The sequence below is a fragment of the Mesorhizobium sp. GW821-FHT04C10 genome, from assembly GCF_059420305.1.
This window is the reverse complement of sequence record NZ_JBWKTL010000002.1, coordinates 403,701-497,797: the sequence shown is the minus strand read 5'-3', so window position 1 is coordinate 497,797 and position 94,097 is coordinate 403,701. Positions and strand designations below refer to the sequence as shown.

Sequence of the window (94,097 nt, the reverse complement as noted above, 5' to 3'; positions counted from 1 at the left end):
GGCCATTGTCATTTCTGTCGGAACCCGAATTGGCGCTTTTTGTGAGCAATGCCGTCAATAAGCGCCATTAAGCTCCGATTCGGAGAATCCGACAAGAAGTTTTGAGTTAACAGAAAGTTAACGCGGTGCACCGCCCATCTGCGGCTGGATCTCCATCCCCAGCCAGGGCGCGTTGGGCGCCAGCCACTAACACCTTATTTTCCCTCAAACATTTTTCGCTTTTTACGGCAGTAAACTCTCATCCGGCAAGGGCGGCATCTGGACGTTCGCTTTCCTCAGATATCCATCTGGCATTGAGGGGGAGGGGGGTTGACCCGGATCGCAGTGTGCTGCCTTGGCGCAGATCCGCCGTGCCGGACACTGGAGGACCAGAAGTGGGCTACGACGAACCCACACTATCGGAGCGCCGGTTAGGGCAGGGGACGTGACAGAGATCGGCCTGCCTCAGCAAGCCTAGGCCGTTTGCGACTCGAGCGCGTATCCGCCCAGTCTAATGGTCCGTATGACATCGTCATGCGCCGACTGTCTGATCGACCGTCTCAGCCGGCTCATATGGACGTCGACCGTGCGCAGACCGACGTAGACGTTGTTCGGCCACGCTGCCGCGATCAGCTGATCGCGGCTTAACACCTTCCCGGGATTCTCTAGCATATGGCGCAGCAACTTGAATTCGATCGGTCCGAGCGGGATCTCCATGCCGTTGCAACGCACATGATGCGTGTCGATGTGCATCTCGATATCACCGTAGTTCAGCAGCGTAGCACCTGGTGATCGTGATGGGGCCTGTCGGCCGGTCCTCAACCGTGAGTGCAGATAGTCAAGCAATTTCGCAGGCGCCAGCGGCCTGACGAAGCTCTCGTCGACCCTGGCTTTGAGCGGTGCCAGATGTTGGTTCTCGGCCCCAGGCGCGATCAATGCGACCACGGGCAGGGGAGTTGTCTGCGCGTCCTGGCTGAGCAGGCTACAATTATCTGCCATCTGATTATGCGGTCGGCAGTCGAGCACCCAGGCGTCGACGGCAGTGTGAGCTGCCAGTTGGCGCATTTCATCGGCGTTGCTGGTCAACGCGCTGGCGAAGCCGTCGGTCGCTAGAATGTAGCTGAGTATCAGATAGTTCCGCATCCTCCGAGCAGATCGCGATCAAAGGCTTCATGTCTGATATTCGCAGTTCGGTGGCCGGCATGGTGGAGTGCGCATCTTTCAAGAATTCATTGGCGGGGCGATCTGCTGGCCTCCAGAAGCGCGCTGGCTCGCATTTGATATGACGGCTTCGGGTCTCGTTTGCTTACATTCGCAAGCAACGCCATCCCGAAAACGGACAGGCGCTCGCCTTCGCAGATCGGGTCAATTGATGACAGGCAGTTGCTCGGGCGACAGATCGCTCAGGAAATCGACGCCACGCTCTCGGACATAGATGACCTCCTCGAACTGAAAGACGGCGCCATCGATCTCCAGCTTGGGCTCCAGGTGCAGGATCATGCCCGGTCTCACCTCTTCGGGGTTGTCCTTGGAGATCGACGGCGGCTCGGTGACATCAAGCCCTCCGCCGTGGCCAATGCGAGAAACAAGCCCGTAGGCAGGTGGCAGTCCTGCGTCCCTCCAAAGCCGCTCGAAGCCGGCAAAGATGTCGCCGCATGTCATTCCGGCCCTCACGCTGTTTGCCAGCGCCACGGTTAGTGCCCTGGTCCTTTCGTAAGCATCGGTCTCCCACCGCTCCGGTTGACCACCGCGGGCAATGCGGTTCCTGTCGGCGGGATAGCCCCCATAGGTGGACCGAAAATCCGTCCACGCATACTGACCGGCCATCAACGGTTGCATGCCCGGCGGGCGTGCATAATTGAACGGCCCCCTGCAAAATGTCATGGCGATGGGGTCGGCCCGCTCGGCACCGTTCAAGATGATGCGGCTCTGGATCTGGCGACAAAGTTCGACTTCGGTGATGCCGAGGCGCGCCTCGGAAACGGCATCGTCAAACGCTGCATTGACGATGCCAAACGAGATCCGCTTTAGATCGGCTTCGAAGCTCGATTTGATCATGCGGGTCCGCCACAGCACGTCCGCTGCGCTCTCAAGCCTGTTGCCACGTGTCTTCAGACCATCGACGATTTCCAGGACCCCGCGTCCGGACATATCCTGGCCGTAGTCGATCGCGGCTGTAGCCCTGGCAGCCGGATCACGTGCGGCAATCTCCTGAACAATGGCGGATGCGCCCTCGGCAAGGTAGCCGGTGTAGTAGACGATTGAAAAGCTTCGCGGCCTCGCCTCCAGATTTCTGGTCTCGATCTTGTTGGCAATCATGAGGATGTCGCGCTGGTCGACCACCGCGAATAGGGGACGGGAGTGATAACCCCAGGACAGCGTCCGGTAGTCGGTGAGATACTCGATGTTCTTCTGGTCGGTCAGGACCACGAAGTCGATATCGCCGCGCGCCATCTCCTGTCGAAGCGCCGCAAGCCTCAGGCTTCGTTCTTCTGCCGGGACGTCGGGGGAGGGGGGTACGGGAAAGCTGTTCATCGTCCTTGCACGTCCTCTTGCTGCTGCCGGGTCATCTGGCCGATTGCTCATGTTCGCCGCCTGGTCCCTCATCGCCGGCATCGAGTTCCACCACGCAAGCCAGGCGATCAAACGGAGACTCCGTGACACCGAACACGGAAAACTCCGGTTCGGTGGTGTTCAAACGGTAGAGGCGACGCAGCGTTGGATAGCCGTTGGCGATCGCAAAGGTCTGTTGTGCCTGCTCTGACGCCGGCGCAGCATCGATCAGCAATTTGGTATTGGTGAACCGAGTTCCATGGTCACGCAGCGCGTCTCCGATGAACCTCTTGCCGAATTCTTCGATCACTTCATCGCTTAGCGAGCCGGGCAGGTAGGAGATGTCGTACATGATCGGCGTATCGTCGGCCGAAATGACCTTGCGCACACACAGCATCAGGCCGTCCGGTGGCTCCAGCACGTCAAAGGCCGGGTCGAGAATTTTCTCCCTGGTCAAGGAGACGAGTTGAATGGAGGGTTTCAGCCCTAGCCGAAGGGCATCTGCGAAGGAGGTAAGCGAGAAGTCGAGGTCACGAATAAACCGCCGCTGCTCCCGGACGAAGGTGCCGAGCCCAGGCACGGAGCGCAGAATACCGGCAGGGTGGAGGTCGCGCAGCGCGCGCTTTATGGTGATAGCGCTGACACCGAATTCTTCCGCCAGGGCCGCGGCCGAAGGCAGCGCTTGGCCAACGTCATACTCGCCGGCGCGCACACGACGCGTGATCTCCTGGCGAACATTTTCATGCAACGCAGTTCCCGCTTGTCCGACCATTGTCAATCCCCCTCTAGGTATACCAGGAATACCTATAGCACGAGGCCGCCCATGTCCATAGCATCCCGATACCGCCCTCCGGGGATGGTTTTGCGCCGATTTTACAAAATTCGAACATTTTCTTCATAAAAGTTTGACATAGCTGTTATACCTGGTCTATCAGGTAGCCAGATTCAACCGGAAGGAGAACCGCAGAGTGGCTACGCCCCGATCCAGAGCAAGAGACTTCGCGCTCGCAGCCGGTTTCGCGCTGCTCTTCGTTTCCACCGGACACTCGCACGCTGAAACAACGCGGGATCGTATCTTGCGCGAGGGGAGGATCGTCATCGGCATCTCCAATGGCGCACCTTGGGGCTTTCGTGGCAAGGATGGCGAGCCGCAGGGATTTCATCCCGACTTGGTCAAGGCAGCGTTCAAGGGCCTTGGCATCTACGACGTCGATATCATCGTCACTGAATTCGGCGCCCTTATCCCCGCTCTCAACGCTCAGCGTTTCGATGCGATCGCTGCCGGCCTCCACATTACGCCAGAGCGGTGCGCGCTTGTGGCCTTCAGTGATCCGGACCTCAGGCTTGCCGATGCCGCCATTGTCGCCGAAGGCAACCCCAAGAATATCCACAGCTACGGACAGATCGCGCAAGATCCCGAAATCAAGTTCGGCGTCGGCCGCGGCAGCACGACGGCGAAGAATGCGGCCGCCGCCGGCGTGCCCGAGGATCGCACGCTGCTGTTTCCCGACATCCAGTCCAATGTCGCGGCACTGCTTACCGGCAGGATTGATGTGGCAGCCTTTTCGGCTCCGACCGCTGCCCGTATCCTCTCGGACGCCAACATTCATGGCATCGCGCGCGCATCGCCCTTCCAGGATGCGCTGGACGACGGCAAGGAACGCTACGGCTATTCGGCGATCGTTCCGCAAGCAGGATGCCGATCTGCGCGATCTCTACAATGCCCAGCTCAAAGCGCTCAAACTCGATGGCACGATGTCAGAAATCATGGCGAAGAACGGCTTCAGCGATGAGGAGAAGGCCCCAGACCTGACCAGCGCCCAGATCTGTGACGGGCAGGACTGAACCGTCCCCAAAATGAATCGGTAGCCCTCTCGTGCGGACTGCCGGATCCCTGTTGGTTGCCCACTGTTTTCGATCTCAGAGATCGAGGCTTCGGTTACCGGGGCATTTGAGTATCAAGGACCTATATCGTGACCAGCGTTGCAATCTTCATCGGCATCTTCGAAGGTTTCCGCATAACGGCGATTGTGACGGCACTAGGCTTGCTGTTTGCCGTGCCCTTTGCCCTGTTTTTTGGCGTAGCACAGTACCTGACGAAAGGCGTCGTGCATCTGGCGGCCACCGCGGTCATCGAATTCTGGCGAAGCTCGGCCGTCATCATCCTTCTCTTCGTCTTCTACTACGTCCTGCCCGTCATCGGTATTCATCTGCGCGCAATCACAGTGAGCGCGATGGTGCTGGGGCTTAACACCGGAGGGTATGGCAGCCAGGCGGTGCGCGCAGGCCTGCAGGCCCTCGATCGCGGGCAGCGCGACGCCGCCCTGGCGCTCGGACTGCAACGCCGACACAGCCTCTATTTGATCGAATTGCCGCAGGCCTTGCGCAGGATGGCACCGACCTTCGTCAATCAATTCATCCAGTTGATAAAGGGCACTGCGTTGGTGTCGCTTGTCACGCTGACTGACATGACGTTTCGCGCGAAAGAAATTGCGGAACTCCAATACAATCCCGTCGGTGTCTATACAGCGCTTTTGCTTGCCTATTTCGTTGTCTGCTACCCCATTGCCGTGCTCGGCCGACGACTGGAGCAGCGCAATGGGGCGGAAAGGGGCCAGCCACATGGATTTTGACCTAGGCCTTACCATCTCTGCCGTTCCACAAATTCTCAGTGTCATCGACACCACAATAGGCGTCACTGTGCTGAGTTGCGTCGGCGCTTCACTGCTGGGCTTCAGCTTTGAAATGGTCCGGCGAACGGGGTTCATTTCCGGCTATCTGGTGCGCTTTGCGATCGATTTCATTCGCTCCACGCCCGTGCTTGCGTGGCTGTATTTTCTCTACTTCGTCCTCCCTGCCTGCGGCCTCACGCTGCCTGCACTCGTCGTGGGCATAATGGGCCTGAGCATCTATTTCAGCGGTTATCTCGCCGAGGTGTTCAAGGCGGGCATCGACGCCATCCCCAAGGGGGAGGCGGCCAAGGCCTTGGGATTGAGCCAAAGAGATGCCATTGCCCTGATCGTGGCTCCGCAGATGCTGCGCAATGTCGCCGCGCCGATCGGCAACTATTTCGTCTCGATTTTGAAAGCGACGCCATATCTGGCCGTGATCGCAGTGCCGGAGATGCTGGGCAAGGCATTCGACATTGCGTCAAGGAAGGGGTCATGCGTTCGAATCACGTCGGGTGCGCCAAATACCGCCGATTACCCTCTAAGGCCGCCCATAACCGCCAAATGTACGCCCGTGCAAAGAGCGGGAACAACCAACGGACGAAAAAGCGTAGAAACGGGGGCGTTTGGCGTTGAAAAGTTCGAATCGCTTCCGGTCGATTGGTCGATTTTGACCTGCGCAGACGTGGTGTATGGGCTTTGAACGACCGCTATGCGCCCTCCTTTCGGTCGTTAAAGCTACGTCCGCCGATCCCCAAAAACGGAAATTGGCTATAACTCGTCCAAATGCGAGTTGATTATTTCTGCGTACACGTTTCGAACCCGGTCAGCCCGCCATCGGCTGCCAATTGCCCTCTATAACTCGCCATTATTGCCGATCACCGCACACCCACCAAGCGGCGCTGGAAATCGCCAATTCCACACTATAGCCCGATATATTTTGACAATCAGCGATGACAGCAGAAGTCGACCTTACCGGTCGTCACATTGCCGCCACGCGTCCATCGACTTCGAACGCGTCAATGTCAGTGAATCATGCTCGGCCAAAGGAAGCGAAGGGATTTTTCAGCGACCTGCCGGCACGATGACGACGCGTCCGAGAATGGAATTGCTTTCGGCATAGGCGTGAGCCTCAGCCGCCGCCGCGAGCGGAAACGTCCTGTCCACGATCACCTTGAGGGCCGCGGTCGCTGCGAGATCCAGCATCCGGGAAACCGTGCCATAGACATCCGGCTTTTCCAGTTGCGTGCCCATGAAGACGCCGGAAAGCGACTGGTTCGCCTGCATCGCCGGCCACAGATCGATATTGAGCCGCGAACCGCCGGCGTTGCCGACGAAGACCAGACGTCCCTCTGGGCGCAGCACAGCAAGGGAGCTTTGCAGGGTCGCCCCTACAGGGTCCACGACCAGATCGACGCCGCGACCTTCCGTCAGGTGCATGACCGTATCGGCGATGTCGACCGAGCGATGGTCGATCGCATGATCGAGGCCAAGCCCGACGAGGCGTTCGGCCCTCTCGACCCCTGAGACCGTTGCGAGCACGGTCGCACCGGCCCGATGCGCAAGCTGGATGGCGGCATGTCCGACGCCGCCGGCGCCTGCCTGGATGAGGACCGTTTCGCCACGCTTCAGACCACCCCGTGCGAAGAGACAATGATGAGCCGTCCCGAATGCGATCGGCAGGGCTGCGGCTGGGGCCATGTCGAGGCCTTCCGGCACCGGCCAGGTCCGGCTGACGGCAACTGCACGCAACTCCGCATGCGACCCGGCGAGATCGAAGCTCGTCACCTTCTGGCCCACATGACGATTCTTCACGTTCTCTCCGACCGCGATGATTTCGCCGGCGGCGGCATAGCCGACGATGAAGGCTGGAGGGGGCGGAGGCGTGGACGCACGATTGATCAGGTCGCCGCCCTCGATAGCGGCAGCCTCGACGCGGATCAGGACGCCATCGCTTGGGCAAACCGGATCTGGCACATCCACGTAGCGAAGGACATCCGGCGGGCCGGGGCGATCATAAATAGCGGCTTTCATAGTTCTCACGCTGCGCCATTACTTGCTTGGGGAACGGTGATGCTAGAGTGATTCATCGCCGCGGATATCTGCGGCCAAAATAAGCGAGCCAGCGGAACAATAGCTGGTTTCCGGGCGGTATCGCTCGTCGATATACAACTTGTCCCGAGCACGCCAGCGATGTTAAACTTGGGCGATGCCACCGTCGGCGAAGACCTCGCTCTCGGTCATAAAGCTGCTGTCACTCGATGCGAGGAATGCCGCTACTGCGCCGATCTCATCTGGGTCAGCGACGCGCCGGATCAGCGTCGCGCCCTGATGCCCGTGGCCGCGCCGGTCATGCGCGACGACGCGATAGCCCTTCGACAGGAAGAAAAGCTCTGCGCGTCCCAGTCGTCGGAACTGAGCGGCCAGCCATGGTGAAAGACGACCGACTGGGCGGCGTTGGGACTCCAGTCACTGAAAAAATCTGTACGCGTCGTCGGTCGTGACGAAGCCCATAGTGTGTTCTCCTTCTGGAGTGTCATGGGTGGCGGACTCCGCGGCACACGCAGTGCCCGGTGAAAAGGCGAGGCTTGCGGCGAGTGCCGAGGCTGAAGGTCGGAGGCAGCAGGGAGTCTCCGCGCGTTGTCCAAAAGGAGGCGGGTGGGATCACGCACAATCGTCACACATGAACGGGTTTGTTTCGGCAGAGGCCTTCGTTGTGAGGCCGGGATGGCGAAGGTTGAAAAGGGGATCATTCCGCCTCCAGCCGAAATGCTCGCCATCCCGGATGGAATCAGCCCGCTACTGGCGTGTTGAGAAGCTGCTGCTCCCAAAGATACGCGATGCCGCTGCCGCCGAAGTGCTGGATGAGAATTTCGGTCAGATCCTCGACATGCTCGGTGCGCGCCCAATCGCGTTGCCATTCGCCAGCGAGCGCCATCACAGTCATCACGTTCGCGCCGGCCGCGATCATTCGCTGGATGGCAACTTCGTGAGACTCCTTCGAAATCCCGCCCGACGCGTCGGTGATCACGGTCACATCCCAGCCTTCGCCGGCGGCCTGGATCACAGGCATCGCGACGCAGACCTCGGTCCACAGGCCGGCGATGATCAGCTGCTTGCGGCCGGTCGCCTTGACGACGTTCACCACATTCTCGTCCTGCCAGGTGTTCACCCAGGTACGGTCGATAACGTCCTGGTCCGGAAATACATCGGTGATCTGCTTGAAGAGAAGTCCACCGCGCGCCGCAATTACGCTGGTGAGAACCGTCGGAACATCGAAGGCTTTTGCCAGCTTCGCCAGCGCGGTCGTGAGGTTGACCACCGCTTGCGGATCGTGACTGTTCAGGTTGGCGAGCTGGTAGGGTTGGTGGTCAATCAGAACGAGGACCGAATCCTCAGGGCGAAGAAGCGAATCGAGGCCATTGCGAAGGGTCATCAAGACTTCCTTTCTCTGCCGCTATGGACGGCGGTGGGTTCGCGGGAGACATGCGCCAGCAGGCGGCATTGCCTGAACGCAATTTGCTGTTCCACGCGTTGATGCGGTAGTGCCATAGTCAGACAAGCTGTGTCGCGAAACGAGGAACGCCGAATTGGACATCGAAGATCTACGGACATTCGTCGCAGTGGCCGATGCAGGGGGCGTATCGGCCGCCGCGCGCCGGCTCGGCGTCTCCAAGTCAATCGTCAGTCGGCGGCTTTTCCGGATCGAAGCAGAACTCGGCGTTCAGCTTCTTGCACGAACGACCCGCGGCGCGGCGCTTACGGAAGCGGGAGTGACATTTAGGGACCACGCTGCCCGAGCCAGCGCCGAGATCGATACGGCGAGGGAAGCTATCCTCCCCACCGGTGAGCTGCGCGGCCGCCTGAGAGTTGCCGTGCCGCTTACTTTCGGGGCGACCCACTTCGCCCCCGTACTTGCGGAAATGGCTAGCCTGCACCCAAAACTTCACATCCATACGTCCTACAGCGATCGGTTCGTCGATCTTATCGCAGAAGGTTTCGACTGCGCGATCCGGGGCGCATACCTTCAGGACTCAAACCTGGTCGCGAAGCGCGTCGGGCCGATTAATGGAAAGCTTGTCGCTAGCCCGGATTACATCAAAGCGCACGGGTCGCCTGAGACCGTGGACGAACTCGTCACCCATCAGGCGCTCATGCAGGGAACGGAAGCCTGGCAGTTCACGGATGGCAGCAAAATTATTACGGTCCAGCCTCAGGGCAGGTTCAAGGCCGACAGCGCCACCGCGCTTGCCACGGCGGCGGCGGCAGGTCTCGGCATCGCCTGGCTCCCCGATTGCGTCACATATGAATATGTGACCTCCGGTGCGCTGGTCCCGATTATGACTCGCTACCCGGTTCCTCCGGGGGCCGCATATGTCGTCCGTCCGCCGGGTCAGCATCCCACGCGGAAAGTGCGGGTGCTAACCGAGATGCTGACCGAGTATTTCAGACGGAACCCGGAACTTTGGGGTCTCGACGGCTAGAACGTGAGCGGCGCGAAGCTTCGTTGAGAGCCTGCGTTAGACCGTCGCTCTATAGCGAGGCGCCAAGGCCGCCGCGCCCATAAACTTGGCGTCATTCATATTTTACTATTTGCTTGTGACCGCCATTTAGGAGGGCCATAGACAGGAATGGAGTAGTTAAAGTTCTCTGTCTGGTCGTTCTCGGCTCGCTCTCCAGAAGCGGACAGTCCCTTCCCGGCCCCTTAGCCGTCCGTTAGGAAACGACCTCAACTCTCGCCGCTCAGGGCAGCAATCGAAATGCGGAACGCCGACACAGCCGAGCGTTACCTGGACCGAGCCTCTCAATTCGGTCGGGGATTTGGATTTACAGCTCCGCCTGGTCGTAAGCGCGCCGGTGTGCCTTGATGGCGTTCAGATTATCGTGGACCCAGAAGTTAAATCCCTCAAGGGCGCGTAAAGCTCCGTGCCCGATCTCTGTCAGCTCGTACTCGACACGCGGCGGCACTTCAGGGAAATAGTGACGTATAATAAATCCTTCGCGCTCGAGATTGCGCAGCGTGAGGGTCAGCATGCGCTGGGTGATTTCGCCGACCTCTTTTCTCAGTGCTGAAAAGCGGAGCCGATGATCGTCCGCGAGAGAAAGACGCCAAAGAACCGGTACAGTCCACTTGTCACTCAGCAGGCCGCAGACTCCGTTTGACGGGATGGGCCTGAATAGCCTGTCGCTCTTTGATGCACGAAGTGTGCTGGCTTCGATCTTTTTGTCCAAGGGTATCATCCTTGTGCCTGATGCTAAAGAATGTGCCGTCTTCCGACGGAACTGCAATCGTATATATGGATGGCCCTTGTTCAACGTGAGGGTTTCAAGTGACCAGTAGCAAGCACCCCATTCTGGTTTTCGGCGCCACCGGAAGACAGGGAGGATCTGTCGCAAAAGCCTTGCTGAAGGCGGGATGGCCCGTGCGCGCACTCGTTCTGAATTCTACCGGAGCCGCGTCCCTGCAATTGCGCAATGCAGGCGTCGAGCTCGTGCAGGGTTCATTCGATGAGACCGATATTATCCGCTCAGCGATGAAAGACGCCTATGGCGTCTTTAGCGTATTGCCAGCCAACCTGGCTGCCGAGGATGAAGTCCGTCATGGTATTTCGATTGCGGATATCGCTGGCGAAACCGGCATCGAACATTTTGTCTACTCGTCGGGCGCCAGCGTGGGGAACGAACTGACAGGCGTTCCGCGTTTCGACGCCAAGCCTCGTATCGAAGCGTATGTTCGAGAACTCGCCATGACTGCGACTATCATCCGGCCGATGATTTTCATGGAAATGCTGGTGCGACCCGGCTTCGGTCTGGATGAGGACCGGTTGGTGTCCCTTATCCGACCGGACCATTCCATTCAGCTTACCGCCGTGGAAGACATAGGCAGGTTCGTTGCTGCCGTGCTTGCCGACAAGCCGCGCTTCGGCGGCAAGACGCTTAAGATCGCGAGCGACCGCCTGACCGGGCGCGAGCTTGAGGTCGCCTTAAGCGAAATGGCCGGTCGTCCAATTTCCTATGAACGTTTTCCTGATAGCGTTCTCGCTGCAAACACGGATCTCGCGCATATGGCGAAGAGCCTGGAAGACGGTCCACTTGCAGAGCGGGTCGATTTGGAAGTCATGCGTGAGATCAACCCCGACCTGCTCACCTTCAGGTCCTGGCTCGCTGGCAATGGGCGCAGGTCGCTCGATGAAGCTTTGCGAACATCCGCCCAGTGACACGTCTCCGTCCTCTATAGCGGCTCCCAAGCACGAGCCGCCCCTGTGTCGTCGAATCCTCGGAAGTGTTCGCGACAGAACCCGTTTTTCCTGCACGAGTTTTCAATTCCGACCGGTGTGACGCCGCCGCTCCTGCGTAATTTCCACGTAACCTTCGGTGGCGATATGCCTCCGCCTTGGTGCGTCTCAACGGTCGACGGACGGCCGGAGCGGCGATGGATTGAAAGGACAGGCATGAAAAGGATAATCTCAGGCGCACTCGTTTGTTTGACGCTGACAGCGTGCAGCCAGACGGAAAAGGGCGCCGGCATTGGTGCGGCCAGTGGTGCAATCATTGGCGGACTGGCAAGCGACACCTGGGAAGGCGCTGCAGTGGGAGCCGCCACAGGTGGCGCGGGAGGGGCCGTGGTAGGCAACATCAGCGAACGTAACGACAGGAACCGCCGCGACCGCTGGGAACAGCAGGACCGACGCAACTACGGCTGCAGATACCGGGATCATTACGGTCGCTGCCGATAAAGATTGCTGCCTGGGCGACGCACGGTCAAAGTTGAGATGGATACCGAACGAACTTCGGTTTCTCCGGTCTCCACGTCCGCAGCAGTTTCATGGTGTCAAGAACCTGACGATCAGGACGTCACGACCGTCGAGTTTACCTGAACCAGAGCCGCAGTTTTGCTGTAAAGACTATCGGGAATGATAGTTCGGGACTTGACCGATCAGGCGACTATGAAACTTCTACTTATCGAAGACGATCCGGAAATGACGGATGCGTTGAGGGTTGCCCTCTCGCAGCATGGCATCGTTCTTGACGCCGTTGGGGATCTGGCAACGGCGCGGGAAGCAATCGCTATGGCGGATTACGATATCGTCCTTATCGATCGGCAACTGCCGGATGGCGACGGCAGTACGTTCCTCGCCGATTTGCGTCGCGCGGGTTCAAATACGCGATCAATCATCATCTCAGCTCTGAGGTCGACCGACCAGCGAATTTCCGGCCTCAATGACGGCGCTGATGACTATTTGCCGAAGCCGTTCGAAATTCCCGAGCTGGTTGCCAGAATGAGCGCTGTGTTGAGGCGGGCGCCGACAACCGGCCCGTCCGTCTTGTCGGCAGGAAACGTCACCTACGATCGTGTTTCATGCGATGTGCATGTCAACGGCGTCCGGGTTGCGCTCACCCGCCGGGAGTTGCTCATCATGGAAACGCTTCTAAGAAACCGCGGTCGTACCGTGTTGCGCTCGTCCCTTGAGGGTCACGTCTATTCCTTTGACGATGAGATCCAGTCGAACTCACTGGAGTCCAATATGTCTCGCCTGCGCCGAAAGCTTGGCGAAGCGGAGGCCGACATTGTCATCAAGAACATTCGTGGCATAGGCTACTACCTTCATGAGCAGAAATAGGACGGCCAACTCATCCCTTCGCTGGCGATTCACGCTTGGCTTCATCGTCCTGCAGGTGTGCGCGATCATCGTCTCGCTGGGCCTGGTTTCCTATCTCCTTTCCGGCATCAAGCCCGATGTGGCGATCACGTCCATCTGGCTGTCTCAGGAAATCGCAGACTCCGTCCGTCTTGAGCCGAATGGCCGGGCCTATTTGGCGCCGACGACCAAACTTAAAGAGATGATGGAGGACGCGCCTGACCTGTGGTTCGTGGCAGACCTGGGTAAGGGTATTGTCCTTGCGCACGGCGCGCCTCCCGAGAAAATCGCGGACAGCACGTCTTTTTTGCGGACGTTCAGAAGCGTTGAATTACATGGTTATCTGGATGATCCGTTGAGTGTCGCCCGAATGGAGCGGTTCGACACCCAGGCTGGTGAGGCAACAATTTTTGCTGGCGGTGTTTCGATGTCCCAATACGGTCTGACCATCCTGTTGGGTAACCTTGCCGTCGGCGTGCCGGCGCTGATCCTCGTCGCCATCTCCCTCATCGGCGTTCCGTTTGTCACACGCTGGGCGCTGCGGTCCTTCAGCGATCTGACCGAGCGTCTCGACAGGATTGATCTCGACACACGTGGCGCCCTGGTGGAAGAGCGTGGCTTGCCCAATGAGGTACTTCGCCTGGTGCGCGACATCAACAGGGCGCTGCGTCGTCTCGATAGTGGCTTCGAGGCGACGGAGCGCTTCTTCGTCAACGCGGCGCATGAGATTCGAACGCCGATCGCTATTCTGCAGGTGAGAATCGATACCCTTTCACCAAGTGCAGACAAGACGCACCTGCAGATGGCCATCAAGCGACTTACAGCGATCGCGAACCAGCTTCTCGACACCGAGAAGTACCGGCAGAAGCCTCAGCAGAATGCACCTGTCGATCTCAACAGCGTTGTGTCGAAGGCGGTCGCCGACCTTGCTCCCTTGGCCATCGCCAAAGGCTACGAGATTTCGTTCGACAGCGACGCGGAAGACGTGTTCGTTCTTGGTGATGCCGAAGCTTTGGAACGTGCATTCATCAATCTGGTACGTAATGCGGTCCAGTACGGAGGTGGAAGGGGACAGATATCGGTCGGTATTGAGGCTGACGGCAGCGTGATCGTGGCCGATCAAGGCTGCGGAATTGCTGGCGATAAGCAATCGCGCATATTCGAGCCGTTCTACCGGGTCAGCCCTCACGGTTCAGGTGTTGGCCTGGGGCTCAGCATGGTCAACGAGATCGTGACCCGCCATGGCGGTTACGTCGAACTTTCTTCCGCGCCAGGCAAGGGCAGCACCTTTGCGGTGCGCTGGCGCGACACGCGCGTTTTCCGCCAGCCGTAGGGAGCCCGCCGGTTGTGCCGACTGGTCGATGAGACGGTTTCATTCGTCGATATGGCCGTGATCGCACTCAATGTCTCGCGGGCAATCTCTGGCACGCCATCCACATTGCAAGCATTCTTTGTCCATCGGTCGACTTTACAGTGTGCGCCAAACACACCAGCCGCGACAACGGACAAGTGATGTCAGGTTTCCTGACCAACTGCCAGCCGCGACGACCGGCGGCGCTTTTTCAAGCGCCTTCCGGGGAAGCGGCAACGACCGCTCCCCGTAATGTTGGGACAATTTTCGTGACGGAGAAAGCCCGCAATTTTCAATAGCACGGACCAAGACTTAATGACACGACACATAACCCGCAAGCGTCTGATCCCGGCGGCGGCGACCCTTATCGTTCTGCTGGTCGTCTGGCTCCTGTTTCTGCGTCCGCCGGCGAAGCCTGAACTGGTGACTGCGCAGGCGCGTACTGGCGACATTGAAGAGGTCGTGCTGGCGACTGGGGTGCTCGAACCGCTGGAATTGGTACGCGTCGGAGCCCAGGCCTCCGGTCGCGTAGAGCGTTTGGCGGTCGAGATCGGTGACGTCGTCGAGGCCGGGCAATTGGTGGCCGAGATCGATTCCCAGACCCGGCGCAACACCTTGCGGGACCGGGAGGCCGCCTTGGCCAATATCCGCGCCGTCCACGCCGCGCGTATGGCCGGTCTGGTGAAAGCCGAGAAGGATTTCGAGCGCCAGCGTGGGCTGCTGGCAGGCGGTTCGACGCCACGCGCCCAGTATGACGCGGCTGTCGCCACGCTAGACAGTGCGCGGGCGGAGGTCCAGGCGCTGGACGCTCAGATCAGCCAGGCGCAGGTCGCGCTGGAGTCCGCGGGTATAGAGCTGGGCTATACCCGTATCACCGCCCCAATCGCCGGCACCGTGGTTGCGATCGTCACCGACGAAGGCCAAACCGTCAATGCCCTGCAAACTGCGCCGACCATCGTCATGATCGCGCAATTGGACACAATGACGGTGCGCGCGGATATCTCCGAGGCTGACGTCGTGCGTGTACGCAAGGGCATGCCGGTCTGGTTCAGCATTCTTGGCGCCCCGAAGCGCCGTTTCGATGGGGAGTTGCGCCAGGTCGAACCAGCCCCCGCTTCTATCGCCAACGAAGGCAGTTCCGTCACAGGCGTTCGGAGCTCAACCAGCGGGGCCATCTACTACACGGGGCTGATCGACGTCGCCAACGCGGACGGTGTGTTGAGACCCGCCATGACGGCGCAGGTGTCCATCGTCCTGAGCCGGGTCAGCGGCGCTGTGCTGGTTTCGCTGAGCGCTGTGGAGGGTGCGCCGCGGGCCGGCGACACGGCGCGCATCCGGGTGCTCGACGCGACGGGCGAGGTCCAGATCCGGCAGGTCCAGGTCGGCATCGACAACGGCGCGGACATCCAGATCCTTAGCGGTCTTCAGGCAGGCGAGATCATCGTCTTGGGAGCATCTACAGACGAACGCACAGATGGCCAGGCTCAACTGGCCGCGGCGAAGCGGTAGGGCGCGCTATGACGGAGCCACTGATCCGCGTACGTGGGGTATCCCGCACTTTCCCCGCAGGAGACGAGATGGTGCGGGTGCTAAAGGACGTTGACCTCGACATCGAGGCCGGCGAGATGATGGCCATCATCGGTGCCTCGGGCTCCGGCAAGTCGACCCTGATGAACATCCTTGGCTGCCTCGATCGTCCGACGACCGGCAGCTACTGGATCGAAGGGCGCGAGACGTCGAAGATGGCCGTGGACGAACTGGCTGCGCTACGCCGTGAGCGGTTTGGTTTCATCTTCCAGCGCTATCATCTGCTTGGCGACCTCAGCGCGGCAGGTAACGTCGAGGTGCCGGCCATTTATGCCGGACGCAGCCGATCCGACCGGCACAATCGGGCCATCTCTTTGCTGACCCGACTGGGTTTGGCGGAGCGGACGGGCAATATCCCCGGCAAGCTGTCGGGCGGCCAGCAGCAGCGGGTGTCGATCGCCCGCGCCCTGATGAATGGCGGCGAGATTATTCTGGCCGACGAACCGACCGGGGCGCTGGACACCCACAGTGGCGCGGAGGTCATGACGATCCTGCGTGAGCTTCACGCCGAAGGGCACACCATCATTCTGGTCACGCATGACAAGAAGATCGCGGACCATGCGGATCGGGTTGTGGAGATCAGCGACGGCGTCATCATTTCCGATGTGCGCAATGTACCGAATGCGGCCGCCACGGGGCGTCCCGTCCGCGAACGGGCGCCGGACACCGGCTGGCGCGGTGCGATCGATCGGACGACCGAAGCCTTCCGTATGGCCGTGGTTGCGATCTGGGCGCACAAGATGCGCTCGCTTCTGACCATGCTCGGCATCATCATCGGTATCGCCTCGGTGGCCGCGATCTCGGCACTGGGAGCCGGCTCGCAGCAACAGATACTGAACAGTATCAGCTCGCTCGGCACCAACACGATCGAGGTGCGGGCCGGGAAAGGCTTCGGCGATCTGGAAGCGGGCAAGATACGGACCCTGGTTCCCGCCGACGCCGAAGCGCTGGCGAACCAGCCCTATGTCGACAGCGTGACGCCAACCGTCTCGACCAGCGTGACTGTCAAGCGCGCCGCCGTGGCCGTCAATGCGGCAGTCACCGGCGTCGGCGCGGACTTCTTTCGCGCACGGGGCCTTGAGTTGGCGCATGGACAACTGTTCGACGGCCAGGACGTTACCGGCTACAGCCAGAATGTGGTGATCGATGCAAACGCCGCGCGAGACCTGTTTCCCGACCGGGTCAACCCGGTGGGACAGGTCATCCTTCTGGGCACGATGCCGGCGAGGGTCGTGGGTGTGACAAAACAGGAGAACTCCTTCGGCCCGGCGATTGATACATTGACCGTTTATGCGCCTTACACGACCGCCATGCGCCGCATGCTGGGTCGTCCGAACATCGATGGCATTACCGTCCGCATCAGCGACGATGTCGATCCGGGGAATGTCGAGGCCGCGGTTTCGCGCCTTATCGAGCGTCGGCACGGCGCGAAGGACTTCTTCCTCACCAACTCGGCGACCATTCGCGAGACTATCGAGGCCACTACGCAAACCCTGACGCTGCTGATTTCGTCAGTCGCGGTCATCTCGCTGATTGTCGGCGGCATCGGCGTGATGAATATCATGCTGGTGTCCGTGACGGAGCGCACCAAGGAGATTGGCGTGCGGGTGGCCGTCGGCGCGCGCCGCAGCGACATCCTTTCCCAGTTCCTGATCGAGGCCATTCTGGTCTGCCTTGTCGGCGGCTTCATGGGAGTCATGTTAGCTCTCGGGATCAGCGCCCTCTTCAATTTGCTGAGCCCAGACTTCAAAATGATCTTCTCCTCCGGGTCCATTGTGACGGCCTTCATCTGCTCGACCCTGATCGGAATCGTCTTCGGCTTCCTTCCCGCCCGCAATGCGGCAAAACTTGACCCGATCGAAGCCTTGGCGCGCGACTGATGGCCGCCAGAGAAGATTCGAACTGCACCTGCGTGGTTCGAACGTACCGTGTAAGTCTGCTTTCTTGGTCTTGCTCTCCAGAAGCGGATTGTCAGCTCCCGGCCCCCTAGCCGCCGGTTAGATGCAGGACCTTGACGACGATCCTCGAAGGTAGGGCCCACATGCCATGCCATCACGGCCAGCCCAATCCGCCGATACCGGCAAGAATGATCGCCCGGGGCGAGGCCGCCATTCGAGAGTATTGAGCCGCCTCTTTCGCAAGGAGGGCGTTAGAGGGTTATGGCGTAGACATAGTTCTCATCATCGCCCGGCGCGGCGCACCATTTCAGTACAGAACTATGAACGCCAGAAACCGCCGATTTCACGCTTGAAGCGGCCACGAGCGTTCGCGAGAGTTCCGATTTCGATCCCATAATGCGAACTTCGGTATCCGCGACCTCCACGCGCTGCGCCAGCGCGCGCAGGTGATCCCGCCGATAGCCGCCCCCTTCAAGCCTCAGCCTGGAGGGAAACGCCCGCAACTCCTTTCTGGCCAAATCTCCGCATCGCGGCCGAAAGGTTGTTCACGAGGTTTGAAAGATACCAAACATATGGTATCTTTCAAATGGATTAACTCAGTCGAAGCTCCGAGGTCCTTTTCATGAATCCCCTCCTGATCGCCTATGGTTCGCTTGCTCTCGCCATCGTCTCCGAGGTGATGGGCTCATCCCTGCTACAGAAGACTGAGCAGTTTTCTAAGCTCGTCCCGACGATCGCGATGGGCTTATGCTTCGTCGCCTCGCTCTTCTTCCTGTCGCAAGCCTTGAAATTCATCCCGCTCGGCGTCGCTTACGCAATCTGGGGCGGGCTCGGCATCGTGCTGACAGCGCTCATCAGTGTATTCGTTTTCCGCTTCGCTCTGGACGCCTGGGCACTGGTCGGTATCGGTCTCATCGTCTCGGGCGTCGTCGTGATGAACACCTTGTCGCACAGCGCCACCCACTGACATGGGCAACGCCTACATGCGCAGGAAGCAGCCCGGGCTTGTTCGGCGTGCCTTGCTCGACCATGCGGCGAGGCTCGCCGTCGAGCAGGGTCTTGCATCTGTGACGGTGCAAGCCGTGTCCGACGCCGCCGGCGTGACGAAGGGCGGCTTCATGCACCATTTCCCGAGCAAGCAGGCGCTGGTCGATGCCGTCTTCCACGAACTCCTCGATGCGCTTGCGGACGATCTGGATCGGCGGATTGCAACGGATCCGGAGCCTCACGGCTCTTTCACGCGCGCCTACCTCGAAGCCGTCTTCGACATCCCACCGCAGGCGAATGGCGGAGTATGGGCGGCGCTGTCCGTCTCGATGCTGACGGATCCGAACCTGAGGGCACTTTGGTCCCAATGGTTTCGGGTACGACTTGAGCAACATCAAGCGACCGATGGCGACGTCAGGCTCGCTGGTGTTCGCCTTGCCGCAGACGGCATCTGGCTTGCCGATTTGACTGGCATCGCCATCCAGGAAAAGCCGCAGTTGCGCGAGCATCTTCTCAGGGAAACGCGAAGGCGGCCCTGAAAACCAGCGACCGGTCGCACGGCGTCCGTTCCTATGATCTCGTGGATCACGTATCTGCTGGCATCGCCAATCGCATAACGGCTGAGACGCCCACGAATCCGGCGCCGATGATGCAGAAGATTTGCCGCCAGATTTCGGACGGCACCGATTCCTTGGTGACGCCGTGGACGAGTGCATATCCGGCGACGATAGCGGGCGCGGCGAAGATCAGCGCAACGATCAGCCGCCTGCGACGGTGCGCCATTTTAGACAGGCCGCCCTGCTTCGTAGCTGCCGGCGAAACAGCCGCCGTTTAGTGCGCAATCGCCGAGCGCGACCACCCATTTGGGGTTGGGAGTTGCGTCGTAGGTCCGCTTCAATGCCTCGCGCATGTTTTTGGTCACCGGTCCGGTGACAAGCAGGACATCGGCATGGCGCGGCGATGCGACGAACCGGATTCCAAAACGCTCGATATCGTAGAACGCGTTGTTGAGTGCGTGCATCTCGAGTTCGCAATAACCGAGGCAAGAGGCCTCCGAAGTCGCATATCAACGCACGATCGATGGAGGCAGAAACGTATCTAGACCATTTTGGGACAGTCTCGCTCGCCGATACTCATTCCCACATCATGCGCCAGTTCACACTCGCCCTTCCGGTATAATAGCTACCCGGCGTGTGGAGCGGGATAATCCGGCTGATACTTCTTGGGACAGGTCTCTTTGATATGCGCTTAGGAGGGCCCTAGAGGGTTATGGCGTAGACATAGTTCTCATCATCGCCTGCGACGGTGCGCATGATTTTCAAATACTTATGGCAAGTTCGAACTCAAAATGCGTGTCGACGTAACATTCATGTAACGTTGGCAAAATCAGTTATCTATTCTGAGGAATAACTTATATTTATTGATCGGCCGGTTGAATTTGCTGGCGCCCCCTTTGATCTTGGCATCTCTGAGGCAGGGGGCATGCATTCGTATCGCGTCGGGTGCGCCATCTCGATCGCGTTGATTTTGTTGACATTGCTTCTTGACACCGGAGAGAATTGAGAACTGGTGGCTCAACGCCAAGAATGAGGCGCGGCGCTTTACAGCCATCGACGTGCCCGCACTCATTTCGTTCGGAGACTCTGCATGACTATAGCAGCGATTTGGCAAGAGGACGATCTGCTATGGTGCGTCGCAGATACCCGTCTAGTCGCTGGGCCTGAGGACAAGACGACGACCGAGATTGCGGCAAAGATATATTCGATACCTGTTTCTACGAGTGCTTTTGATCCAAATCTCGATCATCGTCTTGCTGGCCTCGAACGGCGTCAACCGCACTATTGGACGCAATACGGATTCGTATATGCCGGAGCTGCCCTGCCGGCTTCTCAGACCGCCGTTACCGCCTCAACGCTTTTGCAGAATCTGGCTCGTGCTGGAGGTCGCTCGAATCCGCCGACATTCGAGGAAATTTCCGAACTCGTGTGCCGACTTGCCCGCCGCTTCATGGCGGACAGACGGCAATTCGCAGGTGAGCGTCACCGTGAGGATGAAGGACTATTCTCGGCCGCATTTTTCGGGTGGTGTCCACACACATCCCAATACAAAGCAGCTTGCATAGACGGGCGCAGCGACGCGGGCATCTTCAGAGTCGAACTAAATTACCCACCACGTCCCCAAACCGAAGGCGAGCCGTGGCTGGTACTGGGCAGCGGCAAAAAGGCATTTTACTCAACACTCGCGGAGTATCGCCGCAACGAACAGCATATCACTAAGCGGATTCCTCGCCGCGTTGTCGACCGGATGGTGGCCGAGGAAAAAGATCAGACAGTAGGGGGAGCCACGTCCATCGGCGCGGCGCATCATCACGGTTTTGAGCTGTTCTATGCGGTTCAGCCGGTTGTACAAGGTCAACCGGAAGCGCGCCGGATATTTAACGGATTGGATTTGGACACTGAAATCGGGTCGGTCGGTCAATACATCGTGGCAGCAATAGGGATAGCATAGATACCAACAAAGGCGTCCGCCCTCGGCTCCGGTACCCTTGTGAAGGAATTACATAATTATATGGCGCCAACAGTCACACGCGAATTCCCAGACCCTGCCACCGTGGAAAAATGGTCAAGCTTTTCGGCTTGGTTGCCGTAATAGAACGCGGATTTGATAGATTCTGGGCGGTGCATCCTAATTGGCACGGCCGGCCTCTATGGCCTGGCCAATGCGCGTTATCATCGATTCGTGCACGTCGTAGCGTCGTGCCAGTTCGACGCCGGTTGTGCCTTGTCAAAGCGTCGCGGACTTCCTGACGCTGGAGCGGCGTAAGCTTGTGTGGCCGGCCATGCGCTTGCCCCGCGCTACGGCGCGGGCACGGCCCTCGGCGGTGCGTGATTTAATCAACTCCCGTTCGAATTCAGCCAAGCCGCCCAACACCGTGACCATGAGGCGGCCGTTGGCGGTGGTCGTGTCGGCCCATTTGTCGGCCAGGGAACGAAACGCCGCGCCCTTCTCGGTGATACCGGCCAGGATGTTCAACAGGTCGCGGGTGGAGCGGGCGAGGCGATCAAGCCGGGTGACAAGTACCTGGTCGCCGGCCTTCGGCTCCTAGCAACCGGGCCAGTTCCTTGCGGTCGGTGCGTGCGCCGCTGACCTTCTCGCGGTAGATCTTCCCGGCGTTGGAAGCCTTCAGTTCGGCCAGTTGGGCATCAAGGGTCTGGCCATCTGTCGAAACGCGAGCATATCCATAAATCATGGCCGGAATCGTGAATCAGCAGTTGGATTCGCACAAGACTTTTGCAATGGATTTTTGCAACTTTATTGTGTTGCAAAATCAGGCAGCTGGAAACGTTGCAAAAGTCTTGAATTATGCACTCAGGGGTGTCCGGTGCAGCGCAGGGTTCTGACGGTCTCCCTATGAGGGCTGTGCGATAAAGATTTCACCCCGGGTCCAAGAGCCATTCATGGATCGGAATCCGATCGCCCCGGGGCGTCCCCCATATGCCCAAAGGTCAAGCCCTGTTTCCCCGGAGTCTCCTTAATATCTCGAATATCTTGAATTGGATGAAAAAATATCGGCGCGACGCCATTAGAGCGGCTCTCAGCTGCGATAAAAGCGGCGACAATAAAAAACAGGAGCAAGAGGTATCTTCCAACGATCTTTGCCCTTTCCACGCCGATTAGCTCCTTCGATGGTCAACGTTTTATGAGGCGTATCCACTTAGGACTCATAATGCGAACAACTTAGTTATGCGGCTTCAGAAATTTAACATCGCACACGGCATAACCTAGCGCCCTAAGACTTTGTCGCCGCCGAGCCAATATCACGTCCGGAACATACCCTAATTTTGCCGGGGCAGGGATTGCTCACACAGGTGCAACTACGACTTGTCCAATATCTTTTGCCGCCGCTTCATTCGTATACGATATCACAACTATCCCAGACGCCAGTAAGCACAAAAGACAAAAGTACGTTTTGACACTACGCATGTTAGCTCTCCTTCATTTCGTTTGGGAACCGCAAGTTGAATCTTAGCCGCATATCCGCACTTTTGGGCTGGTAGATGTAGCTGTCAAAATCGATGAGTGCTTGGCCAGCTTTGATCTTCCATGCCGCGATGGGGCCGCCGCCGTTGCGATCAACACGGCCGATGGCATCGACGTGCCAAAGTTGGATATCTCGGGCATTGTCGAATATTTCCTGAGCAAGTTTCTGTTTGTATCGGTCCCAACCCGATGAGAGGCGAGGATACCGAAGTTCCGCCAAGGCACCAAGGCTGAGAGGTTCTTCCTTACGAAGGTGGCTCTTGATCAAAGCCTGAGTGAGAAAAAAATTGCCCTGGTCCAACATCACGTCGATGCTGGCGCTGATTTCGGCCTCGGGCAGCGGTGTGGCGCTTTCAGGAAACGCTTTAGCATAGGCCTTCAGAAAGGGTCGCAGAACCGCCCACAACACAATCTCGCGGCTTGCTTCCTCATGAAGCGCGATTGCAAAATTGTCGCTTCCCGGCTTGTTTAATTTGGAATCCGGATTCGTGAGATCATCAAGGCTTGCGACCAATGCCAACAAAGCTGCGTGCCTTGTGTCGGACGTGCTCGTATTTCCCGATCCCGCCCCACTGTCACCATCTGGTAAAAAGCCACGCATGTGTCTCTCCTTCAGCGATGTCTGAAGTAAATATGTATTGAGAGGCTGTTCAGGTAGGGGGCTACCCGCCAAGGGGGCACTTTGCACCCCTCCCAGGACCTCCCCAGTCTCGTCGGACCCTGCAGAGTGACTTGCTGCTGGGCGAGGGCCGACACTGATACATACCGGTCACGTCGGCTTTTCCGACGCACCGGAAACCTTCCGGTTAACAAGAGCAAGGAGAAGTGCAATGAACACGAAACTGCTGGCGGCAAGCGTCGCTCTTGGGTTGGCCTTCGCTTCGTTCTCGTCCCCCTCGTCCGCGTCCATCAACATCCGCGATCACGACGACAATCCGCCTCTGGTTGCCGTCGCACCCACCCAGACCGCGATGATTGTGATCTTCATGTGCGCCATGATTCCGGGGTGTGCCGAGGCTTCGATCGATACCGGACCTCAGACCAATATGCTCGCTTCCGCCGTCTCCTATGACTCTTTGCCGCCTGTCGTGTCGGCGAAGGTGCCTTGGTGGTACTGGCTTGTCCTGTAGAAATTGAGGGCTTTCGAGAGCGGCCGATATCGGCCGCGATCCGCGCGCATGAAACAGATGAATTCTGTTTCATGCACCGCTTTCTGAAAACGTCAAAAGGGGCCTTCCAGATCTCGGGGGGTCCAGGGTCACGTTGTGCGGCGGCCTTAGCGTATTTCGTAGACGGCCATGCTTGCGCTACCCGCCTTGTGAATTTTGGTGCCCCGGATATCGAACTCGGCCATAGAGGCGCTGTTCGCCTTGTGGATGGAATTTCCGCGGATTTCGTACTCGGCCATGCTCGCACTGCCCGCTTTATGGATGCGGCTGCCACGAATGTCATAGATGGCCGAGCTGGCGCTACCGGCCTTGTAGATCTTCTTTCCGTCGAAACGACTATCGTTCGCACCCATGTCCCCAGCTCCACTTCTATGTCTGATATACCATAGATGCCGACTTTCTAGGCAGATGCCTCCTACATCCGACCTTAGGGCGTGTCGAAGTCGCATCATTCACGGCGTCAATATCTGCAGTCCGAGCAATATCATTCCTCTAGGGAATTGCTTGCTTGGCAATCCTCTTTAAAGCCGGATGCGGCGGATTAGCGCGTGCCTTCACGGTCCAAACAGCCTTCGGCCTTCAAAAAAAGGCGATAGAACCTAGCCTGTGCTCGCCGTGCCTCATAGTGACCGTCCTAATCGCATAACGTCTGTGCGCTCACAACCCTATCGAATTTTGGCAATCGATATTAAAGTTTTCTAATATTAGACGATACTTAGCGAAGGGTGCAGTATCGAAAATTTCCACTGTGACTGCTTGCGTCAAAATTAAAACTGGAGCATGAGAGTAGAGATTTTCGTGCCTTACCGGGGGGTAGGTGAATTCCGTCACGCCTATAGTCGTGCGACTGGACAGCGGTGTCATTTGCTTGACGCTGATGACGCAGTATTTGCGTCAGCCGGCCGATCCCGATGCCATCCGCCATGACCTGGGCCTTGGCGAACGGCTTGCCGACCGCGTCGACATCGTGCGGGCCGCAAAAAGGCTGAAGCTCAAGGCCAGGATCGCGAGGCCGTCACCGAAGCGACTGGATCGCTTGCCGCTGCCGGCGATCGTCGAAAAGAAAGACGGCAGCTTCGCGCTGCTGGCGGCACTCTCCCCGGGAAAAGTGCTGCTGCAGGATCCGCAGGCCGGCGCGCCGCAAGAGCTTTCGCGCGCCGATTTCGAGGCGCTGTGGGGCGGTTTCGTCGTGCTGGTCACCAGCCGCGCTTTCGCACACGGATTTTCGCGGCGGTTCGATTTCTCCTGGTTCATTCCCGAGATCATCCGCTACCGCTGGATTTTCGCTGAAGTGCTGCTCGCCTCGTTCTTCGTGCAACTGCTTGGCCTGATCTCGCCGATCTTCTTCCAGTTGGTGATCGACAAGGTGCTGGTCCACAACGGGCTGACCACGCTCGAAGTGCTGGTCATCGGCCTCTCGGCCGTCTCGCTGTTCGAAGTGCTGCTCACCGGCCTGCGGACCTACACCACCATCCACACCACCAGCCGCATCGACGTTGCGTTGGGTGCAAAACTGTTCAACCATCTGCTTGGCCTGCCTATCGCCTATTTCGAGGCGCGGCAGACCGGCCAGACGGTGGCACGCGTGCATGAGCTGGAGAACATCCGCGCCTTCCTCACTGGCTCGGCGCTCACCGTGCTGCTGGATGTCTTGTTCCTCTTCGTCTTCCTTGCGGTGATGTATCTTTACAGCCCGTGGCTGACGCTGATCGTCATCTGCTCGATCCCGGCCTATGTCATCCTGTCGATGGCGGTGACGCCGGAATTCCGCCGCCGCATCGAGGAAAAGTTCAACCGCGGCGCCGAGAACCAGACGTTCCTGGTCGAATCGATCGTCGGCGTCGAAACGCTGAAGGCGATGGCGGTCGAGCCGCAGATGCAGCGACGCTGGGAGGACCAGCTTGCCGGCTATGTCGGCGCTGGCTTCCGCACCGCCAGGCTTGCCAATTTTGCCTCCAACACCGCCCAGCTCATCTCCAAGGCGGTGATCGTCGCCACCATGTGGTTCGGCGCCAAGGCGGTGGTGGCGGGCGACATGACGGTCGGCCAGCTGGTCGCCTTCAACATCATGGCCGGACGTGTTTCCGGTCCGGTGCTGCGGCTGGCGCAGCTGTGGCAGGATCTTCAGCAGGTGCGCATCTCCGTTGACCGGCTGGGTGATATTCTCAACGCGCCCGTCGAGATATCAGGCGGCGGGCAGGGCTCGCTGCGCAAGATATCGGGCCATGCCGCCTTCGACCACGTCACCTTCCGCTATCGGCCGGGCGAGCGTGAGATCCTCAGCGACGTCTCGTTCCAGACGGAGCCCGGCGAGATCATCGGCATTGTCGGCCCGTCCGGCTCAGGCAAAAGCACCGTCGCCAAGCTTTTGCAGCGGCTGCATGTGCCGGAGCGCGGCCGCGTTCTGGTCGACGGCGTCGACCTGGCGCTGATCGATCCGCGCAGTCTGCGGCGCCAGATCGGCGTCGTGCTGCAGGAGAACATTCTGTTCCGCCGCACCGTGCGCGAGAACATCGCTCTGGCCGACCCGGCGTTGCCGCTGGAGCGCGTCATCGAGGCGGCAAAGCTTTCCGGCGCGCACGAATTCATCCTGCAGCTCAAGTCCGGTTACGACACGGTGCTTGAGGAGCGCGGCGCCAACCTTTCCGGCGGCCAGCGGCAGCGCATCGCCATTGCCCGAGCACTGGTCACCAATCCGCGCATCCTGCTGTTCGACGAGGCGACCAGCGCGCTCGACTATGAGTCCGAATACATCATCCAGCAGAACATGCGGCTGATTGCCAAAGGCCGCACCGTGTTCATCATCGCGCACCGGCTGGCGGCGCTGCGCGATGCCAACCGCATCATGACCATCGAGGCTGGCCGCATCACCGAGCAGGGCACGCATGAGGAACTGTTGAAACTCAACGGCCGCTATGCCCAGCTCTACCGGTTGCAGGCCGAGCAGCGCCCGTCGTCCGAGGCCCAAATGGCCCAACCCCAGGCGGCGGAGTAGGCTATGGGGCGCTATTGGCAAGCAATCAGGGAAGGCGTGGCGCGCGAGGGCGAAGCCAGGCGTCCAAAACTCAACCGCGACGAGCGCGCCTTCCAGGCAGCCGCGATCGAGATACTGGAAACGCCGGCCTCGCCGGCAGCGCGCATCTTCTCCGCGCTGATCATGCTGTTTGCCGTTGGCGCTCTCGCCTGGTCATGGTTCGGCCGCATCGACACCTATGCCACCATCCAGGGCAAGCTGATCCCGATCGGCAAGGTGCAGGTGATCGAGCCGCTGATCACCGGCACGGTCAAGGCACTGCATGTCAAAGCGGGTGACCATGTCGCGGCCGGCGACGCGCTGGTCGACCTCGACCCGTCGGAATACCGGGCCGAGCGCCAGAAAAATGCCGGCAACCTTGCCGCCGCTGAAGTCTCCAAGGCCCGGCTCCAGGCGCTGATCGATGCCGTGGCCGATGGCACGCCTGCAACGGAAGCGGTGTTCGTCGTGCCCGAAAATACCCCGGCGCCGCTGGTCACGCTGCAGCGCCTGCAAATGCGCCAGTCGCTCGCCGCCTATCAGTCGGAGCAGGACAGCCTCGAAGCCGAGATCGCGCAGAAGCGCATCGAGATCGAGCGCGCCGGCAAGACGCTGGTCGAACGCCGCAAGCTGGTCGATCTCGCCGGCGACAGGCTGGATGTCTACGTGCAGTTGGAAAAGCGCCAGGTTGGCATCAAGACCAGCACCATCGAAGCCCGTCAGGGCGAGCAGGATCAGCTGATGGCGACGGTGTCCGAAGAGGGGCACATCGCCGGGCTCGAAGCCACAGTGAAGACGCTTGCGGCGCAGAAGCGCGCTCGCCGCGATGCCTATCTCGACAAAGTCGCCACCGAGTTGATCGAGATCGACCGCTCGATCGGCGTGCTGCGGCAGGACCTCGCCAAGGCCGAACTTTTCGAGCGCGCCAGCCTGCTGAAATCTCCTGTCGCCGGTCGTGTCCAGCAGCTCGAAGTCAACACGCTGGGCGAGGTCGTGCAGACCGGCCAGAAGCTGATGGTCATTGTGCCGGACGGCACGAAGCTCGAGATCGAGGCGATGCTGCTCAACCGCGACAAAGGTTTTGTCCATGAGGGCCAGGAGGTGCGCGTGAAACTCGAAGCCTTCCCCTTCACCCGCTACGGCACGCTCGATGGCAAGGTGCTCATCGTCTCCAACGACGCCATCCCCGCTGGCGCCCCCCAGCAGCCATCAGCGGCCAAGGAAGAGACCGCCCGCGACAGCGCCGGGCCTTTGGTGTTCCCGGTGCGGATCGCGCTGAACGAGACTATGATCCGCGTCGAGGGCAGGAATGTCCCGCTTACGCCGGGCATGTCGGTGACGGCCGAGGTCAAGACGGGTAACCGCCGTGTGCTGGAATACCTGCTCGACCCGCTGATGGAAATGACGGATGAGGCGTTCCATGAACGGTGAGACGCAGACCTTGGAACGCTCGGAAGCAGGTGCATCACCGCCCCCAAAACAGAGCATCGTCCACGTGCGCCTGGCCGCTGATGGAGACTGGACGGCGATACGCGCGCTGGTTCGCCAGCACCATGCACGAACCATCTTCGCCGATATCCCTTTTTCCGAGACTAAATTCGACGAGATCGAAAAGCAGATCCGGGGCTCACCGCCGAACCAATGCCTGTTAGTGGCAGAGGCCCGGGGTGAACTGGTCGGCTTGGCCTGGTTCTCCAATGGAGAGTATGTGATTGGCGAAGGTGGACTGATGACCACAACGCACCTTCTTGCCGTCGATACATTGCGCTGCGGTCGATTCCTGTCCGCAAGAGTGTTCATGCGCCTGGTTCGCGGCATCGTTGTATGGACGCGGAGCCGCAAAGCAAGGCATGTCCTGATCCATGTAACGACGGGGACAGCGATCAAACAGACGGACCGGCTCTTGCGAGCAGGGGGCGCAACGTTGCTTGGGGGCGGGTATGTCATTAATGTATCTTGAGCCATACACCCGGTACAGAGAGGCATGTCCGGCAGCAGTTGGTGAAGTTAAAAGCGCCTCGAATGGGTGAAATTCCCCCCATCTTTCTTCAAGCGCAATGCAAGTTTAATATTGATGATAATCGCACTCATGTTAAAGTCCTCGCTGAGCAATTTGGCTGTTTGGAGGTGCCGGAATGGCTAGTGAAATGGGATTGATAGCAGCCAGAGGAGAAGGTGCCCAAAAAAACAGGGTAAGTTCTTCGCTCTTGGACCAACTTATCTCGGCGGGCCGACCGGTCTGGTGTTGGAGAATAGACAGGCTCTGGTTCAACCGCCACGATTGATATTGGGACCGACCATCATCGGAACATATGGTTTTCCGGATTTTCCAGAGACGCCCCGCCTGCGTCCGGAAAAGAAGTCATATAAGAGGCCGCCTCGGGATCTTGACGAATTTGAGATGTACTGGTTGGTGTCCGAGAGGCTTAAGAATGTTATGCAAGAAGTTGACAGGGATGCTGTGGTCTTTTCCGATTGCGATGTCTTCTATATAAGCGGGAAGCCAATTAAGCCAAAGCACTATCTCTGTGACGTTGTTCGGGAGATTGATGCGGTTGATGAAGGGTCTTCAAAGTTGAAGATCGAATATGATCAATGGGTTAAAATATATAATCTTTCAGGAAAATCCAGCATAGTTCTTAAAGGGGAGTCCGTTGGCTCTGCGCACATCTTTAGATTGAAGAATACAGGTCTTGTGGTCTGTGACGCCGCAATGAGAGATGCTTGCGTTGCGGCAGGGATAAAAGACCCGGAACTGTTTAGAGATATTTCTGCTTACTGATTAGTATCCATGGAAGCGTTCATGCGCCTAGTCTCGCCATAATGCTGCGGTCGGAGGATGGAAAGCAAGGGATATCCTGATCGATGCGATGACGGCGACGGTAATCAAAGAGACATATCGCTTGCTACGAGCCAGCGCGGTCAAGTTGCCCGGTGGCGGATGATGTGATTGATGGTGATGCTCGTGTGTACGACATCGCTGCCGATCGAGCGGCGCTTCTGAAGCTGCTACTAAGGATGATAATAAAAACATAGTACGAGATTTCTATTTCTTCCAAAAAAATACCAAGAACTTATTGATGATAAGAATACTCATGTTAAAGTCGCGCTGGGTGAAACTGCGAAACTTGACTCGTTGATGCGGCCATTCAGCGATCGAAGAGCAAAATTTGTCGGATGACGAATATGAGCATAGTGAATAATTCGGTGCCACAGAATGACGGGCGTGGGCGGGGAAAACTCGGTAAATTCTTCAAAATCGGACCAACCTACCGAGGAGGGTCTCATGGCCTAGAACTGCAAAATAGCGAAGCTTTGATCAAGCCTCCGCGACTGTTGTTAGGTCCAGCCGTGATTGGAACTTACGGTTTTCCTGATTTTCCAGAAACTCCGCGTTTGTATCCGGACAAGAAGGCATACAAGCGACCACCGCGAGATCTGGAACAATTTGACGAGTATTGGCTAATATCGCAGCGCCTAAAGGACCTCTTAGAGTCGGTTGACCCTGACGGCGTAGTCTTCGCGGATAGCGAGGTCTTTTACATAAGTGGAAAACCCATTGAGCCTCGTCACTATCTTTGCGATGTCACTCGGGTGATTGATGCTGTGGACGAGAGTGCGTCTTCGGTCGAGGTTAAAATGGATGGCGGAAAAAGAATATACAATATAAACAGTAGAACGAAAATTATCTTTGATGAAGATCGGGTTGGAGAACTCCATATTTTTCGTCAGAAATATATGGAGGATATCGTAGTTTGCGACTCGTATTTCAAGGAAAAGTGCTTTCAGGCGGGAATTAAGGACCCCGATTTATTTCGGGACCTGTCAGATCTATCGCACAATTAGATTTCAGAACTGAGATGGGAAGTGTCGACGAGCTTGAGTGCGCCGTATCGACATATTCGGGGGGGGGGAATCGCAATGGCAACGGCCTTTCAGAGCCATCATGGAATTCCGGCCGAGTTCGCGAAAGGTCGCGTTATCTCTGCGTTGACGAAGGCGGGCTTGTTCAACATCGATGCGCTTGAAAATCGCATAAACCTTCCTGCGAATCGAGCGATAGCTGCCAAGCTCGGTGTGTCTGTTCACAATGGTGGCCCTTTGGCTTCGTATCGGGATGGGATCGAGCGAGCTCTCGACAATATTGGACGATCAGCCGACTTCATGGCCGCCCGGGCTGGTGATGCTGGAGCTTTGCAGCGTGTCTTAGGCGACGTAGAGACGCTGCGAGACAAAGTGATGGCGGGAATCGTGAATGGCGATCTCTTTACAAATAGCTCCGCCAACGCGAATGCCATTAACGACAGTTTCTTTGCTGAGCTTGATGCTCCATCCTCACGCCTGTCTGCGACGATGGCTCGCTTGAGAGCTATGTCTCCAGTAGACAGGGGGTGGGCTGCCGTGACCTTGTCTCCGAACCGTGCGGATGTTTTCGCCTTTTCCCAGACTTTTGGTGGCAAGCTCGCGAGAGGCTCGCACGAAGAAGCGATGGGATCTCTGACAAGAGCTATGGCGGCAACCGAGCGCGTGGGTCCCAGTTCCTTGACGCACTTCGGTACGAGACTAGGCAGGGTTGCCGGCGTTCTGGGCACCGGGATTGACGGACTGTTCAGCGGGTCTGAGGCATACGGGCAATTTCAGCACGGCGACTATCGCGGTGCCGGCAACACGGTCGTAAATTTCGTCGGCCGAACCATTGGAGGCATCGTCGGCGGCACACTCGGTGCGATTGGTGGCGCCGCTGCCGGAAGCTTGGTTCCCGGCCCCGGCACCTTGGTTGGCGGAGTTGCCGGCAGCATGGGTGGAGGTGTGGTTGGCTCCAGTTTGATCGAGAATGCATTTGATGATGTTTACGACAGTATTTTTGGCCTCGGCCCCACGAGTGGCCACCAGGATGGCGGTCGAGAGCGGGGGGGAAGTTCGGGAGGATCCGGAGCGAACAGTCCAGCGGGAGGATATGGCAATAGTGCCGTTAGCGGAGGTGGCTGGAGAGATTCCGTCGGTTTTGGCAACGGAGGCAATGGCGTAGGGTCTATCGGAGGAGTCGACGATGGACCGACAGGCCGCGGTGTTCGAACAATAAGCCACGAGCCGTGGGGGACTGTTACTAGCAGCCTGTTGGATGAAAATGGGGTGATGGTGGCGGGCCCCAGCACAAAAAACTTTTACGGTGACGGCTCAGTATCTTATGGCGGCACTAGAGCGAGCGGTACCGGAAATGCCGGCGGTGCTTCCATCTCGAATCCTGGCGTTGGACCGGCATCGAGCGCCGGCAGTTCGCCAAGCCATGTCGGAGACCGCGGAACTGCAGGTAATGGCACAAGCAAACCTGTATTGCTCGACCTGTCCGGAAATGGTATCGACATTGATCCACTGACCTCTTCCAATCAATTCGTTGATTTCGACGGTGACGGCTACGTCAGCCGGACCGCATGGGCAGGCAAGGGAACTGGTGTGCTGGTTCTCGACGCCGACGGCGACGGCAAGATCAGCCGCTCGAGCGAATTTATATTCACCGAATGGGACCAGACGGCGTCGGGCGACCTCGAAGCGCTAAAGGGTGTCTTCGACACCAACCACAACGGCCAACTCGACGCGGGTGATGATCGCTGGTCCGATTTCAAAATCATGGTCGATGGCCAGCTTGTGTCCCTCGCATCGCTGGGCATTGCTTCAATCGGGCTGACTTCGACTGGCAGCGGTCAACAGTTTATCGATGGCTCCGCGATCACCGGTACAGCGCAATTCACCCGGACCGACGGCAGCACTGGTGCGGTAGGCGATGCAGTTCTGGCGGCCGATGCGAGCAGCTATTTAGTCAAAAGCGTCGTCATGACAAATGGTGACGGTTCAAAGACGACGACGCTTGGTGGCTACGACAAGGACGGCACACTATCGTTCCAGAACCGCATTACTGTGAGCGTCGACGGGCTTTCAAAGACGACACAGTTCGATGATGACGGCAACGGCACCTATGAGCGGTCCCAGACCGACGTGACGACCGTCACGGCGGGGGTGCGCCAGCGCATCGTCAGCGATTTGAACACCGACGGGTCGCTGGCCCAGCGCACCACCACGACGACCAGCGCCGACAAGACCACAGTGACGACGGCGCTCGACCAGGATGGCGATGGTATCGCTGATCAGACGCAGACCTTTGTAAGGAATGGCGACGGTTCGACCACGACCAGCGTGTCCCAGAACAGCATCAACAGCACGTTGCTGCGCAAGGTTGTCACGACGGCTTCCGCCAACGGCCTGACGAAGACTGTTCAGAGCGATTCAACCGGAACCGGCACTTATGACCTGACGACCACCGAGACGACGGTCATTGCAGGTGATGGCACCCGCACCAAGACGGTTGCAGACACAAGCAACGGCGGCGCGTTGATCGATCGCGAACAGACTGTTACCAGCACCGATGGCCGCACACGCACCGTCTCGCACGACCTCGACGGTAACGGCGCTTATGAAACCCGCGACGTCACCGCCATCACCAATGGTGCCAATGGCGTTTCTGTCACGACTATTTCTTCTTACAGTTCCACCAACGCATTGATCGGTAGGGCTGTCGCCACCACCAGCAGCGATGGCTTGGTTAAGACCATGTCCACCGATCTTGATGGCGACGGTCTATTCGATGTCAATTTCTCGGACGTAACAGTGGTTGGCGCCGGCGGCAGTCTCAGCGAGACCCAGCAGACAAAAAGCCGCGACGGCTCCCTGGTTGCAAGCTCGACCATCAGCACCAGCGCTGACCGCAAGACAATCTCGATATCCGCCGATGCCGACGGGGATAATCATGCCGACTCGGTCAAGACCATCATCGTCGATGGCGTTGGCGTCACCACTTCGACCGTGAATCTTTATAATCCGGATGGCTCATTGGTCGGCAAGATCTTCAATCAGACGTCTGCGGATGGCTTGTCGGTGACCAGCAAGACCGATCTCGACGGCGACGGCACTTATGATGTCGTGTTTAGCGACGTCACGACGACAGATCCCTCAAATAATCGAATCCGAACGGTGACGACCAGGAGCGCCAACGGCACACTGGTCGGCAACTCGACCATCACCACCAGCGCCGACAGCCTTACCCAGACGGTCAAAGACGACATAGATGCCGACGGTACGTTCGATCGCCAGACGGTAACCGCAACGGTGCTTGGAGGAGACGGTAGCCGTACCGTAACCGAGACGACCAGCAGCGCAAGTGGCGCGGTGCTGGAAAAGACCGAGGTTAAGACCAGCGCCGACAGGAAGACGACCACCACGAAGATCGACGCCAATGGTGACACGAAAATAGATCGTACCCAAGTCGATATCGTGAACGCTGACGGTAGCCGCCTCACGACCGTATCCGATACCGACATCAACGGCACGTTGCATGCCAAGACGGAAATATCGACTTCGGCCAACGGTTTGACAAACACTGTCAAGCAGGATGTAAACGGCGATGGGGTCTATGATGTCTTGACCCAAGCCGTAACGGCCATCGCTGCCTCGGGCACACGAACCACTACAACTTCCACGACCTCCGCCAACGGCACGCTGTTGGCGAGGACTATTGCCGCAGTGTCGGCAAACGGTTTGAGCGCAGAAATTCAGGTCGATAGTGACGGCAATGGTGTCGTCGAGCGGAAATCAACCGACGTTACTGTGCTGAACGCTGACGGGTCGGCAACTAAGACAATTTCGCTGTTGGCCGGAAATGGCGCGCTGATCAGCAAAACAATCGCCACGACCAGCGCAAACCGGTTGACCTCGACAGTCCAGGCCGATCTCGATGGTAATGGCACGACTGACCGTACCACCATTTCGACTGCCACTTTCGGGGCCGATGGGTCGAAGACCGATACTGTCAGTATCCTTAATGCCAACAATGCTCTGATCGCTCGATCTCAGACAGCCGCCAGCGGCGACGGCCATATGGTGACGACGACGAGGGATATTGACGGAGACGGCCTGACCGACGAGGCAAGCTCGACCATCCTCAATGGCAACGGTTCGACCACTACGACAAGTCGCACCTACAAGTCCGGCGTTGTAACGTCCACAGCGACGCGCACCGTAAGCGCCAACGGCCTCAACACCACGCTTAGCTCTGATCTTGACGGCAACGGAACGATCGACCAATCGACGACCGACGTCGTTGTGCTTAACGCTGATGGAAGCAAGACCGAAATCATCACTGACATCGATGCCATTGGCGCGGTGAAGGACAAGACCACAATTGTCACCAGCGCCGACGGTCTCACCAAGACAGTAACGTGGGCTGCCACGGGAACTGCGACCAGTCGCTCCATGGTCGACAAAACTGTGCTCAACGCCGACGGCAGCACAACTGAAACGCTGGACTACAAAAAGGCTGATGGGTCGCTTGAGAGCCGGGTAGCGACGACCATCAGCGCGAACAAACTGACAACAACTATCATCAGAGATAGGAATGGTGATGGGGTGGCGGATTTAAGTATTGTATCGGTCGAAAACGCCGACGGAACCATAATGACGACCCAATCCGGTCAACAGGCTGGTCAAACTATCGGGGATAAAGTAACTACTGTCAGCGCGGATGGCCTCTCAAAAGGTATTGACTACAAGGGATATGCCAATGGCACGATGACTCCGCAAGTGAGCCAAAGGTACCTTTATTCATCCATTCTAGGACTTGATGGAACGGCAACCGACGCAACCCAATATTTCGCCTATTCGCAGCCACTCTCGTTGAGGGAGATGGCGACGATAGTTACCTCTGGAAATGGTCTCTCCACCACCAAGAATTGGGATCTGACCGGTGACGCAGTCGCTGATCGAAAGCAAACTGATGTAACGAGCCTATCGACTGACGGATCGGTTACACGGGTCCTTAGTGAGTTCGACGGATCAACACTCAGCAGCCAAAAAACCACTATGGTAAGTGCCAACGGCTTATCGGCAACGACAAGTCTTGTTGTCTATGGCGCCAACCCGTTGAGCCAAAGTGCGACAGACCTAACAACGGTGAACGTCGACGGTTCAATGACGCGTAGCGTAACAAGCCTGAATTCCGCAGGAGTGCAAATATCGAAGTTTGTCACGACCACGAGTGCGGATGGCAGGTCAAAGGTTGTCCAGGAAGACGTTGATGGCGTGATCGGCTTCGACCGGATCACCACGGACAACGTTGTGACCCTGGCAGACGGAACTATAATGGAGACAGTTAAAAGGCAGACGGTTGCGGGCGTTCTTTTAGACAGCGAGGTCACGACAGCAGCCGGAGATGGACGAACAGTTACAATTGTGCGCGACGCTGACGGCGATGGAACTACCGATCAAACGGAGATCGTTCAAAAGAGAGTCGACGGCTCGGTAGTAACGACAATAACGGATTTCAGTGCGGCTGCGCGCAAATCAAGCCAGACTATAGTTACCACGAGCGGTGACGGATTGGTGACGACCACGGAGTGGGATTTCGACGGCGACGGGACGATTGATCAGCGGCGTATTGCCACGACAACGCCATATGCCGATGGGCTGAATGTGGTTTCGGTCGAAGACGTTTCGGTGCCAGGGAACAGCACGTTGAGCAGTAGCAATACTGTTGTGAATGAAGACACACGCGGTCGATCCGTTACCATCAATGTCAACGGTGATATAAATGTAGATAAGATAAATACCATATACTACAATATAGATGGATCAATTACAAAGAAAACATACATAAGCAATGTGGCAGCTAGGGATACGAATTTACTTATGCCGGGCCAGGTGCTGTGGCGCCGTGCGATTCCGGCAAATCTTGCTTCTACCACGAGCGCGGATGGCCTAACGACCACGGTTATAGCTGACTATGACGGCGCTCCATCCTACGTGCCAAATGCTGCTGATTTTGAGTATAGCTCGGTCTCTCAGACTCAAATTGACGGCTCTGTCGTCAGCACGATCACAGAAAAGAATACGAACGGAACCGTCAAGGCGAGGGGGCTTGTCACCGTAAGCGCCGATGGCTTGACGACCAGGCTTCAGAAGGATGCCGATAACAACGGCTCTTATGAGCACGTCGAGACCGCCGTAACGCGTATCGACGGATCAATCCGCCTGGTAGCTGTCGACTATAATGCGAGTGGGGGCGCTACGCAGACAATAACGACTGATGTTAGCGCCGACATGAGATCAACGTCGGTCGTTACGGCCAATGCGACGACAGGAACTGGCTCGGCTTCCGGCATAGGCGTCGAATTCATCGCCACTGGCACCACCAACGACACCATTACCGGAACAAGTGGCGATGACCACATTCAGGGCGGTGCCGGTGTCGATACGCTCAATGGCGGCGCGGGTGATGATCTTCTCGACGGCGGCACCGGGGCGGATATCATGAAGGGCAATGCCGGCAATGACACTTATGTCGTCGACGATGCCGGCGACCAGGTTATCGAGAACGCCAGCGAGGGCACCGACACGGTGCTGAGCTCGGTGACGTACACAATCTCAGATGCCGATGTCGAAAATCTGACCCTGACGGGAACTGCCGCGATCAACGGCACAGGCAATTCGGCGAACAATGTGCTTATCGGCAATTCGGCCGCCAATGCCCTCAGCGGTGGCGACGGTAATGACACGATCTATGGCGGCGCCGGCAACGATACCCTCGCCGGCAACAACGGCAATGACACAATCTACTCCGGCGCCGGTAATGACTACATCAATGGCGGCGGCGGTGACGATACGCTGGTCTTCCAGCGCGGCGATGGCACCGAGACGGTCGACGACGCTTCTGCCGTGGTCACAACAGTTGCCTCGGACATCAGTGCCGCCAATACGCTGGGGGTTTCCGCGACTGGAATCGTCAATGACTGGGTCGGGGGCTATCTCTGGCAAACCAGCACCAACAGTCTTCTGAAGCGGCAGGAAGCCGGCACCGATACGCTGGTGCTTCAAGGGATCTCAGCTGACAATCTGTCATTTACCTGGTTTGGACATATTGCTGACAATTTGCGCATAGACGTCACCGGCGGCCCGGCCGGTGACAGCCTGTTGCTATTCCAGCAAGGCGTCGTCGGCCGCATTGAAAAGCTTCAACTTGATGGGCTCGGCGCGATGAACTTTTTTGTGGCGCCTGCATCCGGGGCAACCGTCTACGGTGGGACCGGTAACGACATCATGTTCGGCCTCGCGGGCAACGATTATCTGAGCAGCGGTAGTGGAGATGACATTCTCCATGGCGGTGCCGGCAACGATATCATGCAGGCATTCGACGGAAACGACCGGCTGATCGGTGGGAAAGGCAATGACAACATCCAGGGAATGGACGGCAGCAACGAATATGTCTTCCGCCCCGGCGATGGGAGCGATTACCTGACCGACTTTACGTGGCCCGTCACCACGGCAGCGGCTGACATTGCCGCGGCGAGCGCATTGGGCGTGCAGGCGGGAGGGACCGTCAACACATGGTTTGGCGGCTATTACTGGCAGACGGCGACCAACAGTCTTTTGAAGGCATCGGGGACAGGCACCTCGACATTGACCCTCCAGGGCGGGATAATGCTCGATAATCTGTCCTTCTCTTGGTCCAGCAACGGCGACGATTTGAAGATCACTACAGGCGGTGCTGGTGATCAGATCACGATCAGCCAGTACAAGACTGCCGCAGGGCGCATCGAGAAATTGGCCCTTGATGGCATGGCCGCGACGAGTTTCGCGGTTGCCACCAGCCTCGGCGCGACCCTCACCGGTACTGCGAATGCCGATATCCTGTTCGGGCTGACGGGCAATGAGTGGCTGGTCGGTGGCACCGGCGACGACACTCTCTATGGAGGCGACGGCAACGACGTCCTGAATGCCGGAGATGGCAACGACCGGCTTGTCGGCGGCAAAGGCAACGATACCTTATGGGGCATGGGTGGGGACGATCAGTATGTGTACCACCGAGGTGACGGAGGTGACGTCATACAAAATTATACCTGGCCGGTCACCACGGCAGCCGCGGATATCTCGGCCGCGGCTGCAATAGGGGTGCGAGCAGATGGAATCATCAACACATGGGTTGGCGGTTACTATTGGCAAACATCAGCAAACAGTCTGCTAAAGGCCGGTGGGACGGGAACATCGACTCTAGTGCTGCAGGGAGGCATCGTTGTTGATGACCTTTCGTTCACGTGGGGTGGGGCGTTAGGCGAAGATGTAACTGTGATAGTTGGCGGTGGGCCGGTCGGTGACCGATTGTTCCTATCCCAACAGGCATTGGAGCCGGGCCGCATCGAAAAGCTTCAGCTTGATGGGCTTGGTCCTATAAACTTCGTCATCGCGCGCACCGCCGGTGGGACTGCCGCGGGTAGCACCCAAGCCGATATCATATTTGGTCTCACCGGAAACGAAACTCTCAACGGCGACGCTGGCAACGACATTCTGGTCGGCGGTACCGGCAACGACACGTTGGTCGGTGGCGCGGGCAATGACCAGTACCGATTCAGGGCAGGGGATGGCTCAGACACCATCGTCGAATCTGGCGCCTACAATGACAATGACGAACTGGATTTCGGCTCGGGCATCGACTGGAATGAGCTTTGGTTTGCCCAGCAGGGCAACAACCTTGTTGTCTCGGTGCTGGGCACGACCGACAAAGTTACGGTCAACGGCTGGTTCGCCGGCCCAGGCAATGTCGTCGAGACCATCAAATCCGGTGACGGCAAGGTGCTTCATTCGTCCGATATCGCAACCTTGGTCGCCGCCATGGCCGGTTTCGATCCGGCGACCTCACCGACCGGGGCCGGTATCCAGCCCAATGATCCACGGCTCGGCGATCCGAACCAGATCGGCACCGTTGCCAGAGCGATGCAGTCATCCTGGATGGCGGCCTGAAAGGTAAGCGCGCGGCCTCGAACCGGGTTCAGCACGCCCAGTTCGAGTCTCGCGGAGGGCATTATCGCAGGTGCCGGCATCAAAGATTCGGTTGAATACGTCGGCATCCGTTACACAAATCCTTACACAAATGCCCGACAAGCCAGTTCGTGCTAGGTGTTGGTCCTCCGCGACATGTCGAATTATGCATGTAAGACAATGAGTTACGTCTTGAGATCTGGTGCCCCCGGCAGGAATCGAACCCGCGACCTTCGGTTTACAAAACCGTAGGTCGCTTTACCGACGGAAGCGATCGAGGCTCTATTTCGTAGTTGCACGATCGTAGCTACAGCCATCCATCGGATGGCGTTCAATGCCACCCAACTCGTGTCAACTACGCAGCCGTCGACACTTGGATGGTGTGAAGCATTTCCGGCTTGAGGTGCGTATGGCGCCGCAACATCTTCCAATCTTTGTGACCCGTGACCAGCGCCAGCTGTTCAATCATGAACCCAGCTTCGAACAATCGGCTTGTTCCTTCGTGCCGCAAGTCATGAAAATGAAGATCGCGGATATCCAGGTCAGTGCACCCTCGACGAAAAGCGCTCGACACCGACGGAGATGGCAAGAGCGAGGTGCAGATTGGGGCCGAGACGCGGTCTTCGACCACGATCCGCACCGTCAAGACCATTGTGACGATCCGGGCAAAGCCAGAGGTGGGCGTCGTGACAATCGTCCGCGATGGACGTTACTCGTGCACAGGTGGAAGAGATTGTTAGTGGGATGGGTGGGTTTCGCGGATGTCACCCGTATTTCGCACTACCGTGTTGCCACACTCCATCTTGATGAACTGTTCCCACAACGAACATGTTTTCCGCTATGGCGATCCACCAGGCGGGATCTACGGGCTTGTTCTGGGTACGGTCACTGTCAATACAGCACCACCGAATGAATCCCCCCCGACTGATCGATCTGGGTCCGCCTGGTGACTGGCCGGAGAGGAGTGCTTCCCGTGAGCGAGCGAAGCAGGGCATTCCTAGCCGGGGACCGATCTATCGAAGAATCGACAATCGATGCCAACATAGAGCCACGCAGCTAGCGAACTGAACCACTGGCTTAGTCAGCCTCGTGCCTGAGCGTCTCGATTTGTGATCGGCAGATCCTTTCCGTCTGATCAATGAGGTCGGAGACCCGCTCAGAGAGCCACTGAAGTGCTTCTTGGGTTACCTCAAAATGCCGTGAGTAGCGCGCTTTCACATACGCTTCGTTGATGACATTGAACCACGCGACAAAACGCTGTTGGTCGCGGGGCCAGACGTCGGCTATCTCGCGGGCCTGATCCTCGGCAAGGCTGCGGAGAAACTTGATCTTGTGTGAAGCAGGACTGTAGTTCGTTAGAACGAGCAACAACGCTGCGTAGGCTTGCTCGATCGATTGGTGGAGGAGAAAGGCGGCTTCCTTGAGGTTAGTTTCTCCAAGGAGGAACCCCGCCGTCTTTGCGAAGACTCGAGCGGGCGGTAGTCTGTCCTCTAGGTGCTCGGTTGCCAATCGAAGAGCCTCGGCCGGCTTGGCCGGGATCGGATTGGCCAGCGGCTCATCGTCAAGTTCATACAGAACGATCCCCTCGCGGCGAATGTCGACGAAGAAATATTGCCCCTCCCTCAGGGCCGTGTTCACTTCCCTACGAGAGTGGACGATGAAGCTGACGGGAGTGTTGATCTCGCGCATCAGCCGATCTGCCGCCGTCTGCCAATACCCCGCAAAGTCCGTCAGCTTGCGGTTGTTCACCACCACTAGCAGGTCGAAATCGGAACGATATCCTTTCCTGGTATGCGGCTCGTCGGCCCAGCCACCACGCGCATATGATCCGAAAAGTATGATCTTCAGAATGCGCCCTCGCTTCTTGAAATCCGCTGTCCCTCCTTTGAGGGCATCCTCGAACTCCTCAAGCAGCAGCTCGATCACCTTTCTCAGCTCGCGCTGCTTTGGCGGCGGGAGATGGTCGATGCTGGATTTCATAAACAAGGGTCTGTCGTCCATCGCGTATGCATAGCCGAGACGAGGCCTCGAATCCACAGATTGCCTCGTTCGATCTTGTTAAGCAACGCATATGTTGCGACTCCGAGCAGGAGAGTTGTTAAGCTGATGCTAAAGATATTTCAAACTTGTTAGAACTACCTCCTGTTAGAAAATCCTCCCGTTTCTCGACAACGAAGCGCTATTTCTTTGACTTCATCTGCGGCCGATCTCCCCCGCTGCCTCGCTGTCAGCCTTCAAGTCAGCAACCAGGAACTCAAGCTCGGAAAGACGCGCGTTGAGTTCCTGGGGAAGGGGACAGCTAGCGTATCAGCCACGGGATTATCGTGGCTGTGGGTGCTTACACGGCTCGTGCCCTCGTGAAATCGAATGGCCAGCGCGTCGGAAAGGCGGACGTGGCAAAGGTCCAGGGTTGGACGATGTTGCGGAAGATCACTTCCTCCACCACGCATCGTAAATGTCGCGCAATCGGCCATAGAGGTTCTTCACGCGGTAGCCGGCCGGGCTGGTCGCATGCAGCCTGGTCAGTTGTAAAAGAGAGATCGGACCATCTTGATCCTCGATGGCACAAGAGGGTCAGAGACGGCTGTCCTGACGTCGAGGCCTCAATCCACGGAGCTGTTGCATACCGCTGGGGGACTTTGCTAACTCGAGTCAAGGCGCCTACGACGCTTTCGGCGATTTGACTTTTTGGGCAATGTTGCCTGAGCATCTGTCCCGGCTAGGAGGTCGCCCAGATGGCATTCCGATTCGTCCATACGGCCGACATCCATCTCGACTCGCCGCTGCGGTCGCTGGCGCTGCGCAACCGCGACCTGGCCGAGCTCGTCGGCGATGCCAGCCGCCAGGCATTCATCTCAATCGTCGATCTCTGCATTGCGGAGAGCGTCGATGCGCTGGTCATCGCCGGAGATCTCTACGATGGCGATCAGACGTCGATGAAAACCGCCCGCTTCCTGGCCTCGCAAATGACGCGCCTGCACCAGGCCGGCATCCGGGTTTTCAAGATCCGCGGCAATCACGATGCACTCTCGCGCATCTCCAAACAACTGGTTTTCCCCGACACGGTCACCATCTTTACCGGCCGTCCCCAGTCGATACCGCAGACCGCCGGCGGACTGGACGTCGTCTTCCACGGCTTGAGCTTCGCCAACCCCAAGGCGCCGGAGAGCCTGTTGCCCAGATATCCCGCGCCTCGTGAGGGCGCGGTCAATGTCGGCATCATGCACACCAGCCTTGCCGGATCACCCGGTCACGACGTCTACGCGCCTTGCAGCATCGCCGATCTGCAGGGTCATGGCTTCGACTACTGGGCGCTTGGGCACATCCATCTGCGCAACGTCCATGCCGGAGCCTCAACCGTGGTGATGCCGGGGATTCCGCAGGGCCGGGACATCAACGAGGCTGGCGAAAAATCCGTCACGCTGGTGACGATACCTGACGATCGCTCCATTGAGATCGAGGAAAGGTCGACCAGTATCGCGCAGTTCGAGCGGGCAAGCGTCGACCTGAGCGGAGCGGTCGAATGGTCCGAGGCCGTCGGGCGTGTACGCTCCGCGCTTGAAGCACTCCGCGCCTCCGTCAGGTCGCGTCACGCGGTGGTTCGGCTCGGCCTCGGCGGCACGTCACCCTTGGCCTGGGCGCTGGTCCGCGACAAGGATCTGCTGCTGACCGAGGCTGAGCAGGCCGCGCAACAAATCGGCGATATGTGGGTGGAAAAGCTCGAGTTCGCTGTCCTGCCTCCGGACGCCGAAACAGCTGATGACACCGCGGACCCGATCCTTGAACTCGCGCAGTCCATGCGCGCCGATGCCGGGTCGGAAGCCTTTCGCGGGGAGGCGAGGGCGCTCATCCAGAAGCTGGTTGCGGATCTCCCGCCCGAAGGGCGCGACTTCGCAGGCAAGGATGAGGCAGGACTGGACGTCTTCCTGGACAGGGTGCTCGCTAGTGGCGTTGACCTGGTGACGGCGCGCCTGAAGGCAGGTGGGCCGCAATGAGGCTGCGCCGCCTTGACCTTGTCCGCTACGGGAGGTTCACCGACAGGACGATCGACTTTGGCCCCAAGCCAGAGTCCGGACCCGACCTGCACATCGTGTTCGGGCTGAACGAGGCCGGCAAGTCGACCGCGCTATCCGGCTATCTGGACCTTCTGTTCGGCATCGAGGAGCGCAGCCGCTACAACTTCCTGCACGAGTACAGCGCCATGCGCATTGGCGGTGTGCTCGAGCTCGGCGGGGCTGAGCACGCGTTCACGCGCACGAAACAGCGCAACAACTCGCTGCTCAACGCGATGGGCCAACCGGTCAGCGACATGGCGATTTCGGCGCATCTGGCTGGTCTGACGCGCGACGCCTACACAACCATGTTCTCACTCGACGACGAGACGCTGGAGGCCGGCGGCAAATCGATCCTGGAGTCGCGTGGCGATCTCGGCAAGCTGCTGTTCACCGCCAGCGCCGGCCTTGGCCACGCTAGCGATACGCTGAGCGCACTCGAGGCGGAAGCCGACGGTCTTTACCGCAAGCAGGCGCATGGAACGGAGCTTGCGCTGTTGAAAAAGCGGTTGGCCGAACTGAAGGCGCAAAGGGATGGGATCGACACCCTGGCGTCGACCTATGAGAACCTTGAGGCCGAGCGGCTGGACGCAGCGGAAAAATACGAGCACGCCATCACCGAACGATCGGCGCTATCGACGCGGCTCGATACGATTGCCAGATACCTCCGTGCCGGCCCGGTTCTGGCCGACATCGGACGCAAGACGGCCCAGTTGGCCAAGCTGCCGGATATCGCTACACCAGCGCGGACCTGGACGGGCAGCATCGCCGGTTTGATCGAAGACGACGCAGGCCTGAAGACGCGGCTTGCCGCGAGCATGGACGAGATCGAACGTCTCGCGGCAAAGCTTGCCTCGGTCGATATCGATGAGGCCATCCTGACGGTATCCGAACGCGTTCGCGCATTGGCGGAGAGCAAGGCGCGCCATGTTTCGGCAGGCCTGGACCTGCCCAACCGCAGGACCGATTTGCAGATCCTCGACAGCGCCGTGGCGGCATGTCTTGCAGCCCTGGGACGGTCTTCCGGGCCAGATCCTGCCGCGCTGCTGTTGCCGGCCGCCACTGTCGGCGTCGTGCGCGCCATGGTCGAGCAACGATCTGGGATAACGACTGCTGCACGGGCTGCCCGCGACGAAGCCGCGGCGGCATTCGATGCCCTTCAGGCGGCGCGCGAACGGGTCGGCGAGGAAAGGGCCGTCCCTGAGCCTGTCAGGGCAAGACTCAGCTCGGCCTTGTCGAAGGCGAGGGGGAGCGGACATGGAGCGGAGCTCAAATCTGCCCGCGAGGTCGAGGATGCGGCCATGGTTCGCGGGGAAGCGGCACTCGGCCGATTGCACCCATGGTCTGGCGATGCGCCAACGCTGGCCAGGATCGCTGTCCCGAGCGCCAGGCAAATCAGCGCGTGGAAGGCGACGGCGGCTGAGCTTGGCCGCAATAAGGCCGTGCTTTCCGAACGACTTGCCGACTACCAGGGCAATCATGACGTGCTCACGGCGCGATTGGGCGCGCTTCGCGCTTCTGTCGATATCGCCGATGACGATGCGGCCGCCGCCGTCCGGCGGCTGCGCGGCGATGCCTGGACCAGGCATAGAGCATCTCTCACCGGCCAGACCGCGGACGATTTCGCGCTCGCCCTGGCGCAAGACGACACTGTTGGCGCGAGACGGCTGGCCGGTGCGGCGGACCTTGCCGAGATCCGGTCGGCAACGCGCGGCCTCGCCGAGACAACGGCCGACGCCTCGCGCCTGCGCCAGGAGCTTGCGCGTGTCGATGCCGACCTGAACTCCGTGCTGTCGGAGATGCGGAACGCCGCCAAGGACCTAGTGGCGGAATGGCTGGAGCCGTCGCCCGAGCGTCTGATCGAACGGATCGAGGATCAAATCTCGGCGCGCGCCGACGCGCTCGCTGCCTGGGAGACAACCGAGCTCTCCCGCAAGAAGGCGGAACGGGCAGTTAGCGAAGGAGATCGCATCCATCTGGAGCTGCGCGAGGCACTGCACAGTGTCGGCATCGGTTCACTCGTCAGTGACAGCCTGGAGGCGATCATGGCCCTCGCGGAGCTGTTCCTCGACCGACAACACAAAATAGACGCCGGACACACCGAAGCGCTCAAGACAGTGAGCGCCAGGGAAGAGGACCTGGCCGTCAGGCGACGCGCCATTGGGGTGGCTGAGCAGCGCGAGGAAGATTGGCTGGCCGGCATCGCCGAGGCGCTCAAGGGCACCTGGCTCGAGAGCGGGCTCTCGGCCGCCGGCGCCGGCATGGTGCTTGACCAGTTGGCTGCGCTGTCAAGGAGCCTGCAGGAACGGGACGCCTTGCGGTTGCGGATCGAAAAGATGGAAGCCGACAGGGAAGCCTTCCTTGTGGAGGTCATCGGCGTTGCGGCCGCGGTCGGCGAGACCGCAGCCGGCGACGATGCGGAGCAGGCGGCAATCCGCCTTGCCGGGCGCCTGGAACGCGCCGAGCGCGCACGCGAGAGCAAGGATGGCCTCACCCACGATCTTCGACGCCTGCGGGATAGCCGCGGCATGCTTGATGCCGAAATCGCGGCGCATGAGCGCCGCAAGAGCGAGGTCCTCGACGTGTTTGGCGTGGCAACGCTCGCCGAGGTCGTGGAGCGGGACGAATTGCTGCGCGACCGCGACCGGCTGCGCGGTGTGATCGGCGAGCTCGAGGAACAGGTGGTAGGCGAGCTCGCCGTGACGGGGATCGACGAGGTGCGTTCCCTGTTGGACGCTGCCGAGGCCGACAGCCTGGCAATGGAGAGGGCGCAAGGCGAGCAACGGCTTCAACAGCTTGATGAAACCATTCAGCAACAGCTGATCCGGCAGACGCGCGCCGCCGACAAGCTTGACGCCATTGGTGGCGACAGCACCGTTGCCCGTATAGACGCCGAACGCCGCACCGTGCTCCTGGAGATCGAGGACAGGGCTGTCCGCTACATCGAATTGAAACTCGGCGTGCTGTCAGCGGGCAATGCGCTGCGTGCTTATCGCGACCGCCACCGCTCAGGCATGATGATGCGCGCGTCCGACGCTTTCGCCCTGATGACACGCGGCCAGTATTCGGGTTTGACGACGCAACCTGCAAAAGGCGGCGAGGTCCTCATCGCCTTGCAGCGCGATGGGCAATCCAAGCTCGCCGACGCACTGTCGAAGGGTGCCCGCTTCCAGCTCTATCTGGCATTGCGGCTTGCCGGATATTACGAATTTGCTGAGTTGCGCCCGTCCGTCCCTTTCATTGCCGACGACATCATGGAAACCTTCGACCATGTCCGATCGGAGGAAGTGTTCCGCTTGTTTGGCGAGATGGCCCGCGCCGGCCAGGTCATCTACCTGACCCATCATCTCCATCTGTGCGATATCGCCAAGACCGTCGTGCCCGGCATCATGATCCAGGAACTGGGTTAGCCGACGCGATCCAGTTTTCGGGCGCAGCCCTCGTGTCGATCGTGCCGAGGCGCCGGAACCCCGCGACCGCCGTTGCGTCCCGATGGCCGGGTGGGCGCAGCGGAGCGCACAAAACTCGGAGCGGAGCGAACCCGGCCCTGAGGGACGCAAGCGCAGGGTGCAGCCCTGCTGCGGGCGGTCGCGGCACGACCAGCACCAGCGCCGCGATGCGCCCTCGTCAATCGGGTTGTCTTGGAGACAGGACTCTGCGATAGTTTGCTCTGCGCGCAAGCTTTCGCGGGTGTTGCACCGCGGCTGCGAAAGCGATCAAGGCCAGGGACGACACGATGATATCCTGGGCACCATGCCCTGGATCGTGGCTCACTCCGCGTGGGTTCCCAACGTCCGGCCGCGCAGCGCAACGCAGCTCTCGCCGGTCCATCCGCGGGAGCCTTTGCCATGTCCAAAATCCAGGTTGATCCACTTGATGCCGGCAAGGTCGATGATGCCTTAATGGTCTGGGAAGGAGCCGATCCCGCAGCCACGCTGCAGGCAGCAGTCGATCTCTACGGTTCAAATGCCGCGACGGCCGCAGCATGGTGCGCGCTGACGGCTCACTTCGACGGGCGTCAGCGCGACTACCAGTTCTGGTGTACGATCTTTTCGGAGTTGAATGGCGGTAGCCGTCACTGAGCGGGCGCAGCAAGCTTTCGTCCGCGTACCAATGAAGGCGAAGTCCCTGAAGCGTTGCCCCCGTCAAATCTTGATCATCGCCAAGGAAGGAGCCAGCCACACTCCCCGGTTGGTGGTCGACGCAGCGATCGGATCCGCCCCGTTGCATCAAGCCGCGCCGCCAAGAGCAGCCTTGCTGCGATGTCTTTATGAACCTTGTACGAACGATATATTGCGGCCGATTTCACAACACTTCATTTGATTTTATCCGCCTGCCTGAGGAACAGTCCTCAAGCGGCGCTGGTGTCTGTTTTTCGGTAGACGGAAAGAGACCGATGCTGGTTCAGCGTTGCGGCTCTTTGTGCGGCAACAAGGAATTCGCAGGCCGTCGATCGTTGTTGTGCGCTGCTCGGTCAGCACGACGCGTAGAGGCTATGCCAGATGGGGGGCAATCAGTGGCACCGTCGACCTCAGGATCGTCCCGTTTGTCAGTCCGTGCCGCTAGGTCAATCATTCGTAGTTTGGAGCCGATGGTTTGGATGAACAATGCAAACGGGACACGCGCACTGCAACCGTCGATCTCCTTGGGCAGGTCACCACCAGTTGGCTTTCCACGCGACTGGTCCAATTTCTTACCGGCAGCGAAACAATGGCGCGTGCAATCCAACGCCACCAGCGTTGGCGAGATGGTATCGTCGTGTTGTCCGCAAAGCGCAAAGAGCAGGGGAGGTTGTCGGCGATAGTTACGGGCTCGATCTTGGCGGCTGCAAACCTTTTCGAGCGGGTCGCATGGCGCCGGCTTTTAAACTTGCTGCTTCTACCTAGTTGTCTGGAAAACGGTCGTTACCCAGACATAGTGCATGCCCGGTCAATGCAGGCCAGCAGAAGCGATCGCGGGACTAGCTGCGAGGAGTCTTCACGAGTATTCCGAGGACAACTGCGCTTTGATCTTGGCCGCTGCTGCGGTCAGTTGCGGTAGGATCTTCCCCAGCAACCGGCGTCGGTCACCTGCAATGCGGAGCACCAGACTGCTTATCGCGATATACTCGCCCGGCCTTGTGAGAATGGGGACGGCGACGGCCCATATGCGTGATTGATACACCTCATCGAGGTAATTTTCGTCGGCAAACGCGTGACCGACCCGTTTAGCCTCTTCAAGTCGCTCGGGAAGCGTCCCCAGTAAGCTCTGGTCCGTGTCCCATCGGCTACCAGAGGCTTGAGCTTTGTTGATCGCTTGTCGCCGGAGGTCCGGTGGCATGTGCGCGAGCGTTACAACGCCGACGCCTGTGGCGACCATTGGTATGCGGGCACCGACTCGCCCGGGAATTGAGAGGCCAAGGGCAGCCCTGTTTGAATAGGCTATTACCATCGCGTCATCGTCGAATACAGCGAGGTTCGACGGCCAGCCGATCTCCATGTGCAACTGATCAACGATCGGAGTAGCGATTTCGATCAATCTCAAATGGGGGTCATAGCCCCGGCTAAGTGCCAGCGTGCGGCCGGTCACTTTGAAAACAGGACTATCGGGAGCCCGATGAGCGTAACCTGCATCTACAAGCGTTTCGACCAACCGCACGACTGTTGGCTGCGGCAGTCCGCAGATGGATGCGATTTGCGAAACGCTCACCGGGCCATTTTCACTTATGGCCCGCAGGACTGCTAAGCCACGTTGAATAGACCGGACTGGTTCAAACGAGGACATGAGGAAGCTGTCTGATGATGCGTCAAAACCTAACCGACGGGCAATCCTTAGAACATGGCATGCTCAGGGTCCAGTTATTCGGCAGCGGCCTGGGCATGGGCTGCGGCTTCAAAAGCATTCTCGATGATCTTAGCCTGTTCGATCTCGTGCCTGTCGATGGAACCGCCCGCAGCGGCCGCCATTGGAGGACGCCCGACATAGGTCAGATGTATCGGGTTTGGCTGCTCGAGCATCAGGTCACGCACATACGACCACGCACCTTGATTGCGGGGTTCTTCCTGGCACCAAATGACGCGGGATACGCCAGCCGACTTCATGACATCAAGAAGTTGGGCTTGCGGGAACGGGTAGAGCTGCTCGATCCGGACAAGCGCGGTGTCATTGATCTTTTCCTGGATCATGTGCTTCCGCAGGCCGTAGTAGATTTTCCCCGAGCACAGGATCATGTGTCGGCATTTTTTGGCTGAAGGCACCTCCGCTATGACCGGCAGGAAGGAGGAACCTTCACTGATATCGTTCAGGTGTGAGACGCATTCCGGAAGCCGCAGCAAGGATTTGGCAGCGACCAGGAACAGCGGCTTGCGCACCGGGCTGCAAATTTGCCGGCGGTAGAGGTGGAACAGGTTTGCAGGCGTCGTCGGATTGGCAACGATCAAGTTGCCGCCTGCGCATCCCTGGAGAATACGCTCGAGCCGGGCCGAGGAATGATCGGGGCCTTGGCCTTCAAGGCCGTGGGGTAGTGAAATCACAATGTTGGAGGCCATGCGCCATTTGGATTCGGCCGTGACGATGAACTGATCGACCACGACCTGGGCGCCGTTTAGAAAGTCCCCGAATTGCGCTTCCCAGATAGTAAGTTGCTTGGGATTGGCGAGGCTTACTCCATATTCAAAACTGAGGACGCCATATTCTGAGAGCGGGGAGTTAACGGCGGAAAAGCGCGCGCCTGACGCGGCGAGCGGCGCCAGTGGCATGATATTTTTACCGCTGCGGGTGTCGTGAACAGCCAGGTGGCGTTGGGTGAATGTACCCCGCACGCTGTCCTGACCACTAAGCCTTACGGAAATGCCCGCATCGAGCAGCGTGGCAAATGCAAGGGCTTCTGCCGTAGCGATGTTGAAGCCTTTGTCGCTCTCGATCGAATCGAGGCGGTTTTTTAGAAAATTCAGAACCTTGCGATCAGGAAGGATATCGTCTGAAAGCGTCGATATTTTCTGTGCGAGGTCAAGAATAGAATCTTTTGAAACGCCTGTTTCGGCGGTAAAGGGCGCTGGTCCGGAGGGCTGTGGTTCGGTGAAAATATCGGTTTGCGACGACGCTTGGTTGGGGCGGATCGAGTCGAATGTTTCATAAGCCTGTTCCAGCGCGGTTTGGAACACAGCACGGTGCGATTCAGCAGCAGCGACGGCATCCGGGGCGATCCCGGCCACTTCTTCAGAAAAACTCTTTCGGATGCTCGGCTTCTGATCGATGGCTTGCCAGATGGTCGGTTGGGTGAAACGCGGCTCATCAAGCTCGTTATGACCGTTGCGCCGATAGCATACGAGGTTGATGATGATGTCCCGTCCCGTGTGGTAGCGCCAGGCGGCAGCGACCCGCGCAACGGCGGCGGCTCTCACCGGGTTATCGCCGTTGACGTGCAGGATCGGTATACCGAAGGCCTTGCCGATATCGCTCGGATGGGGCGATGACCGACCTTCCGACGGCAGGGTGGTAAACCCGATCTGATTGTTGACAACCAGATGAATGCTCCCACCGACGCTGTATCCCTCGAGGCCGCTCAACTGCAGCATCTCCCATACCAGACCTTGGCCGGAGAAGGCCGCGTCCGTGTGCATGAGCAGAGGGAGAATGTTTGATGTCGCCGTGCCCCTGTCGGCGTAGATGTCTTGGTGGGCGCGAGCAGCACCTACGGCCACGGGCGCCACAACTATCAAATGGGATGGATGGGGGAGCAGGCGGACGTCGATGGTGCCTGCGCCGGTCTCCACGCTTGCAGCCAAGCCGTTGTGGTACGGGACGTCGCCCGTGAAGGCCTCGTCGCCTTCGGTGATATCGCGCCCCTTGATCTCGGCGATCAGGGCAGGCAGCGATTTTCCGAGCACGGTTGCGAGCATCGCGAGCCTGCCGCGATGCATTCCTCCGATAATAACCTTGCTGCAGCCGAGTTCCGCCGCAGACCGGAACGCTTCGTGGACGATGACCGTGGCCGCCTCGGCGCCTTCGATGCCAAACCGCTTTTTTGTAGGCCATTTCGTTTTGATGAAGAGTTCAAACTCATCGGCAAGAAGGATGGCCTGAAGCGTGCGCTCGAGTGCTCCCTTATCGGGGGTCGCGCGCATTTCGCGCTCAAAACAGGTGTAGATCCAATCGCGTTCTTCAGAGTCGGCAACGTGCACCGCCTCGATCGCTGCGTCTCCGCAATAAACGCCTGACAGCAGCGCAATGATATCGGAGGTCGGTCCCTCAAGCGGTTGTCCTGCGACGCTGACCGTGGCGATCTCGACAGCATCGACGGCGCTCAAGCGCTCGGTCAGGTCGGTTGTCGCCGGTGCGACGACCAGGTTGAGCGGATCCAAGGTCGCGTGGATATGGCCAAAGCGCTGGAATAGGTCGCGGATGAGCCCACCCAGCTCGGAAGGAGAGCGTTGCGAAGGCGCCGCGCCAAACTCAGTTTCGAGTTTGAGACGCCAATCTGCAGGCACGGATCCCGGATCTCTGAGGTAGCGGGAATAGAGATCGAGAAAGTAGGAGCTTTCACCGCTCAAGGGAAAGGTCATGCGCATAGCTCGGTCGGATCGAGGAATTCATCTGGCCGGGGTTTGCAGCAGCGCATTTCAATTGTCAGGTGTTTATGGAATTAAAATTCACCTGATGAATAAACGCCCTGCGATTCCTTGAAGTGCCGGCGATAAGCGCATCTACCTGCCGGCGCTTTTAATCCTCAACAACTGCACCAGGGGCTGACATGTACGGTCTACTCAACGGCGTCAGGGTCATAGAAGGTGCGTCGTTCATTGCGGCTCCCTATTGCGCCCTTAGCCTCGCTCAGCTGGGAGCGGAGGTGATCAGGTTCGATGCTATTGGGGGCGGCCCTGATTTCAATCGCTGGCCACGATCCGAACACGGCGCGAGCTTCTATTGGGAAGGCCTCAACAAGTCGAAAAAGTCGATCGCCATCAATCTCGCCGATCCCAAGGGCCGGGAACTTGCAGCCGACATCATCACTGCGCCAGGCGAAAACGCGGGACTTTTCGTGACCAATTATCCTGCCGAAGGGTTCCTCGCACACGAAAAGCTGGTGGCAAAGCGGCTCGACCTGATCACCGCGCGGATTATGGGTCGACCGGACGGCAGCAATGCCGTCGACTATACGATCAATTGCGCCACTGGTCTGCCTTTGATGACTGGTCCGGTGGACCGGGCGGAACAGCCAGTGAACCATGTGCTTCCGGCCTGGGATCTCCTTGCAGGATCGACGGCTGCCACCGCAATGCTTGCGGCCTGGATGGTCAGGTCGCTTCACGGACTGGGAGAGGAAATCCGCATTCCGCTCAGCGACATTGCGGCGGCAACCCTCGGAACGCTCGGGCAGGTCGCGGAAGTCACCGCTTCCGGCAAGGACCGGCCGAAAATGGGGAATGATCTCTTTGGTGCCTTCGGCCGCGACTTTGAAACCGCTGACGGCAAACGCATCATGGTCGTGGGCCTGACGTCGCGACAGTGGCTGGGACTGATAAAGGCGCTCCGTTTAGAACATGAGATTTTGGCGCTGGAGTCCGAACTGGGGACATCGCTCGCTGATGACGAAGGAGTCCGGTTCCTCCATCGCGGTCGGCTCAACTCCCTGATAGGCGCCGCCATCCTCAAGGAAACGTTCAGCAGCGTGTCGGAGCGGCTTGATGCTGCCGGGGCCTGCTGGGGTCCCTACAAGTCCCTATCCGAGGCTCTGGTTACCGATCCGATGTTCGTCGGCAACCCGTTGTTCCGAGATGTGGCCCATCCCAGTGGGCAGTCTTATGCGACACCAGGATACCCGGCGACATTCCGCAGCTTGCCCCGGGGAGAGCCGCTGAGTGCCCCACGGCTCGGAGAACATACCGAGGAAGTTCTCGCCAGTGTCTTGCGGCTACCGGAGCACACGATCGCCGCGCTTCACGACGAAGGTGTGGTCCAAAGCGCAGGAGCAATCCGTTGACCTCTTCTCAGAACGCCATTGTGTCTTTCACTACTCACCTGCGGGGCCATGAGCTTCTCGCCTTGGCACAGCAGGCCGTAATTTCCTGCGAGCGGTATATTGAATTTGTTCGCACCTCGATGCTCGCCCTGGTAGCGCCGGGCGGTCGGGTGGACCCGGCTGCCGTTGATGAGCACCAGCACGCAGCTCACGGATATGCGTGGGCCGCCACGACTGTGGCAGCCTTGCGCGCAACGGCTGCTTGGGGCGCGCGGTTACAGTCTCTAAACAAGCTTCAGAGGATTGACGAACTCGTCATCGCGATCGGCTTTGGAGAATACCTGTCGCAGTTGCTCGGCGGCATACCGATGAGCCAGAATGAGATTGTGAGGCCAATCGAGATTGGCGGAGCCGACGCTGCGGCTGAACTGGCGGGCGATGATGCGGTCATGGGGTTCGTTCGATACGGGAATGTGCCCCAATTGCGCGCCGAGTTGATCGAGCTGGCCAGACAGGGTCATGCGGCCAGCGAAAGCTTTGGCGACGACGACCTCGACATGATCCGCCAGGAGATGCGCCGTTTCGCCAACGATGTGGTCCTGCCGCGTTGCCATAGCTGGCACTTGAAGGATGAGCTGATCCCTGACGACGTTGTGGCCCAGATGGCTGATCTTGGCGTGTTTGGGATCTGCATCGACCCGGCCTATGGCGGGCTTGGGCTTGGTAAGCTTGCCATGTGCATCGTTACTGAGGAACTCAGCCGCGCATGGATCGCCGCTGGCTCGCTCGGCACACGGTCGGAGATTGCGGGCGAGCTGATCGCGAGCGCCGGGAGCGATGCGCAAAAGGACCGGTGGCTCTCGCGGATCGCTTCTGGCGAGGTCCTACCGACGGCGGTCTTCACTGAACCGGACACCGGTTCAGATTTGGCGAGCCTCCGGACGAGAGCCGTCAAGGACCAAGGCGGCCACTGGAGCGTAACCGGCAACAAAACCTGGATCACGCACGCGTCGCGCAGCGATCTGATGACGGTCCTGGTGCGCACCGATGCCCGCACGTCGAACCATGACGGCCTCTCGATGCTGATTGCTGAAAAGCCCCGTGGAACGCGCGACGATCCTTTTCCGGCGCAAGGCATGAGCGGCGGCGAAATCGAAGTTCTCGGCTACCGCGGCATGCGGGAATACGATGTTGCGTTTGACAGTTTCCAAGTACCTGCAGGCGGCTTGCTGGGAGGCGTCGAGGGGCAGGGCTTCCGCCAACTGATGCGAACCTTTGAAGGTGCCCGCATCCAGACCGCGGCCCGCGCCGTCGGTGTAGCGAGACGTGCTTATGAGCTCGGGCTCAGCTATGCAACCGAACGGCAGCAATTCGGCCGTCCCATCATCGCGTTCCCGCGCGTCTCGGACAAACTGGCTATGATGCTTACCGAGATCGTTATGGGTCGGGAAATGACTTATTTCGCCGCCCGGCAGAAGGACCGGGGCACACGGTGTGACATTGAGGCGGGCATGGCAAAGCTTATCGCGGCCCGCATCGCCTGGTCGTCGGCCGACACTGCTTTGCAGATCCACGGCGGCAACGGCTATGCCCTCGAATACGAGATTTCGCGTGTCCTCTGCGATGCCCGAATCCTGAACATTTTTGAGGGTGCGGCCGAGATACAAGCTCAGGTGATTGCACGAGGGCTTTTACAGCAGCAGGCTGCCGTCACCCCTTAGCAGCCGCGACGTGACGCAGCATGGCGCGTGCACGGATGCGCACCGGCTCGTCAACCATAGCACCATCGACCGCTGCGGCTCCTTCGCCTGACGCGATAACGGCTTCGGCCCATCGAATTTCGGCCTCTGTGGGCAAGAGTCCTTGCCGAATGCTTTCGACTTGGCGTGGATGGATGCACAGTTTGCCGCCGAAACCCAGCTCCTTGGCATGCCTGGCATCGCTTTCACACAATGCAGGATCGCTAAGGCTCGTGGTGACGCCATCCACAGGCGGGGCCAGCCCCGTCAGTCTCGATGCGAGGACCAACTCGCTCCGCGCGAACAAAAGCGCCTCCCTGGTATGCGCACTGCCTATATCCGCACAGAAATCGATCGATCCGAAGATCAGCCTTTTTACAAAGGGTAGCGCGGCAATTGCGCGGCACTCCGACAGACCTTTAGCCGATTCAATCAGGGCAAGGACAGGCAAAGGCGTCAACGCCTCGATGTTGAGAACAAAGTCATTCAACTCGGCTTTGGGTACGACGATGCCAGCGGCTCCAACGCGGGCCGCGGCAGAAAGATCCTCCTCCCAGTAGGACGTCCCGGGTGCGTTCACCCGGATGAATACGGGAAGCGTCGTGAAATCAGTGCTCAGCTGGGCCCGAGCAGCGACCTTGTCGTCGGTTGCCACCGCATCTTCGAGATCCAGAATAATGGCGTCTGCCCCGGATTGCGCGGCCTTGAGGAACCGTTCTGGGCGATTTCCCGGCACGAAGAGCGGAACGGAAAAGCTGTCGAACACCTGGATTACCACTCGGCGCTGGCCGTCATGGCGCTCGGGCCATGATCCCGGCTTGTCCATAGCGAGAGATGCCCAGGTTCCTCGGATGCGTTCAGGCTGAACGCCTGAGTATCAAACAAGGGCGAACCACTACGAAAACTGAACTTGCGCGGCGTGCGACCTCGAACGTCGATGGCGAGATGGAGCAGCAACGTGGCCTGGAGTGGCCCGTGCACCACCAGGCCGGGATAGCCTTCACGTTCGGTGGCATAGCGCCGGTCGTAGTGGATCCGATGCGAGTTGAATGTGAGGGCCGAGTAGCGAAAGAGCATCGTCTCCGATGGCATGATGCTTCGCACGATCTGACCCCGCGGCGCATCGGGAGCGGTATTGGGCGTGCTGGTGCCTTCAAGCTGCCTGTAGACGATTTCCTGGCGCTCTTCGATCGCCGGAGTACCGTCACCAAGGATCGTGTGATCCACGGAGACAAAACACAACTTTCCGCTGCGCCCCTCTTTGAGCACCACATCGGCAATTCGTGAGCGGCGTTCGACCAGTTGCCCAATGTGCAAGGGGTTTGCAAAGGTCAGCTGCCCGCCGGCCCACATGCGACGCGGAAAAGGTGAGGGCAAGAAAGTGCTGCTTGCCGGATGTCCGTCTTCCCTGAGATCGGAGGTGGGGACCACATTGGGAGCGACGCAGAAATGAATCGCAGCGGGGGCAGGGTCACCTGTCTGCGGTTTGCCCGCAATATTGAAGGACGCGTTGAAACGTTCAACAAGCTCTGGCGTGATCTGGCCGAAGCCCGATTGGGTCATGCCGATAAACGATTTCAACGCGTCCTCGTCGACGCTGGTGTCTTGGGAGGTCATTCAGCGTTCCGATTCCGTGTGAGGTCAGGCGTGGCGAAGGCTCGAGGCCGTGGCGGCGAAACTTGCCCCTGCCCGGATTTTAACCGCGAAAGCTTCATCACGCTTGTCCAGCGCTTCTGCGGTCGCCAGGACACGTTCGATGCTGTCGCGAGGTATCGATACGATCCCTGTATTGTCGGCAACTAGCAGGTCGCCCTCGCGTACGCAGACACCGCCGCAGGTGACCGGCTCGCCGCGAGACACAATGCGCAGGCGCCCCTTGCCGGTCCGGGGGGTTACGGTCCGGCTTGCCACCGTGATGCCTATTCGCTCGATTTCCTCGATATCCCGACACCCGCCGTCTATGACGGCGCCCTTTGCCTTGCGCATCACGACTGTCAGGGCGGCCAGCCCGCCGAATGTTGACACGTCTGCAGAGTTCATGTCGACGACGAGGAACGTGTTTTCGGCTGTACCATCAAACGCGGTACCGACGGCGAAATCGTCAAAGTCAAAGCTGCCGAAAGGCGCCACCTGCTGGAGCATAGTCTGGGCAAATCCCGCAACACGGCCGGTTCCGCTGCGGCGCGTGATTCCCGATAAGACGCCGGCTATTCCGTGGGCGTCGAGTGCGTCGCCAAGTGTGGCCGTGGCCAAAGCTTCGGCGCGACCGAGGATTTCAAGCGGATTGTCGTGGTTTTCCATACCTGCCCGTCCTTATTTCGATCCATGCCGCCAATCGACTAAACTGGGCCAGCGCCCTTTCGAATCGACTTGGCTTGAGAAATGTCCCGTTTCTCCACGGCTTCCGCGCTTTCGAGGACTTGGTCGACGCGGTCTGAAGGAACCACCGCAACACCCGTGTCGTCGAGCACGATCAGGTCGCCGTCCCGGACGATCACGTCGCCACAGAGGATCGGTTGCCCTCTAGATGCTATGCTCATGCGGCCCCGGCCACTGCGGGGCGTGACATGGCGGCTTGCGACGCTAAGGCCGCTGGTTCGCAACTCCTCAATATCCCGGCAAGCCCCGTCGATGACGACGCCGGCGGCCCCCCGCTTGAATGCGGTCAGAGCTGCCAGCCCACCAAACGACGAGACATCTGCGCCACCGAGGTTGATGACGAGGACCGTTCCGGCCTCCAAAGCGTCGAAGATCGGAAACACTTTGAAATCAAGCGGGCTATACATGCCGTAAGGTCCGATGCGGCAATCCACCGTGCGGGCAAATCCGGCAACCCGCCCTTCGCCAGAGCGGCGGGAAATGCCGCTCATGACCCCCGATACGCCCAAGATATCGAGGACGTCGCTAAACGTAGCGGTAGCGATGCGAGCCGCGCGCGAGAGGACTTGCTGATCCAAGGGTTTGCTCCTGATGCAATCGCTGGAGCGCTTCAGCGGCCGGTATATTTGTTCATGAAAGCCGCCATCCGCTTCACCGCAGCTGCAGCCTCGGGCGACCCGCTTGCCAGAGCCGGGAACGAGTGAATGGCACCCGGCACGGACTGGAAGGCGAACTCGGCGCCCGCCTCCTTCAGCTTGCTCACGAGCCTGGTGCTGTCGGAGTAGAGGACGTCTCGCTCGCCGGCTTCGATGTGGAGAGGGGGCAGGCCAGCGACGTCGGCATAGAGGGCCGAGGCCAGCGGATGACGCGGATCGGCACCACCGAGAAAGCGCGTGGCCATCGAACGGGCGGATTCTTCCGTGGTGAGAGGGTCGCCCGTCTCAGGCTTCATCGTTTCACCTTTGAGCTCCAAATCGGTCCACGGTGACATCGGCAACCCGCAGGCAGGCATTGGGAGCTTGCGATCGCGCAGCAGCATCAAGACCGACAGGACGAGTGCGCCGCCTGCTGAATCACCGACCAAAGCGATGTTCTTTGCCTTTACACCCGTGCCAAGGAGCCACAGATAGCCAGCCACGCAGTCCTCGACGGCCGTTGGGAACGGAAATTCCGGTCCAAGCCGGTAGCCGAAGGCCAGACCTTTGAACTTGGATTCCCGGGCCAGTGTTCCATTGAACTGGCGCCACATCCACGGTTCGCCGCAGATGTAACCGCCACCATGGTAATAGAAGAAGATGCGGTCATCGCGTGAAGCGTCGGTCCAGACCCACTCGGAGTCACCGGCGCCTAAACCCCCGCAGTCGACGGGCTGCGAATGAATATCCTTGTCTACAGCGACTTGACTCCAGACCTTGTTGTAGTGGGCGCGTTGCCCCTTCACGTCGAGCGGGAAGTCAGTGATCGAATCGATGACATCCTGCATTTCGCGACTGACCATGAATTCCTCCCGTATGGATTGTCGACAAAAATGTTCGCGTTTGTGTTAACACATACGGGAGGGTTATCGTTGATGTCAACGGGCGGGTCGAAAATCGCTCTTGACAAAATTTCCAAAAAGCTGACGGTATGGGTCGCCGACGACATTGTCGACAATTTCTGTGACAATATCGTCGGCGATGGTCGCGAGGAGCTTTCCTCGATGGGCCGGGAGGATCAACAGTCGTCCTGCCGCTGCTTAAGGCACGCGCGGGCCGACCCTGAGCATTGGGAGGAATGAGTGTCCAAAATTTCTAAGGGGTTTTTCGGTCTAGCGCTTGCAGCCGGTCTGGCACTGGCAGGAAACGCCGCAGCTGCGGAAAAGTATAAGATCTTCCTGAGCATGAGCTATATCGGGAACGATTGGCAGGCTGAATCAAGCAACATGATCCGCGCCATGGCGAATTCGAAGGCGCTGAAGGACAAGGTCAATCTCGAAGTCCAGGTCGCGGGCCCAAATGCTCAGAAGCAGATCCAGCAGATCAACGCCATGGTCCAGGCCGGCGCCAAGGCCATCCTGGTGTTCCCGATCTCGCCGACGGCCCTGAACCCCGTGGTGAAGTCGGCCTGCGCCAAGGGCGTTAAGGTCTTCGCGTACGAATCCGTCATCACTGAGCCCTGTGCCTACAACGTCTCGATCGACAACAAGGAATATGGCCGGGTTCTGGGTGACTGGATCGCCAAATCGATCGGTGGCAAGGGCAACATCGTTTACATCAACGGTGTGCCAGGCGTCTCAGCCGAGGTGGATCGCACTGAAGGCGTGAAGGAAGCGCTGGCGAAATATCCGGACGTCAAGATCATCGCGCAAGCACCTGGCATGTGGAGCGAGTCCGTGGCGCGCGCCGAAATGACGAAGATCCTGGCCTCGCACAAATGGGATGAGATCGACGCCGTTCTTGCGCAGCTCGGCTGTTATTCGATCAACGAGCTCCAGCTGGAATCCGGCATCAAGCCCGAAAAGCTCAAGCCATGCGCCGGCGAAGCGGGCAACGGCAATCTTGTCCAAATGCTGCCCGTCGGCACCGACGTTCCAGGGGCTAATGGCAATTACACGCCGCTCGGCGCCAACGACTACTCGACGTTCGCACCGGCTTCGACGGGCGCCTACACCCTGAAGCTTGCGGTTCAGGCTCTTGAGGGCAAGGATATCCCGCACAACATCGTCATCAAGCCGATCGACATCACCCGCGACAAGGTCAAGCTCTGCAAAACCGGCTCGTGGGAGGAGATGAAGGGCGGATGCAACACCTTCCTGCCCGAAATCGTTCCGAATCCCGGCTGGTATCCTGCCGTGTTCAACGAACATACGCCTGAGGTCGGCCTCAATGCCGCACTGACCGGCCAGCCGGAAGAGTAATGCAGGTGATGTCGGTACCCGGGTCTCTGCCGATGGACCAATCCGCAATCTGCGTCGACTCCATCAGTAAGTCGTTCGGACCGACGAAGGCGCTTACCGGTGCCAGTTTCGACGTGCCGAGGGGGAGCGTTCACGCGCTGCTGGGCGAAAACGGTGCGGGCAAATCAACGCTTATCAAGATCATAAGCGGAATCATGCAGCCTACGAGCGGGACCATTAAAGTGGCTGGGAACCAGGTTGAGCTTCCCAGCCGTCAGGTTGCGCACGCCCTCGGCATTTCGACGGCTTTCCAAGAACTGACCATGGTCAAGGATTTGACCGTGGCACAAAACATGCTCATGCCTTACGAGCCGCGCAACATGTTCGGCCAACTAAGGCGGCGCGCGGCCGAACAGGCCGTGGAAGCGCACCTGGCGGCACTCGATATCAAAGGGATATCGCCCAGCGCCGAGGTCGGGAAACTGTCGTTGCCGCAGCGTCAGAAGCTGGAGATCGCCCGTGCGGTTCTCGGCAAACCAAGTGTGTTGCTGTTGGACGAGCCGACATCCGCGCTTTCCGGGCCTGACATCGATTGGCTCGGACAGATCATCGATCGTCAGAAGAGCGCCGGCACGGCGGTGCTGTTTATCAGCCACAGATTGTCGGAAGTTCGTCAATATTGTGATGACATCACCATCCTTCGGAATGGGAAAAGCGTTGGCACGTTTGCCAGTGACGAAATTGAAGACGAGAAGGTCATAGAACTTATTATCGGACGATCCCTGGACGCGATGTTTCCACCAAAGGTGGAGCGGAAGGACAACGCGTCGCCGATGCTCCTGTCGGTGCGCAATATGACGTCGGGCAAAGCCACAGACATAAGCTTCTCGATCAACGCCGGCGAGATTGTGGGCGTAGCAGCCCTGCAGGGCATGGGTCAGCTTGACCTGTTTCGCGCGCTGGCAGGAGACATGGCCGCTGAAAGCGGTCAGATCGAGGTCGGCGGCAAGACGGTGGCATTCAGATCTCCGCGTGACGCCATTGATTGCAACATCGGCGTGAGTTTCCTCCCTGAGGAGCGGAAGACGGAGGCCCTCTTCCTGAAACTCGACGGGACATTCAACTCGACGCTTCCGATTCTCAACCGCATTTCCCGGTATGGAATTCCAAAGCAGGGGCTTGAGCGATCGATCGTTGCGCGTGCCTTTGACACTGTTCAGGTAACGGGCCGCGCCATGGCATCCCCCATGTCGGATTTCAGCGGCGGAAATCAGCAGAAGGTGGTCATGGCCAAGTGGCTGTTGGCCGACAGCAAGCTGATGCTGCTGTTCGATCCGACGCGCGGGGTCGATGTGGGAACGAAATACGAAATCTACGTGCTGCTTCAGAACTATGTTCGGCAAGGTGGCGGCATGCTCATGTATTCCACGGAAATCGACGAGCTTCTCAATCTCTGCGACCGCATTCTCGTAATGTATGCCGGCAAGATCGTGAAAATAGTTGAATCCAAGGGCCACCCGATCTCCGAAACCGAAGTGATGCGGGCCGCCCTCGGCGCGAGCATAAGCTGAAGTACCGAGGCTGAAATGTCCCAAAACCTTGCACTGAGCCAGATGGCAACGATGTCCTCACGGCGTCCCCCGATCCCCAGAGACCTCAAGCGCCTTGGCATACCGCTGGCGGTATTCCTGGTCATGTACGCGTGTGTGATTTGGCTGTCGGTTGCCCCGTTGGCGTACTTCGATTACCAGTACATTTCCTCCGGTGGTCTGACCCTTGCCATCGCGGCGATGGGCGCGACAATCGTCATCATCAGCGGCGGCTTTGACCTGAGCGTCGGCGCCGTCGTAAGCCTGGTCAACGTTGTCGTCGCAACCAGCTTGAGGGATTCGGGATACTCCCAGGGCGCGGTAGGCGTGCTCGGAATAGCACTTGGCGCAGCTGTTGGAGCCGTGAATGGCTTTTTCGTCGCCTATATGCGCCTGCAATCGATTGTGGTGACCTTGGCTACCCTTTTCATCGTCGGTGGTTTCTCACTCCTGTGGCTTAACAATCCTGGCGGCACGGTTCCCGAGGGGTTTTCCGGCTTCTTTGTAGGAAGTGCCATCGACGGAATGCTTCCTGCGGCCGTCGTCGTGCTGGGGGCGGCGGCGGTATGCTGGCTGTTGCTGAAGAACACCCGGTTTGGCACCTCCTTGTATGCGATTGGCAGCGACGAGGACTCCGCAGCCTATTCTGGCATCGCCGTCAAACGCACGAAGTTCTTCGCTTACGTCATCGCAGGTGCATTTTATGGATTGGCAGGGCTGGTCGTGACGGCCGAGACGTCGACGGGAGACCCTTTGGTTGGCCAGTCGCTGCTGCTCGAGACGTTTGCGGCGGTGGTTCTCGGCGGTACGCTTCTGGGCGGCGGGCGAGGGGGCTGCATCGGAACGATCCTCGGAGCTTATAGCCTGATCCTGATCACGAATATCTTGCTGGTGCTCAATGTACCGGCCTTCTATTCGACGATTGTCCAAAGCGGCGTTCTTCTGCTTGCCGCCGTCGGGTTGGGTCTCGGCTCATTCGGGGAAAGTGTCCGCTGGCTGAGATCAAGCCTTGCTCTGCCCAAGCCGTCAAAATCGGTAAGCATCGCCGGATTGCCGAGCACCCTGGCGCCGAGCGAGTTGAGCTGGTACCAGCGCAACAAGGCGACACTCTCCTACATCATTCCCTCCTACGTCATTTTTGTGCTCGTCGTCGTGGTGACGGCGATCGAATTCAAGGGGATCGACGTCACCTACGTCAACTCGCTGCTGCTACTCAGCGCGTTCCTTGTAGTCCTCGCCTTGGGCCAAGGCTCGGTCATCCTTACAGGCGGGCTCGACCTTTCGGTCCCGTGGACCATTACACTCTGCGGCATCCTGATCGGTGAACTGTCCTATGGCAGAAACGAAGCTGCCCTTTGGGCAATCCCGGCGGTTCTCTGCATCGGTATCGTGATCGGCGCCGCCAACGGGTTCGCGATTGTTTTTTTCAGGCTCCCCGCGATCGTCGTGACACTTGCCATGAACGGCATCCTGCAAGGTGTCAGCCTCGTCTATACGCAAGGCACCCTTTCTGGCTTTGTTCCGGCATTCGTAAAGTGGTTCATGACGGAGTCGTCCCTGGGGGTCGTTCCGGTTGTCCCGTTCATCGTCGTCTTTGCAGCGTTCGGTATATTCCTACTCGGTCGTACAACTTTCGGAAGACGCCTCTATGCGGTCGGCAATAGCCCCCGTGTTGCCCATTTGTCGGGAGTGAACGTCGGCAAGACGCTGATCAGCGTCTACGCGCTCAGCGGGTTCTGCTCCGCGCTTGTGGGGATCATGCTGGCCGGCTTCTCCGGACGCGCCATCCTCGGCATGGGAGATCAATTCCTGCTGCCTTCGATCGCGGTCGTGGTCATTGGCGGAACATTGATAACTGGCGGGCGTGGTCGGTACATTGGCATGCTAGGCGGTGTGCTGCTGCTTGTGTCCCTCCAGATCCTCTTGGCGGGAACGACGCTACCGGACGCGTTGCGCCAGATATTCTTTGGCTTGGTGGTGCTGGCAGCTGTCGTGACGCTTCGAGAGCGTTCGGCATTGTCGCAATGACGGTCGCCTAACCCAGCAGCGAGGAGAGTTCTGACATGCCCCCACGGCAATCCCTGCGCGGACGCCTTGCGTCCGGGCATCTTACTCTGTGCATGGCACTGCTCCAGGCCCGGACACCGGACATTGTCCTAATCGCTGCAGCAAGCGGCTTTGACGCCGTGTATGTTGATCTTGAGCACAGCCCTGCAGGGTTTGAAACCGCGTCGATGTTGGCGATTGCCGCCGCAGGGGCGGGGATCGCGGGGCTGGCGCGCGTTCCTTCCCATGACGCTGATCACGCAACACGCCTGCTCGACGGCGGCGCGGCAGGGATCATCTTCCCCCACGTCGATACAGCCCGCAGAGCGTCCGATCTCGTGCAGGCCTGCAGGTTTCCGCCGCGCGGCAAGAGGTCCGCGGTAGGCGCGGTCCCAGCCCTTGGCTACGCCCGTCTTGGACTGTCGGAGACCATGAAGGAGCTGGAACAAAACCAGACGCTCATCGCAATGGTCGAGACACCTGAGGCTGTGGCAAATGCTGATGAGATCGCGGCTGTCGACGGCATCGACATGCTGTTGATCGGCTCAGCGGACCTCTCGCTCGAACTTGGGGTCCCCGGTGCATTTCAGGATGAACGCATGCAAACCGCCTATACCAAGGTTGCGGCAGCATGCAAAAAGTACGGCAAATCGTTCGGTATCGGTGGCGTTCGCAATCAACCGGAATTGCACGCCAAGCTGGTAGCCTTAGGCGCCAATTTCCTCATCATGGGTTCTGACACCGGCTATTTGCTGCAGGCGGCAGGCAACGACTGTACAGCCATGCGCACGCTGATGTCTCAATAGAAGGCAGTTTCGCGGGACAATCCCTTATCCAGCATTGGTACCGTGGATGCGCTTATAGGCTTGAAGGGCGGGAAGGATGTGGGTGCGACACACATCAACCAAACGCTCCGTGTCCCCGGCCTCTATCGCAGCGATCATTTGCACGTGGTCCTCATGGGAGTTCTTGAGGTGGTTGATGTTGCCAAGAACGTACCAGTGAATTGGCGACGTCCTAAGCCAATAGTGATTGATTGCCTGCGATAGGAAGCGGTTTCCGCAGGCCCCAAACAGCCGCTCATGAAATTCGGTGTTGATCCTTGAGGACTCGTCTTTCTGGGCAGCGGTGATCGCGTCCAGGTATGCCTGGTTCAGGCGCTTCAAGTCATCTAGGTACTCCTGGGACGCCGGCAGCGGGATGCGCCTCGCCGCCTCGGTTTGGAGGATGATGCGCATCTCGTAGAGTTCGTCCATCTCCTGAAGCGAGAAGTCGCGGACAACCACCCCTTTGTTCGGACGACGCTCGACCAGGCCCATGTGGTCGAGTTCGGCGAAAGCGTTGCGAATAATGTGCCGAGTCGCTCCGTACCGCTCTGTCAGTTCCTCTTCGACGAGCCGTTCTCGCGGGCGATACTGGCCGAAAATGATCGCCTCACGAAGGGCGTTCGCGATCCCCATGACACTGGTTTCCGCCTTAGCGAGCTTCGATTCCAAACTTTGCGCGACTTGACTCAAGGGAGCCTCCCATTCTGCTGAGATATCTTAACACAAGTCCAAGCCGCGATGGTCTTTTGGACCCCTTGCGCTCTTGACAGAACAAACGTTAGCACGATAGACGACAAACTAGAAAACAAAATTGTCGACGATCTTGAGGGAATTTTTAGGTCAGGCGATTTGGCGCTCAGGGAGGAGCACGTGGCAGGACGGCTTAGTGGTAAAAGGGTGCTCTTTGTCGGTGCGGCGACCGGGATAGGGCGGGAGACGGTCAAGCACTTTGCCGCCGAAGGTGCCAAGCTCGTTGTCGTGGACAACAATGCCGAAGCCGGACACGCTTCGGCCAAAGCTGCCGGCGCGGAATTTATTGCATGTGACATCACGGATGAGAGCGGTGTCAGCGCAATGGTTGCCCAAGCTGCTGAGACGCTTGGCGGCATTGACGTCCTCGTTAACAATGCTGCCATCCAATACTCAGGCACGATCACGGATTTTGATGTCGCGCGATGGGACCGTATCTACGCCGTAAATGTGCGTGGGATGTTCCTCACCTGCAAGCATACTGTTCCTCATCTCCGCAAATCGAAAGCGGCTTCCATCGTTTCGACAGCATCGCTGGCGGGATTTCGCGGTGGTGGCGGGCTAACCGCATACTCTTCGACCAAAGGCGCAGTCATTGCACTGACAACCGCACTGGCGCTGGAACTCGCGCCAGACCGGATCAGGGTCAATGCAGTATGTCCCGGCTGGGTCGACACGCCCTTCAACGATCCTGCCATCAACTATATGGGCGGCCCAGATGTCCAAGCAAGGGTTCTGTCGTCTCTCGTGCCGCTCGGCAGGCAAGCAGTACCTGCTGAGATCGCCCCTCTGTTCGTCTACTTGGCGTCAGATGAGTCGATCTTCATGACAGCACAGTCGATCGTTATCGACGGCGGCGTCTACAACTAACCTGCCGGATTCTTGTAACTCAAGAACGGCGCTTTGGCGCTTTTACATCCAAGGAGGAAAATACAATGTCTATTGCCGCAGAAAAGGCTCAGAAGGCGATCGCCGCAGGGCTGGCCAAGGCAAAGGAGCTGGGCTCCCCGTCCAGCATCGCAGTTCTGGACGAAGGCCGAAACCTTGTTGCTTTTGTGCGCATGGAATCCGCGTTGCTGGCGAGCATAGAGATATCGCAAGGCAAGGCCTACACTGCAATTTCGCTGCAGATGAACACTCAGGATCTCACCGCCTACGTGCAGCCGGGCGCGCCATTCTATGGCCTGGAAGTGTCGCATCGCCATCCGATGGTCGTTTTCGGTGGCGGCGTTGCGGTGAAGTCCGGAGACAAGTGCATAGGCTCGGTTGGCGTGGCCGGTGGCACAATCGACAATGATGTCGCCGTCGCAAACGCGGTTGCAGCAGCCCTCTAAGATTTGAGCATTGAAGGGCGTCTTTTTGACGCCCCTCAAGTGATTGGAAGTAGCCATGCACGTAGTTGCCCTGCTGAGGTTGGTTCCCGATACCAACGAAGAGTTAGAGATTGGTCCTGACGGCGTCGATATCGACCGGGAATGGATCGGGTTCAAACTCTGCGAGTTTGATGACCAAGCACTGGAGGAAGCAGTCCTTCTCAAGGAGCGCTTCGGCGCGAAGGTGACTGCCATTGTTGTGGACGGGGAGGGCAGCGATCGCCTTTTGCAAACGGCTGTTGCGCGGGGCGCTGACCGCGCAATCAAGGTCGAGCACAGCCTGACCGACAAACGAGATGCGCGTGCCGTAGCGCGCCTCCTTGCCCCCGTCATCACCTCGCTCAACTGCGATCTGGTCCTGACCGGGGTGCTTAGCTCTGAGGACATATTTGGTAGCGTCGCGCCGGCGCTTGCGGCAAGCCTTGGGTGGACTACGGTCAACGCCGTCACAGGTGTCAACGCAGCGCAGAGCCGGGTTGAGGCGTGCCAGGAGTATGCCGGCGGGCGATCTGCCGTGCTCTCCGTGAAGACGCCGGCGGTATTGGGAATTCAAGCTGCCTCGCAGCCGCCACGGTACGTTTCTGGCACACGCTTGAAACAGGCGATGGGAACGCCGATCGAGAAAAGTGCTGGCGGCAGCCCGTATGGTGTTCGATCGGCCACCATCACTGCACTCGAAACCCCCGAAAGTGGCGCCGGCGCGACTCTCTTTGAGGGCGATGCGGCGGCCGTCGCGAGCAAGATTGTTGAGTTGCTCGCTTCAAATGGACTGCTGGGAGGCAAGTGAATGCGCATTTTGGTTTATGTCGAGACGGTCGAAGGCCTCCCAAGCGCTACGTCGTTGGAACTGTTGGTAGCAGCCCGTGATATTGCTGGAGGCCCGGACGCCCAGGTCGAGGCCTTGGTGGTAGCCTCCTCCGACGGCACGGCCAGCGAGCTGGCTGGTGTCGACGTGGTGTTAAAGGCCCGTTCCTCCGGCGGCGCCTACCTACCGCACGAGCACGCGGCAATTCTTCAGGCGGCGGTAAAACAGCGCCGACCGGATCTGATCCTCTTCGGCTATACCACCCAAGGTTTGGATCAGTCGTCATATTTGGCGGCAGCGCTGGACTATCCGACGGTCAATCTCTGCACAAAGGTGGCGGTGGACGGCGACAAGCTGGTAGCGAAGTGCCAGATGTACGGAGGCAAGTTGATTGCTTCAGTCGAAGCTGCCCTTCCGGCGATCGTCTCTGTGATGCCCGGCGCATATCGGGAACGCGCTCTCCCGGCAACAACACTCGCAGTCGCTGAAATTCCCGCCACCGTGGCGACAAACGCCATTAGCCTCGTTTCGCAAATGGCCCCAGAAGTCGGAAGTGTAGACATCACGAAGGCGGACAAGCTCATTTGCGTGGGACGCGGGATCGGCGACAAAGACAACATCGCAGATGTGGCCACGCTCGCCGAGCTCCTCGGCGCCGAACTGGCCGCCTCCCGGCCGGTCGTCGACATGGGTTGGATGCCGAAGGAACGCCAAGTCGGCAAATCAGGACGGCGCGTCAAGCCAAGGCTGTACCTGGCATTGGGAGTGTCGGGCGCGCCTGAACACCAGGAAGGAATGGGTGAAGCAGACCTTATCGTGGCCATCAACACCGACCCAAAAGCCCCAATATTCGGCTTTGCCAACTACGGTGCTGTTATTGATTGTCTCGATCTCGTCCCCGAGTTGGAGAAGTCGGTTAGGCAGCGGGGAGCGTAGGGTGTTTCAGACAGCCACCGCGCTCGCTATCGTCACAGTTCTTGCGTGCGCTGTTTCGGCACTGCGCTTCAGGCGGGTGTTGTCTCCCCTGATGAATGCACCAGCACTCAATCGCTTCGACAGGCCCGGGCTCCGTCTTGAGGGCGTGGTTGGGGACCTCGCGCTGCATAGACGCCTTCTCAAGATGCGCTATTCAGGCGTCCTGCACGCTTTTATGTTCTTCGGCTTCATTGTGTTGCTGACGGCGACGTTTCAGAGTTTCGCCGAGGGGTTCTTCCCAGGGTTTTCTCTGGCCGCGATTGGCGGCGGTACCTGGCTTGCTATGCTCCAGGAAATTTTCGCAGGGCTAGTGCTCATCGCCCTCCTGATGGCCGTCTATCAGCGCGCCGTCATTCGCCCGAAGCGGTTCAAGACCTCGAAGGCGTCGGATGCGTGGATCATCTACATCCTTGTTGCAGCGGTTGTCGTTGGTCTGATTGGCGATTTGGCCTTCAGCCAAGTTCTCAGCGGTAGCCATTCGGCCTGGCGGCCTTTGAGCGGAGCGCTGGCGTCAGCTGTCGCGCGCATGAACCTTGCCCCCGACCAACTCGAGCATGGCAAGGCCGTGCTGTACTGGGTCCACATTCTCGCGATTCTGCTGTTCCTGGTTTACATTCCTGGATCAAAGCACCGGCATATTTTTACCGCTGGACCCAACATCTATTTTCGATCGCTTGACCGGGCCAGCGAACTTCCGCTTGCCCCATCCGGCGTCAAAGAGATCGAGGACTTCCACTGGAAGGACAAGCTCGACCTCATCAGCTGTACCGAATGTGGGCGCTGCGAAGCAGCTTGTCCGGCTAACAAGGCTGGGCTTCCCCTGAGCCCGAAAACGGTCGTGATGGACTTGCGCGACCACATGCTGGATCACTCTCAGCCTCACACAGCCCTCCTCGGCAATGTCATCTCCGAACAGACGTTGTTTGCATGCACTACATGTCGCGCCTGCATGGATGTATGCCCGGTGCGCATCGAACCGATGACCAAGCTCATCGAAATGCGCCGCACGGCAGTCGAACAAGGCAAAGTGGAACCGACACTTCAGGACGCCTTGGCAAACGTCCAGCGCACAGGCAATTCCATGGGCAAGCCAGCCCGGCAACGGGCGCGATGGACCCAAGGCTTGGCGTTCAAGATCAAGGACGCGCGGGCCGAGCCGGTCGACATATTGTGGTTTGTCGGTGACCACGCGTCTTTCGACCCGCGGGTTCAGGCAATTACACGTAAGGTCGCCGAACTGCTTCACGCGGCAGGGGTGGACTTCGGAATCCTATACGACGCCGAGCAGAACGCAGGAAATGACGTCCGGAGGGTAGGGGAAGAAGGGTCCTTCGAGGTCCTCGCCCAGGCAAATATCGAGGCGTTGTCGGGATGCACGTTCAACCGCATCCTGACGACCGATCCGCACACATTGAACGCCTTGCGCAACGATTATGTCCACTTTGGCGCTCACTATACGGTTCTGCACTACACGGCTTTGCTCCTTGAACTGATTACGAACGGCCGGCTGGCAATTTCACCGGCCGATAGCGAGGTCGTGACCTATCATGACCCGTGTTACCTCGGTCGCTATAATGGCGAGTTCGACGGTCCCCGCGCGCTGATCGAGAAGGCCGGCTATTCCATTCACGAGATGGGCCGTTGCCGCGAAAATAGCTTTTGCTGTGGCGCCGGCGGCGGACGGATCTGGATGTCCGACGACGAGATGACAGAGCGGCCGAGCGAAATGCGAATTCGTGAGGCACTCGAATTGAGTGATGCGCGCATCTTCGTCGTCGCATGTCCGAAGGACCTTATCATGTACACCGCTGCAGTTGACGCGTTGGGCGCCGCCCAGCGCATCGCAGTTAAGGATATTGCTGAGTTGATTGTCGTGAATGGAATGAGTGCTGACGGGCAGTAATGCCCTGAACCATGCAGAAAGGGAGGAAATTATGGCCCAGCAACGAGATAGCCGCAGCGAGGTCGCAGACGTCCTGATCATAGGGGCGGGAGCGTCTGGCGCCGTAGCGGCACACCACCTGGCGCGAGCAGGCTTCAAAGTTGTCTGCCTGGAGCAAGGAGGACGGATTGACGCCTCGGAATTCAAGGGCGCCACTCCTGAGTGGGAGATCACATCCCAAAAACAATGGCATCCCAATCCCAATGTCCGTGACCTGGAGAATGACTATCCTTGCGAGACGTCGGATTCAGACGTCAACCCTTTGATGTACAATGCCGTGGGTGGCAGCTCGATCATCTATGCCGGACACTGGCAGCGCTTTATCCCTTCAGATTTCCGCGTCAAATCGCTGGATAGTATCGCGGATGACTGGCCCTTCACGTACGAAGAGCTGGAGCCTTTTTACGATCAGATGGAACTTGAGATGGGCGTATCCGGCCTCGCCGGCGACCCTGCCTATCCCCCCCAGAAATCCCCACCCTTGAAGCCGTTGCCGATCAACAAGATTGGACGCAAGGCGGCCGAGGGCATGAACAAGCTTGGCTGGCACTGGTGGCCGAGCCCGAACTCGATTCCGTCTGTACCCTACGAAGGCCGCAACGCGTGCGTCCGTCGAGGCACCTGTCTGACAGGCTGTCCGGAGCGTGCAAAGGGGTCGTTCGACCTGACCCATTGGCCGGGCGCGCTCGCCGCCGGGGCCAAACTCATTACCGGCGCGCGCGTGAGCCGCATCGAAACCGACGAAAACGGCCTCGCGACCGGGGCTGTCTACATCGATCGTTCCGGCCGTGAACGGCGGCAACGGGCATCGACCGTCTTGATGTGCGCGAACGCAGTCGGCACCGCCAGACTGCTTCTGTTGTCGGCCGGTGGCAAGCATCCGGACGGCCTTGCGAACTCCTCCGGCCTGGTTGGGACGCACCTCATGATGCATCCCTACGCCGCAGTGAATGGTATGTTTGACGAGCCGCTGGAAAGCTGGCTTGGACCGTCTGGCCAGCTGATCCATTCGCTTGAATTCGTTGAGACCGACGCAAAGCGTGGATTTGTGAGAGGCGGCAAATGGCAGGTGATGCCGTCCGGCGGACCGCTCGGCATGCGCGCAGGCTACGGTGGCAAAGCAATCGAGGATGCCTGGGGGGCCAACCTCCACAAGAGCACGAAACGCAGCTTTGGGCGGTCTTTTGAATGGGGCATCACGGCCGAAGACCTGCCAGAGATCACGAACCGGGTCGTACTTGACGACAAGCTGACAGACTCCGACGGCATTCCGGCGCCAAAGATTATCTATCGGAACTCAGACAATACGAGGAACCTGCTCGACTTCCACGTGGCGAGGGCACGCGAAGCGATGGAAGCCTCAGGCGCCTTTGAGATCAGCTCAACGTCGCTGATGCGCGATTGTGGCTGGCACCTGATGGGCACAGCCCGGATGGGTTCTGATCCTTCCAAATCGGTCGTCGATCAGTGGTGCCGGTCACACGATGTCCCCAACCTCTACGTACTGGATGGCAGTGTCTTCATCACGTCGTCGGCCTCCAACCCCACGGCGACTTTGACCGCCGTCGCACTGCGGGCCGTCAAGCATATGATTGCCAACCGTCGGAACCAGGAGATCGCAGCATGAGTGCCATTGAGGAGACCGACCGCACCGTATTCGGCCGCATCGCAGATTACTTGATCCCGGAGGCCGAGGGTATGCCGGCAGCGACCCAGGTCGGTGTGGCGCAGCAGTTGCTCGACCAGGTTCTAGCCGCCAGACCCGACCTTAAGGAGGCCCTCGTCCGCGGCCTCAAGGCGGTCCAGGATTTGGACGGACTGGGGGGAGCCAATCGACTGAACGAGACCGATGGCGAGGCGTTTCACGCCGTCGCCCTGGCGGCGTCAGGAGGTTATTACATGTCGCCGGTGGTGCGCCGTCTTATCGGCTATCCCGGTCAGGAAAGCCGCCCGTTTGACCCCGAGAAAACAACGGAATACTTGAATGACGGTCTGTTGGCACCCGTCATAACGAGAGGTCCGATCTACAGGCCGACCCCCCAATCCTGAAATATCATCGAGGCCGTGAGGGTTTCCTGTGCGGCCTCGGCTTGTTCAATGTGGAGTGTGGCACCCATGGCCGATGACCATCTGGAAAAAGATCCCTTGCCTCTCGAGGCGTCGAAACCTCGGGCGTCGGTGCCGCCACTCGCAACGGACTGTCACTTTCATGTTTTCGGCTCACCGGATCGGTATCCGCTAAGCCCCCACCGCGTGTACGAGCCGTCAGATGCCTCGTCCGAGCGCTACATGAGGATGGCGGCGGCGGTGGGCATCGAACGCGCGGTGGTCGTCAACGGGAGCCCTTACGGCACTGACAACAGCTGCATCCTGGACTTCATCCAGACGTTCGGTCCCAACCGCGCCCGCGGGGTTGCCGTTGTCGATCCTGACATCTCCGTATCCGAGCTGACAAACCTTTACGAGCAGGGCATCCGCGGCCTTCGCATCAATCTCATCACCGGGAGAACACCGATCGAAGCGCTCCCCAAGCTCGCGGCCAAGGTTGCGCCCTTGGGCATGCATATGCAGCTCTGGCTGAAGGCGGATCGCCTTGAAGGCATCGAACGCCTGCTGCCGAGCCTGGACGTGCCAATCGTTCTCGACCACATGGGGCAGGTTCCGGCAGGGTTCGGCGTTGACCATCCCCAGTTTCACACGCTTTTGAGGATTGTTCGGTCTCCACAGGCGTGGGTTAAGCTGGTTGGCTATCGCATTTCCGCTGGGCCGCCCTATCACGATCTTCTCAATCCCGTTCACGCGCTGCTCGAGGTCGCCGAAGATCGCTGTGTCTGGGGAACGGATTGGCCGCATCCTTTCTTGGAAGGTAAGGCGATGCCCGACGACGGGAACTTGATCGACCTGCTGGCGTCGTGGTGCACCCCGCGGCAGTTCGAAAAGGTGCTGGTCGAGAATCCGGCACGGCTCTATGGGTTCTAGGCCGCCTGGTATGATGACCGATTCATCAGATCGCGTCAGGCTCGGGCTCGTGTTGCCGAGCGTCAATACTGTGGTTGAATCCTGGCTCCCAAGAGCCCTGCCTGAATTCGCCACTTTGCATATTTCCCGAATGCTCCTCCCAGACCACTTGTCGGCCGAGAACGTTGTTCGGATGGACGAGGAGGAAGGTCGGGAGGCAGCCGCGCAGCTGTCCAGCTGCCGGCCAAGAGCGATGGTATACGGCTGTTTCGCGTCCAGCGTTGTTCAGGGGCCGGATTACGACAGGGAGCTTTGTGTTCGGTTGACCGGGGCCTTTGGGATTCCTTGCGAGACTGCGGCCGGCGCCAGCATCGCGGCGCTGCAATCTTTCAACGCTCGTCGTGTCGCGGTCATATCACCCTATCCCGCTGAAGTGGACCGTGCGGAACGGGCATTCCTCACACAGTGTGGCTTTGATGTCCTCGAGGGCGAGTGTTTCGGGATCGGCAATGCGTTCGAACTGGCAAATCTTTCCGTCCAAGACATGATTGACGCAGGGACCAGGACGCCTCAGGATGCCGACGCGATTTTTCTATCTTGCATGAACATCAATTCCCACAAAGCGCTGGAGCCGTTGGAGCGCGCCACCGCAAAACCGGTGATCACCGCGACGACCGCGACCGCCTGGGCTTTGTTAAACTTGGCCAACGTAAGCCCTGAGCGCTCACTGATTGGAACGCTCGCGAGCAGAAAATTTGTCGCCTGGCAGGGCAGGGGCTAGAGGCGCTGATTTAGACGGCCTAAAGGAAAATCTTGCCCGGATTGAGGATGCCGTCAGGATCCAGTGCGCCTTTGACCCGGCGCATCAACTCAAGGTCGATCTCAGGCTTGTAGTGGGCGAGCTCTTCGCGGCGCAATCTTCCAATGCCGTGCTCGGCTGTGATCGACCCGCCCAGTGACACCGCGATGTCATGGGTGATGCGGTTGATCGAGGCCAGATGCTGCGTCCACTCCTCGGAAGGGGCCCCATCAGCTTGGATAGGGTTGAAATGAATGTTGCCATCGCCAAGATGACCGAACGCAAACGTCCGTATGCCGGGAAAGGAACGGGCCAAGGCCTCGTTGGCGGTGTTGATGAATTCTGGAACTTTCCCGACGGGAACGGATATGTCGTGTTTATAAGAGACACCTTCCCGCCTTTGGCCATCGGAAATCGCATCGCGGAGTTTCCACAGGGCCATTGTTTGCTGCATTGAACTCGCAACAATGCCGTCGTCGACTTCACCCGCCTCAAGAGCTTCGGCAAAGGCCTTGGATATTAGCTCAACAGCGCTATCACGGGCGTTGCCAGAGCTCGTTTCGGCCAGCACATACCATGCGTGGCGCTCTGAGAGCGGATCCACAACGCCGGGGACGTGTTTCATTGCCACGTCGACGCACACGCGTTCGATCAACTCGACTGCCACCAGTTGTTCGGACAACCGCTGCCGCAGCCTTTGATACCAAGCCAGCGCCGCCGCCGGACTGCGAACCCCGACTAGAATTGTGGTGACGTTGCGCGGCAGCGGTGAAAGCTTCAGCGTGGCGGCCGTGACGATCCCGAGCGTGCCTTCGGACCCGATGAATAGATGTTTCAGGTCGTAGCCCGCGTTGTCTTTCCGCAATCCCCGCAGCCCATTCCAAATGCGTCCGTCGGCCAGAACCACCTCAAGGCCAGCCACCAGGTCCCGCATCTGGCCGTAGCGGAGAGCATTTACCCCTCCGGCGTTCGTCGCGACGTTCCCACCGATGGTACAGCTGTCCACCGCCCCCAAAGAAAGCGGAAAAAACCGATCAGCCTTGGCAGCCGCTTCCTTGACGTTGCCTAGGACACAACCCGCTTCAACGACCATGGAGTCGTTGGTGACATCGATGGACCGGATCCGGTTGAGCTTACGAAGCGTCATAAGCACCTGGGTGCCGCTGCCGTCTGGCAAGGCCCCGCCGGTAACGCCCGTGTTGCCGCCTTGCGGCACGATCGGCACTTTGGCTTCGGCGCATAGCCTTACTGCAGCTTGGACCTGCTCAACTGTAGCCGGCTGAACCACTATTGCCGGAAACGAGGCGTAGCTGTCTCGCCATGCAGTGGTGAGACCTTGTATGTCGTCGGGTTCCGAGATGAGGCCTGTTGGCCCGAGAATCTCCTCGAGGTCCCTGAGAAGCAGCCGTTGAATAGTCTGGGCCCGCTCAACCGGGGTCGTGCGTGTCAGGCCGGCCATTCTCAACTCGCAATAAAATTGTCGACGATTTCGGCGGCAAGATTGCACACGTAACGACTATCAGCAATAGTCATCTCGTCATCGAACCCGATCGAGCCGGCTGTAAGAGCTCGCACCGGGGGCGGCAATTTAACATAATGGACATTATGCGAAACTAACTATTTGACATCTATAAATAAAAGTTGGTTCCATAACTAAACTTATGCGACTTTTTATGTAGCAGCCATTTAGTAATGCGACAGTTGCCCCAGTTAGAGATGCGACACTGCTTCCGAGGCTGGTCAACATGAAGCTGGAAAGGAAGGCTGGCGACTTCACAGAGCCTAGCACGCAGCGCTCTTCGCCAGCTGCCGTTGATTGGACCCAAGGCTTGCTAACAGTCTCGCTTGCAAGGCGATGTCTCCGATCCTTGGTTTTGTGAAAGTTCAATCAGTTTGAATGGAGATGTGGCCTTGGAGGCCGATTAGCTTGTTTCCACGGACTGCCCCGACCATTCACCCAAATGGACTGGACGGGTGGAGGTTACACGCCGGGAGGAGAAGGTTTCCGCGTGGGGGCTACCAGTGACCCGTGTTGCAACGATCATCGCAGCGCCGGGCGGCGGGCGCTTTCAACTCCTTTGGGGCAGCGTGGCGGCACCCTTGAGCTGGATACCTCAGCCAATCATGGGCTGCGGGTTGAACTCTGCCAATGCAAGCTGGGGTTGCACTGCTGAGTTCAGGCGCGACAATTTCAGGCCAATCGCCTCGGGCAAAACGCTATACCGTCGCGATCTGATGGGACTTGCGCGTGCGCTGAGGTTAGAACCCGTCGCAGCCGAAGCACTCAAAGGCGCCGATCCGGTAGTCGTGATGGCAAAGGTGATCACAGTCGTAAATGAGACGCTGACGCGTCAATTGGCGAATCTCGATGCAATGGTGGAGGATCCGGTCGCCGGCACTCGCGATCGGGAGGTCGATGCGGTGATCGCCAATCCAGAGGCCTTGGCCTCCCGCGCCGACGAGATCATCGTGGGGCTCGAACGTGGTGCAGCAATCACCAGCGCCGAACGGTACAAGGCACGCGATAGCGGCCTTGTACTTGCCGCGCTGCTCACAAGCTTGCGTCGCGAGAAGTTCGTTGCCTTTGGACCTCGGCTGCTCGCCCTCTATTCCAAGGCTGACGACAAAAGTTGGCTTTGGGAGGCTGGCTCGCTTTTGAGGCGACTGGGGGATCTCGGCGCAGTAGCACTGCCCTATCTTGTGAACGATCGGGCGTTGACCCCGTCGGTAGACATGGCCGGTGTTGAGGGGCTCTGCCACGTTGGCGCGGCGGGCCGTTCCGTGGCCGAGCCGGTCCTTGTGCCGATGTGGACCGGACTATTTGACAAAATCGGTTGGAATAGCCGTGCATCCATCTTCGTTGCGATGCGTCGGATCGGGATTTCGCCGCCGTTGCCGCCCGAGGCCAAGTCGGCAGATGTTGCCAGGCTTCAGTCCGACTGGGCAGACATTTCACCCCAGTCCCCGCCCAGGGTCTGCGCGGTAAGAGCCGAAGCAAGGGCTCGACAAGAAGAGAAAGCCGGAGGTCCACGCCGATCAAACCTCGACTGAACGTTCCAGCGTCGAGGCCATCGACTGGTGGCGCGAGGCAGAACGCTGGCAGGAACCCCAGGCAGACTGGACATGGCGGCGTCTTCCAAGCCATCCGGTGGGGGAAGCTGGGGCTGCCTCCAACCCCAATCGTCCTTCATGCCTAACTCCTACCGCTCCTGGTCGTCACGGTCACGCTCGAGACGCTTCTCCACCTCAAGCTCGATCTGACGCAGATGCGACGCCTGCTGCAGTGCTGAAGTGGAGCGCGCACTCCCGGCCCCAACCGCCGGACATCCATCGATCCCCATATCGGCAGCGCCTGTGCGCAAACGCTCTTTAGCCGGAGCAGCCTGCTGGTTGTTGTCAGCGCGATCAATTGCTCCGTCCGTCGGACTGGGCTCAACAGAAAGCTCACGGCCTTGTCCTGCTTTGGCGGCAATCTGCGAGCCATCAGCATCACCTTTGGCTCCGACCGGATCCTCCGGGTCGGAGATGTCCGGCTGATGCCGGGCTTTATTCGCCATCCCGGGCTCGTCACCTTGTGCCCTCTCGATCAACTCGATCGTACGTTGCAAATGCTTGTCCGACTTCGCGACCTCTCGCATGTACTGATTGCCATTGGTCACAGCCATTGCGGCGGCCCTGTGGATCTCACGCGCGAGGCCTGCTTGATAACTCTCGAGATAGAAGCCTGGTAGTTCCTCCGCTTCGATCCTGCCCAAGCCTTCGCGATAATGTTCTATCCGCAGCAGCACCTCGTTTGCAGTTTCAACCACATCCAGGCCAAACTTGCCGACTGCCGCATCCCACTGCTCGTCGGCAGTCTCAGGATACTGCGCGCCACTGTTTCCCCGCCGGGATTCATCCGATGTTTGGGCCTGGCGTTCGGTGGACTCCAAATACTCCCGGCGAATGCCGACCACCTCGCGTGCAACGTCAGCGACCGCCTCAAAACCGGCTCGGCCAGATGGATCGAGCTTCTGCTCGAGAGTCGCGAGAGCCGCTTCTACGCGTCCTTCATAGGCTTCGAACTCAGGCCGAGTCATCTCCCGCATCTGTTCCTCCGAGCCTTCAATCAACCGAGATAAAAATAGCATTCTGATATTATTTTTTAAAGGTATTGCCTAAATTTGGTCAATAACAAGATCAATACGGTTGCCTTTTGTACCCTCTTCCATTCGACCAATTTGGCGCTCGGCAAAGGCCCCAGCCTTTTCGCCCTGGCGTTCGTGAGCGAGGTCGCCCCAGACACCAGCAGCGACCACGGCATAGGTCCCAGATGGGTTCGGCTCGGTTGCGATACTGGTGTTTGCGATTGTCGCACCGCTCATTTACTTCGGCCCACAACTTGGCGCGTTCGAGGGGCGGTTGGTCGAGATCTATTATCCAGTCGTTAGGTGGGGCGCACAGCTCAGAGCGATGGTCCCTGGATAGCAATGATCTCGCCGAGCACCGCGCTTATCGTCCCCGCTGATCGGAAACCGACATGTTCTTTCGATATTAAGCAGGGTCTAAAAGCAATTTGTGTTGATGGATGTACCGACTTTATATGACTGACATTGAACCCGCCTCTGCACGGTTGGCATGCTCATTACTCTGGTGTCCTGACCAATGTCAGCAAGCGCCTGACGATTTCGCTCTATCCGCGTCTGATCAAGTTGGAAACGCAGGACGTGAAGGCGTCTGTACCCGGTTTGAAACCGTAAGCGCGACATGTGTCGCCAAGCTGTTGGACCAACGCCGGTCCTGCAGGCTGAAGTTCTTGACAGCCGTCTAGCACAAACAAAATGACAGCAAGCACCCACCGCGTCGATGTTTGAGCCCCCCAAGTCGCTTCCCTGTGTCGACAACAATGCCTCAGGTGAATAGGAAACCCCAGTCAGGCTGTTCCGTATCCGGCACATCGCCGCTCGCGAATGACGTTGGTGGAGGGGGCCAACACACGATATCCGTGAACCTCTTTGTTCGGCTTTGCCGCGGTGCGAGCTCGCCAGATTTGGATGGTCCACTCGCTTGGCCGCGTATCGAATTCGAGCGGCGCTGCTCGTCGCCTGATGCTCGGTCCGGCCTCGATAACCAATCGGACGCACCTGATTGCGTTTGTAGGCTGGCGCGCTCGCGAACTCACGACGATCGGTGAATTCCATCTTGATTCCTTGCTCACGCGCTTTCTCGGCCATCAGCATACGCCACGCGCGAAACACCTGCGGCCTCGTTTCGACGCGCTCGCCTGTCTCGGAGCGCATCGTGACAATCGCATGGGCATGGATGTGAGGTCGTTTGCCACCTGCAGCCGTCCCTTTCGGGTCGAGCGCGGGGTCATGGATGGCAAACACATATCGGTGCCCGGGAAATTGATCGCCCAGAAAGTCACGAACCGCTGCTTCGAACGTGTTCGCGGCCGTGCCGGCGCGAGCCGACACAATCACATGCATGACATCCCTGCCCTTGCGGCTGTGAAGCTCATTGCGCCACACTTTCTGCACAAGATCGCAGGCCTGCTCAGTCGTCTCGACGTGCCGACCGCCCTCATCGTAGGCTTTCGCGTCGGCGCGGGCGATCAAATCACGCACACGCGCGCCCCCCCACGATACGCCGTTGCCGTAACCGTCGAACCGAAACCGCGCCTCCACGCCGTGACTGATCTCGTTTTCTTCATAACGCTGCTGCACGATAGCCGCGGCCTTGCCATCGCCTGTCAACCGCTCTCCGCCACGATCGCGAAGCACCACGACGCCGCCCACCGTCAACGCGTCGGGACCGCTTTGCTCGACCGCGTAGAGGTACCGCCGCCCGCCAAAGCCAGCGCGCAGGATCTCGCGGATATGCGAATCCCGGTGGCCATCATGCGCCGGCGAGGTCGCTGTGATGGCGACACGGAAGACAGCAAGATCGCGGCTGGCCGCGCGACGGTCAAACAAGGGCTCCCACCCTGTCCGTTGCGCGGCTATCGCATCCTTGCCGACAATCCGCTCCCCGCGCTCATTTTCGATGGCGAGTTCCCCACCGCGCGACATATAGGTCATCATCGCTCCAGCACGTCCGCCGCCGCCGTAGGACGCCAGCTTGACCACCGCCGGCTGGCTGCCGCTTGCAAGCGCTAAAAAGCGTGTCCGCATCGAGCGTTCACGGTGTCTCGCACCGGGGCGCGTATCTCTTGCCGCCTCCACTTGCTTCGAACCCCAACGCTCGGATCGTCCAGGCCGTTCTTCAGGACCCCGCACCGCTCCTCCCCTACGCGGTAGATCCCATCCGGTCATGTCGCCCTGTCCCATCTGCATCTCATGCAAAAAGGGCCGCGCGGCGCCGCTCCCACTCATGTTCGAATGCGCCGGGCAGGAACTCCATCAGCCGCCAGCTCCGCGCCGCGCCCGACCGCCCGGTCATCTTGGCCAACTCCGCCGCGGTCGTCGTCGCAACCGCGTGAGCGTCCCTGATCGCGCCGGCGAGGTCATGCTGCGACGGCATTCGACCCGTGTTGATGGCGCGGGCGACCTGATTGAGATTGCTACCGACCGCGCGCAAGCCATCGACAAGCAGGACCAGCAGAGCGCGATCGCCCTCCCCTAGAAATGGCCGCACACCCGCTCCTTCCATCGAGAGCGATCGGACAAACGCTGAGACCGTCATGCCAGCAGCCTTCGCAGCCGCCTTTAGAGCAGCGAACTCGGCTGATGAAAACCGAATATGTGTCACCTTGACCTTGCTTGATGAGGGCTGGGGGGGTGCCACTGGCTGTCGACATGTCCATCCACGATCGTGTTGCTGGCGGCCACCGGCCGTAGATCGAGGGCCGGTCCCTCGATCGCTAGGAAGAATGTATCACATTTTTCCGTATCCTGCCACTCAAAAAGAGTATTTTAACTGCATATATACATCATAATCCTATGTTTTCATACTCATTACGACTATTTTTTTCTAAATCCATGTGTTTCAATAGAGGCTGATTTCCACGTCCACATGGTCGTGGAACCGTGTGTGCCTAGAAACACATACTTGGGAGAGGCAAACGGCATGACGATCGTGATTTCCGCCATCAACGGCAAGGGCGGGGCGGGCAAGACCACCACGCTCATGAACATCGCTGGCGAATATGCGCTGCGCGGCCGAAATGTCGGGATGATCGACATGGACCCACGCAACAATCTCACCAAGTGGTGGAGCGACTGCCATGACAAACAAGCGCAGGCTGAAGGTATCCATGTCTTCAGTCACAAGACAGCAAGGGCACTCGCCACGTTCCACGAGCAAAATGCGCGGCGGTTCGACTTTCTGCTCATCGACACGCCAGGCGAAGACACCTCGGTCATTGATCCGGTGATCGCGCGGTCCGATCTGGTGATCTCGCCGATCCAGCCGTCAAAGCGTGAGGTGCTCGCAGCGATTGACAGTTTCAATGCAGTCACGCGTGTCAACGCCAGCACTGGCCGCGTCTGCCGTCACGGCGTGCTGCGCACCCACATCTCGCTGACGGTTCGGCACACTGAACTCTATCGCAAGATCCGCCCGATCATTGAGGACAAGGTTGGCACTTACCTGTTCAACACCGAGGTGTTCGAGCGCAATGTCTATAAGGACATTCACAACGGTGTTGGGACTTTGCAGATGCAGGAAGTCACGCAAGCCATCGCCAAGGCGCGTCTTGAGACGCAGGCGCTGGTGCGTGAAATCGATGTCCTGCTCAAGGAAGGAGAAGCGGCCGCATGACCGGGAAGGACAATCTGTCGCTGGAAGAATTTGTCATCGCGCCGTGCAAGCGACCGCGGCCTGAAGCCGCGTCTCCTCCGCAAGCGACGGACCCTACCCATTGCGAGGCCGAACCGGACCTTGGGGCAGTGGACGGTCCGCACGCACGGCAGGCGGACCTGGCTATCATGCATCGGCAAGATGCGAAAAAAGCCTTGCGCCAAATGAAACGGGAACGCACGCGCGGGACCAGCCATTTCGTCAATGTGCAGCTCGACCGGGAGACCAAGCGCAGACTCAAGTTTGCCGCTTTCAACACGGAGACGTCGATGCAGATGATCATGGAAACGGCAACCCGGACCTATCTCGATGACCATGGCCTGTGAGGGGCTCGGCCCATGCCGCTCCTGCCGGACATTGCTTTTGCCTGGATTTGTCTGCTATGGAAACGACCATTAAGGTTCTGATTTTTTCTTGTCTGAGCCTGAGGGGAGAAATATCCGTATCATTCTGATATGGATATAATGGGGCAACAGGATCGGACCGAGCCACTTCCATGGCCATCAAGGACGTGCACGCCTACATCGACAAGCATGGCCTTGTCCAAACGACGGATGATGAAATCGAAAAGCCTGTCTATCGCAAGCCAGGCTTCGAAGGCATTCGAAGCTTTTCCGAGATGGAACAGATCTTCAGCCGCGTGATCCGCGAAAAACGAGACGATCTCAACCTGAACCGAGCTCAGACCGCGATGATGGTCGGGCTTCATGAGCAGATTTTTGCCCGTTACGAGCGCGCATTCTCCAAGCTCACCGTCACCCGCCTGATCCATCTTGCGGAGGTGCTGGGATTTTCGCCTCTCGAATTGCTCTATGCGGCCGCACCGCATCTGTTTGGTGACAGCGAGGGCGAAGCGGACGACAAGCTCCAATTAATGCTGCGGATTCTCGACATGCCGGCCTCAACGACGCATTCCTTGCTGCGTCTCATCGAAGGGCTCTCTCCGGCCGGCAACGATAAGGCCAGTGCTGACTGAGGCGGAGGTTCCATCAGCGGCATGAATCGGTCGCGCGAGATGGATTCAAAATACGCGTTGGACGGGTTTGCCAATCGCCACGATCATCGCGTGTATGCACAATTATCCCGCTCCGCACTTTTTGCGCAAAGTCGATCCCGCCAAAAACATGGCGCGCTACTATGTCGTGGCGCTGCAGCCGACACTCTTCGGCGAAATGTCGGTCATGCGCCACTGGGGCCGTATCGGTACGCGCGGTCGCCATAAGACCGCGTTCTTTACGGAGTCTGGCGAAGCGATCGCGGCCTTCTTCAAGATTGCCGGCCAGAAACAAAGACGTGGATACGCCGACACTGACCGGCAGGACGGCTTCGAAACCAGCACGCATGCCAGACCAGCATGCGATGATCCTTGAGGCTGCGGGCAGATGCATGGCTACACTGGCATCGATGGCACAAGCCAGGCTCCGCATCGTGGCGATTCCATCCCAGGTGTGGCCACTGTCCTGGGCAATCTTGGAGGCTTGGGGATGAACGCACTCGCGGCCGTCGCAGTGCGCGTGCACGATGCCTCGCTTGGTCGGGGCGGTGCCGCGAGGAATTGTGGATTTGAACAATTGTCGTCTAATTTGCCGTTGCTGCCTGTCGTGCAGGCCGTTGCCTTGCGAGCCGGGCGAAGCCCGGCGAGCGGCCACGGCGGTGTGCAACGCAAATCGCCAACTTGGCTTCTAGCGGGCGGTTGTTTTACAGTACGGCGGTTCGTTGAAGCGGCGGACCTGAAGGGTCACGCGGCGAAGCATTCGCTGCATGGCCTTTCGTTTGCTCATGCCGCCTTTTCCAGCAAGGCCTTCGCCTTGCCTTCCAGGTCCAGCCGGGCGTCTTGATGCGCTTTGCCCCGGGCATGCGCGGTTATCCCTTGCACGAAATCAAAGATGCTCTCGGGTGGACGGCCCTCCTCCTGCAAAACGGTCTCGATGATCCTGCCCGTATCGCTCTTGGAAAAACCGCGCTTGCGGAGAAAAGCCTGCCGCTCCTCCTCCGTGCGCGCAACGATCTTCTGGCGAGCGGCCTTGATGCCGGCGACAAACGGCGCGGGGCTTGAGTTCGCGAAGTTCGTCAGTGCCGGCGCCACCTCATGGGCAAAGCGTTGTGCTGCGAATTTCGAATGCCGGATCGTGATTTCCTCGAAGCCTTCGACGCCCCAAAGATTGCGATTCATGCAGACAGCGCGGAGATAGAAGCTCGCAATGCCCAGCGTCTTCGATCCGACTTCCGAATTCCAGCAATAGAAACCTCGGAAATACAAATCCGGTTCGCCATTTGGAAGCCGTCCGGCTTCGATCGGATGTGTATCGTCGACCAGAAACAGGAACACGTCGCGGTCGCTGGCGTAAAGCGTGGTGGTGTCCTTTGTGATGTCCACAAACGGATTGTGCGTCATGGTCGCCCAATCCAGAACGCCGGGCACCTTCCACATGGTGTCACCGGTGCCATTGCCAGCGATCTTCATGACGGCGGCGACGAGCTCGTGATCCCAGATGCGGCCATAATCCGGGCCGGTCACCGCACGAAGTTCGACACGTCCGTCTTCCGTCTCAAGCGTCTTCACCAGTTCCGCCCGATGGCTCAAAGGCCGTGCTGCAAATTGATGCCTGCCAGTGGTGCGGGAAGCTGGCGCATGTAGGTCGCCGGCGCGCTGACCAGACTGCAAAGCTGACCGAAACTCCAATGCGTCGGCGCGATTGGCTGCTCCTGTCCGGGGACGATAAGCGAAAGCCGGTCTGCATTGTCACGGCTGGCCTCGACGCGCACGGCACGGCTTTCGACAGTCCGGGCAGTGGCGCGGTCCGCCCGCTGCTTCACGGCATCGTAAAGCCCGGTCAGGCTCAAATAGCGCTCGTCATCGGGGCGCGAAAACCATTCCGAGGAAACCCGCCCGATCCGTTCGCCGCGCGAGATATCCACGCGAAAGCCACTGGACGCCGCCTGCTGCTGGTTGTTGCTCACGCTGTTGATGATGGTGGTCATGTTCATTGTGCTCACTCCTTTTCATCAATGCCGAAGGCATGTCCCCCGGCATGCCTTCCGGGGGCGCGAGAGCGCGCGGGAGTGATGGGGGCCGATGCCGGTGCGCAGAGCCGGGTTGCGCGGCCGAGCGAAGCGAATGGAGATCGTTGACCACTGTTGTTGCAGTCGGCCGCTTTGCGAGCCGGCGGCCCTGCTCTGCACAGGCGGCAATGGCGGGGAAGCGAGGGGAAGTCCCTCGCTTCCCAATCGATCGGCAAGGTTATCCGAAGTCGATCACAACGATGAAAGCGAAGCTTGCTCTTCTAATGTTGGCCAGGAGATATGGCTTTTACAAAGAAAAGTACTATTTATCGTCGGTGGCATGGGGAATTCAAACTCGTTAAATCCGTCAGATAAAGTAAGAGGACAGCCATATGCCCACTGCACCCGAACAGCTCAGCCAACCGGATACCGTGTCGATAGCGGCCGACATTGTCGCTGCCTATGTCTCGAACAATCCACTGCCGGTCGGCGAATTGCCAAAACTGATCGGGGATGTCCATGCCGCTCTGCAAGGGCTCGGAACGCCGGCGACGGACCCTGTGGTCAAGCAGGAACCGGCAGTATCGATCAAGAAGTCGGTGACGCCAGATTTCATCATCTGCCTGGAGGACGGGAAGAAGTTCAAAGCCCTCAAGCGGCATATTGGGGTTCACTACAATATGAGCCCCGAGGAATACCGCCAGAAGTGGAACCTGCCCGCTGACTATCCGATGGTCGCGCCGAACTACGCGGCCACCCGTTCGGCCCTGGCGAAATCAATAGGGCTCGGGCGCAAGGCGGCCGCGCCCATAGCCACGGAAAGAGCGAAACGAGCTGTTCGCGCGGCAGCTGCGACGACGGCCACACCATCAATCAAGTCGCCGGTGAAGAAACCGCGCAAAGCATCGACCAAAGCGTAACTTGCCACACTTGGCAAAGGTCAGGCACCAGCGGACCTGAACGTGAACAAGCCCCGCCTTGCAGCGGGGCTCGGTGTTTTTGCCGGATCACTCCACAGTGCGACGCGACCAAATGAGCGAGAAGTCGCCTTCGGTCTCGGTCTCGACAAGGCTCGCATAGATCGGAGCGGGGAAGCTCGGATCGTCAAGTTTGACCGAGTGGTAGTCCCGGCCCTCGCGAGAGGTCTTCTTCCAGGCTGCTCCGAACTCGGTGGCGCCGGCGAAGACGCGGAAGTCCGGACCCTTGTCGTTGTCGCCTTCGGTCGGGGCGAACGTCACCGTCTTGACGTTGAGGTTGAGGGTTTTGACCGAGCCGGAAAAGCCGTTTGCGGTGCGCGAGAAAGTGCCGATCGTAGCCATTGTGTGGTTCCTTCTGTTTTATCGGACCGCGCCCATCGCGGCCTCACATGAGGAGACGTCGGTCAAGCAGCGTTTCTGAGCTGCGACGGGAGAGGATTTTCGGGAGCCGCCTACGGGATTGACCGCAAGATCGGTCAAGACGGCAGGCGCTTATTTGTTGATAGTAATGGGCATGGAGACTGGACCCTCGAACACCGTCAAAGAGATCATCGCCTGGATAGAAGATCACCTTGAGGACGATCTGACTCTAGACGTTATCGCAGAGAAGGCGGGATACTCGCCGTATTACTTTTCTCGGATGTTCCTTGCCCACACGCGGCGCACGGTCATCGAGTATGTCCGCGGCAGGCGGCTGGTGAGAGGGGCCAGACGCCTGCTCGCTGAACCCGATCTTCGGCTCATCGATCTGGCATTCGACTGCGGGTTCGACTCGCAGGAAGCTTTCACGCGCGCTTTCAAACGCATGTTCGGCACGACCCCCGCCCGTTTTCGTACGGGCTTTGCCGTGGAACCCATGGAAGGACAATATCCTATGACCGCTACGGCAGAGATCAGCACCGTCATCGAACGTTTACCGGAGCTCACCACACGCGATCGCTTTATCGTCGCCGGCCCAGCAAGGCGTTTCGACGAGACGAACAAGGACGGGATTCCGCAGCTCTGGTCCCGATTAATGGGGGCCCTGCCCATCAAGGGTCAGGTCAAAAGCTGGACAACCTACGGCGTGGCCTCCGGCATCGATCGCGAAGAACGCACACTCAGCTATATGGCTGGCGTCGAGGTGGATGATAATGCAGCCCTGCCAGAAGGATTTGAGCGGCTCGCCATCGAACCTGCTACCTACGCCGTGTTCCGTCTTACCTTCGACGGTGGCCCCGTGCATCTGCGGATCGCCGAGGGCATACGACAGGTCTGGGGACATCTTATGCCCGAGTCCGGCCTGACGCCGACAGGAAAGCCCGATTTCGAGTGTTACAATGATCGAAGGCCGCTGACTGAACCGGGTGCGACGATGGACTATTATGTGCCGGTTCAGGTTTGAACACCTGAGTTAAGGGCAAAACCCCGCCCGGATAATCCGAGCGGGGCGTCTTGCGTGGTCGGCTCAGTCGCCATTGCGGCGGCTTGGACGGGACCAGATGAGGCTATAGCTCTGGCCGTCCTCATCCTCGACCAAGTTGGCGTAGATCGGAGCGGTGAAGCTCGGATCGTCGAGCTTGAGACCCAGATAGTTGCGGCCTTCATTGGACTGCTTGGACCAGGCGGCGCCGATTTCGATGCGACCGACGAAGACCCGGTGGCTGGGAGCGTTTTCGCCACTGGAGCGCGTATCGGGAACGATACGGACCTTCTTGGCCTGAAGGGAGAGGGTGACGATCTCGCCGCTGAACTCGTTGTTGTCCGACTGCTGGAAAGTGCCGATGGTAGCCATTGTCGTTCTCCTGACTGTTTGCTCGGAGCCGCCCTGTGCGGCCTCGATAGCGGTCGTGAGACGACGGCCGGGCCGGCTGCATCCTTCAGGGCCGCAGCGTCAGCGGAGGACGGCGGCAGCCGAGCTTGTTGCCTCGCGAGGAATGCGGCACAGCCACAGGGGAAGAAGATCGGCGAAGCCGTTGCAGGCCAAGGCGCGGCCGGCGTCAGACCAGCCAGAAGAGAGGCCGTAAGGGAGGTTTCCAGCACAGTCTCATGAGGACGATGCCGGCCGTAGATCCTTCAGCCATGCACTCCGAGCCATGTCTAGAACCACGTACGGCGGCCGCCAAAGAAGACGGCCGCCTACTGTCGAATTGTCCAAGGAGCCGGCATTGGTTCGCTGCGGCACGCCTTGGATGAACATCCTCACCCTACACCTCCAAGAGCACGCGATGGCAAAAGAAAGTGGAATTAGATCCCCCGTCCACGAGGTAAATGCAGCTCCGTATGACGCCGACTGTCAGGAAGCCTTGGCGTCCCATATCGACGAACTCATACGCCGCGCCGAAGCAGCCGGCTGGAACCGAACTCGTGGAGCTTCGGCATTAATGTATTTATCCGCCAAGCGGCTGACCCCAGCCTCATAGGAGACTCCGTCACCCGCCGCGCAGCACCCCGCCAGATGTCGCCTCAATATGCCGTCACCAGGGACGCTGGAGCCGCCGGAGCGGTGCCTGTGATCCCCGGGCACCAAACCCCCTCGCGGCCCCACGGCTGCGTCAGCCGGCGCAGTGCACGGTGCCGCGTTCGCATCCTCGACAAAGGCCTTCGCTTAGCCGCCATCGAAGACGTTGGCCGCCTGCGGCACCCGACCGGCAATCCATGCCTGACCGATTTCGCGGACTTCAGCAATGCGAGCCGTCCAGCCTCTGCCGAAAGTCGGGAACGTGCCGAGGTGCTTCAGGAAGGCCATCCGCGCGTTGCAGATGCGATCAATCAACGCGTCGTTGTTCTTATCGGCCTTCAGCGCGGCTAGGGTGCCCATGCCGAGGACGCCGTCAAATGCCGGGGCCGAGGTTCACTGCACCATCGAACACAACGTAATCGACGCCATCCGGCAGATCATCGCCCCGAACCGCGTCCCAATACTGCCGATCATAGACCGCATTAAATTCGTCGATGGTGATCTCCTCACCGAACCGGTGGTGACGCCTTTCATCGTTGGCCCGCCAGGTCGTTTGGATGGTTCGAATAGTCGCCCTCATGCGCAATCACGCGTGCGAGCGATTCCTTTTTAGGGGAAACAGCCACGAATTTTCCTTTCAAGGTGGTTGGGGATATTGTTACCGTCGGAGGAAGGTCGGCCGATGCTTTTTACCGTCGAGTTGATACGCGACGGTAAAGCCGTAGAGCGCGCGCAGGTTCAGGCCGATGACGTTGTCGCGGCTGCGAAGACGTGGGGGCCAGTAGCGATCCCGTTCGGCGAGGAGCCTGATATCGGCGACTGGATCAGGGTGACGCACCCCGACGGCAGCACGAGGACTTGGTTTGAAACCGATCGCTACGAGATCGAAGGATCGAGCGGTTGAGATCGAAAGGTGCGACCGCTATGCTGCGGGGTAGCTTGCCAGGATGACGGCCGGGTCAAGATCCAGGGGCGGTGACAAGTCCGACTTAGTCAGGATCGTCGCAATTGAACGAGGGATGGTCGGGCGCGAACCGGCTGGCGAAATAGATGAGCCCTGAACTCAGCCGGATCGACTAGCGCTTCGCGGATCATCCTGACGCCGTAGGCCGTCAACATCGAGCAGCGGACGATCACAGAGGTGATGATGTCTTTGTATTCGTGCCCGGGCACGGATTCACAATAGTACGCAGGGGGAGCCGATAGACCGCGTCCGGACGAGTTTGCGCAGAGCGACGGCAGTCCTTGCCGCCCGCGCCAGCTCTTTCGGATCGCAATCCGGCTGAACATCGAGATCCGCCCCCGATTTCCGCGAGACAGGCCGAGACTTCGTCCTCGGTCACCTCTCGCCGCAGGCCGCCCATTTCATCGATTTCCAGAACCTCGATATGCGTGCCAAAGGCCGCTGCCTGGGCGCAGCAGCGCTCGGCTCCTACCCTATCCGGCCATGGCGCAAATGGTAAGCGCCGCTACCCGTGCCCGCTGTGCAAGGGTGCCGATTTCGATATACTCTTCCGCCGTATGCGCCTTGCCGCCCACCGGACCGACGCCGCAAATCGTCGGCGCGCCGGCACTTGCGGCGAAACCGGAATCGGCACAGCCGCCGGTGAACTCCCCCGCAATATCGAGGCCGATACTCCTCGCGACCTCAAGGTAACGCTTGGTCAACTCCTCGCTGTGCGGTGTCGGCACGAGCGGGAAGAAGTCGCTGTCGCGGACAGCCTTCGTGCATGTCCCCAATACGAACGAGTTGGCCATGATGGCATCAATGGCTTCTATCAGCCAATCACGCTGGGCGTTGGTGACGAACCGCACATCCACTTCGCCACGGGCGGTTGGTGCAATCGTGTTGACCGAAACGCCGCCGCTGACAATGCCGACATTCAGTGTCATGCCATCCTCGATGCGCGTCAGCGCATGCAGGGCGTTGATCTTGTGGGCCAGTTCGGCGATGGCGCTCGCGCCTTCAGCGAAATTCACCCCGGAATGCGCTGCCTTGCCGGCAATGTCGAAACGATAGCTGAAGCCGCCCTTGCGACCGGTGACGACGTTACCGCTGACGCGGCCAGGCTCGGAATTGAAGACCGCAACAGCGCATTTCGCTTCCGCCTCGATATAGGGCCGTGCTGTCGCCGAGCCGATTTCCTCGTCGCCAGTCATCAGGGCCATAACGGGAATTTCGGACGCAAAACGCTTCAGCGCGGCCATTACGAAGGCGTTCATCACCAGTCCGGCCTTCATGTCGGCGACGCCTGGTCCATAGGCCCGGCCATCCCTGGTGCTGAACGGGCGGCGCGCCGCCTCGCCCTTGCCGAACACCGTGTCGCAATGGCCCATTAGAAGATAATTGCGACGACCGGAGCCGTGGCTGACAGGGCCAGTTTCGGCACGCAGGATGTCGCCGAAATCACGAACGGGAATCGTCGTGATATCGATCGAATGCTCGGCGTAAAACCGGGCAAGTCGCGCGCCGACCCGATCGACACCGGCCTTGTCATGGGAACCGGAATCGATGTCGACGAGGTCGCCAAGCAGAGCAAGCATGGCGGGCCCCTGTCCATCAAGCCAAGCAGAAATGGCACCAGCCTTGTCGGTCGTCATGGGAGCGGTCTTCTCTTCCGGTCGAAGTGGAGCAGGCCTGGTTCCGATATTCCGGACGTTTCAGTCGCCCTGGTCGCGGTTCGTGGAGATAAACCTCTGGAACCGAGCCGATTTCGGGTTCTCGAACACATGCCCCGCCGGACCATCCTCTTCGATCATGCCCTCGTGAAGGAAGATCACCCGGCTTGCGACATCGCGCGCGAAGGCCATCTCGTGGGTGACGATCACCATGGTGCGGCCTTCGTCCGCCAAGGCGCGCATCACCTTAAGGACTTCGCCTACCCGCTCAGGATCGAGCGCCGATGTCGGCTCGTCGAACAGCATGAGTTCGGGCTTCATCGCCAAGGCGCGTGCGATTGCCGCGCGCTGTTGCTGGCCACCCGACAGATGCGCGGGATAAGCGTCGCGCTTATCGGCGATACCAACCTTTGCCAGCAACGCCTCCGCCTCAACGATGCACTCGCGACGCGGCCGGCCCTGAACGTGGATCGGCCCTTCGATCAGATTTTCCAGGATGGTCATGTGTGACCAGAGATTGAAGCTCTGGAAAACCATGGCGACGCGCGCGCGCAATGCATCGACCTGTCGGCGATCGACAACAGCGAGGCCATCGCGCTGCGGCTTGAGCTTTACTGCCTCTCCGCCAACGACGATTTCGCCGGCGCTCGGCATTTCCAGCAGGTTGATACAACGCAGCAACGTGCTCTTGCCGGAGCCCGACGATCCAAGGATCGCGATCACCTCGCCCTTTTTGGCATCGAACGAAATATCCTTCAGCACTTCGAGCGAACCGAAACGCTTGCGCAGGTTGCGCACTGAAAGAGCTGTCTGGTCAGACATTGACCTTCTCCATTGTGTTCGATGACGCCGGCGGCGCGCGCAGATGCGGCGTCAGCCACCAGTCGAGCAGGCCGACCAGCCGCGTCAGGAGAAAATTGATGACGAGATAGATCGCGCCCGCGGCGATGAAGACTTCCACTGGACGATAGCTGGCGGAGATCAGTCGCGCGGCAATGCCGGTCACGTCCATCATAGTGATGATCGACGCCAGCGAGGTCGCCTTGACCATCAGGATCAGTTCATTGCCATAGGCGGGCAATGCCTGGCGCAAGGCAATGGGCAGGATAATGCGGCGATAGAGCAGCAGCCCGGACATGCCGCAGGCGCGCGCTGCCTCGACCTCACGCGGTGGGACTGATCGCAACGCGCCGCGCAGGATTTCGCTACCATAGGCAGCGGTGTTGAGCGACAGCGCCAGGATCGCGCACCAGTACGGCTCGCGGAAGAATTGCCACAGGCCGAGGCTTTGCAAGGTCGAACGAAATTGCCCAAGGCCGTAGTAGATCAGGAATATCTGCACCAGCAGCGGCGTGCCGCGAAACAGGAAGACGTAAGTTCGCGCCACCCAGTCCAAGCCCTGGATACCGGACATGCGTATCAGGGCCAGCAGAATGGCAAAGACCACGCCGATGGAAAAGGCGATGAGCGTCAATTGCAGCGTCAGCGGCAGCCCGGCCAGCAGTTCGACGAAACTGTCACGGATGAAAAGCAGGTCCACTATACCGCCTCCCGCACCATGCTTCGCGAAGCCCGTTTTTCGAGCCAGTCGAAGACGCGTTGCGAAAGCCAAGTAATGACCAGGAACAGAGCCGCGGCTATGAGGTAGAATTCGAACGGCTTGCGCGTCGAGCCGGCGGCGACCTGCGCTTGGCGCAGGATCTCCACCAGCCCGGTCACCGACACCAGCGCCGATTCCTTCAAGGTCATCTGCCAGACATTGCCGATGCCGGGTATGGCATGACGTGCGACCTGGGGCGCGATGATGCGACGGAACAAAAGCAGGCGATGCATGCCAATCGCCTTGCCGGCTTCGAGTTCGCCTGTCGAAAGACTGCGAAAGGCGCCGCGGAACACTTCAGCCTGATAGGCGCCGGAGACGACGCCAATGGCCGCGGCGCCCGCGATGAAAGGCGGGATGCCGACAAAACCGCCGTCACTCCAAAGCCGGAAAAGCGCCGACAAAAGCAGGCTTCCGCCGAAATAGAACAGATAGATGACCAGGAGATCGGGAACGCCGCGCAACACTGTCGTGTAGACATCGGCAAGGATGCGAGCGGCCGTGCCGCCGGCAAGCTTTGCCCATGCGATCAGGCCACCGATGACGATGCCGAGCACAAAGCCCGCCATCGCCACCAAGACCGTGACCAGCGCGGCAAGAAGCAGGGCCTTGCCCCACCCCTCAGGCCCGAAGCCGACCAGATCCAGAAAATCCATGTGCCGCTATCCCGTCACTCGGTCCATGACCGGCCCGACCTCATACGTTGAACTGGAAACCGTCAACAGTGAGCGCCTGCCCGGTCATGAAACAGGGCTGCGACGTCGCCAGGAACGTCACCAGGCGCGCCACGTCATCGGCGCATCCAAGCCGTCCAAGCGCGATACCCTTGATGACTTCGTCGGCGCGGTCGGTCACGTCGGTATCGATCTCGGTGCGGATGACGCC

83 protein-coding genes and 4 pseudogenes (1 of these 87 only partly in view) are annotated in these 94,097 nt (G+C 59.2%); 48 read left to right on the top strand and 39 right to left on the bottom strand.

Annotated elements, in window-relative coordinates; translation table 11 throughout:
- Nucleotides 1-453 precede the first annotated feature (453 nt).
- The 3 genes from AC07UC_RS35870 to AC07UC_RS35860 form a co-directional block, all read right to left on the bottom strand.
- Nucleotides 454-1,122, bottom strand: coding sequence for a winged helix-turn-helix transcriptional regulator (locus tag AC07UC_RS35870; protein ID WP_494909470.1), 669 nt, complete (start codon nt 1,120-1,122; stop codon nt 454-456).
- Between the two features lie 222 nt (nt 1,123-1,344).
- Entirely contained in the window at nt 1,345-2,514 is a 1,170-nt protein-coding gene (locus AC07UC_RS35865; protein WP_494909469.1) for a M24 family metallopeptidase, read from the bottom strand.
- A gap of 31 nt (nt 2,515-2,545) precedes the next feature.
- Entirely contained in the window at nt 2,546-3,304 is a 759-nt protein-coding gene (locus AC07UC_RS35860; protein WP_494909468.1) for a GntR family transcriptional regulator, read from the bottom strand.
- A gap of 196 nt (nt 3,305-3,500) precedes the next feature.
- Here AC07UC_RS35860 and AC07UC_RS35855 point away from each other — a divergent pair.
- The 4 genes and pseudogenes from AC07UC_RS35855 to AC07UC_RS35840 all read left to right on the top strand — a co-directional run.
- Nucleotides 3,501-3,953 (top strand): annotated as a pseudogene (locus tag AC07UC_RS35855) (transporter substrate-binding domain-containing protein); the annotation flags it as partial.
- Nucleotides 3,954-4,140: 187 nt separating this feature from the next.
- Entirely contained in the window at nt 4,141-4,377 is a 237-nt protein-coding gene (locus AC07UC_RS35850) for a hypothetical protein (RefSeq protein ID WP_494909492.1), read from the top strand.
- Between the two features lie 128 nt (nt 4,378-4,505).
- Complete coding sequence (locus AC07UC_RS35845; protein ID WP_494909467.1) at nt 4,506-5,165, top strand: amino acid ABC transporter permease; 660 nt, start codon at nt 4,506-4,508, stop codon at nt 5,163-5,165.
- Nucleotides 5,155-5,904: an amino acid ABC transporter permease gene (locus tag AC07UC_RS35840; protein WP_494909466.1), complete on the top strand. Its 750-nt coding sequence runs from the start codon at nt 5,155-5,157 to the stop codon at nt 5,902-5,904. The genes AC07UC_RS35845 and AC07UC_RS35840 overlap by 11 nt, the downstream gene beginning before the upstream one ends.
- A 362-nt stretch (nt 5,905-6,266) precedes the next feature.
- Here AC07UC_RS35840 and AC07UC_RS35835 read toward each other — a convergent pair whose 3' ends face one another.
- The 3 genes and pseudogenes from AC07UC_RS35835 to AC07UC_RS35825 all read right to left on the bottom strand — a co-directional run bounded on the left by AC07UC_RS35835 (nt 6,267) and on the right by AC07UC_RS35825 (nt 8,637).
- Nucleotides 6,267-7,235 (bottom strand): quinone oxidoreductase family protein, encoded by a 969-nt coding sequence (locus AC07UC_RS35835; RefSeq protein WP_494909465.1) that lies wholly within the window; start codon nt 7,233-7,235, stop codon nt 6,267-6,269.
- 162 nt (nt 7,236-7,397) lie between these two features.
- Nucleotides 7,398-7,523: pseudogene (locus tag AC07UC_RS35830) on the bottom strand (SDR family oxidoreductase); the annotation flags it as partial.
- Nucleotides 7,524-7,992: 469 nt separating this feature from the next.
- Entirely contained in the window at nt 7,993-8,637 is a 645-nt protein-coding gene (locus AC07UC_RS35825; RefSeq protein WP_494909464.1) for a hydrolase, read from the bottom strand.
- Nucleotides 8,638-8,791: 154 nt separating this feature from the next.
- On the opposite strand from AC07UC_RS35825, the gene AC07UC_RS35820 reads away from it, so the two are divergent.
- The gene (locus AC07UC_RS35820; RefSeq protein ID WP_494909463.1) at nt 8,792-9,685 is read left to right on the top strand and encodes a LysR family transcriptional regulator; all 894 of its coding nucleotides are present in this window, start codon (nt 8,792-8,794) and stop codon (nt 9,683-9,685) included.
- A gap of 343 nt (nt 9,686-10,028) precedes the next feature.
- On the opposite strand, the gene AC07UC_RS35815 is transcribed toward AC07UC_RS35820, so the two are convergent.
- The gene (locus AC07UC_RS35815; protein ID WP_494909462.1) at nt 10,029-10,442 is read right to left on the bottom strand and encodes a winged helix-turn-helix transcriptional regulator; all 414 of its coding nucleotides are present in this window, start codon (nt 10,440-10,442) and stop codon (nt 10,029-10,031) included.
- 89 nt (nt 10,443-10,531) lie between these two features.
- On the opposite strand from AC07UC_RS35815, the gene AC07UC_RS35810 reads away from it, so the two are divergent.
- The 6 genes from AC07UC_RS35810 (at nt 10,532) to AC07UC_RS35785 (ending at nt 17,659) form a co-directional block, all read left to right on the top strand.
- Nucleotides 10,532-11,419, top strand: coding sequence for an NmrA/HSCARG family protein (locus AC07UC_RS35810; RefSeq protein WP_494909461.1), 888 nt, complete (start codon nt 10,532-10,534; stop codon nt 11,417-11,419).
- A gap of 234 nt (nt 11,420-11,653) precedes the next feature.
- Nucleotides 11,654-11,938 (top strand): YMGG-like glycine zipper-containing protein, encoded by a 285-nt coding sequence (locus tag AC07UC_RS35805; RefSeq protein WP_494909460.1) that lies wholly within the window; start codon nt 11,654-11,656, stop codon nt 11,936-11,938.
- Between the two features lie 210 nt (nt 11,939-12,148).
- On the top strand, nt 12,149-12,823 hold the full coding sequence (locus tag AC07UC_RS35800; protein ID WP_494909459.1) for a response regulator transcription factor: 675 nt from the start codon (nt 12,149-12,151) through the stop codon (nt 12,821-12,823).
- Nucleotides 12,810-14,174 (top strand): sensor histidine kinase, encoded by a 1,365-nt coding sequence (locus tag AC07UC_RS35795; protein WP_494909458.1) that lies wholly within the window; start codon nt 12,810-12,812, stop codon nt 14,172-14,174. The genes AC07UC_RS35800 and AC07UC_RS35795 overlap by 14 nt, the downstream gene beginning before the upstream one ends.
- Before the next feature lie 333 nt (nt 14,175-14,507).
- On the top strand, nt 14,508-15,701 hold the full coding sequence (locus AC07UC_RS35790) for an efflux RND transporter periplasmic adaptor subunit (protein WP_494909457.1): 1,194 nt from the start codon (nt 14,508-14,510) through the stop codon (nt 15,699-15,701).
- Between the two features lie 8 nt (nt 15,702-15,709).
- Nucleotides 15,710-17,659 (top strand): MacB family efflux pump subunit, encoded by a 1,950-nt coding sequence (locus AC07UC_RS35785; protein ID WP_494909456.1) that lies wholly within the window; start codon nt 15,710-15,712, stop codon nt 17,657-17,659.
- A gap of 269 nt (nt 17,660-17,928) precedes the next feature.
- On the opposite strand, the gene AC07UC_RS35780 is transcribed toward AC07UC_RS35785, so the two are convergent.
- On the bottom strand, nt 17,929-18,195 hold the full coding sequence (locus AC07UC_RS35780) for a hypothetical protein (RefSeq protein ID WP_494909454.1): 267 nt from the start codon (nt 18,193-18,195) through the stop codon (nt 17,929-17,931).
- Nucleotides 18,196-18,299: 104 nt separating this feature from the next.
- Between AC07UC_RS35780 and AC07UC_RS35775 the strand changes: the two genes are divergently transcribed.
- On the top strand, nt 18,300-18,644 hold the full coding sequence (locus AC07UC_RS35775; RefSeq protein ID WP_494903932.1) for a DMT family transporter: 345 nt from the start codon (nt 18,300-18,302) through the stop codon (nt 18,642-18,644).
- A 16-nt stretch (nt 18,645-18,660) separates the two neighbouring features.
- On the top strand, nt 18,661-19,203 hold the full coding sequence (locus AC07UC_RS35770) for a TetR/AcrR family transcriptional regulator (RefSeq protein WP_494909453.1): 543 nt from the start codon (nt 18,661-18,663) through the stop codon (nt 19,201-19,203).
- A gap of 46 nt (nt 19,204-19,249) precedes the next feature.
- Here AC07UC_RS35770 and AC07UC_RS35765 read toward each other — a convergent pair whose 3' ends face one another.
- Nucleotides 19,250-19,447 carry a hypothetical protein gene (locus AC07UC_RS35765; RefSeq protein WP_494909452.1) on the bottom strand — a complete coding sequence of 66 codons (198 nt, stop codon included), beginning with the start codon at nt 19,445-19,447 and terminating at the stop codon, nt 19,250-19,252.
- A 22-nt stretch (nt 19,448-19,469) separates the two neighbouring features.
- Nucleotides 19,470-19,712 (bottom strand): annotated as a pseudogene (locus AC07UC_RS35760) (NADH-quinone oxidoreductase subunit B family protein); the annotation flags it as partial.
- Nucleotides 19,713-20,311: 599 nt separating this feature from the next.
- Between AC07UC_RS35760 and AC07UC_RS35755 the strand changes: the two are divergent.
- Nucleotides 20,312-21,172 (top strand): hypothetical protein, encoded by an 861-nt coding sequence (locus AC07UC_RS35755; protein WP_494909451.1) that lies wholly within the window; start codon nt 20,312-20,314, stop codon nt 21,170-21,172.
- Nucleotides 21,173-21,448: 276 nt separating this feature from the next.
- Here the strand turns inward: AC07UC_RS35755 and AC07UC_RS35750 are convergent, their stop codons facing one another.
- The 3 genes from AC07UC_RS35750 to AC07UC_RS35740 all read right to left on the bottom strand — a co-directional run bounded on the left by AC07UC_RS35750 (nt 21,449) and on the right by AC07UC_RS35740 (nt 23,306).
- The gene (locus AC07UC_RS35750; protein ID WP_494909490.1) at nt 21,449-21,700 is read right to left on the bottom strand and encodes a recombinase family protein; all 252 of its coding nucleotides are present in this window, start codon (nt 21,698-21,700) and stop codon (nt 21,449-21,451) included.
- 25 nt (nt 21,701-21,725) lie between these two features.
- Entirely contained in the window at nt 21,726-21,914 is a 189-nt protein-coding gene (locus AC07UC_RS35745) for a recombinase family protein (RefSeq protein ID WP_494909450.1), read from the bottom strand.
- A gap of 735 nt (nt 21,915-22,649) precedes the next feature.
- The gene (locus tag AC07UC_RS35740) at nt 22,650-23,306 is read right to left on the bottom strand and encodes a hypothetical protein (protein ID WP_494909449.1); all 657 of its coding nucleotides are present in this window, start codon (nt 23,304-23,306) and stop codon (nt 22,650-22,652) included.
- A gap of 229 nt (nt 23,307-23,535) precedes the next feature.
- Between AC07UC_RS35740 and AC07UC_RS35735 the strand changes: the two genes are divergently transcribed.
- Complete coding sequence (locus AC07UC_RS35735) at nt 23,536-23,835, top strand: hypothetical protein (protein ID WP_494909448.1); 300 nt, start codon at nt 23,536-23,538, stop codon at nt 23,833-23,835.
- A gap of 146 nt (nt 23,836-23,981) precedes the next feature.
- On the opposite strand, the gene AC07UC_RS35730 is transcribed toward AC07UC_RS35735, so the two are convergent.
- Nucleotides 23,982-24,227: a hypothetical protein gene (locus AC07UC_RS35730; protein ID WP_494909447.1), complete on the bottom strand. Its 246-nt coding sequence runs from the start codon at nt 24,225-24,227 to the stop codon at nt 23,982-23,984.
- A gap of 464 nt (nt 24,228-24,691) precedes the next feature.
- Between AC07UC_RS35730 and AC07UC_RS35725 the strand changes: the two genes are divergently transcribed.
- From AC07UC_RS35725 to AC07UC_RS35700, 6 genes are all read left to right on the top strand, one after another.
- Nucleotides 24,692-26,869 carry a type I secretion system permease/ATPase gene (locus AC07UC_RS35725; protein WP_494909446.1) on the top strand — a complete coding sequence of 726 codons (2,178 nt, stop codon included), beginning with the start codon at nt 24,692-24,694 and terminating at the stop codon, nt 26,867-26,869.
- 3 nt (nt 26,870-26,872) lie between these two features.
- The gene (locus AC07UC_RS35720; RefSeq protein WP_494909445.1) at nt 26,873-28,318 is read left to right on the top strand and encodes an HlyD family type I secretion periplasmic adaptor subunit; all 1,446 of its coding nucleotides are present in this window, start codon (nt 26,873-26,875) and stop codon (nt 28,316-28,318) included.
- Nucleotides 28,308-28,847, top strand: coding sequence for a GNAT family N-acetyltransferase (locus AC07UC_RS35715; protein ID WP_494909443.1), 540 nt, complete (start codon nt 28,308-28,310; stop codon nt 28,845-28,847). Before AC07UC_RS35720 ends, AC07UC_RS35715 begins: the two co-directional genes overlap by 11 nt.
- A gap of 192 nt (nt 28,848-29,039) precedes the next feature.
- Nucleotides 29,040-29,669 carry an imm11 family protein gene (locus AC07UC_RS35710; protein ID WP_494909489.1) on the top strand — a complete coding sequence of 210 codons (630 nt, stop codon included), beginning with the start codon at nt 29,040-29,042 and terminating at the stop codon, nt 29,667-29,669.
- A gap of 404 nt (nt 29,670-30,073) precedes the next feature.
- Nucleotides 30,074-30,733, top strand: a complete 660-nt coding sequence (locus AC07UC_RS35705; protein ID WP_494909442.1) for an imm11 family protein — start codon at nt 30,074-30,076, stop codon at nt 30,731-30,733.
- 75 nt (nt 30,734-30,808) lie between these two features.
- A complete protein-coding gene (locus AC07UC_RS35700; RefSeq protein WP_494909441.1) occupies nt 30,809-39,727 on the top strand; it encodes an SPM autocatalytic domain-containing protein in 8,919 nt (2,972 codons plus the stop codon).
- A gap of 373 nt (nt 39,728-40,100) precedes the next feature.
- On the opposite strand, the gene AC07UC_RS35695 is transcribed toward AC07UC_RS35700, so the two are convergent.
- Together AC07UC_RS35695 and AC07UC_RS35690 are read right to left on the bottom strand one after the other, a co-directional pair.
- Nucleotides 40,101-40,397, bottom strand: coding sequence for a tyrosine-type recombinase/integrase (locus AC07UC_RS35695; RefSeq protein WP_494909440.1), 297 nt, complete (start codon nt 40,395-40,397; stop codon nt 40,101-40,103).
- A 425-nt stretch (nt 40,398-40,822) separates the two neighbouring features.
- Nucleotides 40,823-41,725, bottom strand: a complete 903-nt coding sequence (locus AC07UC_RS35690) for a nucleotidyltransferase and HEPN domain-containing protein (protein WP_494909488.1) — start codon at nt 41,723-41,725, stop codon at nt 40,823-40,825.
- 755 nt (nt 41,726-42,480) lie between these two features.
- On the opposite strand from AC07UC_RS35690, the gene AC07UC_RS35685 reads away from it, so the two are divergent.
- From AC07UC_RS35685 to AC07UC_RS35675, 3 genes are all read left to right on the top strand, one after another.
- Nucleotides 42,481-43,740 carry a metallophosphoesterase family protein gene (locus AC07UC_RS35685; protein WP_494909439.1) on the top strand — a complete coding sequence of 420 codons (1,260 nt, stop codon included), beginning with the start codon at nt 42,481-42,483 and terminating at the stop codon, nt 43,738-43,740.
- A complete protein-coding gene (locus AC07UC_RS35680; RefSeq protein ID WP_494909438.1) occupies nt 43,737-47,207 on the top strand; it encodes an ATP-binding protein in 3,471 nt (1,156 codons plus the stop codon). The genes AC07UC_RS35685 and AC07UC_RS35680 overlap by 4 nt, the downstream gene beginning before the upstream one ends.
- Nucleotides 47,208-47,645: 438 nt before the next feature.
- Nucleotides 47,646-47,879 carry a Y4oE-related protein gene (locus tag AC07UC_RS35675; RefSeq protein ID WP_494909437.1) on the top strand — a complete coding sequence of 78 codons (234 nt, stop codon included), beginning with the start codon at nt 47,646-47,648 and terminating at the stop codon, nt 47,877-47,879.
- Between the two features lie 895 nt (nt 47,880-48,774).
- Here the strand turns inward: AC07UC_RS35675 and AC07UC_RS35670 are convergent.
- The gene (locus tag AC07UC_RS35670; protein ID WP_494909436.1) at nt 48,775-49,560 is read right to left on the bottom strand and encodes an IclR family transcriptional regulator; all 786 of its coding nucleotides are present in this window, start codon (nt 49,558-49,560) and stop codon (nt 48,775-48,777) included.
- Between the two features lie 74 nt (nt 49,561-49,634).
- Complete coding sequence (locus AC07UC_RS35665) at nt 49,635-52,340, bottom strand: 2-oxoglutarate dehydrogenase E1 component (RefSeq protein WP_494909435.1); 2,706 nt, start codon at nt 52,338-52,340, stop codon at nt 49,635-49,637.
- A 188-nt stretch (nt 52,341-52,528) separates the two neighbouring features.
- Here AC07UC_RS35665 and AC07UC_RS35660 point away from each other — a divergent pair, with 188 nt between their 5' ends.
- Both AC07UC_RS35660 and AC07UC_RS35655 read left to right on the top strand, forming a co-directional pair.
- Nucleotides 52,529-53,758, top strand: coding sequence for a CoA transferase (locus AC07UC_RS35660; protein WP_494909434.1), 1,230 nt, complete (start codon nt 52,529-52,531; stop codon nt 53,756-53,758).
- Nucleotides 53,755-55,458 carry an acyl-CoA dehydrogenase family protein gene (locus AC07UC_RS35655; protein ID WP_494909433.1) on the top strand — a complete coding sequence of 568 codons (1,704 nt, stop codon included), beginning with the start codon at nt 53,755-53,757 and terminating at the stop codon, nt 55,456-55,458. Before AC07UC_RS35660 ends, AC07UC_RS35655 begins: the two co-directional genes overlap by 4 nt.
- On the opposite strand, the gene AC07UC_RS35650 is transcribed toward AC07UC_RS35655, so the two are convergent.
- Genes AC07UC_RS35650 through AC07UC_RS35630 form a run of 5 tightly spaced genes read right to left on the bottom strand, consistent with a single transcriptional unit; the run spans nt 55,448 to nt 59,353 of the window.
- On the bottom strand, nt 55,448-56,302 hold the full coding sequence (locus tag AC07UC_RS35650) for an HpcH/HpaI aldolase/citrate lyase family protein (protein ID WP_494909432.1): 855 nt from the start codon (nt 56,300-56,302) through the stop codon (nt 55,448-55,450). The genes AC07UC_RS35655 and AC07UC_RS35650 overlap by 11 nt on opposite strands.
- Nucleotides 56,248-57,093, bottom strand: coding sequence for an HTD2 family dehydratase (locus AC07UC_RS35645; protein ID WP_494909431.1), 846 nt, complete (start codon nt 57,091-57,093; stop codon nt 56,248-56,250). Before AC07UC_RS35645 ends, AC07UC_RS35650 begins: the two co-directional genes overlap by 55 nt.
- Before the next feature lie 24 nt (nt 57,094-57,117).
- Nucleotides 57,118-57,777 carry an RraA family protein gene (locus tag AC07UC_RS35640; RefSeq protein WP_494909430.1) on the bottom strand — a complete coding sequence of 220 codons (660 nt, stop codon included), beginning with the start codon at nt 57,775-57,777 and terminating at the stop codon, nt 57,118-57,120.
- Between the two features lie 38 nt (nt 57,778-57,815).
- Nucleotides 57,816-58,433: an RraA family protein gene (locus AC07UC_RS35635; RefSeq protein WP_494909429.1), complete on the bottom strand. Its 618-nt coding sequence runs from the start codon at nt 58,431-58,433 to the stop codon at nt 57,816-57,818.
- Between the two features lie 32 nt (nt 58,434-58,465).
- Complete coding sequence (locus AC07UC_RS35630) at nt 58,466-59,353, bottom strand: alpha/beta hydrolase (RefSeq protein ID WP_494909428.1); 888 nt, start codon at nt 59,351-59,353, stop codon at nt 58,466-58,468.
- Between the two features lie 69 nt (nt 59,354-59,422).
- On the opposite strand from AC07UC_RS35630, the gene AC07UC_RS35625 reads away from it, so the two are divergent.
- From AC07UC_RS35625 to AC07UC_RS35605, 5 genes are all read left to right on the top strand, one after another.
- On the top strand, nt 59,423-59,632 hold the full coding sequence (locus tag AC07UC_RS35625; protein WP_494909427.1) for a hypothetical protein: 210 nt from the start codon (nt 59,423-59,425) through the stop codon (nt 59,630-59,632).
- Between the two features lie 102 nt (nt 59,633-59,734).
- Nucleotides 59,735-60,751 carry a substrate-binding domain-containing protein gene (locus AC07UC_RS35620; protein WP_494909426.1) on the top strand — a complete coding sequence of 339 codons (1,017 nt, stop codon included), beginning with the start codon at nt 59,735-59,737 and terminating at the stop codon, nt 60,749-60,751.
- The gene (locus tag AC07UC_RS35615; RefSeq protein WP_494909425.1) at nt 60,751-62,301 is read left to right on the top strand and encodes a sugar ABC transporter ATP-binding protein; all 1,551 of its coding nucleotides are present in this window, start codon (nt 60,751-60,753) and stop codon (nt 62,299-62,301) included. The genes AC07UC_RS35620 and AC07UC_RS35615 overlap by 1 nt, the downstream gene beginning before the upstream one ends.
- Before the next feature lie 15 nt (nt 62,302-62,316).
- Nucleotides 62,317-64,347: an ABC transporter permease gene (locus AC07UC_RS35610; protein ID WP_494909424.1), complete on the top strand. Its 2,031-nt coding sequence runs from the start codon at nt 62,317-62,319 to the stop codon at nt 64,345-64,347.
- Nucleotides 64,348-64,439: 92 nt separating this feature from the next.
- Nucleotides 64,440-65,171 carry an HpcH/HpaI aldolase family protein gene (locus tag AC07UC_RS35605; protein ID WP_494909423.1) on the top strand — a complete coding sequence of 244 codons (732 nt, stop codon included), beginning with the start codon at nt 64,440-64,442 and terminating at the stop codon, nt 65,169-65,171.
- Nucleotides 65,172-65,195: 24 nt separating this feature from the next.
- Here the strand turns inward: AC07UC_RS35605 and AC07UC_RS35600 are convergent, their stop codons facing one another.
- On the bottom strand, nt 65,196-65,882 hold the full coding sequence (locus AC07UC_RS35600) for a GntR family transcriptional regulator (RefSeq protein ID WP_494909422.1): 687 nt from the start codon (nt 65,880-65,882) through the stop codon (nt 65,196-65,198).
- A gap of 180 nt (nt 65,883-66,062) precedes the next feature.
- Between AC07UC_RS35600 and AC07UC_RS35595 the strand changes: the two genes are divergently transcribed.
- From AC07UC_RS35595 to AC07UC_RS35555, 9 genes are all read left to right on the top strand, one after another.
- Nucleotides 66,063-66,812 carry an SDR family NAD(P)-dependent oxidoreductase gene (locus AC07UC_RS35595; RefSeq protein ID WP_494909421.1) on the top strand — a complete coding sequence of 250 codons (750 nt, stop codon included), beginning with the start codon at nt 66,063-66,065 and terminating at the stop codon, nt 66,810-66,812.
- Nucleotides 66,813-66,877: 65 nt separating this feature from the next.
- The gene (locus AC07UC_RS35590; RefSeq protein WP_494909420.1) at nt 66,878-67,276 is read left to right on the top strand and encodes a GlcG/HbpS family heme-binding protein; all 399 of its coding nucleotides are present in this window, start codon (nt 66,878-66,880) and stop codon (nt 67,274-67,276) included.
- Between the two features lie 55 nt (nt 67,277-67,331).
- Nucleotides 67,332-68,102 carry an electron transfer flavoprotein subunit beta/FixA family protein gene (locus AC07UC_RS35585; RefSeq protein ID WP_494909419.1) on the top strand — a complete coding sequence of 257 codons (771 nt, stop codon included), beginning with the start codon at nt 67,332-67,334 and terminating at the stop codon, nt 68,100-68,102.
- Entirely contained in the window at nt 68,103-69,056 is a 954-nt protein-coding gene (locus tag AC07UC_RS35580; RefSeq protein ID WP_494909418.1) for an electron transfer flavoprotein subunit alpha/FixB family protein, read from the top strand.
- Between the two features lies 1 nt (nt 69,057).
- Nucleotides 69,058-70,998 carry a heterodisulfide reductase-related iron-sulfur binding cluster gene (locus AC07UC_RS35575; RefSeq protein WP_494909417.1) on the top strand — a complete coding sequence of 647 codons (1,941 nt, stop codon included), beginning with the start codon at nt 69,058-69,060 and terminating at the stop codon, nt 70,996-70,998.
- A gap of 31 nt (nt 70,999-71,029) precedes the next feature.
- Complete coding sequence (locus AC07UC_RS35570) at nt 71,030-72,664, top strand: GMC family oxidoreductase (protein WP_494909416.1); 1,635 nt, start codon at nt 71,030-71,032, stop codon at nt 72,662-72,664.
- Nucleotides 72,661-73,086 carry a hypothetical protein gene (locus AC07UC_RS35565; RefSeq protein ID WP_494909415.1) on the top strand — a complete coding sequence of 142 codons (426 nt, stop codon included), beginning with the start codon at nt 72,661-72,663 and terminating at the stop codon, nt 73,084-73,086. Before AC07UC_RS35570 ends, AC07UC_RS35565 begins: the two co-directional genes overlap by 4 nt.
- Before the next feature lie 66 nt (nt 73,087-73,152).
- A complete protein-coding gene (locus tag AC07UC_RS35560) occupies nt 73,153-74,016 on the top strand; it encodes an amidohydrolase family protein (RefSeq protein WP_494909414.1) in 864 nt (287 codons plus the stop codon).
- Between the two features lie 10 nt (nt 74,017-74,026).
- A complete protein-coding gene (locus AC07UC_RS35555) occupies nt 74,027-74,776 on the top strand; it encodes a maleate cis-trans isomerase family protein (protein ID WP_494909413.1) in 750 nt (249 codons plus the stop codon).
- Between the two features lie 19 nt (nt 74,777-74,795).
- Here the strand turns inward: AC07UC_RS35555 and AC07UC_RS35550 are convergent, their stop codons facing one another.
- Complete coding sequence (locus AC07UC_RS35550; RefSeq protein ID WP_494909412.1) at nt 74,796-76,253, bottom strand: FAD-binding oxidoreductase; 1,458 nt, start codon at nt 76,251-76,253, stop codon at nt 74,796-74,798.
- 563 nt (nt 76,254-76,816) lie between these two features.
- Between AC07UC_RS35550 and AC07UC_RS35545 the strand changes: the two genes are divergently transcribed.
- Nucleotides 76,817-77,845, top strand: a complete 1,029-nt coding sequence (locus tag AC07UC_RS35545; RefSeq protein ID WP_494909411.1) for a hypothetical protein — start codon at nt 76,817-76,819, stop codon at nt 77,843-77,845.
- Nucleotides 77,846-77,994: 149 nt separating this feature from the next.
- Here AC07UC_RS35545 and AC07UC_RS35540 read toward each other — a convergent pair whose 3' ends face one another.
- From AC07UC_RS35540 to AC07UC_RS35525, 4 genes are all read right to left on the bottom strand, one after another.
- Entirely contained in the window at nt 77,995-78,882 is an 888-nt protein-coding gene (locus AC07UC_RS35540) for a hypothetical protein (RefSeq protein WP_494909410.1), read from the bottom strand.
- A gap of 69 nt (nt 78,883-78,951) precedes the next feature.
- Complete coding sequence (locus AC07UC_RS35535; RefSeq protein ID WP_494909409.1) at nt 78,952-79,158, bottom strand: hypothetical protein; 207 nt, start codon at nt 79,156-79,158, stop codon at nt 78,952-78,954.
- A 180-nt stretch (nt 79,159-79,338) separates the two neighbouring features.
- Entirely contained in the window at nt 79,339-80,946 is a 1,608-nt protein-coding gene (locus AC07UC_RS35530; RefSeq protein ID WP_494909408.1) for a relaxase/mobilization nuclease domain-containing protein, read from the bottom strand.
- Between the two features lie 163 nt (nt 80,947-81,109).
- A complete protein-coding gene (locus AC07UC_RS35525) occupies nt 81,110-81,523 on the bottom strand; it encodes a plasmid mobilization protein (protein WP_494909406.1) in 414 nt (137 codons plus the stop codon).
- Between the two features lie 318 nt (nt 81,524-81,841).
- Here AC07UC_RS35525 and AC07UC_RS35520 point away from each other — a divergent pair, with 318 nt between their 5' ends.
- The 4 genes from AC07UC_RS35520 to AC07UC_RS35505 all read left to right on the top strand — a co-directional run bounded on the left by AC07UC_RS35520 (nt 81,842) and on the right by AC07UC_RS35505 (nt 83,943).
- Nucleotides 81,842-82,534: a ParA family protein gene (locus AC07UC_RS35520; protein WP_494909405.1), complete on the top strand. Its 693-nt coding sequence runs from the start codon at nt 81,842-81,844 to the stop codon at nt 82,532-82,534.
- Nucleotides 82,531-82,899: a hypothetical protein gene (locus AC07UC_RS35515; protein ID WP_494909404.1), complete on the top strand. Its 369-nt coding sequence runs from the start codon at nt 82,531-82,533 to the stop codon at nt 82,897-82,899. Before AC07UC_RS35520 ends, AC07UC_RS35515 begins: the two co-directional genes overlap by 4 nt.
- Nucleotides 82,900-83,069: 170 nt before the next feature.
- Nucleotides 83,070-83,549, top strand: coding sequence for a helix-turn-helix domain-containing protein (locus tag AC07UC_RS35510; RefSeq protein ID WP_494909403.1), 480 nt, complete (start codon nt 83,070-83,072; stop codon nt 83,547-83,549).
- Between the two features lie 94 nt (nt 83,550-83,643).
- Nucleotides 83,644-83,943, top strand: a complete 300-nt coding sequence (locus tag AC07UC_RS35505; RefSeq protein WP_494909402.1) for a WGR domain-containing protein — start codon at nt 83,644-83,646, stop codon at nt 83,941-83,943.
- A 407-nt stretch (nt 83,944-84,350) separates the two neighbouring features.
- Here AC07UC_RS35505 and AC07UC_RS35500 read toward each other — a convergent pair.
- Nucleotides 84,351-85,555, bottom strand: a pseudogene (locus AC07UC_RS35500) (DUF932 domain-containing protein).
- 452 nt (nt 85,556-86,007) lie between these two features.
- On the opposite strand from AC07UC_RS35500, the gene AC07UC_RS35495 reads away from it, so the two are divergent.
- Nucleotides 86,008-86,496 (top strand): Ros/MucR family transcriptional regulator, encoded by a 489-nt coding sequence (locus tag AC07UC_RS35495; RefSeq protein ID WP_494909401.1) that lies wholly within the window; start codon nt 86,008-86,010, stop codon nt 86,494-86,496.
- Nucleotides 86,497-86,583: 87 nt separating this feature from the next.
- On the opposite strand, the gene AC07UC_RS35490 is transcribed toward AC07UC_RS35495, so the two are convergent.
- Nucleotides 86,584-86,895, bottom strand: coding sequence for a DUF736 domain-containing protein (locus tag AC07UC_RS35490; RefSeq protein ID WP_494909400.1), 312 nt, complete (start codon nt 86,893-86,895; stop codon nt 86,584-86,586).
- Between the two features lie 118 nt (nt 86,896-87,013).
- Between AC07UC_RS35490 and AC07UC_RS35485 the strand changes: the two genes are divergently transcribed.
- Nucleotides 87,014-87,937 carry an AraC family transcriptional regulator gene (locus AC07UC_RS35485; protein WP_494909399.1) on the top strand — a complete coding sequence of 308 codons (924 nt, stop codon included), beginning with the start codon at nt 87,014-87,016 and terminating at the stop codon, nt 87,935-87,937.
- A 63-nt stretch (nt 87,938-88,000) separates the two neighbouring features.
- On the opposite strand, the gene AC07UC_RS35480 is transcribed toward AC07UC_RS35485, so the two are convergent.
- From AC07UC_RS35480 to AC07UC_RS35470, 3 genes are all read right to left on the bottom strand, one after another.
- Nucleotides 88,001-88,327 carry a DUF736 domain-containing protein gene (locus tag AC07UC_RS35480; protein ID WP_494909398.1) on the bottom strand — a complete coding sequence of 109 codons (327 nt, stop codon included), beginning with the start codon at nt 88,325-88,327 and terminating at the stop codon, nt 88,001-88,003.
- An 813-nt stretch (nt 88,328-89,140) separates the two neighbouring features.
- On the bottom strand, nt 89,141-89,353 hold the full coding sequence (locus AC07UC_RS35475) for a hypothetical protein (RefSeq protein WP_494909397.1): 213 nt from the start codon (nt 89,351-89,353) through the stop codon (nt 89,141-89,143).
- Nucleotides 89,354-89,366: 13 nt separating this feature from the next.
- Nucleotides 89,367-89,573 (bottom strand): glycosyl hydrolase 108 family protein, encoded by a 207-nt coding sequence (locus tag AC07UC_RS35470; RefSeq protein WP_494909396.1) that lies wholly within the window; start codon nt 89,571-89,573, stop codon nt 89,367-89,369.
- Nucleotides 89,574-89,675: 102 nt separating this feature from the next.
- Here AC07UC_RS35470 and AC07UC_RS35465 point away from each other — a divergent pair, with 102 nt between their 5' ends.
- On the top strand, nt 89,676-89,897 hold the full coding sequence (locus tag AC07UC_RS35465; protein WP_494909395.1) for a hypothetical protein: 222 nt from the start codon (nt 89,676-89,678) through the stop codon (nt 89,895-89,897).
- 533 nt (nt 89,898-90,430) lie between these two features.
- On the opposite strand, the gene AC07UC_RS35460 is transcribed toward AC07UC_RS35465, so the two are convergent.
- The 5 genes from AC07UC_RS35460 to AC07UC_RS35440 form a co-directional block, all read right to left on the bottom strand.
- On the bottom strand, nt 90,431-91,537 hold the full coding sequence (locus AC07UC_RS35460) for a M20 family metallopeptidase (protein WP_494909394.1): 1,107 nt from the start codon (nt 91,535-91,537) through the stop codon (nt 90,431-90,433).
- A gap of 117 nt (nt 91,538-91,654) precedes the next feature.
- On the bottom strand, nt 91,655-92,434 hold the full coding sequence (locus AC07UC_RS35455) for an ABC transporter ATP-binding protein (RefSeq protein ID WP_494909393.1): 780 nt from the start codon (nt 92,432-92,434) through the stop codon (nt 91,655-91,657).
- Nucleotides 92,427-93,152 (bottom strand): ABC transporter permease, encoded by a 726-nt coding sequence (locus AC07UC_RS35450; RefSeq protein WP_494909392.1) that lies wholly within the window; start codon nt 93,150-93,152, stop codon nt 92,427-92,429. Before AC07UC_RS35450 ends, AC07UC_RS35455 begins: the two co-directional genes overlap by 8 nt.
- On the bottom strand, nt 93,152-93,868 hold the full coding sequence (locus tag AC07UC_RS35445) for an ABC transporter permease (protein WP_494909391.1): 717 nt from the start codon (nt 93,866-93,868) through the stop codon (nt 93,152-93,154). Before AC07UC_RS35445 ends, AC07UC_RS35450 begins: the two co-directional genes overlap by 1 nt.
- 40 nt (nt 93,869-93,908) lie before the next feature.
- Nucleotides 93,909-94,097, bottom strand: the 3' portion of a protein-coding gene (locus tag AC07UC_RS35440; RefSeq protein ID WP_494909390.1) for an SDR family NAD(P)-dependent oxidoreductase. The gene runs 561 nt beyond the window's last position; only the last 189 of its 750 coding nucleotides appear in the window; the start codon falls outside the window, past its right edge; its stop codon occupies nt 93,909-93,911.

Coding starts and splice junctions, on each gene's coding strand:
- AC07UC_RS35825 (WP_494909464.1), bottom strand. CDS start 8,637: ATGACCCTTCGCAATGGCCTCGATTCGCTTCTTCGCCCTGAGGATTCG.
- AC07UC_RS35790 (WP_494909457.1), top strand. CDS start 14,508: ATGACACGACACATAACCCGCAAGCGTCTGATCCCGGCGGCGGCGACC.
- AC07UC_RS35695 (WP_494909440.1), bottom strand. CDS start 40,397: ATGGTCTTGACGGTGCGGATCGTGGTCGAAGACCGCGTCTCGGCCCCA.
- AC07UC_RS35555 (WP_494909413.1), top strand. CDS start 74,027: ATGATGACCGATTCATCAGATCGCGTCAGGCTCGGGCTCGTGTTGCCG.
- AC07UC_RS35580 (WP_494909418.1), top strand. CDS start 68,103: ATGCGCATTTTGGTTTATGTCGAGACGGTCGAAGGCCTCCCAAGCGCT.
- AC07UC_RS35640 (WP_494909430.1), bottom strand. CDS start 57,777: ATGGAAAACCACGACAATCCGCTTGAAATCCTCGGTCGCGCCGAAGCT.
- AC07UC_RS35530 (WP_494909408.1), bottom strand. CDS start 80,946: ATGCGGACACGCTTTTTAGCGCTTGCAAGCGGCAGCCAGCCGGCGGTG.
- AC07UC_RS35570 (WP_494909416.1), top strand. CDS start 71,030: ATGGCCCAGCAACGAGATAGCCGCAGCGAGGTCGCAGACGTCCTGATC.
- AC07UC_RS35705 (WP_494909442.1), top strand. CDS start 30,074: ATGAGCATAGTGAATAATTCGGTGCCACAGAATGACGGGCGTGGGCGG.
- AC07UC_RS35670 (WP_494909436.1), bottom strand. CDS start 49,560: ATGTCCTCGTTTGAACCAGTCCGGTCTATTCAACGTGGCTTAGCAGTC.
- AC07UC_RS35660 (WP_494909434.1), top strand. CDS start 52,529: ATGTACGGTCTACTCAACGGCGTCAGGGTCATAGAAGGTGCGTCGTTC.
- AC07UC_RS35630 (WP_494909428.1), bottom strand. CDS start 59,353: ATGGTCAGTCGCGAAATGCAGGATGTCATCGATTCGATCACTGACTTC.
- AC07UC_RS35775 (WP_494903932.1), top strand. CDS start 18,300: ATGAATCCCCTCCTGATCGCCTATGGTTCGCTTGCTCTCGCCATCGTC.
- AC07UC_RS35535 (WP_494909409.1), bottom strand. CDS start 79,158: ATGAGCGGTGCGACAATCGCAAACACCAGTATCGCAACCGAGCCGAAC.
- AC07UC_RS35620 (WP_494909426.1), top strand. CDS start 59,735: ATGAGCTATATCGGGAACGATTGGCAGGCTGAATCAAGCAACATGATC.
- AC07UC_RS35715 (WP_494909443.1), top strand. CDS start 28,308: ATGAACGGTGAGACGCAGACCTTGGAACGCTCGGAAGCAGGTGCATCA.
- AC07UC_RS35785 (WP_494909456.1), top strand. CDS start 15,710: ATGACGGAGCCACTGATCCGCGTACGTGGGGTATCCCGCACTTTCCCC.
- AC07UC_RS35610 (WP_494909424.1), top strand. CDS start 62,317: ATGTCCCAAAACCTTGCACTGAGCCAGATGGCAACGATGTCCTCACGG.
- AC07UC_RS35540 (WP_494909410.1), bottom strand. CDS start 78,882: ATGCGGGAGATGACTCGGCCTGAGTTCGAAGCCTATGAAGGACGCGTA.
- AC07UC_RS35690 (WP_494909488.1), bottom strand. CDS start 41,725: ATGAAATCCAGCATCGACCATCTCCCGCCGCCAAAGCAGCGCGAGCTG.
- AC07UC_RS35515 (WP_494909404.1), top strand. CDS start 82,531: ATGACCGGGAAGGACAATCTGTCGCTGGAAGAATTTGTCATCGCGCCG.
- AC07UC_RS35665 (WP_494909435.1), bottom strand. CDS start 52,340: ATGACCTTTCCCTTGAGCGGTGAAAGCTCCTACTTTCTCGATCTCTAT.
- AC07UC_RS35520 (WP_494909405.1), top strand. CDS start 81,842: ATGACGATCGTGATTTCCGCCATCAACGGCAAGGGCGGGGCGGGCAAG.
- AC07UC_RS35590 (WP_494909420.1), top strand. CDS start 66,878: ATGTCTATTGCCGCAGAAAAGGCTCAGAAGGCGATCGCCGCAGGGCTG.
- AC07UC_RS35850 (WP_494909492.1), top strand. CDS start 4,141: ATGGCATCGCGCGCGCATCGCCCTTCCAGGATGCGCTGGACGACGGCA.
- AC07UC_RS35455 (WP_494909393.1), bottom strand. CDS start 92,434: ATGTCTGACCAGACAGCTCTTTCAGTGCGCAACCTGCGCAAGCGTTTC.
- AC07UC_RS35720 (WP_494909445.1), top strand. CDS start 26,873: ATGGGGCGCTATTGGCAAGCAATCAGGGAAGGCGTGGCGCGCGAGGGC.
- AC07UC_RS35560 (WP_494909414.1), top strand. CDS start 73,153: ATGGCCGATGACCATCTGGAAAAAGATCCCTTGCCTCTCGAGGCGTCG.
- AC07UC_RS35605 (WP_494909423.1), top strand. CDS start 64,440: ATGGCACTGCTCCAGGCCCGGACACCGGACATTGTCCTAATCGCTGCA.
- AC07UC_RS35800 (WP_494909459.1), top strand. CDS start 12,149: ATGAAACTTCTACTTATCGAAGACGATCCGGAAATGACGGATGCGTTG.
- AC07UC_RS35510 (WP_494909403.1), top strand. CDS start 83,070: ATGGCCATCAAGGACGTGCACGCCTACATCGACAAGCATGGCCTTGTC.
- AC07UC_RS35865 (WP_494909469.1), bottom strand. CDS start 2,514: ATGAACAGCTTTCCCGTACCCCCCTCCCCCGACGTCCCGGCAGAAGAA.
- AC07UC_RS35815 (WP_494909462.1), bottom strand. CDS start 10,442: ATGATACCCTTGGACAAAAAGATCGAAGCCAGCACACTTCGTGCATCA.
- AC07UC_RS35445 (WP_494909391.1), bottom strand. CDS start 93,868: ATGGATTTTCTGGATCTGGTCGGCTTCGGGCCTGAGGGGTGGGGCAAG.
- AC07UC_RS35465 (WP_494909395.1), top strand. CDS start 89,676: ATGCTTTTTACCGTCGAGTTGATACGCGACGGTAAAGCCGTAGAGCGC.
- AC07UC_RS35615 (WP_494909425.1), top strand. CDS start 60,751: ATGCAGGTGATGTCGGTACCCGGGTCTCTGCCGATGGACCAATCCGCA.
- AC07UC_RS35765 (WP_494909452.1), bottom strand. CDS start 19,447: ATGGCGCACCGTCGCAGGCGGCTGATCGTTGCGCTGATCTTCGCCGCG.
- AC07UC_RS35565 (WP_494909415.1), top strand. CDS start 72,661: ATGAGTGCCATTGAGGAGACCGACCGCACCGTATTCGGCCGCATCGCA.
- AC07UC_RS35805 (WP_494909460.1), top strand. CDS start 11,654: ATGAAAAGGATAATCTCAGGCGCACTCGTTTGTTTGACGCTGACAGCG.
- AC07UC_RS35480 (WP_494909398.1), bottom strand. CDS start 88,327: ATGGCTACCATCGGCACTTTCCAGCAGTCGGACAACAACGAGTTCAGC.
- AC07UC_RS35680 (WP_494909438.1), top strand. CDS start 43,737: ATGAGGCTGCGCCGCCTTGACCTTGTCCGCTACGGGAGGTTCACCGAC.
- AC07UC_RS35675 (WP_494909437.1), top strand. CDS start 47,646: ATGTCCAAAATCCAGGTTGATCCACTTGATGCCGGCAAGGTCGATGAT.
- AC07UC_RS35740 (WP_494909449.1), bottom strand. CDS start 23,306: ATGCGTGGCTTTTTACCAGATGGTGACAGTGGGGCGGGATCGGGAAAT.
- AC07UC_RS35470 (WP_494909396.1), bottom strand. CDS start 89,573: ATGAGGGCGACTATTCGAACCATCCAAACGACCTGGCGGGCCAACGAT.
- AC07UC_RS35550 (WP_494909412.1), bottom strand. CDS start 76,253: ATGGCCGGCCTGACACGCACGACCCCGGTTGAGCGGGCCCAGACTATT.
- AC07UC_RS35870 (WP_494909470.1), bottom strand. CDS start 1,122: ATGCGGAACTATCTGATACTCAGCTACATTCTAGCGACCGACGGCTTC.
- AC07UC_RS35735 (WP_494909448.1), top strand. CDS start 23,536: ATGAACACGAAACTGCTGGCGGCAAGCGTCGCTCTTGGGTTGGCCTTC.
- AC07UC_RS35645 (WP_494909431.1), bottom strand. CDS start 57,093: ATGACCTCCCAAGACACCAGCGTCGACGAGGACGCGTTGAAATCGTTT.
- AC07UC_RS35860 (WP_494909468.1), bottom strand. CDS start 3,304: ATGGTCGGACAAGCGGGAACTGCGTTGCATGAAAATGTTCGCCAGGAG.
- AC07UC_RS35685 (WP_494909439.1), top strand. CDS start 42,481: ATGGCATTCCGATTCGTCCATACGGCCGACATCCATCTCGACTCGCCG.
- AC07UC_RS35770 (WP_494909453.1), top strand. CDS start 18,661: ATGCGCAGGAAGCAGCCCGGGCTTGTTCGGCGTGCCTTGCTCGACCAT.
- AC07UC_RS35755 (WP_494909451.1), top strand. CDS start 20,312: ATGACTATAGCAGCGATTTGGCAAGAGGACGATCTGCTATGGTGCGTC.
- AC07UC_RS35730 (WP_494909447.1), bottom strand. CDS start 24,227: ATGGGTGCGAACGATAGTCGTTTCGACGGAAAGAAGATCTACAAGGCC.
- AC07UC_RS35475 (WP_494909397.1), bottom strand. CDS start 89,353: ATGGGCACCCTAGCCGCGCTGAAGGCCGATAAGAACAACGACGCGTTG.
- AC07UC_RS35795 (WP_494909458.1), top strand. CDS start 12,810: ATGAGCAGAAATAGGACGGCCAACTCATCCCTTCGCTGGCGATTCACG.
- AC07UC_RS35700 (WP_494909441.1), top strand. CDS start 30,809: ATGGCAACGGCCTTTCAGAGCCATCATGGAATTCCGGCCGAGTTCGCG.
- AC07UC_RS35505 (WP_494909402.1), top strand. CDS start 83,644: ATGCACAATTATCCCGCTCCGCACTTTTTGCGCAAAGTCGATCCCGCC.
- AC07UC_RS35745 (WP_494909450.1), bottom strand. CDS start 21,914: ATGATTTATGGATATGCTCGCGTTTCGACAGATGGCCAGACCCTTGAT.
- AC07UC_RS35840 (WP_494909466.1), top strand. CDS start 5,155: ATGGATTTTGACCTAGGCCTTACCATCTCTGCCGTTCCACAAATTCTC.
- AC07UC_RS35460 (WP_494909394.1), bottom strand. CDS start 91,537: ATGCTTGCTCTGCTTGGCGACCTCGTCGACATCGATTCCGGTTCCCAT.
- AC07UC_RS35650 (WP_494909432.1), bottom strand. CDS start 56,302: ATGGACAAGCCGGGATCATGGCCCGAGCGCCATGACGGCCAGCGCCGA.
- AC07UC_RS35490 (WP_494909400.1), bottom strand. CDS start 86,895: ATGGCTACGATCGGCACTTTCTCGCGCACCGCAAACGGCTTTTCCGGC.
- AC07UC_RS35835 (WP_494909465.1), bottom strand. CDS start 7,235: ATGAAAGCCGCTATTTATGATCGCCCCGGCCCGCCGGATGTCCTTCGC.
- AC07UC_RS35585 (WP_494909419.1), top strand. CDS start 67,332: ATGCACGTAGTTGCCCTGCTGAGGTTGGTTCCCGATACCAACGAAGAG.